The 114,035-nt window shown below is 70.7% G+C and carries 104 protein-coding genes and 1 pseudogene (2 of these 105 cut by a window edge); 49 read left to right on the plus strand and 56 right to left on the minus strand.

Features of this window, described 5'->3' with window-relative positions:
* Positions 1-124 carry the 5' end (the start) of a proline racemase family protein gene (locus OWR29_RS02665; protein WP_267560679.1) on the minus strand. The gene continues 896 nt to the left of window position 1, outside the view, so only the first 124 of its 1,020 coding nucleotides appear in the window; the start codon lies at positions 122-124; the stop codon falls past the left edge of the window.
* Between the two features lie 156 nt (positions 125-280).
* On the opposite strand from OWR29_RS02665, the gene OWR29_RS02670 reads away from it, so the two are divergent.
* The gene (locus OWR29_RS02670; protein ID WP_267560680.1) at positions 281-3,001 is read left to right on the plus strand and encodes a PQQ-dependent sugar dehydrogenase; all 2,721 of its coding nucleotides are present in this window, start codon (positions 281-283) and stop codon (positions 2,999-3,001) included.
* Here OWR29_RS02670 and OWR29_RS02675 read toward each other — a convergent pair.
* The 7 genes from OWR29_RS02675 to OWR29_RS02705 form a co-directional block, all read right to left on the minus strand.
* Positions 2,998-4,200, minus strand: coding sequence for an alpha/beta hydrolase (locus OWR29_RS02675; RefSeq protein WP_267560681.1), 1,203 nt, complete (start codon positions 4,198-4,200; stop codon positions 2,998-3,000). The genes OWR29_RS02670 and OWR29_RS02675 overlap by 4 nt on opposite strands.
* A gap of 93 nt (positions 4,201-4,293) precedes the next feature.
* A complete protein-coding gene (locus tag OWR29_RS02680) occupies positions 4,294-5,166 on the minus strand; it encodes an RpnC/YadD family protein (RefSeq protein ID WP_267560682.1) in 873 nt (290 codons plus the stop codon).
* Positions 5,167-5,381: 215 nt separating this feature from the next.
* Positions 5,382-6,911 carry a M4 family metallopeptidase gene (locus OWR29_RS02685; protein WP_267560683.1) on the minus strand — a complete coding sequence of 510 codons (1,530 nt, stop codon included), beginning with the start codon at positions 6,909-6,911 and terminating at the stop codon, positions 5,382-5,384.
* Positions 6,912-7,045: 134 nt separating this feature from the next.
* Positions 7,046-9,895: a rifamycin-inactivating phosphotransferase gene (gene rph / locus OWR29_RS02690; protein WP_267560684.1), complete on the minus strand. Its 2,850-nt coding sequence runs from the start codon at positions 9,893-9,895 to the stop codon at positions 7,046-7,048.
* Between the two features lie 228 nt (positions 9,896-10,123).
* Positions 10,124-11,458, minus strand: a complete 1,335-nt coding sequence (locus tag OWR29_RS02695) for a cellulase family glycosylhydrolase (RefSeq protein ID WP_267561173.1) — start codon at positions 11,456-11,458, stop codon at positions 10,124-10,126.
* A 131-nt stretch (positions 11,459-11,589) separates the two neighbouring features.
* Positions 11,590-12,255, minus strand: a complete 666-nt coding sequence (locus OWR29_RS02700) for a response regulator transcription factor (RefSeq protein WP_267560685.1) — start codon at positions 12,253-12,255, stop codon at positions 11,590-11,592.
* Complete coding sequence (locus OWR29_RS02705) at positions 12,252-13,343, minus strand: sensor histidine kinase (RefSeq protein WP_267560686.1); 1,092 nt, start codon at positions 13,341-13,343, stop codon at positions 12,252-12,254. Before OWR29_RS02705 ends, OWR29_RS02700 begins: the two co-directional genes overlap by 4 nt.
* Positions 13,344-13,978: 635 nt before the next feature.
* Here OWR29_RS02705 and OWR29_RS02710 point away from each other — a divergent pair.
* The 3 genes from OWR29_RS02710 to OWR29_RS02720 are packed head-to-tail and all read left to right on the plus strand — an operon-like array spanning position 13,979 to position 16,910.
* Positions 13,979-14,695, plus strand: a complete 717-nt coding sequence (locus OWR29_RS02710; protein WP_324291213.1) for an ABC transporter ATP-binding protein — start codon at positions 13,979-13,981, stop codon at positions 14,693-14,695.
* The gene (locus tag OWR29_RS02715; protein WP_267560687.1) at positions 14,692-16,176 is read left to right on the plus strand and encodes a DUF1349 domain-containing protein; all 1,485 of its coding nucleotides are present in this window, start codon (positions 14,692-14,694) and stop codon (positions 16,174-16,176) included. Before OWR29_RS02710 ends, OWR29_RS02715 begins: the two co-directional genes overlap by 4 nt.
* 8 nt (positions 16,177-16,184) lie before the next feature.
* Positions 16,185-16,910 carry an ABC transporter permease subunit gene (locus OWR29_RS02720; RefSeq protein WP_267560688.1) on the plus strand — a complete coding sequence of 242 codons (726 nt, stop codon included), beginning with the start codon at positions 16,185-16,187 and terminating at the stop codon, positions 16,908-16,910.
* On the opposite strand, the gene OWR29_RS02725 is transcribed toward OWR29_RS02720, so the two are convergent.
* On the minus strand, positions 16,907-17,353 hold the full coding sequence (locus OWR29_RS02725; RefSeq protein ID WP_267560689.1) for a MarR family winged helix-turn-helix transcriptional regulator: 447 nt from the start codon (positions 17,351-17,353) through the stop codon (positions 16,907-16,909). The two genes, OWR29_RS02720 and OWR29_RS02725, sit on opposite strands and share 4 nt — an antisense overlap.
* A gap of 132 nt (positions 17,354-17,485) precedes the next feature.
* Here OWR29_RS02725 and OWR29_RS02730 point away from each other — a divergent pair, with 132 nt between their 5' ends.
* The 6 genes from OWR29_RS02730 (at position 17,486) to OWR29_RS02755 (ending at position 22,130) form a co-directional block, all read left to right on the plus strand.
* Positions 17,486-18,376, plus strand: a complete 891-nt coding sequence (locus OWR29_RS02730) for an NADP-dependent oxidoreductase (protein ID WP_267560690.1) — start codon at positions 17,486-17,488, stop codon at positions 18,374-18,376.
* A gap of 72 nt (positions 18,377-18,448) precedes the next feature.
* On the plus strand, positions 18,449-19,114 hold the full coding sequence (locus tag OWR29_RS02735; protein ID WP_267560691.1) for a response regulator transcription factor: 666 nt from the start codon (positions 18,449-18,451) through the stop codon (positions 19,112-19,114).
* Positions 19,107-20,357, plus strand: a complete 1,251-nt coding sequence (locus tag OWR29_RS02740) for a sensor histidine kinase (protein WP_267560692.1) — start codon at positions 19,107-19,109, stop codon at positions 20,355-20,357. The genes OWR29_RS02735 and OWR29_RS02740 overlap by 8 nt, the downstream gene beginning before the upstream one ends.
* A 5-nt stretch (positions 20,358-20,362) precedes the next feature.
* Positions 20,363-20,857 (plus strand): PepSY domain-containing protein, encoded by a 495-nt coding sequence (locus OWR29_RS02745; protein WP_267560693.1) that lies wholly within the window; start codon positions 20,363-20,365, stop codon positions 20,855-20,857.
* Positions 20,858-20,897: 40 nt separating this feature from the next.
* Complete coding sequence (locus OWR29_RS02750; protein ID WP_267560694.1) at positions 20,898-21,689, plus strand: SAM-dependent methyltransferase; 792 nt, start codon at positions 20,898-20,900, stop codon at positions 21,687-21,689.
* A 9-nt stretch (positions 21,690-21,698) separates the two neighbouring features.
* Complete coding sequence (locus OWR29_RS02755) at positions 21,699-22,130, plus strand: MarR family winged helix-turn-helix transcriptional regulator (protein WP_267560695.1); 432 nt, start codon at positions 21,699-21,701, stop codon at positions 22,128-22,130.
* A gap of 42 nt (positions 22,131-22,172) precedes the next feature.
* On the opposite strand, the gene OWR29_RS02760 is transcribed toward OWR29_RS02755, so the two are convergent.
* From OWR29_RS02760 to OWR29_RS02785, 6 genes are all read right to left on the minus strand, one after another.
* Positions 22,173-22,484, minus strand: a complete 312-nt coding sequence (locus OWR29_RS02760) for a DUF4387 domain-containing protein (RefSeq protein ID WP_267560696.1) — start codon at positions 22,482-22,484, stop codon at positions 22,173-22,175.
* Entirely contained in the window at positions 22,477-23,832 is a 1,356-nt protein-coding gene (locus tag OWR29_RS02765; protein WP_267560697.1) for an acyclic terpene utilization AtuA family protein, read from the minus strand. The genes OWR29_RS02760 and OWR29_RS02765 overlap by 8 nt, the downstream gene beginning before the upstream one ends.
* Positions 23,825-24,046, minus strand: coding sequence for a hypothetical protein (locus tag OWR29_RS02770; protein WP_267560698.1), 222 nt, complete (start codon positions 24,044-24,046; stop codon positions 23,825-23,827). The genes OWR29_RS02765 and OWR29_RS02770 overlap by 8 nt, the downstream gene beginning before the upstream one ends.
* A 44-nt stretch (positions 24,047-24,090) precedes the next feature.
* Positions 24,091-25,710 (minus strand): FAD-binding dehydrogenase, encoded by a 1,620-nt coding sequence (locus OWR29_RS02775; RefSeq protein ID WP_267560699.1) that lies wholly within the window; start codon positions 25,708-25,710, stop codon positions 24,091-24,093.
* Positions 25,707-26,630 (minus strand): NAD(P)-dependent oxidoreductase, encoded by a 924-nt coding sequence (locus tag OWR29_RS02780; protein ID WP_267560700.1) that lies wholly within the window; start codon positions 26,628-26,630, stop codon positions 25,707-25,709. The genes OWR29_RS02775 and OWR29_RS02780 overlap by 4 nt, the downstream gene beginning before the upstream one ends.
* Before the next feature lie 94 nt (positions 26,631-26,724).
* Positions 26,725-27,993 carry an MFS transporter gene (locus OWR29_RS02785; protein WP_267560701.1) on the minus strand — a complete coding sequence of 423 codons (1,269 nt, stop codon included), beginning with the start codon at positions 27,991-27,993 and terminating at the stop codon, positions 26,725-26,727.
* A gap of 72 nt (positions 27,994-28,065) precedes the next feature.
* On the opposite strand from OWR29_RS02785, the gene OWR29_RS02790 reads away from it, so the two are divergent.
* A complete protein-coding gene (locus tag OWR29_RS02790) occupies positions 28,066-28,755 on the plus strand; it encodes a GntR family transcriptional regulator (RefSeq protein ID WP_267560702.1) in 690 nt (229 codons plus the stop codon).
* Positions 28,752-29,834, plus strand: a complete 1,083-nt coding sequence (locus OWR29_RS02795; RefSeq protein ID WP_267560703.1) for a tartrate dehydrogenase — start codon at positions 28,752-28,754, stop codon at positions 29,832-29,834. The genes OWR29_RS02790 and OWR29_RS02795 overlap by 4 nt, the downstream gene beginning before the upstream one ends.
* Here OWR29_RS02795 and OWR29_RS02800 read toward each other — a convergent pair.
* Positions 29,821-30,855, minus strand: coding sequence for an alcohol dehydrogenase catalytic domain-containing protein (locus OWR29_RS02800; RefSeq protein ID WP_267560704.1), 1,035 nt, complete (start codon positions 30,853-30,855; stop codon positions 29,821-29,823). The two genes, OWR29_RS02795 and OWR29_RS02800, sit on opposite strands and share 14 nt — an antisense overlap.
* A gap of 10 nt (positions 30,856-30,865) precedes the next feature.
* Entirely contained in the window at positions 30,866-32,104 is a 1,239-nt protein-coding gene (locus OWR29_RS02805; RefSeq protein WP_267560705.1) for an MFS transporter, read from the minus strand.
* Between the two features lie 73 nt (positions 32,105-32,177).
* Between OWR29_RS02805 and OWR29_RS02810 the strand changes: the two genes are divergently transcribed.
* The gene (locus OWR29_RS02810; RefSeq protein WP_267560706.1) at positions 32,178-33,782 is read left to right on the plus strand and encodes an RICIN domain-containing protein; all 1,605 of its coding nucleotides are present in this window, start codon (positions 32,178-32,180) and stop codon (positions 33,780-33,782) included.
* Positions 33,783-33,937: 155 nt separating this feature from the next.
* Here the strand turns inward: OWR29_RS02810 and dhaK are convergent, their stop codons facing one another.
* The 7 genes from dhaK to OWR29_RS02845 all read right to left on the minus strand — a co-directional run bounded on the left by dhaK (position 33,938) and on the right by OWR29_RS02845 (position 41,330).
* Complete coding sequence (dhaK, locus tag OWR29_RS02815; RefSeq protein ID WP_267560707.1) at positions 33,938-34,933, minus strand: dihydroxyacetone kinase subunit DhaK; 996 nt, start codon at positions 34,931-34,933, stop codon at positions 33,938-33,940.
* Positions 34,930-35,547, minus strand: coding sequence for a dihydroxyacetone kinase subunit DhaL (gene dhaL, locus OWR29_RS02820; protein ID WP_267560708.1), 618 nt, complete (start codon positions 35,545-35,547; stop codon positions 34,930-34,932). Before dhaL ends, dhaK begins: the two co-directional genes overlap by 4 nt.
* The gene (locus OWR29_RS02825; protein WP_324291214.1) at positions 35,544-36,404 is read right to left on the minus strand and encodes an HAD-IA family hydrolase; all 861 of its coding nucleotides are present in this window, start codon (positions 36,402-36,404) and stop codon (positions 35,544-35,546) included. The genes dhaL and OWR29_RS02825 overlap by 4 nt, the downstream gene beginning before the upstream one ends.
* Positions 36,305-37,165: a class II fructose-bisphosphate aldolase gene (locus OWR29_RS02830; RefSeq protein WP_267560710.1), complete on the minus strand. Its 861-nt coding sequence runs from the start codon at positions 37,163-37,165 to the stop codon at positions 36,305-36,307. Before OWR29_RS02830 ends, OWR29_RS02825 begins: the two co-directional genes overlap by 100 nt.
* 27 nt (positions 37,166-37,192) lie before the next feature.
* A complete protein-coding gene (locus OWR29_RS02835; protein WP_267560711.1) occupies positions 37,193-38,299 on the minus strand; it encodes a LuxR C-terminal-related transcriptional regulator in 1,107 nt (368 codons plus the stop codon).
* A gap of 254 nt (positions 38,300-38,553) precedes the next feature.
* Entirely contained in the window at positions 38,554-40,011 is a 1,458-nt protein-coding gene (locus tag OWR29_RS02840; RefSeq protein WP_267560712.1) for a glycoside hydrolase, read from the minus strand.
* 287 nt (positions 40,012-40,298) lie between these two features.
* On the minus strand, positions 40,299-41,330 hold the full coding sequence (locus OWR29_RS02845; protein ID WP_267560713.1) for a hypothetical protein: 1,032 nt from the start codon (positions 41,328-41,330) through the stop codon (positions 40,299-40,301).
* A 62-nt stretch (positions 41,331-41,392) separates the two neighbouring features.
* On the opposite strand from OWR29_RS02845, the gene OWR29_RS02850 reads away from it, so the two are divergent.
* Genes OWR29_RS02850 through OWR29_RS02860 form a run of 3 tightly spaced genes read left to right on the plus strand, consistent with a single transcriptional unit; the run spans position 41,393 to position 44,089 of the window.
* The gene (locus OWR29_RS02850) at positions 41,393-43,033 is read left to right on the plus strand and encodes a DEAD/DEAH box helicase (RefSeq protein WP_267560714.1); all 1,641 of its coding nucleotides are present in this window, start codon (positions 41,393-41,395) and stop codon (positions 43,031-43,033) included.
* 19 nt (positions 43,034-43,052) lie between these two features.
* Positions 43,053-43,613 carry an MBL fold metallo-hydrolase gene (locus OWR29_RS02855; protein WP_267560715.1) on the plus strand — a complete coding sequence of 187 codons (561 nt, stop codon included), beginning with the start codon at positions 43,053-43,055 and terminating at the stop codon, positions 43,611-43,613.
* Positions 43,610-44,089, plus strand: a complete 480-nt coding sequence (locus OWR29_RS02860; protein WP_267560716.1) for an MBL fold metallo-hydrolase — start codon at positions 43,610-43,612, stop codon at positions 44,087-44,089. The genes OWR29_RS02855 and OWR29_RS02860 overlap by 4 nt, the downstream gene beginning before the upstream one ends.
* On the opposite strand, the gene OWR29_RS02865 is transcribed toward OWR29_RS02860, so the two are convergent.
* Complete coding sequence (locus OWR29_RS02865) at positions 44,086-45,024, minus strand: AraC family transcriptional regulator (RefSeq protein ID WP_267560717.1); 939 nt, start codon at positions 45,022-45,024, stop codon at positions 44,086-44,088. The genes OWR29_RS02860 and OWR29_RS02865 overlap by 4 nt on opposite strands.
* A gap of 136 nt (positions 45,025-45,160) precedes the next feature.
* Between OWR29_RS02865 and OWR29_RS02870 the strand changes: the two genes are divergently transcribed.
* Positions 45,161-47,458, plus strand: a complete 2,298-nt coding sequence (locus tag OWR29_RS02870; protein ID WP_267560718.1) for a putative bifunctional diguanylate cyclase/phosphodiesterase — start codon at positions 45,161-45,163, stop codon at positions 47,456-47,458.
* Positions 47,459-47,506: 48 nt separating this feature from the next.
* Positions 47,507-48,967, plus strand: a complete 1,461-nt coding sequence (locus OWR29_RS02875; RefSeq protein ID WP_267560719.1) for a GGDEF domain-containing protein — start codon at positions 47,507-47,509, stop codon at positions 48,965-48,967.
* Here the strand turns inward: OWR29_RS02875 and OWR29_RS02880 are convergent.
* The 4 genes from OWR29_RS02880 to OWR29_RS02895 are packed head-to-tail and all read right to left on the minus strand — an operon-like array spanning position 48,964 to position 56,313.
* Positions 48,964-51,657 (minus strand): FtsX-like permease family protein, encoded by a 2,694-nt coding sequence (locus tag OWR29_RS02880; protein ID WP_267560720.1) that lies wholly within the window; start codon positions 51,655-51,657, stop codon positions 48,964-48,966. The two genes, OWR29_RS02875 and OWR29_RS02880, sit on opposite strands and share 4 nt — an antisense overlap.
* A complete protein-coding gene (locus OWR29_RS02885; RefSeq protein ID WP_267560721.1) occupies positions 51,654-54,782 on the minus strand; it encodes an FtsX-like permease family protein in 3,129 nt (1,042 codons plus the stop codon). The genes OWR29_RS02880 and OWR29_RS02885 overlap by 4 nt, the downstream gene beginning before the upstream one ends.
* Complete coding sequence (locus tag OWR29_RS02890; protein WP_267560722.1) at positions 54,779-55,456, minus strand: ABC transporter ATP-binding protein; 678 nt, start codon at positions 55,454-55,456, stop codon at positions 54,779-54,781. The genes OWR29_RS02885 and OWR29_RS02890 overlap by 4 nt, the downstream gene beginning before the upstream one ends.
* On the minus strand, positions 55,453-56,313 hold the full coding sequence (locus OWR29_RS02895) for an ABC transporter ATP-binding protein (RefSeq protein ID WP_267560723.1): 861 nt from the start codon (positions 56,311-56,313) through the stop codon (positions 55,453-55,455). Before OWR29_RS02895 ends, OWR29_RS02890 begins: the two co-directional genes overlap by 4 nt.
* A 132-nt stretch (positions 56,314-56,445) precedes the next feature.
* Here OWR29_RS02895 and OWR29_RS02900 point away from each other — a divergent pair, with 132 nt between their 5' ends.
* Both OWR29_RS02900 and OWR29_RS02905 read left to right on the plus strand, forming a co-directional pair.
* Positions 56,446-58,803: a S8 family serine peptidase gene (locus OWR29_RS02900; RefSeq protein WP_267560724.1), complete on the plus strand. Its 2,358-nt coding sequence runs from the start codon at positions 56,446-56,448 to the stop codon at positions 58,801-58,803.
* Between the two features lie 18 nt (positions 58,804-58,821).
* Entirely contained in the window at positions 58,822-59,454 is a 633-nt protein-coding gene (locus OWR29_RS02905) for a hypothetical protein (RefSeq protein ID WP_267560725.1), read from the plus strand.
* Here the strand turns inward: OWR29_RS02905 and OWR29_RS02910 are convergent.
* Both OWR29_RS02910 and OWR29_RS02915 read right to left on the minus strand, forming a co-directional pair.
* Positions 59,451-59,924, minus strand: a complete 474-nt coding sequence (locus tag OWR29_RS02910) for an SRPBCC domain-containing protein (RefSeq protein ID WP_267560726.1) — start codon at positions 59,922-59,924, stop codon at positions 59,451-59,453. The two genes, OWR29_RS02905 and OWR29_RS02910, sit on opposite strands and share 4 nt — an antisense overlap.
* Positions 59,921-60,256, minus strand: a complete 336-nt coding sequence (locus tag OWR29_RS02915; RefSeq protein ID WP_267560727.1) for an ArsR/SmtB family transcription factor — start codon at positions 60,254-60,256, stop codon at positions 59,921-59,923. The genes OWR29_RS02910 and OWR29_RS02915 overlap by 4 nt, the downstream gene beginning before the upstream one ends.
* Positions 60,257-60,324: 68 nt before the next feature.
* On the opposite strand from OWR29_RS02915, the gene OWR29_RS02920 reads away from it, so the two are divergent.
* Both OWR29_RS02920 and OWR29_RS02925 read left to right on the plus strand, forming a co-directional pair.
* Positions 60,325-61,281 carry a gamma-glutamylcyclotransferase family protein gene (locus tag OWR29_RS02920; protein WP_267560728.1) on the plus strand — a complete coding sequence of 319 codons (957 nt, stop codon included), beginning with the start codon at positions 60,325-60,327 and terminating at the stop codon, positions 61,279-61,281.
* A 96-nt stretch (positions 61,282-61,377) separates the two neighbouring features.
* On the plus strand, positions 61,378-63,912 hold the full coding sequence (locus OWR29_RS02925; protein WP_267560729.1) for a glycoside hydrolase family 3 N-terminal domain-containing protein: 2,535 nt from the start codon (positions 61,378-61,380) through the stop codon (positions 63,910-63,912).
* A gap of 62 nt (positions 63,913-63,974) precedes the next feature.
* On the opposite strand, the gene OWR29_RS02930 is transcribed toward OWR29_RS02925, so the two are convergent.
* Complete coding sequence (locus OWR29_RS02930; protein WP_267560730.1) at positions 63,975-64,586, minus strand: hypothetical protein; 612 nt, start codon at positions 64,584-64,586, stop codon at positions 63,975-63,977.
* 34 nt (positions 64,587-64,620) lie between these two features.
* Positions 64,621-65,031: a hypothetical protein gene (locus OWR29_RS02935; protein ID WP_267560731.1), complete on the minus strand. Its 411-nt coding sequence runs from the start codon at positions 65,029-65,031 to the stop codon at positions 64,621-64,623.
* Positions 65,032-65,093: 62 nt separating this feature from the next.
* On the opposite strand from OWR29_RS02935, the gene OWR29_RS02940 reads away from it, so the two are divergent.
* Entirely contained in the window at positions 65,094-66,200 is a 1,107-nt protein-coding gene (locus OWR29_RS02940) for an RCC1 domain-containing protein (RefSeq protein ID WP_267561175.1), read from the plus strand.
* A gap of 72 nt (positions 66,201-66,272) precedes the next feature.
* The gene (locus tag OWR29_RS02945) at positions 66,273-66,911 is read left to right on the plus strand and encodes a class I SAM-dependent methyltransferase (RefSeq protein WP_267560732.1); all 639 of its coding nucleotides are present in this window, start codon (positions 66,273-66,275) and stop codon (positions 66,909-66,911) included.
* Positions 66,912-67,237: 326 nt separating this feature from the next.
* Here the strand turns inward: OWR29_RS02945 and OWR29_RS02955 are convergent, their stop codons facing one another.
* Both OWR29_RS02955 and OWR29_RS02960 read right to left on the minus strand, forming a co-directional pair.
* Positions 67,238-67,924, minus strand: a complete 687-nt coding sequence (locus tag OWR29_RS02955) for a hypothetical protein (RefSeq protein ID WP_267560733.1) — start codon at positions 67,922-67,924, stop codon at positions 67,238-67,240.
* A gap of 157 nt (positions 67,925-68,081) precedes the next feature.
* A complete protein-coding gene (locus OWR29_RS02960; RefSeq protein WP_267560734.1) occupies positions 68,082-68,531 on the minus strand; it encodes a hypothetical protein in 450 nt (149 codons plus the stop codon).
* Between the two features lie 163 nt (positions 68,532-68,694).
* Between OWR29_RS02960 and OWR29_RS02965 the strand changes: the two genes are divergently transcribed.
* On the plus strand, positions 68,695-69,198 hold the full coding sequence (locus OWR29_RS02965; protein WP_267560735.1) for an SMI1/KNR4 family protein: 504 nt from the start codon (positions 68,695-68,697) through the stop codon (positions 69,196-69,198).
* A gap of 3 nt (positions 69,199-69,201) precedes the next feature.
* Here the strand turns inward: OWR29_RS02965 and OWR29_RS02970 are convergent, their stop codons facing one another.
* The 3 genes from OWR29_RS02970 to OWR29_RS02980 all read right to left on the minus strand — a co-directional run bounded on the left by OWR29_RS02970 (position 69,202) and on the right by OWR29_RS02980 (position 71,751).
* On the minus strand, positions 69,202-70,338 hold the full coding sequence (locus tag OWR29_RS02970) for an SGNH/GDSL hydrolase family protein (protein WP_267560736.1): 1,137 nt from the start codon (positions 70,336-70,338) through the stop codon (positions 69,202-69,204).
* Positions 70,335-70,913 (minus strand): TetR/AcrR family transcriptional regulator, encoded by a 579-nt coding sequence (locus OWR29_RS02975; RefSeq protein ID WP_267560737.1) that lies wholly within the window; start codon positions 70,911-70,913, stop codon positions 70,335-70,337. Before OWR29_RS02975 ends, OWR29_RS02970 begins: the two co-directional genes overlap by 4 nt.
* 256 nt (positions 70,914-71,169) lie before the next feature.
* A complete protein-coding gene (locus OWR29_RS02980) occupies positions 71,170-71,751 on the minus strand; it encodes a TetR/AcrR family transcriptional regulator (protein WP_267560738.1) in 582 nt (193 codons plus the stop codon).
* Positions 71,752-71,842: 91 nt separating this feature from the next.
* Here OWR29_RS02980 and OWR29_RS02985 point away from each other — a divergent pair, with 91 nt between their 5' ends.
* Positions 71,843-72,640: a CE1 family esterase gene (locus OWR29_RS02985; RefSeq protein ID WP_267560739.1), complete on the plus strand. Its 798-nt coding sequence runs from the start codon at positions 71,843-71,845 to the stop codon at positions 72,638-72,640.
* A gap of 12 nt (positions 72,641-72,652) precedes the next feature.
* On the opposite strand, the gene OWR29_RS02990 is transcribed toward OWR29_RS02985, so the two are convergent.
* On the minus strand, positions 72,653-74,128 hold the full coding sequence (locus OWR29_RS02990) for an MFS transporter (protein ID WP_267560740.1): 1,476 nt from the start codon (positions 74,126-74,128) through the stop codon (positions 72,653-72,655).
* A gap of 101 nt (positions 74,129-74,229) precedes the next feature.
* Between OWR29_RS02990 and OWR29_RS02995 the strand changes: the two genes are divergently transcribed.
* Entirely contained in the window at positions 74,230-74,850 is a 621-nt protein-coding gene (locus tag OWR29_RS02995) for a TetR/AcrR family transcriptional regulator (protein ID WP_267560741.1), read from the plus strand.
* A 109-nt stretch (positions 74,851-74,959) separates the two neighbouring features.
* A complete protein-coding gene (locus OWR29_RS03000) occupies positions 74,960-77,734 on the plus strand; it encodes a glycosyl hydrolase (RefSeq protein WP_267560742.1) in 2,775 nt (924 codons plus the stop codon).
* A gap of 101 nt (positions 77,735-77,835) precedes the next feature.
* Here OWR29_RS03000 and OWR29_RS03005 read toward each other — a convergent pair whose 3' ends face one another.
* Positions 77,836-79,317: a non-reducing end alpha-L-arabinofuranosidase family hydrolase gene (locus tag OWR29_RS03005; RefSeq protein WP_267560743.1), complete on the minus strand. Its 1,482-nt coding sequence runs from the start codon at positions 79,315-79,317 to the stop codon at positions 77,836-77,838.
* Between the two features lie 296 nt (positions 79,318-79,613).
* Between OWR29_RS03005 and OWR29_RS03010 the strand changes: the two genes are divergently transcribed.
* The 3 genes from OWR29_RS03010 to OWR29_RS03020 all read left to right on the plus strand — a co-directional run bounded on the left by OWR29_RS03010 (position 79,614) and on the right by OWR29_RS03020 (position 82,517).
* A complete protein-coding gene (locus OWR29_RS03010) occupies positions 79,614-81,182 on the plus strand; it encodes a sigma-70 family RNA polymerase sigma factor (protein WP_267560744.1) in 1,569 nt (522 codons plus the stop codon).
* Positions 81,183-81,279: 97 nt separating this feature from the next.
* Positions 81,280-81,906: a ClpP family protease gene (locus OWR29_RS03015; protein ID WP_267560745.1), complete on the plus strand. Its 627-nt coding sequence runs from the start codon at positions 81,280-81,282 to the stop codon at positions 81,904-81,906.
* Positions 81,903-82,517: an ATP-dependent Clp protease proteolytic subunit gene (locus OWR29_RS03020; RefSeq protein WP_267560746.1), complete on the plus strand. Its 615-nt coding sequence runs from the start codon at positions 81,903-81,905 to the stop codon at positions 82,515-82,517. The genes OWR29_RS03015 and OWR29_RS03020 overlap by 4 nt, the downstream gene beginning before the upstream one ends.
* Before the next feature lie 89 nt (positions 82,518-82,606).
* On the opposite strand, the gene OWR29_RS03025 is transcribed toward OWR29_RS03020, so the two are convergent.
* Both OWR29_RS03025 and OWR29_RS03030 read right to left on the minus strand, forming a co-directional pair.
* Positions 82,607-82,963, minus strand: a complete 357-nt coding sequence (locus tag OWR29_RS03025; RefSeq protein WP_267560747.1) for a helix-turn-helix domain-containing protein — start codon at positions 82,961-82,963, stop codon at positions 82,607-82,609.
* Between the two features lie 78 nt (positions 82,964-83,041).
* A complete protein-coding gene (locus tag OWR29_RS03030; RefSeq protein WP_267560748.1) occupies positions 83,042-83,767 on the minus strand; it encodes an SDR family NAD(P)-dependent oxidoreductase in 726 nt (241 codons plus the stop codon).
* Positions 83,768-83,854: 87 nt separating this feature from the next.
* Between OWR29_RS03030 and OWR29_RS03035 the strand changes: the two genes are divergently transcribed.
* Positions 83,855-84,709, plus strand: a complete 855-nt coding sequence (locus tag OWR29_RS03035) for a helix-turn-helix transcriptional regulator (protein ID WP_267560749.1) — start codon at positions 83,855-83,857, stop codon at positions 84,707-84,709.
* Here OWR29_RS03035 and OWR29_RS03040 read toward each other — a convergent pair.
* Genes OWR29_RS03040 through OWR29_RS03060 form a run of 5 tightly spaced genes read right to left on the minus strand, consistent with a single transcriptional unit; the run spans position 84,694 to position 88,886 of the window.
* Positions 84,694-85,461, minus strand: a complete 768-nt coding sequence (locus OWR29_RS03040) for an SDR family NAD(P)-dependent oxidoreductase (protein WP_267560750.1) — start codon at positions 85,459-85,461, stop codon at positions 84,694-84,696. The genes OWR29_RS03035 and OWR29_RS03040 overlap by 16 nt on opposite strands.
* Positions 85,458-86,099, minus strand: a complete 642-nt coding sequence (locus tag OWR29_RS03045) for a nucleoside/nucleotide kinase family protein (RefSeq protein WP_267560752.1) — start codon at positions 86,097-86,099, stop codon at positions 85,458-85,460. The genes OWR29_RS03040 and OWR29_RS03045 overlap by 4 nt, the downstream gene beginning before the upstream one ends.
* The gene (locus OWR29_RS03050) at positions 86,096-86,866 is read right to left on the minus strand and encodes an ATP-binding cassette domain-containing protein (RefSeq protein WP_267560754.1); all 771 of its coding nucleotides are present in this window, start codon (positions 86,864-86,866) and stop codon (positions 86,096-86,098) included. Before OWR29_RS03050 ends, OWR29_RS03045 begins: the two co-directional genes overlap by 4 nt.
* A complete protein-coding gene (locus OWR29_RS03055) occupies positions 86,863-87,873 on the minus strand; it encodes an ABC transporter permease (RefSeq protein WP_267560755.1) in 1,011 nt (336 codons plus the stop codon). The genes OWR29_RS03050 and OWR29_RS03055 overlap by 4 nt, the downstream gene beginning before the upstream one ends.
* The gene (locus OWR29_RS03060) at positions 87,870-88,886 is read right to left on the minus strand and encodes a substrate-binding domain-containing protein (RefSeq protein WP_267560756.1); all 1,017 of its coding nucleotides are present in this window, start codon (positions 88,884-88,886) and stop codon (positions 87,870-87,872) included. Before OWR29_RS03060 ends, OWR29_RS03055 begins: the two co-directional genes overlap by 4 nt.
* Positions 88,887-89,048: 162 nt before the next feature.
* Here OWR29_RS03060 and OWR29_RS03065 point away from each other — a divergent pair, with 162 nt between their 5' ends.
* Both OWR29_RS03065 and OWR29_RS03070 read left to right on the plus strand, forming a co-directional pair.
* Positions 89,049-90,236 carry an ROK family transcriptional regulator gene (locus OWR29_RS03065; RefSeq protein ID WP_267560757.1) on the plus strand — a complete coding sequence of 396 codons (1,188 nt, stop codon included), beginning with the start codon at positions 89,049-89,051 and terminating at the stop codon, positions 90,234-90,236.
* Positions 90,237-90,380: 144 nt separating this feature from the next.
* Positions 90,381-90,758, plus strand: coding sequence for a GNAT family N-acetyltransferase (locus OWR29_RS03070; protein ID WP_267560758.1), 378 nt, complete (start codon positions 90,381-90,383; stop codon positions 90,756-90,758).
* Here OWR29_RS03070 and OWR29_RS03075 read toward each other — a convergent pair.
* Entirely contained in the window at positions 90,755-91,252 is a 498-nt protein-coding gene (locus OWR29_RS03075; protein ID WP_267560759.1) for an NUDIX domain-containing protein, read from the minus strand. The genes OWR29_RS03070 and OWR29_RS03075 overlap by 4 nt on opposite strands.
* A gap of 141 nt (positions 91,253-91,393) precedes the next feature.
* Between OWR29_RS03075 and OWR29_RS03080 the strand changes: the two genes are divergently transcribed.
* The 5 genes from OWR29_RS03080 to OWR29_RS03100 are packed head-to-tail and all read left to right on the plus strand — an operon-like array spanning position 91,394 to position 96,204.
* Entirely contained in the window at positions 91,394-92,764 is a 1,371-nt protein-coding gene (locus tag OWR29_RS03080; protein WP_267560760.1) for an MFS transporter, read from the plus strand.
* Positions 92,761-94,116: a flavin monoamine oxidase family protein gene (locus OWR29_RS03085; RefSeq protein WP_267560761.1), complete on the plus strand. Its 1,356-nt coding sequence runs from the start codon at positions 92,761-92,763 to the stop codon at positions 94,114-94,116. The genes OWR29_RS03080 and OWR29_RS03085 overlap by 4 nt, the downstream gene beginning before the upstream one ends.
* The gene (locus OWR29_RS03090; RefSeq protein WP_267560762.1) at positions 94,113-94,925 is read left to right on the plus strand and encodes a dihydrodipicolinate synthase family protein; all 813 of its coding nucleotides are present in this window, start codon (positions 94,113-94,115) and stop codon (positions 94,923-94,925) included. The genes OWR29_RS03085 and OWR29_RS03090 overlap by 4 nt, the downstream gene beginning before the upstream one ends.
* Before the next feature lie 2 nt (positions 94,926-94,927).
* Positions 94,928-95,554 carry a trimeric intracellular cation channel family protein gene (locus tag OWR29_RS03095; protein WP_267560763.1) on the plus strand — a complete coding sequence of 209 codons (627 nt, stop codon included), beginning with the start codon at positions 94,928-94,930 and terminating at the stop codon, positions 95,552-95,554.
* A complete protein-coding gene (locus OWR29_RS03100; protein ID WP_267560764.1) occupies positions 95,518-96,204 on the plus strand; it encodes a GntR family transcriptional regulator in 687 nt (228 codons plus the stop codon). Before OWR29_RS03095 ends, OWR29_RS03100 begins: the two co-directional genes overlap by 37 nt.
* Before the next feature lie 19 nt (positions 96,205-96,223).
* Here OWR29_RS03100 and OWR29_RS03105 read toward each other — a convergent pair whose 3' ends face one another.
* A complete protein-coding gene (locus tag OWR29_RS03105) occupies positions 96,224-97,696 on the minus strand; it encodes a hypothetical protein (RefSeq protein WP_267560765.1) in 1,473 nt (490 codons plus the stop codon).
* A gap of 198 nt (positions 97,697-97,894) precedes the next feature.
* On the opposite strand from OWR29_RS03105, the gene OWR29_RS03110 reads away from it, so the two are divergent.
* Both OWR29_RS03110 and OWR29_RS03115 read left to right on the plus strand, forming a co-directional pair.
* Positions 97,895-98,878, plus strand: a complete 984-nt coding sequence (locus tag OWR29_RS03110) for a hypothetical protein (RefSeq protein ID WP_267560766.1) — start codon at positions 97,895-97,897, stop codon at positions 98,876-98,878.
* 396 nt (positions 98,879-99,274) lie between these two features.
* A complete protein-coding gene (locus tag OWR29_RS03115) occupies positions 99,275-100,102 on the plus strand; it encodes a glycoside hydrolase family 16 protein (RefSeq protein WP_267560767.1) in 828 nt (275 codons plus the stop codon).
* Here OWR29_RS03115 and OWR29_RS03120 read toward each other — a convergent pair.
* From OWR29_RS03120 to paaK, 7 genes and pseudogenes are all read right to left on the minus strand, one after another.
* Positions 100,099-101,442 carry a threonine/serine exporter family protein gene (locus OWR29_RS03120; RefSeq protein ID WP_267560768.1) on the minus strand — a complete coding sequence of 448 codons (1,344 nt, stop codon included), beginning with the start codon at positions 101,440-101,442 and terminating at the stop codon, positions 100,099-100,101. The two genes, OWR29_RS03115 and OWR29_RS03120, sit on opposite strands and share 4 nt — an antisense overlap.
* A 21-nt stretch (positions 101,443-101,463) precedes the next feature.
* Positions 101,464-102,198: an amidohydrolase family protein gene (locus tag OWR29_RS03125; protein WP_267560769.1), complete on the minus strand. Its 735-nt coding sequence runs from the start codon at positions 102,196-102,198 to the stop codon at positions 101,464-101,466.
* Positions 102,199-102,585: 387 nt separating this feature from the next.
* Positions 102,586-102,750: pseudogene (locus OWR29_RS48110) on the minus strand (carbohydrate-binding protein); the annotation flags it as partial.
* Positions 102,747-103,379, minus strand: a complete 633-nt coding sequence (locus tag OWR29_RS03130; RefSeq protein WP_267560770.1) for a hypothetical protein — start codon at positions 103,377-103,379, stop codon at positions 102,747-102,749. The gene OWR29_RS03130 and the pseudogene OWR29_RS48110, both read right to left, overlap by 4 nt.
* The gene (locus OWR29_RS03135) at positions 103,376-104,053 is read right to left on the minus strand and encodes a hypothetical protein (RefSeq protein WP_267560772.1); all 678 of its coding nucleotides are present in this window, start codon (positions 104,051-104,053) and stop codon (positions 103,376-103,378) included. The genes OWR29_RS03130 and OWR29_RS03135 overlap by 4 nt, the downstream gene beginning before the upstream one ends.
* Positions 104,050-104,355 carry an antibiotic biosynthesis monooxygenase family protein gene (locus OWR29_RS03140; RefSeq protein WP_267560773.1) on the minus strand — a complete coding sequence of 102 codons (306 nt, stop codon included), beginning with the start codon at positions 104,353-104,355 and terminating at the stop codon, positions 104,050-104,052. The genes OWR29_RS03135 and OWR29_RS03140 overlap by 4 nt, the downstream gene beginning before the upstream one ends.
* A 17-nt stretch (positions 104,356-104,372) precedes the next feature.
* A complete protein-coding gene (paaK, locus tag OWR29_RS03145) occupies positions 104,373-105,623 on the minus strand; it encodes a phenylacetate--CoA ligase PaaK (RefSeq protein ID WP_267560774.1) in 1,251 nt (416 codons plus the stop codon).
* A gap of 161 nt (positions 105,624-105,784) precedes the next feature.
* Here paaK and OWR29_RS03150 point away from each other — a divergent pair, with 161 nt between their 5' ends.
* The 8 genes from OWR29_RS03150 to OWR29_RS03185 form a co-directional block, all read left to right on the plus strand.
* A complete protein-coding gene (locus OWR29_RS03150; RefSeq protein ID WP_267561177.1) occupies positions 105,785-106,909 on the plus strand; it encodes a serine hydrolase domain-containing protein in 1,125 nt (374 codons plus the stop codon).
* Positions 106,906-107,871: a nucleoside hydrolase gene (locus tag OWR29_RS03155; RefSeq protein WP_267560775.1), complete on the plus strand. Its 966-nt coding sequence runs from the start codon at positions 106,906-106,908 to the stop codon at positions 107,869-107,871. Before OWR29_RS03150 ends, OWR29_RS03155 begins: the two co-directional genes overlap by 4 nt.
* A 69-nt stretch (positions 107,872-107,940) precedes the next feature.
* Complete coding sequence (locus OWR29_RS03160) at positions 107,941-108,132, plus strand: hypothetical protein (RefSeq protein ID WP_267560776.1); 192 nt, start codon at positions 107,941-107,943, stop codon at positions 108,130-108,132.
* Positions 108,099-110,846: a helix-turn-helix transcriptional regulator gene (locus OWR29_RS03165; protein WP_267560777.1), complete on the plus strand. Its 2,748-nt coding sequence runs from the start codon at positions 108,099-108,101 to the stop codon at positions 110,844-110,846. Before OWR29_RS03160 ends, OWR29_RS03165 begins: the two co-directional genes overlap by 34 nt.
* An 83-nt stretch (positions 110,847-110,929) precedes the next feature.
* Positions 110,930-111,928 carry a D-2-hydroxyacid dehydrogenase gene (locus OWR29_RS03170; protein ID WP_267560778.1) on the plus strand — a complete coding sequence of 333 codons (999 nt, stop codon included), beginning with the start codon at positions 110,930-110,932 and terminating at the stop codon, positions 111,926-111,928.
* A 13-nt stretch (positions 111,929-111,941) separates the two neighbouring features.
* Complete coding sequence (locus OWR29_RS03175) at positions 111,942-112,847, plus strand: dihydrodipicolinate synthase family protein (RefSeq protein WP_267560779.1); 906 nt, start codon at positions 111,942-111,944, stop codon at positions 112,845-112,847.
* Positions 112,844-113,593 carry an SDR family oxidoreductase gene (locus OWR29_RS03180; RefSeq protein ID WP_267560780.1) on the plus strand — a complete coding sequence of 250 codons (750 nt, stop codon included), beginning with the start codon at positions 112,844-112,846 and terminating at the stop codon, positions 113,591-113,593. Before OWR29_RS03175 ends, OWR29_RS03180 begins: the two co-directional genes overlap by 4 nt.
* On the plus strand, positions 113,590-114,035 hold the start of the coding sequence (locus OWR29_RS03185; protein WP_267560781.1) for a pyridoxal phosphate-dependent aminotransferase. The gene runs 703 nt beyond the window's last position; the window shows 446 of its 1,149 coding nt (coding positions 1-446); the start codon lies at positions 113,590-113,592; the stop codon falls past the right edge of the window. Before OWR29_RS03180 ends, OWR29_RS03185 begins: the two co-directional genes overlap by 4 nt.

Here is a 114,035-nt window from a genome sequence, read left to right on the forward strand (position 1 = left end):
CGACGGCGTACATGCGGCGCTCGGCCACCGTCGCGCCCGGGATCGGCATCGGCGGTTCCGCGACGATCCGGAACGGTTCGCCGCCGGTGTGGTAGTCGACCGTGCGGATGTCGGATTGCGCCATCGGCCCAACCTATCCGGGGCCGGGCGGGATCGGGCGGGCACGGGCGACAATCAAGCTCGTTCCAGCGAAATAGCGGGATGCGGCGGAACTCGCAGCCAGCGGCAGCCGGCGAACGGAATCGGTCGGCCGCGTCATCGATGTGCGACGTTGTCGGCCATGGGCCGTCGTCTCTGGGTTGCCGCTCTGCTCGTCACTGCCGGGATCGTGGCGCCGGCCGCGCCCGCCACCGCCGCCGTCACCCCGGTGGCTAAAGTCAATTTCCAGCCGGCCGCCTCGGCCGTGCCGTCGGGCTATGTCGCCGACACGGGCGCCGCCTTCGACGCCGGGCGCGGGTACGGCTGGGTGCAGCGGGGGACAGCCACGCCGCTCGATCTCACGCGCAACACCCGGGACCGGGCGCGAGCCGGCGTCGACGCCCGCCTCAACACGGTGGTGCATCTGCAGTACGGCGATGTCGGCGGCGCCAACGGCGTGCTCACCGAGGGCGCTTGGGAGTACGTCGTCCCCAACGGCACCTATCAGGTGACCGTGTCGGCCGGCGACCAGCCCGCGTACGACAGCCGCCACACCGTACGGGCCGAGGGCATCGTGGCCATCGACGGCTTCGTCGGCACCGCAGCGGCCGAGTTCCGCGCGGCAACCGTCACCGTGGCTGTCGCCGACGGTCGGCTGACCCTGGACGCCGTGGGCGGCACCAACACCAAGCTCAACTACGTCGAGATCAGCCGTGTCACCGCCGACTTCGTTCCGCTCAAGGTGGACTTCTCCGACGCGGCGACCGCGCCCGCCGCGGGCTACGTGCGCGACTCGGGCGGGGCGTTCACGGCGGCTCGCGGCTACGGCTGGGTCGATCTGGGCGAACGTACGCCGGTCGACCTCACCGGCAACGGCCGCAACCGCAACCCGGCCGCCGGGCAGGCCGACGCACGGCTGGCCACCTTCATGCACGCGCAGCTTCCGGCCGGTTCGGCCGGTGTGACCACCCCGGGCGCGTGGGAGGCGGCCGTCCCCAACGGGCTCTACACGGTGACCGTCGCGGTCGGGGACGCCGGCACCGCGGTCAACAGCACCAACTGGGTGTCCATCGAGGACCAGAACGCCATCGCCGCGTTCATTCCCAACGCCACCACCAAATTCGCCACCGCCACCCGGATCGTACGAGTCACCGACGGGCGGGTCACGCTGAGCCCGGCCGGCGGGGTCAACACCAAGTTCGCGTACGCCGACATCGTGGCCGTGGCGGGCGCCGAGACCACACCGGCCGTGCGCACCAGCACGCCCGCCAACGGCGCGACCGGCGTGCCGCTGACCTCCAGCGTGGTCGAGGATCTCGTGCTGCCCAACGGCGGCGTGCGGGCCGCCTCGCTGACCAGCTCGACGGTCACCCTGACGCGGCTGAGCGACGGCGCGCCGGTCGCGGCGACCACCATCACAAGCGGGGGAGGCGACGTCATCAACCTGTCGCCGACCGCCCCGCTGGCGCCGCTGACCGCGTACCGCTTCACCGTCACCCCGGGCGTCACCGACGTGACCGGCAAGCCCTTCGCGCCGTACTCCATCGTCTTCACGACAGCCAGCGGCAACCCGACCGGCGGCGGCCCGGCCGCGTTCGACAAGACCGTCGGCGTGGCCACCGGAGCGCCGTTCACGAGTGTCCTCAAGGGACCGGACGGGTGGCTCTACGCGGGCACGCTCGACGGGCGGATCTTCCGGTTCCCCATCAACGCGGGCGGAACGCTCGGCACGCCGACGATCATCAATTCGGTCCGTACGAACGCATCCGCGCTGGGTCTGCCGGGCGCACCGGCCCGTACGGTCATCGGCCTGGCCTTCGACCCCGCCTCGACCGCGGCCGCCCCCATCCTGTGGGTCACCGACAACTACGAGTACGTGGGACCGCTCAACGTGCCCGACTGGTCGGGGCGGATCGGGCGGCTCAGCGGCTCCGACCTCGGCACCTACACGCCGGTGGTGGTGAACCTGCCGCGGTCGGTCAAGGATCACGAGACCAACTCGATAGCGTTCGGGCCGGACGGCGCGCTGTACGTGTCGCAGGGCGCCAACAACGCGATGGGCGCGGCCGATGCGACGTGGGGGAACCGGCCGGAGCGGTTGCTGAGCGCGGCTGTTCTGCGGCTGGACGTGGCGCGGTTGCCGGCCACGCTGCCCCTCGATGTGAAGACCGAAGAAGGCGGCACCTATAGCCCGTACGCGGGAACTTCGCCTTTGACGTTGCATGCCACCGGCGTGCGGAACGCTTACGACCTGGTGTGGCACCGCAACGGGCATCTCTACGCGCCGACGAACGGCTCGGCGGCGGGCGGCAACACGCCCGCGACTCCGGCCACGCTGCCGGCCTCGTGCGCCCGCCGCGGCTATACGGGACCGGCCGTGCCCGCGCTGACCAACGTGCCCACGGCCGAGACCGACTACGTTTTCGACGTGCGCGCGGGGCGCTACTACGGTCATCCGAACCCGACACGCTGCGAATGGGTGCTGGCCGGCGGCAATCCGACCGCGGGCGCCGATCCGTTCCAGGTCGGCGCCTACCCGGTCGGCACGGCCCCCGACCCGAATTTCGACCTGGCCGGCACGTACGACGCGGGGCTGCACGCCTCGGCCAACGGCGCGATCGAGTACCGGGGTGGCGCGCTCGACGGCAAGCTGCTGGTGGTGCGCTACTCGTCGGGGCAGGACATCGAGACGTTCGACGTGGCCGCGTCGGGCGGGCTGTCCAACCGGACGACCGGGATCGTGGGCTTCACGGGATTCAGCCAGCCGCTTGACCTGACCCAGGACCAAGCGACTGGCTTCCTCTATGTGACCGAGCTCGGGGCTTCCCGCATCACGCTGCTGAAGCCCCGGCCCCCGGCCTAGCGGCGGGCCTTGAGCCAGCCCTGGATCTCGGTGATGACCTGCTTGTCGGGCTCGCCGAACTCCGGCGTGAACTTCGGGGTGATGTTCATGGTGTGCGCCATGCCCGGGTAGATCACGATCTTGTGGTCCGGGTTGCCGGCCCTGGCCACGGCGGCGTCGGCCACCAGGGCGGCGCGGGCCGGGGTCTGCAGGTCGTTCTCGCCGTTCAGCAGCAACGTCGGGCCGCCGAACTTGGGCAGCGCCTGCGAGACGGTCGGGAAGCGGGCGATGTCGTTGGCGTAGTCGATCGTCGGTTGGTCCAGGTCGGGCAGGTTCGGGTAGTCGTCGATGTGCGTGATCTTCCGCAGCACCGGACCAGCCTCGGCATCGATCGCGATCCGGCCGTCACGGTTGGTGTCGGTGCTCGGCAGCACCTTCCTGCCCTTGAGCAGGATCGAGCGGTACTGGTCGGCGACCTCCTTGGGCTGGCCGACCAGACCGTCGGTGGCCTCGGCCGCGGTCAGCTGGCCGTCGGCGTTCACGTCGAACTCGTCGTGCATCTGCAGCAGCAGCCGGCCGTAGATTTGCAGGGTCAGCAGCTGCTTGATGGGCAGGCCGACCACGCCCATCTCGACCACGCCGGCCGGCTTCGGGATGCCGAACTTGCGCGGTTCGGCGGCCAGGTTCGCGGCCACGTTGGTGCCCTCGCTGTGCCCGAGCAGGAAGATCTTCGACGGGTCCACGCGGTCCGACTTCCCGGCGAAGCGGATCACCGACGCGGCGTCCTTCTGAATCTGCTCGTACGGCTTATCGGGGTTGAGCTGGGCCGGGTCGGTGCTCTCGACGGGCCCGATCCCGGTGACGCCCCGCTTGTTGAAGCGCAGGGTCGCGAAGCCCTCCCGGCTGACGGCCTGAGCCAGCGGCACGAAGGTCGAGCCCTTGCCCTCGGGCAGCGTCTGGTTCATGTCGTTGTGGCCGCTGCCGTGCAGGAAAATCACGAGCGGCAGGCGGCCGGTGCTCGCGGTGGGGTAGGTGAGCTCGGCGTCGGTCACCCAGCCCTTCCCGAAGTCGATTTTCACCGGCTCCCGGGTGACGCCGTCCCAGCTGATCGTCTGCGCGGCTCGTTCGGTGACGCTGTCGGCCCGGGCGACTCCGACGCCCGCGGCGAGGATGGCGGCCGTCGTGAGGCCGATCGTCAGCTTGCGGTAGTTGTTCGTCATGCCCAGAACGCTATTTTCGGCGGCGACGAAGATCGATCCGGCTGACTACCCACTTCCAGGTACAGCCTGCTGTACCCGGGTCACACCGGCGTCTCAGGCGCGCAGCTCGTCCAGGGTGGCGCCGGCGACGATCCGGGCGATGCTCCCGTCGCGATCGCTGGTGGCCAGGTCGTGGGCGAGGTCGTCCAGGTCGTCGAACTCTCCGTAACGCGCCCGCAGGAGCGCCCGCATCCCGTCCACACGTTCCTGCTCCAGGCCCTGCTCCCGGCTTCGGCGCGCGATCTCGCGGCCCAGTTCCGTCTGCGCGAGAACGTTGTCCATGCCCCGCCTCCGCAACGCTTCGACAACCTGCACCGACATTGTCCCTCCGACGAGCATAGCCAGTTCGATCTGCACCGTTTGTTCTTCGAGCGCGCTGGTCGCGGCGATGCGATCGGCGACCCGTTCCTCCAAATCAGGCGGCGGTTTCCGAGCCCACAGAGCCAACGGCGCCAGGGGCCCGGCCAGCAGCGCGCCCGGGTCGAGGTCGTCGGGAATGTTGACCGATCGGTAGTCGAGGCGGGCGTGGTCGCGCTCGAAGCGGCCGGAATACCCTCCGCCCAGTGGCCAGAGCACGATCTGGTGGATGCGGTGCTCCGCTCGACGGTATTTGAGTGCCAGGTCGGCCCAGTAGGCGACCATGCGTTCCTGAAAGTCCACAGTCCGCTTGACCTGAACTTCAACGTGGTAGACGTCGGCGGGGCTCCCGCTGCCGTTTCGGACCACGAACACCTTGTCGCGTTGTCGGCTGCGTTGTCGTGGCTGCTCGGTCGGCCCGTCGACTATGACGGCCTGGCCATCGACACGCGCGCCACACAGCAGATGCAGAGCCTCGCGGGGATGGGCTTGCAGCAGCGCTTTGTAAAGGCCGTCGAAGTCGCGGGCCGCTGCGGAAGATGCAACCTTGGTGGACGCGCTTTCGGTCATCGTTCCTCCTTCGCGCTCACCATCGGCGCGACGCCCAGCATGGTGTTCACATGACTAGCTGTCAAGAGCCTAGTTGACCTCCGGCCAGGGTTGTCGTATATCCACTCCCTGCGGCGCAACCCCAAGGTCGTCGCCGGCTGCCGCGGGCGTCGCCCCGGTGAATGCAGTTCGGCCCGGCGCGTCGGGGGACACGCCGGGCCGGACAATTGATCGGATCAGCAGGTGGGCTCGCCGGACTGGGCCGGCAGGCTGACCGCGTTCCAGGCGGCCTTGACCGCGTTGAACTGGGTGCAGTTGCCCGGGGTGAGGTTCTTGGCGGCCTGCAGCGTCCACACGCGGTACTTCGCGTACGAGGAGCTGGAGGTCTTCAGCAGCATCGCGTTGTACATGATCTTGATGGCGTTCTGGATGCCGACGCCCGCCACCGTGGTGCCGTTGCAGGTCGAGCTGGCCGGCTGGCCGTTGCCGCCGCTGCCCTGGGCCAGCAGGTAGAACCAGTGGTTGCCGGGACCGGCGGCCGAGTGCACCTCGGAACCGGGGGTGCTGCTCGAGTAGCAGTTGGCGTCACCGGCGAGCGACGGGTTGTACATGTACCGGATCGGGCCGCTGCCGACCAGGTTCACTTCCTCGCCGACCTGGTAGTCGAACGGGTCGTTGGCGTTGGCGGCGTACGCCTCGGTGGCCGCGCCGATGGTGTCGGCCACGAACTCCTGGGTGCCGCCCTTCGAGATGCCGCCCGGGGTCTTGTCGTCGATGCCGTGGCCCAGCTCGTGGCCGACCACGTCGAGCGACGAGATCCACCGGCCCGCGGTGTTCTTGCCGATCTGGATCTGGGTGCCGTCGTAGTACGCGTTCTGCTGGTTCAGCCCGACCCGGATCGGCCACGCGCCGCCCGAGCCGTTCTGGCCGTTGCGGCCCAGCCACGCCGAGAGCATCGCCTTCTGCTTCTGCGCCACGTACAGCGCGTCCACGCAGCCCGTTTCTTTGCTGGTGCCGTTGCCGTTGCCCCACACGTTGTCGGGGCCGCTGAACGTCACCCGGGTCGAGGCGTCCTGGCAGCTCAGGTTCGTCGTCGACGGGTCCTTGAGCGAGTACGTCGAGCCCGACTGGGTGGTGCTGAGCGAGACCGTGCCGTTGATCCAGCCGGTGCCCGTGCCGGTGGCCTCGGTGACGTGCTCCTCGGTGCTGAGCACGGCGCCGGTCGCCGCGTCCACGTCGACGGTGAGGCGGCTGATGCCCGCGGCGCTGGTGCCGTTGACCGTGGTCTCGTACGCGAGCTTGGCCGCCTGGCCCTCGGTGGCGACCACGACGAGCCGGGTGCCCTCGACCCCGCTGACGGTCTTGAGCTGCGCCTTCGACGTCGCCACGGCCGCGCTCTGGGCGATGCCGGGCGCGGTCGACAGCTCGCCCAGCGGGCTGCTCTGCGCGACCGAGGTGTAGCGCGTCTGGCCCGCGTCGTCGGTGACCACCACGAAGTCGCCGCCCTTGACCGGGAGGCCCTTGTAGGTGCGGTCGTACGACGCGTACGTCAGCCCGTGCGACTTGTAGACCTGGCGCCGCTGGAACGTGTCGTGCTTGCTCGCCCGCAGGGCGGCGGGGCGGGCGGCCACCACGGCGTCGGCCACCGCGACCGCGTCGGCGGACGGCGTCGGCGGCTTGGCGGCGGCCGGACCGGTCACGGCGACCAGCGCCGACGCCGCGGCGGTGCCCGCCGCCAGCGTGATGACCAGGGGAATTCGAGCCATCTTGCGTACTCCTTCCCCGCCCGCGGGGGTGGCGGGCGGGCTCGGCTCCCGGCCCGGCGGATGGCCGGTCCGGGTGAGACACAAGTGACGCTATATATGGGGGTCTATCTCCGTAATGGGGAAAACCCTCGACCTCAGGCCAGAATCTCGACGTACCCCTCGGTGCCGTGCACCCGCACCCGCTGCCCGTCCTCGATCAGCCGGGTCGCCCGCTCGACGCCCACCACTGCCGGCAGCCCGTACTCGCGGGCGATCACGGCGCCGTGCGTCATCAGCCCGCCCACCTCGGTCACCAGGCCCGCGATGGTGACGAAGGCCGGCGTCCAGCTGGGGTCGGTGTAGGCGGTGACCAGGATGTCGCCCGGCTCGAGCTCGGCGTCGGCCATGTCCCGGACGACGCGCGCCCGCCCCTCCACGGTTCCGGCCGAGACGGGCAGCCCCTCCAGCGCGCCGGGTGGCACCGCTTCCCGCCCGTACGTGCTGGTGATGACCTCGCCGTCCGAGGTGAACACGCGGGGCGGGGTCAGATTCAGGTACGACTCGTACGCCGCCCGGCGCTCAGCGATCAGCGGCCTCCGGCTCCCGGCGTCGGCCAGTTCGTCGTACCGGAGAAAGAAGATGTCCTCGCGGTCGTCGAGCTCGCCTGCCGCGACCAGACGGCCGGCCTCGGCCAGCAGGGCCTGCTTGTAGACGAGATAGCGGCTGATCATGTGGTACTTCGGGTACTCGCGATAGCCGCTGAACATGCGGACGCGGTCGATCATCCGCTTGGTCTCCTCGGCCCGCTTGCCGTCCAGGCGCCCCAGCAGCTCGCGCTCTTTCTCGAGGGCCTGCTGCCGCCCCTGCTCGAAGAGCCGCTGGTGAGCGCCCGCCTCGAAGTTGCGCACATTGCCGAGAATCAGCGGCACGAGGGCGGTCGGCCGCTCGCTCCACCGAGGCCGCGTGATGTCGATCTCGCCGGCGCAGCGCATCCCGTACCTGTCGAGGAAAAGCCGAAAGGCCTCCCGCGGCCCCGCCGGCAGCTGGTCGACGAAGTTCTCGTCCTCAACCGTTTCCAGAAAGGCCACAACTTCCGGGTACGGCCTGATGGCGTCAGCCACGTCCAGCAGCGCGAGGCCCATCTCCGAGGTGATGTTGTGCGGCACGGACTGGGTGAGCGTGTCCGCCGCGTTCTTCTCGCCGAGCCAGTCCAGCATGTGCTCGTTGAGCCACCAGGCCGCATCCATGCCCGCGTTGATGACTTGCAGGCTGTGCGACCGGAACTGCACCGCCTTGAGGTCGAGCAGATCGGCCCGGATGAAGTCGAGCAGAGCCGCCCCCGACAACCCGGCGATGCCCCGTTTAGTGGCGGCCAGCGCCCGCTCGGCTCCCTCGATCAGCTCGGTGACCACGGCCGGATCAGTCTCGATCGGCTCGGCCCCGCCACCCGGCGGCACCCAGGCGGCCCCTTCGTCCGCCCGAACCGGCAGGAACCCGTCCCGCTCGACGACCGCCCGCAGAGCCCCACCGATGAGCGGATCCGACTTCCCGAGGGCGCCGATCAGATTCCCCCGGCTGGACGGCCGAGCCAAAATCTCGGTGACGTCCACAAACAGCCGCCCCCCAGCCTCAGCCATAGGCCGCGGCGTGGTCATCTGCCAGAACGACAGCCCGAGCGGCTTCATGGCGTCGGTCATCATCTGCTGATGCCCGACCGAGACGTACACGTGGTTCTCGCCGTCCCCCGTCTCCGGCACAGGAAAGAGAGTCGTAATCGGCCGGCTCTGCACAATCCACAACCCGCCGTCGCCCCAGCACCATTCAATGTCCTGCGGCCGCCCGAAGTAGGCCTCGATCCGCCGCCCCAGCCGCACAAGCGCCAGAACTTCCTCATCGCTCAGGGCAGCCTGGTCCTGGAGCTCCGGCTCGATCTCTCGTTGCTCAGTTTCGCCTGCGGGGCGCGGAACGATCGCCAGCCGTTTAGTGGCGATTCTCCGTTCGATGATGGCGTCGTCGCGCACTTGGTAGACGTCCGGATCGACCAGTCCTGATACCAGCGCCTCGCCGAGCCCGTAACTGGCGTCGACATTCGCGACCGTCCGGTTCGAAGTGACCGGGTCGGCCGTGAACAGCACACCCGACGCTCGCGGAGTGACCATCCGCTGCACGATGACGGCCATATGCACACGCCGGTGGTCGATGCCGTTGTGCAGCCGGTAGCTGATCGCCCGATCAGTGAACAGCGACGCCCAGCACCGCCGGACGTGCTCGATCACCGATTCCCGGCCCACCACGTTGAGGTACGAGTCGTGCTGCCCAGCGAACGACGCAGTCGGCAGATCCTCAGCGTTCGCACTGGACCGCACAGCCCAAGAAACTTGCTCACCGCGATCACTCAGGACGTGCCCGACCGCAGCATCTCGTTCGCTTCGCTCAACCGCGGCGTCGTTCATTGGCGTTCGTTGCACGTTTTGCTCGCCGGTGGCGTCGTTGGTCGGCGTATGTTGCGCGTTTTGCTCGTCGCTGACGTCGCTGACGTCGCTGACGTCGCTGACGTCGCTGACGTCGCTGGCGTCGCTGGTTGGCCGGTGTTGGGCGCTTCGCTCAACCGTGACGTCGCTGGTTGGCGTTTGTTGCCCGCTTCGCTCAACCGTGACGTCGCTGGTTGGCGTTTGTTGCGCGTTTCGCTCGTTCAGGGCGCTTGTTATGGCTGTGGTCAGATCGTCGGGGACTGGCGCGGTGTTGATCGCATGGCGGATCTCTGCGCCGAGCGTTCGGATTGCTTCGGTGTCGGTTGCTCCGAGTAGGGACAGGCGGTTCAGCAGGGAGGCGATCACCGGCGTGGTTGCGAGGACTCGCTGGAAGGCCTCGGCCGTCACGCAGAAGCCGGGCGGCACCCGGACGCCGTCGATCCTTGTCAGCTCGCCGAGGTTGACGCCTTTGCCGCCGGCGAGGGCGATCTCCGACGGGTCGATCTCGGTCAGGTCCAGGACGTAGCGGGTCACGGTTCTTGATCCTCCTCGGTTCGGCTGGCCGATTGTGCGCCAAACCGGGGGTCTTGCCGCAAGACGGGCACTCCGGTATACGTTGAAGTGGGAGCTGGTGCGGATGTGCACCGAGCTCCCTTTCGCGTTCAGAGAGCCCGTGCGCGGCTGCCGAAGGGGGACCGGCGCAAATGGGAGCGCCGGGCTCCTGTCGAGAGCCCGGCGCACGGTGTGAGGATGTGTCTGGAGTCAGACGGCGGCGCAGGTGACGGCTGGGGCGGTGTTTGTTCCGGCGTACGAGGCGGTGAAGCCCCACGTAGTGGTAGCGCCGGCCGCGAGGCTGCCGTTGTACGACATGTTGCGGGCGGTGACCGCGCTGCCGGAGGTGGTCACCGTGGCGTTCCAGCTGTTCGTGAACTGCTGGCCGCTGGGCCACGTCCAGGTGACGGTCCAGCCTCGGATGGCGGCCGAGCCGGCCTTGACGGTCACCGCGCCCTGGAAGCCGGTGCCCCATGAGCCCGTCACCGCGTACGTCGCAATGCAGGCACCCGATGCGGGAGGCGTGGTCGGCGGTGTCGTGGGAGGCGTGGTCGGAGGAGTCGTCGGTGGCGTGGTCGGCGGGGTTGTGCCGCCGTAGATGGTGGCCTCGCGGGCGGTGGCCTTGATGCCGTTGGCGCCGTTGAAGATGCGGGTGCCCCACGACGTGAGCTGGGCCGGGTTGAAGCCGGTGACCATGTCGAGGTATTCCACGCCGCCGCCGTTGCCGCTCCACGACCAGCCGATGTAGCCGATCCCGCGGGCCTGCGCGGTGGCCAGGATCGTGTCCTCGTCGGGGTTGCCGTCGGAGTGGTTGTGGCCGAACTCGCCGATCACCAGGGGCAGGCCGGCCGTCTGGAACCGTCCGACGTAGTCGGTGATTTCCGCGGCGGTGTCGAATACGCCGTACATGTGAATGCTGAAGATGGTGTTGCGCTGCGGGTCAGCGGCGAACACCGAGGCCGCGTTGTCACGCATGATGAACTGCCAGTCCTGGCCCCAGTTGGGCGCGTCGACCATCAGCGCATGCGCGAAGCCGGCCGCGCGCAGTCGAGTGATGGCGTTTTTGGTGTCGGCGACCCAGCCGCTGGCGTTCGTGTTGCCGTACGGCTCGTTCCCGATGTTCAGGACGACGTAGTTCTCCTGCCCGTCCAGCGCGCTCTTGATCCCGATCCAGTAGTCGACGGCCTTGGCCAGCGTGGTGGCCGCCGCGTCCTCGCCGTACCCGGTCGTGTCATGAGCTTCCAGTACGCAGATCAGGCGCAGCCGCTTGCATTCGGCGATCACGCGGCTGACGTCGGCGGCGTCGTTGCGCGTCCACCGGTCGCCGGTGCTCAGCACGACGCGTACGGTGTTGGCGCCCAGGGCCTTGATGTCGGCCAGCGACGAGAACCGGTCCGCGTACCAGGTGTGCGCATGGTTCACACCCCGCATGACGAACGGATTGCCGTTGCCTTCCAGGATCTGCGTGCCGCTGACCTTGATGCCGGTCGCGGCGGCCGCGGGCTGGGCGGTGGCCGCCAGCCCGAGCCCGGCCGCGACGGCCATGGCGGCCAGGCCGCTCAGCCATCTTCTGCGCTTACTCACGATTCACCTCGTGGTCCAGGGGGATTTTGGGAGCGCTCCCAGACTGCGTGAACCGTGACAGCGTTGTCAACCATTGCGAAACATCGATGTAATCAGGCTGGCCCGGCGATGCGGTAACCGACGCCGGGCAGGGTGACGATGGCCGGCGGCTCGCCGAGCTTGCGGCGCAGGCGTCCGACCGTCACGGTGACGGTATTGGTGAACGGATCGGCGTTCTCGTCCCAGACCTGCTCCAGCAGGGCCTCGCTGCTCAGATAACCGGGCGCAGCCTGCATCAGCGCTTCGAGCAGCGCGAACTCTTTGACCGAGAGGTTCAGCGGCACGCCCCGCCGGGTGACGGTTCGCCGGATCGGGTCGAGCTCGAGGTCGCCCGCGGTGAGCGTGCGCGCCGTTGCGGCAGGCCGGCGCCGGGCCAGCGACCGCACACGCAACACCAGCTCAGGAAAGTGGAACGGCTTGGCCAGATAGTCGTCGGCGCCGAGCGTCAACCCGCGCACCCGATCATCGGCCGACCCCGCGGCGGTCAGCATGAGCACCATCGCCCGCTCGCTCCGCCCGGTGATCATCTCGCACAGCGTGTCCCCGCTCAGACCGGGCAGGTCCCGATCCAAGACAACTACGTCGTACGCGTTGACGTCCACCTTCGCCGCGGCGCTCAGCCCGTCGAGCGCCACGTCAACCGCCATCCCCTGATCCCGCAGCCCTTCCGCGACCACCTCGGCCAGCGCAACGGCGTCCTCCACCACGAGCACCCTCACGACCGTTCCACCTCGGCCTCCACCCCTCGCGGCGACCCGGCCTGCCGGCTCTCTTGCCCCGCTCCAGGGCAGATGGGCAGGCGGATCTCGACTCGGAGGCCGCCGGTAGGTCGGGCCTGCAGGGTGAGCGATCCGCCGTGGGCCGAGGCCACCGCGGAGGCGATCGCCAGGCCCAGGCCGGTGCCCGGGCCCGATCGGGTGCGGGATACGCCGAGCCGGCGGAACGGGCGGCCGAGCGTCGCCACCTCGCCCGGGTCAAGAGCCGGGCCGTCGTTCTCGACCACTACCAGGCCGGGGGAGAGCGTCACCATCATCCAGCCGCCCGGCTCGTTGTGGCGGGTGGCATTGTCGACCACGTTGGAGACCATGCGGGCCAGCAGGACCGGGTTCCCCACGGTGAGGAAGTCATCGCCTGCAAGCGGTGTCCCGGCCGGGATCAGCGATCGGACCGGCAGCGGCGTGCGGCCGTCGAGGGCGCCGTGCTGGGCGCGGGCCAGCACCAGCAGGCCTTCGAGCAGCCGTTCGAGCTGGTCGAGTTCGGCCCGTACCCGGTCACCCAGCCGCACCACCTCGGGCGGCGGCGCCGGTTTGGCCGCGGCCACGTCGACTGCCGCCCGCATCGTCGCCAACGGCGTACGCAGCTCGTGTGAGGCGTCGGCCACGAACCGGCGCTGGGCCGCGAACGACTCCTCGAGCCGGCCGAGCAGGTCGTCGATGGTGTCGGCCAGGTCCTTGACCTCGTCGGCGGGCCCCGCGATGGCCAGCCGCGAGTGCAGGTTGTCGGCGCTGATCCGCCGGGTAGCCGCCGTGATGGTGCGCAACGGTCGCAGCACTCGGCCCGCCACCGCCCGTCCGAGCAGCAACGACATCAGGAACATGAACGCCAGGGCGACCACCACGCCAACCAGGAGCTGCCGGTTGTGGGCCGCGGCCGCCGCGTCGATCTGCTCCATCGCCGCCGGGTCGAGCGGCTCCCCGGCGGGCCGCGACGCCCGTACGCCGAAAGCCGCGACGATCAGCAGAAGCCCAATCCCCGAAACGAGGAACAGCACGCCGTACAGAAGGGTGAAACGCAACCGGACGCCCATCCGCCCAGCATGCCCGCCCACACGTGACAGCGGCGTGACAGCATCCAGCTCTTGCCCGAGCCGAGCCCGCCCGCCCCGACTTTCGTCTGTCGCGGCCGGCTGTCGGCGAAGCAGGATGCGCGCTTGTCCGCGACCGGGCCGTGACAGCGCCCGTCATAGCTGGCGGCGCGCCCCATTCGTGACAGGGCCGAGACAGCGTAGGTCGCGGCGGGCCGTTGGCCGTGCCGGACGTGGCCGCCCGCACGTGACAAGGTCGGGGCAGCGTCCGTCGCGGCCGGCTGTCGGGGGAGTGGAGCATGCCCGCCAGCACCTGACATGGACGTGACTGCTTCCGTCAGGTCCTCTGCCGGTGGACCAGAGCGTGCCCGCCCGCTAGTGACACGAGCGGGACAGCGTCCGTACTGGCCGGCTGTCGGGGAAGCGGAGCATGCCCGCCAGCACATGACATGAACGTGACTGCTTCCGTCGGGTCGGCTGTCGGTGGACCGAAGCGTGCCCGCCCACACGCGATACGGGCGGGACAGCGTCCATCCTGGCCGGCTGTTAGCGGAGACGAGCGTGCCCGCCCACATGTGACAGGGGTGTGACAGCGGTTGTCGCGGCCGGGTTAGGTGCGGCTGCGTAGAACTCGCGGCATGACCACCATCGAAGTGAACGGATTGCGTAAACGGTTCGGGTCGTCGGTTGCCCTGGATGGGATGACCTTTGTCGTACGGCCGGGGCACGTCACCGGGTTCGTCGGTCCTAACGGGGCGGGCAAGTCGACCACGCTGCGCATGATCGTGGGGCTGGACCGGCCGGACGCCGGGACGGCCACGATCGGCGGGCGGCGCTACGCCGACCTGCCGTGCCCGATGCGGCATGCCGGCGCTCTGCTCGACCCGCACGCGCTGCACCCGTCGCGCAGCGGCCGCAACCATCTGCGCTGGCTGGCTCGGTCGCAAGATCTGCCGGACAGTCGGGTCGACGAGGTGCTGACCCTGACCGGTCTGGCCGCGGCCGGTCGGCGCGCGGCCGGTGGCTATTCGCTCGGCATGCGCCAACGACTGGGCGTGGCGGCCGCGCTCCTCGGCGACCCGCCCGTGTTGCTGCTGGACGAACCGTTCAACGGGCTCGACCCGGCGGGCATCGTCTGGATGCGCGACCTGTTGCGCGAGTTGGCCGAAGATGGTCGTTCGGTGCTCGTATCCAGTCACTTGATGAGCGAACTGCAAGATATGGCGGCGCATGTTGTCGTCGTCGCTCATGGTCGCGCAATTGCCGACGCCGGCGTCGACGAACTGATCGGTGAGCACGCCTCGCTGGAAGCGGCCTATCTGCGGCTCACCGACGGCGTCGGGAGCATCCGATGATGCTGCGGGCCGAATGGCTGAAGTTCCGCACCGTACGAGGCTGGATGGCCGGCGCCGCGGCCGCCGCGCTGATCGTGATCGGGCTCGGCGTCCTGGCCGCCACCGGCGTGACGATGTCGTGCATGGACGGCACGCGCGAGGTCGACTGTCCGGCCCCGCCGACCGACACGTCCGGCCGCTCGGTGGCCGACAAGTTCACCTTCGTGCATCGAACGCTCACTGGCGACGGTTCGCTTACCGCCAAGGTCGGCCACCTCGACGGCACGATCACCTACCCGCCGCCGAACCACGACGAGATCGTGCGCGGAGTCGTCCCGTGGGCGAAGGCCGGCCTAATGATCAAGGACGGGACGAGCCCGGGCGCCGACTACGCCGCTGTCATGGTCACGGGCGCTCACGGCGTACGCATGCAATCGGGTTTCACGCACGACAAGGCCTCGTCGCCGGTACGGGAGGCCTGGCTCCGCCTGACCCGGCAGGGCGACAAGATCACCGGATACGTCTCGGCCGACGGCGCGGCCTGGCAGAAGATCGAGACCGTACGCCTGAACGACCTGCCCACCACCGTGCGCATCGGCCTGTTCGTCACCTCGCCCAGCGGGCTCACCGTCGAGGAGAACCCGCAGGGCGGACACGCCGTCGCCGCCCGCTGGACCCAAGCCACAGCGGAGTTCTCCCGGGTCACCCCCGGCGGCGGATGGGACGAGACGCTGGTCGGCTACTCCGACTACCGCACGACTTGGGAAGAAACCCACCCGCCGGGACACACCGAGACCGGCGGCGTTGTCACCGTGGCCGGCGCCGGCGACATCGGTCTCGACACCGAGGGCGGCATGTCCGTCGAGCGGGTGCTGACCGGAGTGTTCGCCGGGCTGCTGCCCCTGATCGTGGTGGCGGCGCTGTGCGGCACGGCCGAGTTCCGGCACGGTCTGATCCGCACGACGCTGGCCGCGATGCCCAAACCGGTGTGGATATCCGTTTCCCAGGCCACCGTGGTCGGGGCCGTCTCGCTGGTTGCAGGCCTGGTCGCGGTCGCTGTGACGCTGCCGATGGCGGTACGCCTGCTGGAGGCGAAAAAAGTGGTGGTGTTATCCGTTTCGGGGCCGACCATGCTGCGCGTGGCCCTCGGCACGGCGCTCCTGCTGTCGCTGGCCGGCGTTCTCGCGTACGGCGTCGGGGCCTTGCTACGTCGCTCGGTGCTCGCGATCGTGGCGGTGACCGCCCTGCTGGTCGCGCCCCCGATCCTGTCCGTGACCTCGGTGCTGCCGACGGAACTGTCCGCCTGGCTGCTGCGCCTGACCCCCGCCGCCGCCTTCGCGATCCAGCAGAGCGTCGCCGCTTATCCACAGATGTCCCGTCCACAAACAGTGGCCGACGGCTACTTCCCACTACCGCCCTGGGCCGGCCTGGCCGTGCTGGCGCTGTGGGCACTAACCGCCGTAGCCGCAGCCGCCTGGCGCCTCAATCGGACCCGGGCATGAAATGCCGCATGGCGAGACCGCAGTGTGGTGCGATAAGACTGCGGGCTGCGTGGCGGGGTGAGTGGGTCAAGCTGCTCACCGGCGGTCCCGGGCCGGCCGTGCCCCTCCTTGCGGGGCTGCTGATCGTTGCCGGAGGGGTTGCCCTCGGGCGGGATGCGGTTGATCCGGCGCAGTTGCGGCTCTTGGGGGTCCGGCTCGGGCAGGCCGCTGTGGCCGCGGCGGGCGTGCAGATTCTGGCGGGGGAGTACGGCAGCGGCCTGATTCGGGCGACTCTGCTTGCGGTTCCGCGTCGCCTCGATGTGCTTGCGGTCAAGGCTGGGCTGCTCACCGCGCTCGTGACTCCGGTTGCTGTGCTGGGGGTCGGCGTTGCGGTGATCGGCCTCAGCCCGGACGCCGGGATGCTGCGGGCCGCCACCACCTCGGTCCTTCACCTGATTCTGGTGGCCTTGCTCGGTTTGGGCGTGGCGGCGGTCGTACGCAGCTCGGCCGCCGCCATCGGCATCGTTCTGTCGCTGCTGTTTCTGATGCCGATGCTGCTGCGCATGCTGCCCGACCCCGACTGGCAGCGCGTGCTTTACCGATTGACTCCGGCCACGGCCGTGCAAGCCATCACCACGACGGTGGACAACTCCGTGCTGCCGCTGAGTCCGTGGGCGGCGCTGGGCGTGGTGGCGGCCTGGTCAGTGGGAGCTCTTGCCTTGGGCGCGCTGCTGCTGCACCGCCGCGACGGCTAGCTTGTGTGCGGGTCGAGCGTACGGGCAATGAGCGCAGTTATGCCGCCGAGCTGCTCAGCCTGCTCGGCGGTGAGCTGGTCGAAGACGTGTTCGCGCAACGCCTTGTTGTACGTGGGGACGGCTTCCGCGTACTTGCGCGCGCCGGCCGGGGTGAGCGACGCGATCGTGCAGCGGGCGTCGGCTGGGTCCGTCGTGCGTACGAGCCAGCCCTGTTTCTCCAGCCGGGCCGCGATGCGCGACAGGTGGGACGGCGTGACCCGGGACCGTTCGGCCAGCGAGCTCATCGTGCGCTCGCGGTGTTCGGCCAGGCACCACAGGATCAGGAACTCGGGGTGGCTCAGGCCGTGCTGCTTGAGCCGCCCCTCCAGCGCCGCCGGCAGCCACAGCAGGACCGGCAGCAGCGACCCCCACGTGTCCGCCTGGGCCGGCGCGAGCTCATCCACACGCGCGACCGTAACACCAAGACGTTTTCCGCGGAAACCAAAGCGGACGTGATCTGACCAACCCTTGCCGCGGGAAGTAATTACACCGTACGTTACTTTCCGACGAAAGCATTCGGTGATCAAGGAGCCATCATGCGCGCTGCCCGCTTCCACGACTACGGCCCGGCCGACGTCCTCGTCATCGAGGACGCGCCGGAGCCGAACGCCGGGCCGGGTGAGATCCGCATCCAGGTCGCGGCGGCCAGCGTGAACCCGGTCGACTGGAAGATCCGCGCCGGAGCGGTCCGCGCCTTCCTGCCGATCGAGTTCCCGGCGATCCCGGGCCGGGACGCCGCCGGCGTGGTCGACCAGGTCGGTGAGGGCGTCACCGGCGTGACCGTGGGTGACCGGGTGTTCGGGCTGGGCGGCCTCGGCGGGGCCTCCGCAGAGTACGCCGTCCTGTCCGCTTGGGCGCCGGTGCCCGAGGCGTGGACCTTGGAGGAGGCGGCCGGGGCAGGCCTGGCCGTCGACACCGCCGGGGCCGGGCTCGACGCGCTGGGCGACCTCGCCGGCCGCACGCTGCTGATCGAGGGAGCGGCGGGCGGCGTGGGCAGCGCCGCCGTCGCCATGGCGGTCGCTCGCGGCGCCACGGTCATCGGCACCTCGAGCGAGGGCAAGCACGGCTATCTGCGCGCGCTGGGCGCGCTTCCCACCACGTACGGCGAAGGTCTGGCCGATCGCATCCGGGAGCTCGCACCGAACGGGGTGGACGCCGTGCTCGACACCGCCGCCTCGGGCTCGCTGCCCGATCTCGTGGCCATCGCCGGCCATGCCGACCGTGTGGTGACAGTGGCCGACGGCCGCGCCGGGGAACTCGGCGTGCGGCACATCTCCGCCGGGAACAACGCCGCCCTGCTCGCCGAAGGAGCTCGCGGCGGCTACACCCCGTACCTGGCCGCGACCTACCCCCTCGACAAGATCGCCGAGGCGCATCGCGAGTCCGAGCGCGGCCACACCCAGGGGAAGATCGTGGTCGTCATCTGACGCGAGTCTTTCAGGGGGCGTTCAGTTCCGGTGCGGGACGATGGTGGATCGGCCGTCTCTGGAGGTGCACCGATGCGCGTACTCGTCGTCGACGACGAGCAACGGCTGGCCCGTACGTTGCGGATCGGGCTCGAGGCGGAGGGGTTCGCCGTCGACGTGGCCCAGAACGGGGTGGACGGGTTGTGGTTCGCGCGCGAGAACACGTACGACGCCATCGTTCTGGACCTGATGCTTCCGGGTCTCAACGGCTATCAGGTGTGCGCGACGCTGCGGGCCGAACGGGACTGGACGCCGATCCTCATGCTGACCGCCAAGGACGGGGAATGGGATCAGGTCGAGGGCCTCGACACCGGAGCCGACGACTATCTGACCAAGCCGTGCTCGTTCCCGGTTCTGGTGGCGCGACTGCGCGCGGTCAGCCGGCGCGGCGCCCGTGAGCGCCCGACCGAACTGGTGGTGGGCGACCTGCGTCTCGACCCGGCCGCGCGGCGGGTCTGGCTCAGCGGGACCGAGGTCGAGCTGACCACGCGCGAGTTCTCGCTGCTCGAGTTCCTGGCCCGGCGACCCGGCGACGTGGTCTCGAAGCGGCAGATCCTGGACGGTGTCTGGGATGCCGACTTCGAGGGCGACCCCAACATCGTCGAGGTCTACATCAGGCGTCTGCGCGCCAAGTTCGGCCGGACGGCCATCGAGACGATGCGCGGCTCCGGTTACCGGCTGGGCGGCGACGGTGGCTGACGTCCGATTGCGTACGACGGCAGCGGCCGTACTGGTCGTGTCGGTCGCCATGCTGGCGGGCGCCCTGGCGCTGGTGTTCCTGGTGCGCGGATCGCTGCGCGACGGTCTGGAAGCGACGGCCGAGCAGCGGGCCGCGGCGATCCTGCAGCAGGGCGGGTCGCCGGCGCCGGACGATGACGACTTCTCGTGGCAGCTGACCGCACCCGACGGCACCGTCACCCGATCGGACGAGCCGCTGCCCGACGGCGACGACCACCTCGTGGTGACCGACAGCGAGGGCGGCTACCGCGTCTCGGTGGCCGCCTCGCTCGAGGAGGTGGAGGAGTCGACCGAAGCCCTGATCACCCCGCTCGCGGTCGGTCTTCCGTTGCTGGTGCTGCTGGTGGGCGGAGTGACCTGGGTGGTGGCATCGCGCGCGCTGGCTCCGGTGGAACGCATCCGGCGCGAGGTGGAGGCCATCACCGGGGACAGGTTGGACCGCCGGGTGCCCGAGCCGGCGTCCCGCGACGAGATCGGCCGGCTGGCCCGCACCATGAACCAGATGCTGGGCCGGCTGCAGGACTCGCGGGACAGGCAACGCGAATTCGTGGCGGACGCCTCGCACGAGCTGCGGTCCCCGGTGGCGAGCATCCGGCAGGTGGCCGAGGTCGCTCAGAGCCATCCGGCCGCCCTGCCCGACGGCGAGCTGGCCCGGACGGTGCTGGAGGAATCGGCTCGCCTGCAACGGCTGGTCGACCAGTTGCTGCTGCTGACCCGGGCCGACGACGGCGGTGCGGGGAGGTCGTGCCACGACGTCGATCTCGACGACCTGGCGCTGGCCGAGGCGAAGCGGGTCAGCCGTACGGGATTGGTTGTCGACACCAGAGGCGTCGGACCGGGCCGTACGCGCGGGGACGCCTCCGCCCTGGCTCAGGTGGTCCGGAATCTGGCCGACAACGCCGCGCGGCACGCCGTCGCCACCATCGCCTTCGGCGTGCGCGAGAGTGGCGGCACGGCCGAGCTCACCGTCGACGACGACGGGCCCGGCATCCCGGAGGACCAGCGCGAACGGGTCTTCGAACGGTTCGTACGGCTCGACGAGGCTCGTGCCCGGGATGCCGGGGGCAGCGGGCTCGGCCTGGCCATCGTCAAGGAAATCGTGGGCGCGCACGGCGGAACCGTGGCGGTCACCCGTTCGGAGGTGGGCGGGGCTCGGTTCACCGTGCGCTTTCAGGCTGGATTCAGCGACGGCCCCGCAGAGTAGGCCGCATGAAAACGAAGCGCGTCATCCTCACCACCGCAGCCGTCGCCGCCCTCGCCGTCGGTGGCGGCGTCTGGGCCACCGCCGCCTACGCCGATCCCGATGTGAGCGGCAGCGACCGCGACCGGGCCGGGAACGCCGCCGTGCAGGCCGTCGGGGGCGGAACGGTGGTCGACGTCGAGGCGAGTGACGATCAGGGCGAGGCGTACGAGGTCGAGGTGCGCAAGCCGGACGGCAGCGAAGTCGACGTGAAGCTCGACAAGGACCTCAAGGTTGTCACGCAGCAGGCCGAGGCGGCCGACCCTGCTTTGACCGGCGCCGACCGGGCCTCGGCCGAGAAGGCGGCCCTGGAAGCGGTGGCCGGCGGCACTGTGCTGGGCGTCGAGGCGGGCGACGACGAAGGCGTCGCCTACGAGGTCGAGGTCCGTTCGGCCGACAACAAGGAATGGGACGTCGAGCTCGATCCGGCGTTCAAGGTGCTGACCAAGAACGCCGACGACTGACGGGTTCCCGGGAATCGGCGCGGGCTGGCACCATGAGCGGGTGACGGACTTCGATGTATCCAATCTGGACACCGGCACGCCGCACTCCGCGCGGCTGTGGAACTACTGGCTCGGCGGCACCGACAACTTCCAGGTCGATCGCGAGGCCGGCGACGTGATCGCCGGGATCCTGCCGTCGATCGTCACCCTCGCCCAGGAGGACCGCAAGTTCCTGCGCCGCTCCGTGCGCCACCTGGTGGCCGAGGCCGGTATCCGGCAGATCCTCGACATCGGGGCCGGCCTGCCCACGGCCGACAACACCCACCAGGTGGCGCAGGCGGCGGCGCCCGAGACCAAGGTCGTGTACGTCGACAACGACCCGCTCGTGCTGGTGCACGCCCGGACGCTGCTGGCCGGCTCGCCCGAGGGGCGCACCGAGTACGTGCAGGCCGACCTGAACGACCCAGCCGAGATCCTGCGCGCCGCCGCCGGGACGCTCGACTTCACCCGGCCGGTCGCGGTCACGCTGCTCGGCATCCTGCACTTCCTGCGCGACGACGACGAAGCCCGGGCTGCCGTCCGTACGTTGGTCGAAGCAGTTCCACCCGGCAGCTACCTGGTGATCGCGCACGGCTGCGACGACATCAACACCGACGAGGCGAACCGGATCGTCGAGTTCTGGAACGAGCGCGGCACTCCGAAGATCAAGTACCGCAGCGCGGCCGAGATCGCCCGCTTCTTCGACGGGCTGCGCCTGATCGAGCCGGGCGTGGTGCCGTGCAACCGCTGGCGCCCCGACGGCGACACCGGCCACGTCGACGTCAACCAGTACTGCGGGGTCGCCGCCGTGTAATTTGTGCTGGTGAGCGGGGAAGCGGAGGACCGGCCCGACCTGGCCGCCATGCTGATGCGGCTGGGCCGGCACATGGTCGCCGTCGAGCAGCCGATCCTGGCCGCCCACGACATCTCGATGTGGGGCTACGCCGTCCTCACCGTGCTGCGCGACGAGCCGATGCGCACCCAGACGGCGCTGGCCCGCTCGATCGGCGCCGACAAGACCCGGCTCATCCCCGTCCTCGACGAACTGCAGAAACGAGGCCTCATCGAGCGCGAGCCCGACCCGGCCGACCGCCGCGTCCGCCTGCTGGGGCTGACCCCGGCCGGGCGCGCGCTGCATCAAGCGGCTCAGACCGAGATTCGCGAGGCCGAGGCGGTGCTGCTCGACCAGTTGCCGGCCGGCGACCGGCGGACCTTTCTGCGGGCGCTCGAGAAGCTGGGGACGGAGTCCGCCTAACTTCGCACCGGCGGCACGGCGCTTCTGCCCGTCACGGCGCTTCTAGTCCGGCACGGGCAGCAAGGCCAGGGGGACGTGGTGCTGGCCGGCGTGGATGTCGCGGTCGCGCAGGCCGCCCTGGGGGACGGGGCGCGGGAACGAGATCTTGACGACGTTGAGGGCCGGCAGGCGGAAGACCTGGACGGCGGCCGGATCGACGCCGTAGAGACGGGCGACGACCGCCGCGTCGAGGAAAGCGACCCGGTCGTACCCCTCGGCGTCGCGCAGGAAAACCTCCATCGTCACCCAGAAGGGGCCGGCGTTCTTCGACCGTACCTCCAGCGCGAGGTCGGCGATCGTGTCGGTGTCAGGCATCGGTCGCCTCCGGCAGGTGAATGCGGAACAGGGCGGTGGGGGAGTCGACGTCGACGGCGTGGTTGAGGACGAACTCGTACGCCGGGCCACGTTCGGTCTCGGCCGGTGAGGTCGCGAATGCGAGGCTGGGCAGATAGTTCATGTCCGGCGTGGGCAGGTGCAGCATCAGCGGGTTGGCCACCTTGGCCACGGCCGTCGCGGTCGGCTGGTCGGCCGCCCGGACGAGCAGCATCGCGCCGACCTCTTTGGGCGGGCGGCGATCGGGCTCGATGCCGTCGAGGACCGCGTCGTAGCCGTACAGGCGCAGGTCGATCTCATAGTCGCCGTCGCCCAGGCCGAGTGTGCGGGCCACCCATTCGCCGATCATCTTGCGCAGCAGCGCCGCCCACGTGTCGATCTGGCCGAGGATGTGCGGGTCGCGGATCGCCGTGAACGACATCGTCTCGTACCCGCTGATCCGGGCGCCCTCGAGCTTGATGGTGTGCTGGGCGGCCGGCTCGAAACGGGAGCCCTCCACGCGTACGCGCCGTTCGTCCAAGGCTTCGTAGGTCGCCTCCGAGACGACGATGGTGCCGGCCGGCTCGCGCATCGAGAACGGGTTGACCGTCTCGTACAACATGTGCGCAGCTACGGACACAGGTGTGCAACTGTTGTCCGGGTCGAGCGGTTCGATGGTGAAGCCGTCGGTGTCGATCGTGGCGAGGACGCCGCCCGCGCGCGGGTTGGTCGTGCACTGGCCGCCGCATTCGACGATCTTCGCGGCGTGCCAGACCGGCCCGGCCGGCAGACGCTTCATCAGCGGGAACGCGGCCGCGACGGCGGTGTCGGTGGCCCGCCCGGCCAGCACCACATCGGCGCCGGCTTCGAGGGCGGCGACGATCGGTTCGTGACCCATCATGCCGACGATGTGCGTGCAGCTGTGCAACGTCGCCGCGTCCAGCTCGCTCGCGGGCGCGAGCGGCTGGATGCGATCGAGCGGAAGGTCGGCTGCCCGTTGTTCGCTGTAGATAGTGGCGACCCGCAGATCCAGCCCTTCTTCGGCGAGGATCCCGCGTACGAGGCCGGCCACCCAGTCGACGCCGGAGTCGGTGCCGCTGGTCCCGCACGAGCCGATGATGAGCGGGATCCCGGCGGTCGCCGCGGCTCGCAGCAACAGGAGCAGATCCTGCGCCACGGCCCCCGCGGCCGTCTTCGCTGTGCCCGAACCGAGGTAGTACGGCCCCGAGTCGGTGGAGCCGCCGTCGACCGCGATGACGTCGGCACCCAGTTCCAGGCCGCGCGTCACCGTCTCGGGCGGGAAGCCGGCCCCGAGCATGCCGGTCGGCGTGAGCACACGCACCTCAGTCATTCGATGCCTCATTCCTGAGCGAACTGCTCATGAGCTGCTCGCTCAATGAGCGGATGTTGTCGTTTGTGAGCGAGTCGCTCATGAACGGACTGTTGGCGAGCGGCTTGCTCAGTGAGCGGGTGTTGTCATTCGTGAGCGAGTCCCGCGTGAGCTGACCGATGGTGAGCGATTCGCTCAGTGAGCGAACGTTGTCGTTTGTGAGCGAGTCGCTCATGAACGGACTGTTGGTGAGCGGTTGTTGTTCGACTGGTGAGCGGGTCATTTCGTCAGTGCGGCCAGGGCGCGGCCGGCTTGGCGGCCGGAGAACAGGCAGCCGCCCAGGAAGGTGCCTTCGAGGGCGCGGTAGCCGTGCATGCCACCACCGCCGAACCCGGCGGCCTCGCCGGCGGCGTACAGGCCGGGAACCGGTTGTCCGTCGGCGTTCAGCACCCGGCCGTCCAGGTCGGTGTGCAGACCACCGAGCGATTTGCGCGTCAGAACGTGCAAACGAACAGCAATGAGCGGTCCGGCGGCACGATCGAGCAGTCGGTGCGGGGCCACTGTGCGCATGAGCCGATCGCCGCGGTAGTTGCGGAAGTTGCGGATCGCCGCCACCTGCAGATCCTTGCCGAAGCCGTTGTCCAGCTCCCGATCGCGGGCCTCGACGGTGCGCCGGATGTCCGCCGGGTCGAGCAGCGGCTCGGGGGTGAGCGCGTTCATGCCCTTCACCAGCTCGTCCAGGTCGTCGGCGACCACGAAATCGGCGCCGTTGCGCTTGAACGCCTCCACCGGGGCGGGTGCGCCGGCACGGATCCGGCCGAGCACCTGGCGCACGCTGCGGCCGGTCAGGTCCGGGTTCTGCTCCGAGCCGGACAGTGCGAACTCCTTCTCGATGATCCGCTGGTCGAGCACGAACCAGCTGTGGTCGTGGCCGGTTGTTCGCAGGTGGGCGAGGGTGCCGAGGGTGTCCAAGCCGGGAAACAGCGGCGCCGGTAGACGATGCCCGCGCGCGTCCAGCCACAGCGACGACGGGCCGGGCAGGATCCGGATGCCGTGGCGTTCCCAGATCGGATCCCAGTTCTGGATGCCCTCGACGTAGTGCCACATCCGATCCGGGTTGATGACCGCTCCACCGGCTTCGGCGGCGATCCCGAGCATGCGCCCGTCGACGTGAGCCGGCACGCCGCTGATCATGTGCTCGGGCGGAGTGCCGAGACGCGAAGGCCAATGACGCCGTACGAGGTCATGGTCGCCCCCGATGCCGCCGGAGGTCACGATGACCGCCTGCGCCGTGAACTCGAAGTCGCCGGCCTCCCGCCGGGAACTGGCCTGGCCGCGCGCCACTTCGCTCGGTTCGAGCACCCGCCCGGCGACGCCGGTCACCACGCCGCCGTCGGTGATGAGCGAGTCGACCCGGTGGCGATGCACGATGCGGACACGATCGCTCATCGAAGCGGCAGCAATGAACGGTTCGAGCACGCCCGGCCCGGTGCCCCAGGTGATGTGGAAGCGGGGCACCGAGTTGTTGGCCCGCTCGGCCCAGCCGACGATCGGGAACAACTTGATGCCCTGAGCGCGCAGCCATGCACGTTTCTCGCCGGCCGCCCACCCGACGTACGCCTCGGCCCACCGCCGCGGCCACTCGTCCTCGGCCCGGTCGAAGCCGGCGTTGCCCAGCCAGTCCTGCCAGGCCAATTCGTACGAGTCCCGGATGCCCATCCGTCGCTGCTCGGGCGAGTCGACCAGGAACAGCCCGCCGAACGACCAGAACGCCTGCCCGCCCAGACTCTGCTCGGGCTCCTGCTCAACCAGCAGAACCGACCGACCGGCCGCAGCAAGCTCTGCCGTGGCAACCAGCCCAGAGAGGCCGGCCCCGACCACGATGACGTCGGCGTTCATGGCTTCCTCCCAGGGCGGGCGCTGCCGGGAACGAGATGGTTGGGGGCTCCGGCCAGGGCGGCCACCAGCTCGTGAGCGCCTTCGATGCCGGCGTTGCGGCGGGCTTCGGCGGTCTGGCCGGCCATGTGCGAATAGACGGTGATGCCGTCGACGTCGCGCAGTTCGCTGTCCATCGGTAGTGGCTCGATGTCCACGACGTCGAGGGCGGCGCCGGCGATCTGTCCGGAGCGGACCGCGGCGGCGAGCGCCGCCGAATCGACGATTGGCCCGCGCGCCGTATTGATCAGGTGCGCGGTCGGCTTCATCTTGGCGAGCGCGGAAGCGTCGATCAGGTGCCGAGTGTGCTCGTTCAGGGCCGTATGGACGGAGACGAAGTCGGATTCGCGCAACAACTTGTCCAGGTCGCCGTCGAGAACGCTCATTCCGAACGCTTCGGCCAACGGACGGACAGTTTGCGCCACCGCGCCGCGGCCGATGATGCCTAGAGTGCGGCCGCGCAGTTCGAAGCCGTCGCGCCGTGGCCATTCGCCGCCGGCGACACCGGCCGCCGTGCTCACGAGGCTGCGCGCTTGAGCGAGCATGAGCGCGATCGTGTACTCGGCCACCGCGTTGGCGTTGATGCCGGGCAGGTTGCTTACGCTGATGCCCAATTCAGCCGCGGCGATCACGTCGACCGAGTCGTAACCCACGCCCGTACGCACGATCGCGCGCAACGAACGCGCCTGGCCCAGCACTTGCGCGGTCATCGGCTCGTTGGCGATCAGCGCGCCCTCCGCGCCGTCGAGCGCGGCGGCCAGGCTCGACTCCGACCGCGTGCCGCGCATCGGATCGTGCCGCGTAGCGAACCCTAGCCCGGTGAGATAGGTGTCCACCTCGTCACTCGGTCTCAGGTAGTCAGTGGTGATCAAAATGGTCGGCATAGCGCCCTTCGCTTGTGAGTCGGCGTGTGAGGTGTGTCGGGCACGAGCGTTTCGCTCAACCCACCGCAGAAACTGCGCAGTTGGCCATGGACGCTCACTTGAGGATGGGAGTCTCGGTGCGGGTCTGGAGGCGGCCCAGGCGGACGACGACGAGGATGGCCAGCGCGGCTAGGACGGCGATGTCGAGCAGCATTCCGTCCCAGCCGGTCAGGTCGACGACGCCGCCGATGAGGGCTGGGCCGGCGAAGCCGCCGAGATACCAGGTGACCGCGTACAACCCGGTGTAGGTGCCGAGCACCCGGCTTGACGGCGCGAGATTCCACAACGCGACCGCCGCATTGATGAGGAAGCCCGCCGCGCCCACCGCGGCCACGCAGAACACGACAACCGTGGCGGTCGCCGTCTGCACGACCGACCCGGCGGCCATCGCGGCGGCGAAGACCGCCATGCCCACGCCCATCGTGCGGAGCCGGCCGAACCGTTCCGCCAGCAGCGCGGCCGGATAGGCGGCCACCACGTAGGCGATGCCACTCGGCAGCGTCAGCCCGCCCGCCTCGCCCCGGGTCAGGCCGAGCGCTTCCATCCCGTACGGCGTGATGAGCGAGCGGGACGCGAACCACGCGCCGCCGAACAGCATGACCGTGAGCAGCAGCAGAAGGCGGCGGCGATCGGAGTCGGTGACGATGCCGGCGATCACCTGGCGGAGCGGCACCCGCACCTCATCGGGGGAGTCTTCGGCCAGCGCCTCCTGGTAACCGGCCGACCGGCTGTCCCGCACCTTCACGACCATGATCACCGTGACCACCAGCAGGATCGCCGACGGGATGGCGAACGCGGCATGCGGATGGTCGTCCACCACGAGCAGGCTGATGAGCGAAGCGACGATAATGGTCAGCGCGGCCGCGATCTTCACAACGGCGTTGGCCCGGCTGCGCCTCTCGGGCGGGATAAAGTCGGGCACCAGCGACTCGGCCAGCGGCCGCATCGTGTTGGCGACCAGCGCGTAGCCGACCATCACCGCGATCAGCATCGCGGCCGAGGTCATCCAGGGCAGGAAGACGAAGAGCACCGCGGCCAGCGGCATGCCCACCGCCAGGTACGGCACGCGCCGGCCCCACCGCGTGCGGGTGTTGTCGGACCGGTTGCCGATCCAAGGCTGCACAAAGATGCCGAGCAGGTTGTCCATGCCCATGAGCGCACCGACCAGCGCCGCGCTCGTCACATGCTCGCGCAACAGCACGGGCACCTGGTTGTCGTAGAAGTTCCAGGTCGACTCCTGCGCGAAGAGCGCCAGAGCGATGAAAAAAGTGATCTTGCGGTAGTTCACCCCAGCCATGTCGCCCTCCCAAGTGTCGGGCGTCACGTTAATTTGCTGTAGCAAAAGCGTCAACAGTTGCAACTGAAGTTAGCCACAGCATGCGTTAGAGTGCCGCTCATGAACGCTGCCGAGACGCTGGCCGACCATGCGTACCGTCAAGTCCGCTCTGCCATCGCCACCGGCGAGCTCCGCCCCGGGCAAAAGGTGACCGAGCGCGGCATGGCCGAGCGGCTAGCGATCAGCCCCACCCCGGTGCGCGAGGCGCTGCGCCGGCTCGAACTCGACGGGCTGATCGAGCGCATCGGCCCCCGAACGGTGCTGGTCGCCGCCATCCACGACGCCGCGATCGACGATCTGGCCGAAGTGGAGGTGGGCCTGCGCGGCCTGGTCGCGCGGTTCGCCGCCCGGCACGCCACCCCCGACCAGCTGGACACACTCGACGTGATCCTCAACCGGGCCGATGACCTGCTCATTCTCGTCAAGGAGCGGCGCCGTCAGGGCCGGTCGACGGACCGCTATCTGACCGATCTGCTCGACACGATGCAGGAGTTCAACGACGCGGTGAGCGCCTGCGCGCACAATCCGGTGCTCGTGCGCATGCTCGAACAGAGCCGCGTGTTCAGCCGCCCCCGCCGCCGCGAGCTCGTGCTGCGCAAGGTGGCCGAGGACGATACGTTCGGGCTGGAGAGGTACACCAGCCACCGCGCCCTGGTCCGCGCCCTGCGGGCCGGTGACTCCGCCGGCGCCGAGCAGATCGCCCTCGCCGACGCCCAGGGCGGTCTCGCTGCACTGAGGGAGGCGCCATGACCACCCACCGCATCGCTGTGATCCCCGGCGACGGCATCGGCCGGGAAGTCGTACCGGCGGGAATGGAAGCCTTGGAAGCCACCGCCGGCCGCTTCGGCATCACGCTCGAGTTCGACACCTTCGACTTCGCCAGCGCCGACTACTGGCAGCGGCACGGCACGATGCTGCCGACCGACTGGGAAGAGACGCTTCGGTCGTACGACGCCATCTTCTTCGGCGCGGTCGGCTGGCCCGAGGTGGTGCCCGACCACGTGTCGCTGTGGGGCAGCCTGCTGCAGTTCCGCCGCACCTTCGACCAGTACGTCAATCTGCGTCCCTGCCGCCTGATGCCGGGCGTCCGCAGCCCGCTGGCCGGTCGCGAGCCGGGCGACATCGACTTCGTGGTCGTCCGCGAGAACACCGAGGGCGAGTACTCGAGCATCGGCGGCCGCATCTTCGAGGGCACCGAGCGCGAGACCGTCCTGCAAGAGACGGTGATGACCCGCGTCGGGGTCGACCGCGTGCTGCGCTTCGCCTTCGAGCAGGCCGCCCGCCGCCCCAAGCAGCACCTGACGTCGGCCACCAAGAGCAACGGCATCTCCATCTCGATGCCGTACTGGGACGAGCGGGTGGCCGAGATGAAAGGCCAGTTCCCGGCCGTACGCGTGGACAAGTTCCACATCGATGCGCTGGCCGCACAGTTCGTGCTGCACCCCGAGTGGTTCGACGTGGTGGTGGCCAGCAACCTGTTCGGCGACATCCTGTCCGACCTGGGCCCCGCCTGCACCGGCACCCTGGGCATCGCTCCCAGCGCGAACATCAACCCCGAGCGCGACCACCCCAGCCTGTTCGAGCCCGTCCACGGCTCCGCCCCCGACATCGCCGGCCGCGGCATTGCCAACCCGGTCGGCCAGATCTGGTGCGGCTCGATGATGCTCGAGCACCTGGGCCACCCCGAGGCGGCGGCACATCTGCTGGCCGCGATCGAGAAGGTCCTGTCGTACGGGCCGGGAGAGGCCCCGCTGACGCCCGACCTGCACGGCAAGGGAACCACCGCCGAGCTCGGCCGGGCGATCGCGGACCAGGTCAGGCAGGCGTGATGACCACCTTGAGGGCCGAGTTGGCCGCGGCGTTGCCGAAGACGTCGTAGGCCTCGTCCATCTGGTCGAAGGTGAACCGGTGGGTGCCCATCTTCTCGGCCGGGATGCGGCCGCCGGCCACCATTTTGAGCAGGGTGGGGATCGAGACGGTGTCGACCAGGCCCATGGTCAGGCGGACGTTCTTGATCCACATGTCCTGCATGGGCAGCTCGACGGGGACGCCGTGGACACCGATGTTGGCGATCGTCCCACCCGGTCGTACGAGGGAAGCGGCAGTCAACAAGGTCTCGGGGTAGCCGACTGCTTCGATCGCCACGTCCACGCCCAGATCGCGCACCTCGTCGGCGGTCGACGGGCCGGCCTCGAAGACGTCGGTCGCGCCGAACTCGAGGGCCTTCTCGAGGCGGAACTTGTTGGAGTCGATCGCGATGACGCGGGAGGCGCCCCACAATCCGGTGGTGAGGATGGCAGCCAGGCCGACCGCGCCCGCGCCCACCACGGCAACGGTGTGGCCGGGACGCACCTCGCCGGCCAGCACGCCCACCTCGTAGCCGGTGGGCAGCGCGTCGGCCAGGAAGATGGCCTGCTCGTCGGTGACGTCCGGCGGCACCGCGTAGAGCGACGTGTCGGCGTACGGCACCCGTACGAACTCGGCCTGGGTGCCGTCGATCAGGTGGCCGAAGATCCAGCCGATCCCGCCGACCGTCTCACAATGGGACGGCAGGCCGCGCTGGCAGTACTCGCACCGCCCGCACTTGGTGATGGCCGGGACGAGCACCCTGTCGCCGACGGCGAACCCCTTGACCGCGTCGCCGACCGCGGTGATGTGGCCGACCGCCTCGTGTCCCAGGATCCGGCCGTCGGTCACGGCGGCCACGTCGCCGTGCAGGATGTGCAGGTCGGTGCCGCAGATCGTGGTGGTGTCGACCCGCACGACCACGTCGGTCGGCTCGACGATGGTCGCGTCGGGAACGTCCTCCCAGGCCTTGGCGCCGGGACCGTGATAGACGAGTGCCTTCATGGGGCCGACGCTAACGGCGGGAAACCGCCCCGGCCGTCTCATCCTGGGACGGCCGGCGCTGCCAGACCAGCACCGGGATCAGCAGCAGCGACAGCAGGCCGCCGCCCAGCGACAGCGCGGCGAAGCTGGTGGCGTCGGTGATGAAGGCCGACGAGGCGCCGGCCCCCGCGCCGGAGAGGGCGATGAGCACGTCGACCGAGCCCTGGGTCTTCGCGCGCGTCTCGGGGGTTGTCGAGTCGACGATGTAGGCGGTGCCGCTGATCAGTCCGAAGTTCCAGCCCAGCCCGAGCAGGACCAGCGCCAGCGTCAGCCCGGTCATCGAGTCGCCGGGCGAGAAAGCTGCCACCACACCGGCCGCGAGCAGCGTGACGGCGGCAGCTACGGCCACTGGGAGGTTGCCGAGGCGGTCGACCAGCCGCCCGGTGAGCAGCGAGGGCAGGAACATGGCGGCGATGTGCAGGCTGATGACGAAGCCGACCTGCCCGAGCCCGTGGTGGTGGTGCCGCATGTGGACGGGCGTCATGGTCATGATGGCGACCATCGCCACCTGGGTCAGCACCATGACGGTGGCGCCGACGACGACTCCGCGCCGCAGACCGGCTGGGGGAGCGCTTTCGGCGGCGGACGTGGTAGCCGAGCGCTGGGCGACCAGGTACGGGTCCGGCCGCAGGAAGACGAACAGGATCAGCCCGGCCAGCCCGAAGGCGACCGCGGCCAGCACGAACGGACCGGTCAGGGCGGGCAGGCCGACCGAGACGGCGAACTCGCCCAGCAGGTCGACCGATAGCGGGCCGCCGACCGCGCCGGCTGTAGTGGACACCAGCGCGACCGAGACCGCGGTGGCCCGCTGCCCGGGTGGGGCCAGATCCGTACCGGCGTATCGGGCCTGCAGGTTGGTGGCCGTGCCGGCGCCGTAGACGAAAAGCGACACGAACAGCAGCCCCGGCCGGTCGGCCACGGCGGCCGTCACGATACCGATCGCGCCCAGCGAGCCCGCGGCGAACCCGGCGGCCAGACCGCCGCGACGCCCGGCGCGCTGGGTGATGCGCCCGATGGTGAAGGCGGTCAGCGCGGATCCCAGGGTGAACAGGGCGGCCGGCAGCCCGGCCAGGTCGTCGCGGCCGAGCATGTCCTGGGCCAGCAGGGCCCCGACGGTGACCCCGGCGGCCAGGCCCGCGCCGCCGAAAACCTGCGAGACGACGACCACGGCCAGCGAGCGCCGATAGAGCGCGTAGGTGTCGGTGGTCATGTGTAAGGTGACCTCGTTCAGATCGACGGACGTGACTTTCCGTCCGTCCGAAACACGGGGGAACTCCATCATCATGTCTGGATTACTGCGCAAAGTCGCGGCGGCCGCCCTGATCGCGGCGTCGGTCGGGCTCGTCGGCCCGTCGCCGGCGGCCGAAGCCGTCCCGGCCTCCGAGGCGTACAAGGTCGTCTCGAAGGTTCAGTTCGGCACACCCGGCCTGGCCGGCAGCACGAGCTGTTCGGCCGTCCTGGTCGCGCCGCGCTGGGTCGTGACGGCCAAGGCCTGCTTCGGCTCGACGGTCGCGGCCGGCGCGCCCGCTCAGAAGACGACGGCCCTGATCGGCTGGTCCAACCTGTCGCAGGTCGGGGGCGGCCAGAACGTGTCAGTCGTCCGCCTCGTGCCGCACCCGAACCGCGACGTCGTGCTGGCCCGCCTGGCGGTCGCCGTCGCCGATGTGGCGCCGGTGGCCCTGGCCACGACGGCGCCGGCCGATGGCGACGTTCTCACGGTCGCGGGCTTCGGTCGTACGGAATCGGCCTGGGTCCCCGACGCGCCGCACCTGAGCACCTTCACCGTGGGCAGCGCTGCTACTTCCACTCCGTCGATCGCCGCCACCGATTCGGCCCAGGTGGGCCCGTGCAAGGGCGACGCCGGCGGTCCCGCCCTGCGCGAGTCCGGCGCCACCGTGCAGCTCGTGGCCATCACCCGGACGGGCGGGCAGGGCGGCTGCCTGAGCGCCGAGCCGACCGACACCCGCGGCGGCACCGTGACGCGGGTCGACGACCTCGGCTCCTGGTTCGGCCAATATCTGCCCGAGAAGCAGGTCAACACGATCCTGAACGACAACAGCGACCTGTGCCTGGCCATCAACGCCGGCTCGACCGAGAACGCGGCCCGCGCCATCCAGTGGAACTGCCAGGGCGGCACCGAGCAGGACTGGCGCCTGGCCCAGCGGCCCAGCGGCGCGTACGAGATCCGCAACGACCACAGTGGGCAGTGCCTGGCCATCGGCAGCGGCTCCACCGAGCAGGGCGCCGAGCTGCTGCAGTGGCCGTGCGGCGGCGACACCCACCTCGAGCAGACGTGGGCGCTGATCCCCGACGGCACCGGCTACAACGCGATCCAGAACGTCAACAGCAAGCAGTGCCTGGCCATGGGCAGCGCCTCCAAGACGGCCGGCCAGATCGTCATCCAGTGGGGCTGCCGCGGCACCGCCAACCGAGAGCAGCAGTGGAAGATCACGCCCCGCACGGTCGGCACCCGCCTGATCAACCAGCACAGCAAGCTTTGCGCCAGCAACAACGGCGACCTCACCAACGGCGCCGGCCTCGTCCAGGCCACCTGCGGCGACGCCAACCACCACGAGTTCCACCTGACCGCCAAGGCCGGCGGCTACGCCCAGATCCGCAACGACCGCAGCAACCTGTGCGCCGCCATCGGCAGCGGTTCCACCACCGAGGGCCAGCGCTCCCTGCAATGGACGTGCGGTGACAACACCCACGGCGAACAACAGTGGACGATCGACACCACACCCACCGGCATCACCGCGCTACGCAACAAGACGACAGGCAAGTGCCTCGACATCGCCGACGGCTCCAAGACCGCCGGCGTCACGCTGACCCAGCAGACCTGCTCGGCCACCGACCTCGGCCAGCAGTGGCAGCTCGCCGACAACTGACCCACTGAACCGAGCGAGGCGCGACGGTCCAGGCCGTCGCGCCTCGCGCTCCTTTTCCCGTACGCCATCCGCCCACCAGGATTCGTCGGGGCGCAAATTCCACCCGCATCCCGGATTCGCCTGACCACCCGCCATCGCGAGCCTGGGCGTGGCGGTCAGAAGATGCGGACGGCGGCTTCGGCCGGTGCGGTCAGCAGGCCCTCGATCTCGTCGTCCAGGCGGACCAGGGTGAGCGACGCCCCGGCCATGTCGAGCGACGTGCAGTACTCGTTCACGTAGCTGCGCCCCACCGTGATGCCGCGGTCGGCCAGGCGCTGGTGGGCCCGGCGGAACAGGATGTAGAGCTCGCTGATCGGGGTGCCGCCCAAGCCGTTGATCATCAGCGCCACCCGGTCGCCCGAGTTGTAGGGGAGGTCGGTGACCACGGCTTCGAGCAGGTCGTCGACGATGGCGTCGGCGTCCTTGAGCTTGCGGCGTTCGCGGCCCGGTTCGCCGTGGATGCCGACGCCGAACTCCATCTCGTCGGCGCCCAGCTCGAACAGCGGTGAGCCCTTGGCCGGCGGCGTGCAGGCCGTGAGCGCGACCCCCATCGTCCGGGTGACGTCGTTGACCTTCTTGCCGATCCGGATGACCTCGTCGAGGTCGGCGCCCTGCTCGGAGGCGGCGCCCACGGCCTTGATGACGAAGAAGTTGCCGGCCACGCCGCGGCGGCCGACCGTGTACGTCGAATCCTGCACGGCGACGTCGTCGTTGATGGTCAGGATCTCGGCCCGTACGCCGTCGGCCTCGGCCATCTCCTTGCCCATGTCGAACGCCATGCGGTCGCCCGTGTAGTTGTTGACCAGCAGCAGCACGCCCTTGGGCGAGTTGAGCAGCTTGGCCGTCTCGTAGACGTAGTCCATCGGCGGGGCGGCGAACACGTCGCCGGGGCAGGCCGCGTCGAGCATGCCCTTGCCGACCGCCATCACGTGGGCCGGCTCGTGCCCGGAGCCGGATCCCTGCACGATGGACACCTTGTTCTCGTTGGGCGCGTCGGCCCGCATGATGAGGTTGTAGGCGGGGACATAGCGCAGGGTGCCGGGGTTGGCCAGCGCGACACCTTCGAGCATCTCGGCCACGTAGTTCTTGGGGTCGTTGACGAACTTCTTCACGATGCCGCTCCTTGCTTCTGCCAGGTCTCGCTGATCCGTTCGGCGATCACCGCCACCGCCATGGCGCCGGCGTCGACCGAGCCGCGACTGCGCTCGCCCGTGTACGCCGCCCGGCCGCGCTTGGCGACCATGGTCACTGTGGCGTCGGCGGCCTCCCGGGCGGCGGTGGCGGCCGCTGCCAGGCCCGCGCCGGACGCCAGCGCGTCGGTGAACGGCACGAGCGCGTCGAGCAGCGTCTTGTCGCCCACGTCGGACTGGCCGCGCGCCTTGATGCCCTCGATGGCCGCCCGCAACATGGCCACCACTTGCTCGCCGTCCAGTTCGGCGGCGTCCCCGGCGGTGGCGCCGGCCCGCAGGAACGCCGTGCCCCAGATCGGCCCGGAGGTGCCCCCGATGCGCGACGTGATGACCAGGCCGCTCTTCTTGAGGAAAGTTCCCGGGTCCGTACGATCGAGGGCGTCCCAGCCTTCGAGCAGTTTCTCGAAGCCGCGGGCCAGCGAGTAGCCGAAGTCGCCGTCGCCGACCACCGCGTCCAGGTCGCCGAAGTACTTCTCGTTCTCGATGGCCGTCTCGGCGATGGTCCGGACCACCAACTCGGTCTGCCGCATGCTCATGCCGGCCCTCCCAGACAGGCGCGCAGGTCGTCCAGGGTCAGGTAGGCCCCGGGCCGGGCGCGGCCGCGGTTGGCCAGCACCTCGATCGGCGGGCGGTCCTCGTCGCCCAGTTCCGAGACGACCAGCACCGCCTCGGTGAAGTCCTCGTCGCGGGTGTAGCCGTTGACCGTGACCAGGCAGTTCAGCCCGGCCCGGGTGGCCGACAGCAGCCCGTTGCGGGAGTCCTCGACGACCAGCGTCTGCGCCGGGTCGAGCGACAGCTGCTCGACGGTCAGCCGGTAGATGGCCGGGTCGGGCTTCTTGGCCGGCACCACGTCGCCGGCGAACACCGGGATCTCGGCCGCCGCCGACCCGACCGCGTTCTCGAGCACCGCCCGCACCGATTCCTCGGCCGACGTCGACGCCACCGCTACCGTCCATCCGGCTTCGATGGCGCTCAGGATGACCCGCTTGATCCCCGGCCGGGGCGGGATCTTGCCTTCGGCGACCAATTGCTTGAAGGCTGCCGTCTTGGCCTTGTGCCAGGTCAAGAGCTTTTCCGTACGGTCCCCGGGCCCGGCCGCGGCCGCGAACCCGGGGTCGTCGAACAGGCTGGCCATGCGTTCCTTGCCGCCGCCGATCTTCAGCTTCCGGCCGTACTCCTCCTCCGTCCACTGAACGGGCAACCCGAACTGAGCGAAGGTGGCGTTGAACGCCGGTAAGTGTCCGTATCGCTCAGTGTCGGCCAGAACTCCGTCACAATCGAAAATGAGCGCGGTCACCAGGCCCGCCCCGATCCGCCGAACAGCCGGATGTGCCGCCGGGCCATCTCGAGCACCGCGGCCCGCTGATGCTTGAACAGCGAGGGCGGATCCCACTTGTCGCGCTCGGCCGTCGTACGCAGGAACTCCAGCCCCGACTTCATGAACGTCTCTTTGAGCGCCGTCGAGATGTTCACCTTCGCGCAGCCGCGCGCGATCAGGTCGGTGAACTGGTCGTCGGACAGTCCGGTGCCGCCGTGCAGCGCCATCGGCTTGCCGGTGGCCGCCACCAGATCGGTTATCCGCTGGGCATCGAGGACTGGCGCTTGCTTGTACTGGCCGTGGGCGTTGCCGATGGCCGGGGCGAAACAGTCCACCCCGGTCCGCTCGATGAAGTCGACGGCAACCTCGAGGCTCTGCACCCGGGGCGCGTCGTCCGAGCCGACGTCGTCCTCGACGCCCTGGATGCCCTCGATCTCACCCTCGACGTGCGCTCCCGTCTTGCGCGCCTCGGCCACCACCTCGGTGGTCTGGCGCAAGTTGTCGGCAACGTCAAGTTCGTGCGCGTCGAACAGCACGGAGTTCCAGCCGCCGTCGAGGCAGTCCGAGATCACCGCACGGTCGGGGCAGTGGTCGAGGTGCAGGGTGACCGGCACGTCGGCCTCCCGCACCAGCGTCTCGACGATGTCGTGCAGCTGCCGCCGGCCGTACTGCTTGACGGTCTTGACCGACGTCTGCAGGATCACCGGCGCCCGTTCCTCGGCGGCGGCCGCGACGACGGCCTCGATGGTGAGGTCGTTGATGATGTTGATGGCGGCCACCCCGTACCGCTCGGCGAGCGCACGGTCGAGGATGTCCTTCAGGGCGACGATGGGCACGAGCCCCAGTCAAGCCGGTGCCGCCGATCACCGATATGGGGGAATCCACCCGTTGTCCAGCGCCGTCACCACGGCCGCCGTCCGCCGCGTGGTGCCCGTCTTGCGCAGCACGGCCGCCACGTGCTTCTCCACCGTCTTGGGCGAGACAACCAGCCGCGCCGCGATCTCCCGGTCGGTCAGCCCCTCGCGCAGCAGCCCCAGCACCTCGGCCTCGCGCGGCGAGAAGGGCGGAGCTTCCCGCGCGTACGGAAATTCGGCGCGCACCAGAACGCCCCACCCCGGCACCTCCTCCACCGTCACCCCGTCCCGCCGCAACACCTCGTCACCCCGCAGCCCGCCGTCCCCTTCCACCGCGCCGCCGTCCCGCCTCCGCCCGCTGGCTCGTTCCGCCGTGATGCTGTCGCGGCTTCGCCCGTCTTGTTCTGTCGTGCTGTCGCCCCGCAGCCCGCCGTCTTGCTGCACCAGCAGCCGCAGGCCGTCCTGGCCGTAGACCAGCGCCACCCGCTGATGCGACCCTTCGCCCGCCGCGCGGGCCGCCGCCGCGACGAGATCGGTGGCGATCCGGGCGACAGCGGGGGTGACCGGCCGGACCACGCCCGCCTCGGTCACTGTGGCCGGAACCCGGCGCGCGATCAGCGCCGCCAGCGACGGATCGTGCCGCCCTGACATGACAATCGCGGCCGCCGCCGTCTGGGCCAGCGCCTCCAGATCGTCCACCGCGCCCCCGCTGAAGTCGCTGGCGGCCGGCGCGAACACGACATCCACCGCGATCACGTCGCCCCGCCACCAGATCGGGACGGCCAGCGCCGCACCCCGGCTGGCCGGGTCGGTGCCGGCCAGATGCCCCGCCCGCAGCCGCCCGTAGTCCGGAATGACCACCGGCCGCCGCCGCCCGAACGCCGCCCCTGTGGCCCCCTCGTCGAGCGGGAACCGCTGCCCGAGGCGGCACTTGGCCCCGACCTCGGCCGCCTTCACATACTGCCCGCGAGCCGCGTCCACCAGCGAGATGCTGCCCGCAGCCGAGCCGGTCAGCCGCCCACTGTGCCGTAACAACCGCCGCAACACAGGCGCCAGCCGCAGCTCGCCGTACACATCGGCGACCGCCGCATCCAGCCGGAACCCCTCCCCGGGCATACCTCGGAATCTAGGTTCGCCCTCGGCCCGAATCAACAGGTGTGAGGTGCAGCGCTCGGAGCAGATGCCGTAACGATCGCCGAGCGTTCTCGCCAACCTCGTCGGGCTTCCACATCGGTGAGAAGAAGGTCGCCAGCCCGCTCGGCAACGCGGAAAGGCCGGTCACCGGGCCTCTTTCGCCGACGGTCAGACGCGGCCCGATCGTGCCTGTCCGGCCCGGAGCTACGGATCCAGGCGGTCGACGCGTGACGACTTCATGCGCTCACTCCGGAGATCTCGACGGTCTGCACCGAGGCGGCCGGGAAGGGCACGCTGAGCGACTTGCCGGTGAGGGCGAGGTCGGTACGCCGGGCGTAGCGGTCGCTGCCGCCGGGGACGGTCGTCCAGCGGGTCACGCCGCCGGTGACTGTGCTGAATGCAGACAAGTCGAAAGTCAGCGTCTGCGCGGCGCCGGGATTGACGGCCACGATGACCAATCGCCGGCCGTTCGCGTCGTACGCGGCGGCTGCGCTGTTGTTGCCGGTGTTGAGGATCCGCATGCCCGGGCGGATGTGCCGGGTGAACTGGGCCAGCACCCAGTACTTGGGCTCGACGGCGCCGGGTGTGCGTGAGTTGGGGTCGTACCGGATGACACCCCATCCCGCGGTCGGGTCCATGACCTGCCAGTAGACCCAGGCGGTGGGGTGCAGCCAGGTCCAGTCGAGGCACAGGTTCTGCGCCAGCGTGAGGCCGGTGCCGTCCCCGTCCCCGGTCTCCGAGTTCCACAAGACCTTTCCCGCGGCGCGTACGTCGTTGTGGAGCAGGTCGCGCCGGCCTCCGCCGCCCTGGTAGCCGTGCACGTTGACCTGCCGCACGAGGGCCTTCGTGCCCGCGTCGAAGCTGTTCCAGGTCGTGCGGGCCAGGTCGTAGCTGGTTTCGTCGGAAGCGGATATCCACACCGTTTGCAGCCCCTGCTCGTCGAGCGCCGTCCGCAGGTTGGCCAGCACCGTGCGCTGGATGCTCGCGTCGATGTGGCACCCCTCCTGCGTGCCGGTCGCCGTCCACCAGGCCGAGGACGGCTCGTTGAACGGGTCGACGGTCCGGAAGCGCACACCCCAGGTGTCCCGGGCCCGCCGGGCCACCACGGCCAGGTGCCGGGCGTGCTGCGCGTAGTTCCAGGACTGGAGGTTGTTGCCGCCACCGGAGGCGCCGGACGGGTTGTGGTTGAGGCACATCCACCACATCGGCGAGTTGACGAACAGCTCACTGATCGCGCCGCGCTGGGTGGCCTTGGTCAACGCGGCCCGCTGGGTGGCGTCGGCGTTCCAGTTCCAGGCCGACGAGGCCGGGTCGGGGTTGCGCCAGTCCTGCCAGAAGCCCTCGATCTGCTTGAACGCCGGGATATTAGGGGAGGCCGCCATGGCGCTGCCCTCGACCGTGTTCCGGCTGCAAGCGCCCACGTTGTACCGCGCGATGTTCAGATCGAGCCCCGGCAGGGCGACGCCGTTGTAAGTGACCGACCGGTCGGTGAAGAACATGTCGGCGAAGTCGTCGCGGGCGCCGAACACATTGGCCCACCACGCCAGCGACGTGCCCCAGCCTTCCCAGGCCCCGAAGTCGGCGCTCGGCCGGACCGCGATCGTGGCGTCCGCCCGCGCCGCCCCCGCCCACCCCGATCCGGCCGCGGTAGCGCCGGCGGCAGCCCCGCCGAGAAGAACTCTTCTGGTGACCATCGGGGGCCTCCCGGGCAGTGAACGTTAACAACGGTTGCCTGTGAATGGAAACATCGGCATACATCTATGTCAACGGCATCGGTCGAGGAGCGACCGAACCGGGGGCGGCGCGAGGTGGCGCGTCGCGAGGTGGCGCGGCGCGAGGTGGCGCGGCGCGAGGTGGCGCGGCGCGAGGTGGCTCAGGTCCCCGCGGTGCGTGGCGCCAACCAAAGCGGAGCGCGCGAACGGGCCTCAGGTCCCCGCGACGCGCGGTGCCGACCGAAGCGAAGCGCGGCAACGGCCCTGAGTCACCGCGTCGTGCGGCGGCGGCCGAGGCGAAGCGTGGCGACGCCGGCCAGCAGCAGCCCTGCCCCGATGAGCGCCAACGGCCCCGGCCCGGGCCCGGTGATCGGGAGACCGCCGCCGGGTGCGGGGGTCGCGGTGCCCGAGGTCGGTGCGGGCGTGGAAGTCGGCGAGGCGGTCGGCGACGGTGAGGAGCTCGGCGTGGGCGACGAAGTCGGCGGCGCGGCGCCGAACCGGACCGGGAAGCTGACCTCGTTGTTGGCCGCATCGATGGTCGCCGGCTGATCGTCCACCTCGAGGCTCACGATCCCGCGTCGCCCGATCGTCGCGGCGTTGGCCGTCGTCGGCAGGACGTGCTCGAGCCGGATCTCCCCGCCCGCCGGCAGTCCACCCTCGACCTCGCAGGCCAGCTCGCCCGGGTCCGAGTAGCACTGCACGCCCTCGTGCTCGGCCGTGCCGCCCCGGTACCAGCCACCGTCGAACCACTCGTGCAGCGTGAACCCGGTGGCCGGGTCCGGCCCGAGGTTGCGGACGACCGCCGTGTAGGTCAGCGGCCGGCCCGGGATCACGAGGGCCGGCACGTCCTCCACGGTGACGGCGAGGTCGGCGCCGCGGACCGGGACGACGGTCAGGGTCCGGGTCAGCTCGCCCGTGGCCGCGCTCAGCGTGAGCGGGCTCCCGGCCACCACGTCGTCCCCGATCAGCACCGTCGCGGTCCAGCTGGGCAGCTCGTCCTCGGGGTGGTCGACGCCGCACGTCACCACCTGGCCGTCGGCGGTGCACGGTCCCGAGTTGCGGCCGCCGTCGACGGTGTTCACCGCGCCCGGCTCCGCCGACACGTACGTCATGCCGGTGGGCAGCGTCAGTGTGACCGGCTCCGAGGTGACGCCCTCGGCCTGCATCGTGAAGACCGCGGTGCGCCCGATCGCCACCTGGTCCGGCCCGCTCAACTGAAGCTCCGGCGCGGCCGCCGCACCCAGGCCGGCCCCGCCGCCGAGCAGCAGGGCAGTCACGACAACAAATCGACGTACGTCCATGGCGGCGCAGTATGGCACGGGGCCCGCATTCCCGGAAGATCCCGGCTCGTATCCTTGTCGTCATGGACGAAGACCTGGTCGAGTCCGAGGCGGGCTTCGCGGGATTGGGGCTTCGACCGGAGCTTCTGCGCGCTCTCGTCAGCCTCGGCTACGAGGAACCCACCCCCATCCAGCGCGAATCGATCCCTCCGCTGCTGTCCGGGCACGACCTGGTCGGCCAGGCCGCCACCGGCACCGGCAAGACGGCCGCCTTCGCGCTGCCCATCCTGCAGTCGCTGACCGGCGGGAGCGGCAACGACCCGCAGGCGCTGGCCCTGGTGCCGACCCGTGAGCTGGCCGAGCAGGTCTCGCAGGCCGTGCACCGCTACGGCCGCGACCTCAACGTCCGGGTGCTGCCCGTCTACGGTGGGCAGCCCATCGGCCGTCAGCTGCAGGCCCTGTCGCGCGGCGTGCAGGTCGTCGTGGGCACCCCGGGCCGCGTGCTCGACCACATCAACCGCGGCACGCTGCACCTCGGCGACGTGCGCACCGTCGTGCTCGACGAGGCCGACGAGATGCTGGACATGGGCTTCGCCGAGGACATCGAGGCGATCCTGGCCGAGACGCCGGCCGAGCGGCAGACCGTGCTCTTCTCGGCCACCATGCCGCCCCGGATCGACGCCATCGCCCGCCGGCACCTGCGCGAGCCGGTGCGCATCCGGATGGCTCGCGAGGACGTGGCCCCGGGCGAGATGCCGCTGGTGCGCCAGAGCGCGTACATCGTGGGCCGCCCGTACAAGGCGGCGGCGCTCGGCCGCATCCTGGATGTCGAGGCCCCGACCGCGGCTATCGTCTTCTGCCGTACGCGGGAAGAAGTCGACTCGGTCACCGAGGCGCTCAACGGCCGTGGCTACCGGGCCGAGGCGTTGCACGGCGGCATGAGCCAGGACCAGCGCGACCGCGTGATGGGCCGGCTGCGCGGCGGCAGCACCGAACTGCTGGTGGCCACCGACGTCGCCGCCCGCGGCCTGGACGTCGAGCAGCTTACCCACGTCATCAACTTCAACGTGCCGTCCGCTCCCGAGGCCTACGTGCACCGCATCGGCCGGGTCGGCCGGGCCGGCCGCGAGGGCGTCGCGATCACCCTGGCCGAGCCGCGCGAGCAGCGCATGCTCAAGGCCATCGAGCGCCTGACCGGCCGCCGCATCCCGGTCGAGCGGCTGCCCACGGTGACCGACCTGCGCGCCCGCCGCCTCGAACTGACCCGTTCGACGCTGCAGGGCGCGCTCGAGGACGACGACCTGGACCGCTTCCGCGTGGTCATCGACTCGCTCACCGACGACGCCGACATCGAGACGGTCGCCCTGGCCGCCGTGAAGCTGCTGCACGAGGCGGCCGGCGGCGACGTGGACGAGCAAGAGATTCCGACGCCCGCCCCGCAGCGCCGCGACAAAGAGACTCGCCAGCGCCCCACCGACTCCGGCGTAACCCGCCTGTTCGTCGGCCTCGGCCGCCGCGCCGGCCTGCGTCCGCAAGACCTGGTGGGCGCCATCGCCGGCGAGTCCGGCCTGCCCGCCCGCGACGTCGGCGCCATCCAGATCACCGACCGTTTCTCGCTGGTCGAGGTGCCCGACTCGGCCGCCGACCGGGTCATCAAGGCCCTCTCCCGGGCCACCATCCGCGGCCGCCGCCCCACCGTCCGCCGGGAGCGCCACGGCCGCTGAACAGTGGCACCATCGGGGTATGTGTGACACCAGCGGCGGCCACGGACCGGTCTCGGCCGCGATGCCCAGGGCGGCCGAGGGCCCGGCGGCCGACCCGATCACCCTGCCCCCGGTCGACGAGGTCACCATCACCACGCTGGTCGACAACGTCTTCGACGCGCTGCTCGGGAGCGACGACCGGGTCACCCGGGCTCCGTTCGGGGCCGGCACGGCGACCGCGCCGCAGTTCGAGGACGGCCTGACGACCGTCGGGTTGCGGGCCGAGCACGGCTTCTCGGCGCTCGTCACGGTGCGGCGCGGGGATGACACGACGACCCTGCTGTTCGACACGGGACTGTCGCCGGACGCGATGGTCGTGAACGCCGACCGGCTCGGCCTCGACGTCGGCGGCCTGCAGGCGGTCGTCCTCAGCCACGGGCACTTCGACCACGCGGGCGGGCTCATCGGGCTGTCCCGCCAGCGCGGTGCGCGGGGGCTTCCCATGGTCATCCATCCGGGAAGCTGGGCTCGCCGCAAGCTGGCCACGCAAGAGTTGCCGACGTTGACAAGCGGGCCCTCGAGGGCGAGGGCTTCGAGGTGATCGAGCGGCGGCAGCCGTCGCTGCTCGCCAACGGCAGCGTACTCATCACGGGCGAGGTCGACCGTACGACCGAGTTCGAGCACGGCATGCCGCCGGCCCACCAGGCCTGGAACGGCACGACGTGGGAGCCCGATCCGCTCGTCGTCGACGATCAGGCGCTGGTGGTGAACCTGCGCGGCCGGGGCCTGGTCGTGCTCACCGGATGCGGCCACGCCGGGGCGATCAACATCGTCCGGCACGCGCAACGGCTCACCGGCATTCCGCAGCTGCACGCGCTGCTCGGCGGCCTGCACCTCAGCGGCCCGTACTTCAACCCGGTCATCGGCCCCACCGTCGAGGCGTTGCGGGCGGCCGGCCCCAGCCTGCTCGTTCCCGGTCACTGCACGGGCTGGCGAGCCCAGCACGCCTTCGCCGCGGCGCTGCCCGACGCCTGGGTTCCCAACGGCAGCGGCACGAAGTACACCTTGGCCGCCTAGGTCTGCAGCGTCTGGCTGGGTCGGCGGCCGAACGCGGCCCGGTAGTAGCCGGCGAACCGCCCCAGATTCGGGAAACCCCAGCGGTACGCGATGTCGGCCACCGTGTCGCCGCCGGCCGCGTCGGCGGCCTGCAGGTCGCGGTGGGCGCCGTCGAGGCGTACGCGGCGCAGGTAGGCCACCGGCGTGATGTCCAGATGCCGGCGGAACCCGGCCTGCAGGGCCCGCACCCCTATCCCCGAGGCGGCCGCGATCTGTTCCAGGGTGATCGGCTCGGTGGCGTTCGCCTCCATGTAGGCCACCGCCCGCCGGACCGCGGCCGGCGCCACCTGCCCGGCCCCGGGCGTGTAGCCCACGGTCATGGTGGTGTTCGGGAACACCGTGACAGCCGCCGTCGCCGCGGCCTCCACCGCGGCGGACAGCATGATCGGCTGGACGACCGGCCCGGCCAGCACGTCGGCCAGATAGGTCACGGTGGACGCCCACAGCCGGTTCGCGGCCGCCGAGACCGGGATCATCGCGTCGAACCGGAAGTCGGCCGGGTCGACGCCGAGCCGGCCGGCCACGCGGGCGACCGCCTCGACCGGGAACTGAGCCACGCGCAGGGCGGTGCGGTCCATGATGACGCCGAGTTCGAGGCCGGGTGGGAAGAGCAACGACTCGCCCCCGCCGGCCCGCGACCGCTGCCGGCCGGCCGTGACGTCGAGCCGGCCCTCCAGCACCGTGGCGGCCAGGACCGACTCGAAGGGCTCGGTCGTGATGGCGAGGCCGGTCCGGTATCGGGCCTGTTCGACGGTCAGCGCGCTCGTCCAGGCCGACCGCGACCGGAACAGGAAGTCGCGCGGGTTCCCGATCAGTCGCGGGCGGTGGTCGACGTAGCGCCGGGTCATGAGTTCCTGGAACTCGCCGAGGTCCCGGGACTCCACGGCGGCGCGCACAACCGGAAGCTCAAACGGTTCAGCACACATCGGGTCCTCCCTGGCGCAGGGTACGACCTGAGCGGCGCTCAGCGAAGTGCGGTCAGCCGCAGGGATGAAGCCCGTTCGGAGACATCGAGAAGATCATCATGCGATTGTGAGGACTGTGGGTGTCGTGTGGGCCGGCGGTGTCTGTTCCGCGCTGCTCGTCGTCGTGGCGTTCCAGGTCTCGACGCTCAACGGGCTGGCGGTCCTCATGCTGGCCAGCGCCGCCCTGGTCATGGCGGCGATCGCCGGCGGGGTGCGGCGGCACCGGCCGGCGTTCGCGCGGGCCTGGTGGCTGATCTTCACGTCGGTCGGGCTGGCGCTGGCCGGCAACGTCATCTTCGCCACGCTGCTGCCGACGTCGATCTCGACCAACGGCGCCGCCATCAACATCATCTACGGCATCACGTACCCGATCCTGTGCGCCGGCGTGGCCCTGCTGCCCAATCACGGGCGGCGCGGCGCGGCGGTGATCGGCCTGACCGAGAGCGCGATCATCGCGTGCGGGGCGGCGGTGATCTGGTGGATGGTGTTCGTCGATCCCACGCTCATCGACACCGGCGCCATCGACCAGCACGCGTACCTGCTGGTCGAACCGTTCCTCGACCTTGTCCTGCTGGGTTTCGGCGTACGCCTTCTGCTGCTCAGCGATTCCCGGTCGGTCTCGTACTGGCTGGTCGCCGCCTCCTGCGTGGTCCGGTTGACGGCCGACACCGCCTATCTGACCGTCGGCAGCAGCGCCGGCTTCCCGACCCCGGTCAGCATCGTGGGCTGGGTCGTCGGCAACGGCCTGCTGACCGTGGCCGCCCTGCACCCGTCCATGAAGCGGACCGTCGCCCTGCCGGACGGCCAGGCCTCCCTGGGCGGGCACGGCGGAACCCGCATCTACGTCGGCACGGTCGTCGCCGTTCCGATCCTCACCGGTCTGTTCCTGCTGCGCGAGGGCCTGAACGACACCCTGGGCAGCCTCGACGTGGTCGTCCCGATGATCGCCACCGCCATCACCTCGGCGCTGGTCGTGCAGCGGATGCGCCAGCTCAACCGGGTTGCCGCCGAGCGGGCGGCCGACCTCGAGACGGCCCTGTGCAACGAGGCCGAGCTGCAGCGGGAGCTGCGGTTCCGCTCCGAGCACGACGTGCTGACCAGCCTGCCCATGCGCTCGGTGCTGCACGACCGGCTCGCCGCCGCCCTGGACAGCGGACGGCCGGGCGCGTTGCTGCTGCTCGACCTGGACGGGTTCAAGGACGTCAACGACCGCTTCGGGCACGCTGTGGGCGACGAGCTGCTGGTGGCGGTGTCGGCCCGGCTGCGGGAGCTGTTCGACGGCGCGCTGGTGGCCCGCCTGCACAGCGACGAGTTCGCGGCGCTGCTCGAGGACGCGCCCCTGACCGACGCCTGGGCCACCACCGAGCGGGTGCTGACCGCCATGCGGCGCCCGCTGCCGGTGCAGGGTCACGAGCTGTTCGCCACGGTCAGCATGGGTCTGCGCGAGCTCGAGCCGGGTCTGCCGGCGGCGGATGTCTCCCGCGACGCCTATCTGGCCCTGCACGCGGCCAAGGAGGCCGGGAGGAACCAATTCGTTCTGTACGACGATCAGCTGCGCGAGAAGCGGCTGGCGACCGCCCGGACGGTGGAGCGGCTGCGCGAGGCCCTGACCCGCGACGAGTTCCTGGTCCACTACCAGCCGCTGATCCGCCTGGCCGACGAGCACATCGCCGGCGTCGAGGCGCTGATCCGGTGGCAGCCGGCGGGCGAGAAGATGGTGCCGCCGGACCGCTTCATCGGCGTCTCGGAGGACAGCGGCCTGATCGTGCCCATCGGGGCCTGGGTGCTGCGGGAGGCGTGCCGGGTGGTGGCCGGCTGGCACCACCGGCACGGCACGGTGATCTCGGTCAACGTGTCGCCCCGGCAGCTGCGCGAGCCCGGCTTCGGCCTGATGGTGCTGGACGCCCTGCAGACCTCGGGGCTGCCGCCGCAGGCCCTCATCCTGGAGATCACCGAGGGTGTGCTGGTCGACTCGGGCCTGGTCACCGAGCAGGCGATCAGCCACCTTTCCATGCTGCGCTCGCACGGCGTACGGGTCGCGGTCGACGACTTCGGCACCGGGTACTCGTCGCTGGCGTATCTGCGGGACCTGCCGATCGACCACGTCAAGATCGACCGCTCCTTCATGCCCGCTCCCGGCCAGCCCGATCCGGCCGCCCGCACGTTGGTCAAGGCGATCATCGACCTCGCCTCGGGCCTGCGCCTGGGCACGATCGCCGAGGGCGTCGAGACCGCCGAGCAGGTGCAACTGCTGCGCGAGCTGGGGTGCGAGCGGGCGCAGGGGTTCTATTTCTCCCGCCCGGTGCCGGAGGCCGACGCGGCCCGCCTGATCGGCGAATCCCGCGACCGCCTCACGAGCGGGTGAGCCCTGCCGATCAGAAGGGCACCGACGAAGATCAGGAGGGCCCGCACGGTGACGCACTCCGTCCTCGACCGCGCGGCCATCCGTGCCTCGGCCCCGGCGGGCGGCGGGAGCGAGCCCGGCACCCGGCTCTGGAAGGCCTGGCTGGCCGGCGCCGTCGCCTTCTGTGTCGGGCAATCGTTCCTCGACCCCACCGGCCCCGTCGGCGGCTCGATGGCGTTCGCCATGCCGGTGCTCTTCAGCGCCGGGATCGTCGCCGGTGTGGTGCGCAACCGGCCCCGGCCGCGCTGGCCCTGGCTCCTGCTGGCGTCGGCCGGCCTGGTCATGGTGGCCGGCTTCGTCATCTGGGTCTCGGGCGCCGGCACGGCCGCCTTCGCGATCTTCATGGCCGTGTACCCGCTGGAGGCGGTGGCCCTGCTGCTGATCATGCGGGGCACCTCGTTCCGGCAGGACCGGGCGGGACTGCTGGACACCGCGATGATCAGCGTGCTGCTGGCGCTGGCCTGCTGGCTGCTGGTCATCACCCCGCTGCTGCGGCTCAACGATTCGCTGCCCGGTGACGCGCTGTCGGCGCTGTTCCCCTTCGGCGACGTGCTGCTGCTCGGCGTGCTGATCCGCTTCTTCACCTCCAAGGGCCTGCGTAACGCCTCCTTCTGGCAGATCAGCGCCTCACTGCTGCTGCAGACCGTCTCGCACCTGTCCACGCTGCTGCCGTTCATCTCGTCGCTCAAGGCGGCCGACCTGCAGCCGCTCACCTCGTTGTCGGCCTTCCTGATGGCCGGCGCGGCCCTGCACCCGTCGATGCGCATGCTGACCGGGCAGCCGCTGCGCCCGGTGGCCGAGACCTCGCCGGCCCGCGTGCTGCTGGTCAACGTGGCCTGCATGGCCGCCCCGGCGCTGCTCATCGCCCAGGGCGTGCTGCAGGACGGCCAGGTCGACTGGCTCGCCGCCGGGGTCGGCTGCATCATCCTGTTCGCGCTGCTGGCGTTGCGCATGGTCGACCTGGTCGGCCAGGTGCAGGACAAGGCCCGTCAGCTCGACGCGGTGGCCCACATCGACGCGCTCACCACGCTGCCCAACCGCCGGGCCTGGGATCTCGAGCTGTCCCGCCGGATAGCCGGCGCCCGCCGCCACGGCACGCCCGTGGTGGTCGCCATCATCGACCTCGACCGCTTCAAGCTGTACAACGACGAGCACGGCCACCAGGGCGGCGACGAGCTGCTGAGCCTGGCCGCGCACGCCTGGCGGGCCGAGCTGCGCCCGGAGGACCTGCTGGCCCGTTACGGCGGCGAGGAGTTCGGCGCGATCTTCGACCACTCCAAGCTGGCCGACGCCGACATCATCATCGAGCGGCTGCAGGCGGTGACCCCGCACGGCCAGACGTTCTCGGCCGGGGCCGCCCAATGGGACGGCGTCGAATCGGCCGCCGACCTGCTGGCCCGGGCCGACGCCGCCCTCTACGCGGCCAAGCGGGCCGGGCGGAATCGCCTCTACGTCTCGAGCAACCGCTAGGAAGACACGCGCAACACGTCGCCGAGCCTTCGTTTCCTTCGTACGACCGACTCCCCGCCGACCACAGCCAGGAGCACAGCCGCCAACGCCCCTACGGTCACCAGCTCGACGGTCCACCACGGCACCACCGTCACCGGAACCGCCACCTGCCCGGTCAGCACGTTCAGGGCCAGCGGTCCGAGCGTGAGCCAGGCCAGCAGCGCCCCCAGCAGCGGCCCGGACACCGCCGCCACCACCGCCACCGGCAACAGCTCACCGGCCGCGACCCGATGCGTGTCCCGCGGCCGCAGCCCCAGCGTCCGCAGGCGGGCCAGCGTCTCCCACCGCTCCGGCGCGCCCGCCGCGGCGGCCAGCGCGAAGCCGAGCAGGCCCAGTGCGAGCAGCGTCACCGCGGCGATCACGTAGAGCCGGACCAGACCCTCGGTCAACGGCGCCGTACGGCGGTCCTCGGCCACCTCGGCCCGGGTGACCAGCCGTCCGTCGGCGCCGGTGGCCCGGATCGCCGCGGCCGCGCCGGATCCGGTCGCCCACACCGTGTCGGGCTCCCAGTCGAGCCCGGCCGCCTTGGCCGCCGCCACGTCGACCACGATCACGTCTTCTCCGGTGCCGATGGCCGGCGCGACCCCGATCGCAGCCATCTGGATCGCGCTGTTCGTCTGCAGCGGCAGCCGGAAGTCGAGGCCGGGCCGCAGGCTGCCGTCGCCGGTGCGGACCAGCGCCGGAACAGTGTCGCCGTCGGCCGCGGTGAGCCCGGCCGGAGCGGGCAGGCCGGGCAGGGGAGTGCCGGCCAGCAGCCGCCGGAAGGCCGCGGTGTCCACCACGATCAGTCGGGCCACGATCGAGGTGGAGTCGGCGATGAAGCGCTCGCTCTCGACCACCCGGGCCGGGACGGCCGCCTCGACCCCGGGCGCGGCGGCGACCCGGGTGGCGATGTCGGCGGTGGAACCGGACGCCTCCAGGCCCACGGTGAGCCTCGCGTCGGCCCCGACGGCCTGCCACGCGCCGTCGGACAACCCACGGTCGGTGGTGGCCTGCAGCGTGACCGCGAACGAGGCCAGCGCGATCGCGGTCGTGACGGCCAGGGCGGGCAGCATCCGCGACGACGTGGCGGCGGCCCGGGCCGCCGCGAACAGCCCCAGCGACCGCCGCGAGCGCAGCGACAGCCGCAGCACCGCCCCGGTGGCGGGCGGCAACAACCGTACGAGAAGCAAGGAAACCGCCAGCGCCCCGAGCGCGGGCGCGGCGGAGGCCAGCCCCGTCTCGATGCCCCGCTGGCGCAGGGCGACCAGGGCCCCCACCGCGAGCAGGACCACGGCCGCGTCGATGGCGGCTCGGCGCAGCCGGACGGTGCGCCTGGCCCACCGGCGGGCGCTGCGGTTGGCCGGGGCGCGCTTGTCCCGGGTGGCCCGGGCCGCCGCGAGCGTCCCGAAGGCCGGCCCGGCGGCGATGGCCAGCACCACGAACGGCAGCACCCAGATCAGGGAGGCGCTGCCGGTGAGGACGGCGGCCAGCGCGAGCCCGATTGCGGCCGCGGGCACGGTCACCGCCACCGATTCGACGGCCAGTTCGGCGGCCAGCGCGGGCAGGGCGGCGCCCCGCTGCCGGGCGGTGGCCAACGCCGTCGTACGCCGCCGGGTCAGCAGATCCGCGGCCAGGCTCACCACCAGCAGGGCACCGGCCAGCAGGGCCAGCAGCAGCACGGAGGCCTGAGGCGTGGCGGTGGCGATCTGGTTCCGCAGGTCGCGCAGCACGCTGTCGAGCTGGGTGGCCCACTTGAGCGACGTGTCACGCTCGGCCGAGACCGCCGACAACCCCTTGAGCGTGGCCACCGAGTCGGCCAGGTTCTGAGCCGAGGCCCAGGTCAGCTTGTCCGGGTCGGCGTCGAAGCGCACGCCGCGGCGCAGCTGGTCGGAGCGGAAGGCCAGCCGGGCGTCGGGCAGCGACTCGTCGGAGAGCAGGCCGCCGAACCGGGTGCTGCCCAGGCCGTCGCGGTTGGCGGCCGGCTGCAGCAGCCACGGCACGAGTCGCCAGGCCGGATCGCCCGGGTCGACGGGCCGGAAGATGCCGCTGACGCGGACGTCGTACGGGGTCCGGCGATCGTCCTGGACGGGGATCCGGTCGCCCGGGCGCACGCCCAGCGCGGCCGCCTCCGCCTCGGACACGCCGACGTGGATCGGCCACGGGGCGCCGTTGAGCGGGATCTCGATGCTGTCGTCGCTGGTCGAGGGGCCCGGCGCCTTGCCCGCGACCCAGGTGACCCGCGGGTCGCCTCCGTCGCCGCGGCGCAGGTACTCCAACTGCAGGCGGCGCTGCACGCTGCCGTCGGTGACCGCCATCGAGATGCTGGAGACCGTCGTGACCGGCGTCTGCAGCGCGGCCTGCAGCTCGGGGCTGAGGTCGTCCTGGGCCAGATGCCCGAGCGAGGCCACGTCCTGGGCGAGCAGCGGGGCGCGCTGACGGCCGCCGGTCGGCCCGTAGTCGTCCGGCCAGTCCGCTTCCACCCGCACCGCGGCGTCGTCGGCGGCCCGCCGCACGGCGTCCCGGGTGGCCTCGTCCGACGTCGCCCGCAGCACCGGCGGCGTCGCCCCGGCCAGCAGGGCCACGACGGCGACCACCACGGCCACCAGCAGCAGGGGACCGGCGTCGGCCCGGGCCCGCCCGCGCACGCTGGGCCAGTGCAGCGCGATCACGACGCCACCCGCAGATGCGCCGCGTCGGCCCGGCTCACCTGGATCAGCACCGCGGCCCCGGCGGCCAGCGCGCAGCCCCCGGCCAGCACGGCCAGCAGCGCGATCTCGCCCGCCCAGGGCCAGTGCGCCACCGCCGCCGGCACGGCCGCCGCCCCGGTGTCCGAGCGGATCAGCAACGGCGCCACCAGCCACGTGGTGAGCGCCCCAACGCCGGCCCCGGCCACCAGCAGCGGCAGCACCACGGCGGCCTGCTCGCCCAGCAGCGCGGTCCGGATGCCCCGCCGCGAGACGCCCAGGCCGCGCAGCCGGGCCACCTCGACCGCCCGCAGCTGCATGTCGCAGGTGACCTGCAGCAGCACGCCACCGAGCAGAAGCACGACGGCCGCCGCCACGAGAACCCGCAGCACGGCCGGGAACGAGGCGCGCAGCGGGCTGCCGGTCAGCCGCTCGGCCTCGGCGGCCCGGGTGGTGACCGGGCCCAGGCTCAGCTCGCCGGCGTCGGCGTGGGCCGGGTCGCCGATCCACCAGGCGGTCACCGGCGAGTTCACGTTGCCGTGCACGGCCAGGGCACGGGTCAGCCAGTCGATGTCGGTCAGCAACGCGGCGCCTCCGGGCGCCGACGGCACCTCGTCCACGATCTCGGCGATGGTCGCGTCCACCGGCGTCTGGTCGACGGCGAAGGTGATGTCGGCGCCGCGCCGGGCGCCGACCTCGGCCGCGAACCGTTTCGAGACGACCACCGGCACCGGGCCGGGGTCGGCGAAGGCGGTGGCAACCAGGACGCGGCTCGACGGCGTGGTGTCGGCGAAGCTGACCGCGCTGCTCAGCCGCAGCCGGGCGCCGTCGGCCGCGACCTTCGGGTCGAGCAGCTGCCGGGCGTCGGGTTCGGCCGCCCGGACCGTCCAGGCCGAGGCGGGCGGCTCGGGCAGCGTCACGGTGGCGTCGATCGCGGTCACGTACTGGATGCCGGACTCGCCGAGCACCGACAGCGTTACGCCGACCAGCCGCAGCCCGGGCACCTTGACGCAGTCCGCCACGGCGTGACGGCGGCCGTCGAGCGGCACCGGGTCGCCGTCGCAGTTCGTCCGCAGCCCGGTCTCGTCCTGCAGCATCAGGTGCGGGGTGACGGCGATGGGCCGGGCGCCGGTGGCGGTGCCGGTGACGGCGAGGCTGCTGTTCACGGGCAGCGCCACTCCGGTCACGGCGGCCGGCGGGACCAGCGTACGAGTGACCCCGGCCCAGCCGCCGTCGTGCTCGACCCGTCCCCGCAGCAACGACCCGGCCTCCCGGGTGTCGACGGCGACCAGCTGCGGCGCCGATTCCGGACCGCCGAGCCACTGCCCGACCACGATGTTCTGCTTGGCCACCGGGCTGATCACCCCGCCGGTGGCCGCCCGGACCTCAGCGCTCTGGCCGGTGACCGGCGCGGCGGCGAGCGAGACGGCGAGGTCGGTGCCCACCGAGAGGTCGGCCTGCTCGCGCTGCGAGGTGTGCCAGGTCGAGCCGAACGCCGTCCCGAATGTCGCGGCCGCGCAGCCCAGGCAGATCAGCAGCCCGGCGGCCAGCGCCTGCGGGCGACGGGCGGCCCCGGAGGTGGCCAGCGAGAGCGTGAAGCCGCGGGCCCGGCCGGCCAGCCGCTCGGCGCCGCGCAGCAGGGGCGGCAGGGCCCGCAGCAGCAAGGCCGACCCGGCCACCAGGATCAGGGCGGGCGCGAGGATGCGTACGGCATCGGCCCGCGAGCCCGCCGCGGCCGGTTGCGACCGCAGCTGCCACCAGCCGACCGCGGCCAGCGCCACCAGCAGCAGGTCGAGCCCCGACCGGGCCAGCAGCTCACGGTGGCGTCGGCGGTCGCCCGGGTCGACGGCGGGCCGGGACGACAACACGACGTGGAGGGCGGCCAGCGCGAGCGCCCCGCACACCACGACCAGCACCTGAGTCCACCTGACGGTGACCGGAGAGGTGAGTCCCGCGCCGGACAACGGCGGAAGGTGGCTCAGCCCGGCGTACAGCAGCGACGAGAGGGGCACCGACAGCAGGACGGCGATCGCCGCGATCGCGCCGGCCTCCGTCGCGGCCACGGCGGTGAACTGCCCCCGGCTCGTTCCCAGCGCCGCCAGCAGGTCGAACTCGGTGGTCCGGACGCCGGTGGTGAGCCGCCCGGCCAGGGCCAGCGCGATGGCCGTCAGCACCAGGCCGATCACGGCCAGCGCCAGCACCGACCCCGAGGTGAGCTGCTGCTGATCGCGGGCGGCCAGCAGCAGCTGGGGGAGAGGCGACGAGACGCGCTGGATCTCGACCCGCTCGCCGAGCGTGCCCTCCAGCTTGCGGTTGGCTCCGAGCAGCGAGGCGGTGAGCCGGTTCAGGCCCTGCTCGGTGGGCGCGGACAGGTCGGGGCGGGCGGTGACCTCGAGCCGGCTGAGCGCGTTGCGGCCGGAGAGCAGCACGTCCAGGTCGACCAGGAACGGCCCGTACGCACGGATCTGCCGGGCCGAGGTGCTTTCCGGCGGGTCGGGGTCGAACCCGGTGCCGCCGAGGGGATCGCGGTCCCAGCCGGCGTCCTGCAGCGGCCGGACGACGGCGACCACCTTCACGGCGACCGGCCCGTTCGGCGTACGACCCAATTCCGGCCCGAACGCCACGCGATCACCCACCTTGAGCCCCAGCAGCCGCGCGGTGCTCTGCAGAACCGCGGCCTCGTTCGTCGCCGGGCGCGGCCACCGCCCCGAGACCAGCGCGGCCCGGTCCGGCAGGTCCTGGATGGAGGCCAGATAACCGCCGCCCTGCACCCCGTCCGACTCCCCGCCGGCCAGGGGCAGCGTCCGCAGGGCGCCCGAGGCGCGGGTCATTGTGGTCGCCGTGAACGGCGCGACCGCCGTGGTCAGCACCTGCCGCGAGTCCGCCGCGACCGAGCGCGCGTCCTTGGCGGCCACGGCGCCGACGTACGCGGTGACCGTGACGTCGTCCGGGTCGGCCCGGGCCGCCGAGACCTCCACCGCGCGCTCCGACGTCCGGGTGACCAGCAGCGCGCTCGTGCCCAGCAGGGTGGTGCCGACGACCAGGATGGTGAGCAGCGAGGCCAGCAGCGGCCAGTGCGCGCGGGCTCGCCGGAGGACGAGCTCGATCACGTGAGCACTCGGCCGTCGCTGATCCGGATGACCCGGTCGGCCAGCGCCATCATGACCGGGTCGTGGGTGGCCACGACGGCCGTCACGCCCTCGGACTCGACCACCCCCCGCAGCAGGCCCATCACGGCCAGGCCGGTCTCGGCGTCGAGCTGGCCGGTCGGCTCGTCGGCCACCAGCAGGCGCGGGCTGGCGGCCAGGGCGCGGGCGATCGCCACCCGCTGCTGCTGGCCGCCGGAGAGCTCGCCCGGTCGCTGCTGGGCGTGGTCGGCCAGCCCGACCAGGTCGAGCAGCAGGCCGACGCGGCGCTCGCGCTCGGCCGGCTCGGCGCGGGCCAGCCGCAGCGGGACGCCCACGTTCTCGGCCGCGGAGAGCACCGGGATCAGGCCGAACGTCTGGAACACGTACGACACCTTGTCCCGCCGCAGCTGGGACAGCCCGTCCTCGTCGAGTCCGGTGACCTCGAGCCCGTCCACCGTCACCGTGCCCGAGTCGGGGCGGTCGAGCCCGCCGATCACGTTGAGCAGGGTGGTCTTGCCCGAGCCGGAACGGCCGACCAGGGCCACCATCGTGCCCGGCTCGACCTCGAACGAGACGTCGCTCAGGGCGTGGACGGCGGCCGGGCCCGAACCGAAGGTGCGGCTGACCCCGCGTACGGTCAATAACGCGCTGGTCATGCGTCGGGCCGGATCGTGATGTGATCGGGTTCCAGCGCCAGGCGCACCCGCCGGGTCAGGGCCAGCGCCTCCCGGTAGTCGCGCGGCACCTGGATGCGCCCGGCCCGGTCCATCACGGCGTACTCCTCGGCTATGACATGCGTGCCGCCGTCGTCGGCCGTGGCCGTGCGGCGCAGCACCTCGCTGCTGGTGCGGCCGTCGCGGATGGCGACCGTCCGCTCGACCTGGCCGCTGACCGCGGGATCGTGGGTGACCACGACGACGGTGACGCCGAGGTCGCGGTTGACGTCTCGCAGCGCGCCGAACACCTCGGCCGAGGTGGCCGTGTCGAGCTCGCCGGTGGGCTCGTCGGCCAGCAGCACGTGCGGCTGGTTGGCCAGGGCGACCGCGATGGCCACGCGCATCTGCTGGCCGCCGGAGAGCTGACCGGGCTTGCGGTCGGCGTACGCGCTGACACCCAGCGCCTCCAGCAGCTCGGCCGACCGCTTGCGGCGTTCGCCGGCCGAGGTGCGGGCGGCGGTCATCGGCAGGTCGACCATCTGCCGCGCGGTCAGGTACGGGATGAGGTTGCTCGCCGTCTGCTGCCGGACGAACCCGACCGTGTGCCGCCGGTAACGCACGCGGTCGGCCCGGGACATGGCCAGCAGGTCCCACTGTTCGACGTGGGCCCGTCCCGCCGTCGGCGCGTCCACCCCGGCCAGGATCGACAGCAGCGTCGACTTGCCGGAACCCGAGGCGCCCACGACGGCGATCATCTCGCCCTTCTCGACCACCAGGTCGAGCCCCTGCAACGCCTGGACCTCGACCGGGCCGGTCTGATAGATGCGCACCAGGCTCTCGCACACGATGAGCGTCATCCCCACCACCCCCGATTCGGTGATCACTGTTATATCCGATCAGGTGGTAACCGTGTCGGCCTGCCGACTTCCCGATAACCAGGCCCGGGGCGAGCGGTGCACTGGCAGTTATTCAACCGGGGAGGGACTGCCATGGCTGCCAAGATGCTCGTCACCCTGCTGGAGCCGCGGGACGCGGCGACCGTCCGCGAGACCGGGGTGGAGGTGCTGGCCGAATATCCCGATTCCCTGCTCGTACGCGGTTCGGACGCCCAGCTGGCCGAGCTGACCGGTCGCGGCGTCGAGGCGACCGCCCTGCCCGAGCAAGCCACGCAGGTCGCCGGGTCGAGGTTCGCCTTCGCCGACGCGGTCCGCGCCCAGGACGAGGTGCCGATCGAGCAGAATTCCGGCCGTACGGCGTACTACCTGGTCAAATTGGCCGGACCGGCCGCCCCCGAATGGCTCGGCGCGGTGCGCTCGCTCGGCGGCACGGTGCTCGACACCGTCCCCGGCTTCACGCTGCTGATCGGGCTGCTGCCCGAGCGGGTGGCCGCGCTGTCGGCCGAGCCCTGGGTCGAGGACGTCACCCCGTACCGCCCGGCCATGAAGGTCTCGTCCAAGCTGCGCCGCGACCTGCGGACCGAGCTGGGCGCCTCGCTGCTGACCGCGGTCGCCGCCGAGGATCTGACCGGGGCCGACTCGCAGCGGGTGGAGGTCACCGTCTTCCCCGGCGAGAGCACGGCCGAGGTGTCGGCCCGCATCCGCACGGCCGGCGGGGTCGTGATTTCCACTTCCGGGCGTACGGTCGTGGCCGAGGCGGGTCCGTCGGTGATCGCCGACGTCGCCGCCACCCAGGGCGTGCAGGCCGTCCTGCCGTTCGCCTTCGCCGAGCTGCACAACGACCGCGCGCTCACCGTGATGGGCGTGCCCACCGGCCACACCTTCGCCGGCCGTACGGTGACCGGGCGCGGCCAGCTCGTCGGGATCGCCGACTCCGGGCTCGACAGCGGCGACCCGCAGCACATCCACCCCGACCTGCAGGGCCGCGTCCGCCACCTGACCAGCCTGCCGGCCAAGCCCGCCCTGGCCCCGTTCCTGACGGACCCGCCGATGAGCGACGACGGCCCGGCCGACGAGGAGTCCGGCCACGGCACCCACGTCGCCGGCTCGGTGCTCGGCGACGGGTCCGCGGCCAAGGCCATCGGCTCGGCGTTCGTGCCGGCCGGGGCGGCTCCCGAGGCTGAGGTCTTCTTCCAGGCCATCGGCCAGCACGTGAACTGGAAGACCGCGGCCCAGCTGATCGCCGAGGGCGTCGACGTCGACCCGGCCGACTGGCCGCCGCCGGCCGACGGCCTGTACGGGCTGCCGGACGACCTCGCCGAGCTGTTCACCCCGGCCCACGCGGCCGGCGTCCGCATCCACACCAACTCGTGGGGCGCCGCCAACTCGGGGATCTACAACGCCTCATCGCGGGCCGTCGACAAGTTCGTCTGGAACAACCCGGACATGCTGATCCTGTTCTCGGCCGGCAACGACGGCAAGGACGTCAACGGCAACGGCGTGGTCGACCCCGACTCGATCGGGACGCCCGCGACCGCCAAGAACTGCCTGACCGTGGGGGCCAGCGAGAACGACCGCCCACGGGGCTCGGTCCCGCCGCCCGGCCGCGACCTCAACTGGAGCCAGACGGTCAAGTTCCCGCGGCTCACGGCGGCCGGGCACGTGTCGGACGACGTGAACGGGATGGCCTGCTTCTCGTCGCGTGGGCCGACCGACGACGGGCGGATCAAGCCGGACGTGGTCGCGCCGGGCACCAACGTGCTGTCGCTGCGCTCGTCGGCGCTGCCGCCGGGCGACGAGCCGTTGTGGGGCAGCCTGCCGGCCGGTCACGAGCTGCGGGAGCTGTACTGCTGGAGCGGTGGGACCAGCATGTCGACGCCGCTCGTGGCCGGGGCAGCCGCCCTCGTACGCGAACGCCTGACCGCCGACGGCGGCGCGCCCTCGGCCGCTCTGCTCAAGGCCGTGCTCATCAACGGCGCGGCCACGATGAGCGGCCAGTTCGCCGGCGAGATCAGCGCCGGGCCCAACAACGTGTGCGGGTTCGGCCGGGTCGACGTCACTGCCGCCCTGGCCCCCGCGCCCGACGAGCAACTGCGCTACGACGACTCGTCCGACGGCGTGGCCACGGGCCAGATGCGGCGCTACACCGTGCCCGCGTCCGAGGCCGAGACGCCGCTCAAGGTCACGCTGGTCTGGACCGACCCGCCGTCGCTGGAGGGCATCGGCTCGCTCGTCAACCAGCTCTACCTGCAGGTGCAGGCCCCGGACGGCACGGTCCTGGACGGCGACACCACGCCGTTCCCGACCGCCACCAACAACGTCCAGCAGGTCACGGTGCCCGCCCCGGCCCCCGGCACCTACACCGTGCGCGTGCGCGGCGTGTCGGTCCCCGGCAGCCCGTCGCAGCCCTACGCCGTGGTCGTCTCGGGCGGCACCGACCTCGTGCGCTGAATATCTACACTGCTCGACATGCGAGCACTGTGGACGGCGGCCGGTGCCCTAGTGGTGGCGCTGGCCGCCGGGTGCGGTCAGGGCGTGGGCGAGATCGACCGCAGCGAGCTCTCCCACGACATACCGCAGATCAGGTCGCTCCGCCTGATCGACGCCCTGCCCGAGCCGGCCGACCTCGGGCCGGGGTGGACGCTCGACACCACGTCCGTCGACGACGAGGACTACTACAACGAGTACGCGATCTCCGAGGTCGCCCGGAACTGCGAGGGCGCGTCGCCCACAGCGGCCGAGCTGACCGAGCCGAACGAGTACACCGCGTCCGTCTCGATGGAGCCGGAGGAGGGGCCGGGCCATCTGTGGGTCCGGATCGCGGTGGACAGCCCGGCCGGCTCGGCCGACCGGCTGGCCCTGATCCGCGCGGCCTACGAGAGCTGCGAGGTCGAGGGTCAGTCGTACCAGATGCTGAAGCCGGCCGGTGTCGACGCCGACGAGTCCTTCGGCGTGCGGATCACCGAGGGCTCGCAGGTCTTCACCTGGGTCTACGCGCGGCACGGCGGCCTGGTGGTGGCGCTCTCCGGGCGCGAGGGCGTGGACGCCGAGCCGCTGCTGCCGAAGGCGATGGCCGAGGCGCGGGCCGCGGTCGAGCGCTAGGCCCGGCTCTCGGCCAGAGTGGCCAGCTGACCGGTGACGGCGCCCCAGCCCTCGAAGAAGCCCAGCTTCTCGTGGTGCTCGCGGGCCGACGGGTCGCCGTGGCGGACGAGGACGCGGTAGTCGGTGCCGTCCGGGTGGTCGGCGAAGGTGATCTCGGCGGTCAGCGCGACCGGCTGGGGACTGGTGGGCCGCCACGAGCTGTCGACCGCGTTGGTGAAGACGAGGCGTTGCTCGTCCTCGACGAGGAGGAACAGCGCGTCCATGTGCGGGGCGAAGGTGACGCCGTCGTCGTCGCTCATCCGGGTCACGAGGCCGCCGCCGGGGCGGGCCTCCAACTGGTCGACGCGGCACACGGTGGGGGCCGGGATCCACCACTGCGCGAAGCGGTCCGGGTCGGTCCAGGCCCGCCACACGGTTGCCCGCGGGGCCCGGATGACACGCTGCAGGGTCAGGTCGAGGTCGGGGTTCACGGCGAGTTCTCCTCTTCGGTGACGAATTGCTCGAGGCGGTCGGTGCGCTGCTGCCAGATGTCGCGCTGCTCGGCCAGCCAGTCCTCGACGACGGCCAGACGCTGACGGTTGAGGACGCAGGTGCGTACGCGCCCGGCCTTCGTCGTGCGGATGAGGCCGGCCGACTCGAGCGTGCGCACGTGCTTCATGAAGGACGGCAGGGTCATCGGGAAGGCGCCGGCCAGCTCACCCACGCTCGCCGGCCCCGACCCGAGCCGCCGGACGACACCGCGCCGGGTCGGGTCGGCCAGAGCCACGAAGACGTCGTCGAGCTGCGCCGAATACTGTGCCACGCGGCTAAGTATTGCCCGCCCGGATAGTTAGCGCAAGGGCTAACTATCGGCAAGCGGATACTGGTCGGGTGACGGGGAAGCGGATGCCGGCCATTTTCGGGTACGGGTCACTGGTCGCGCCGGAGACGATCGACGGGCTCGGCGGGCGCCACCCGCGCCGGGCCCGCCTCCGTGGATGGACCCGCACCTGGAACGTCTGCACCGACAACACGGCGAACGGCCCCGTCGTCTATCAAGACGTAGCCGATGGCACTCGCCCGCCCATCCAGGTCCTTTTCCTGACCATCGAGCGAGCCGCCGCCGGTGGTTTCCGTGGGGCTGCTTCGGGCACGGCCGCCGCTGGTGGTTCTCGTGGGGCCGCTTCGGGCGTCGCCGCGGCCGGCAGTTCTCTTGCGGCCGCATCGGGCGTCGCCGCCGCTGGCAGTTCTCGTGGGCCCGCACCGGGCATCGGCGCCGCTGGCAGTTCTCATGGGGGCGCATCGGGCGTCGCCGCTGCCGGCGGTTCTGGTGGGGCCGCTTCGGGCGTCGCCGCTGCTGGCGGTTCTGGTGGGAGCGCTTCAGGCGTCGCCGCGGCCGGCGGTTCTGGTGGGGGCGCTTCGGGCGTCGCCGTCACCGGTCAGGGTGAGCCCACGTTCGGCGCCATTCGCGCCGCGGCACCGATCGGGTCGGCCGGCGCCGGTGCGGAACCAGCCGCCCGGTCCGCGTCCGACGCGGCCAGGGCCGAGCAGGCTGCGGTCGAGGGCGTGCTTTTCGAGCTGCCCGAGGAGAAGTTGCCGGCATTGGACGCGCGCGAGGGCAACTACACGCGGGTCGCGGTTGACGTTGAAGGGTTCGGGACGGCGTGGACGTATGTCGCCCGGCCCGAGAGCGCCGAGCGGGCCCGGCGGGGCATCGCGGCCGGGACGGCCCGCATCCGCCAGGACTACCTGGCCACGGTGGTCGCGGCGTTCGGAGCCTACGGGGACATGCCACCGCCGTATCCGCTGCCGGCGCCCGTGGTTCCGCTCCTCCGCATCCGCCGCTGACGACGCAGCATGTTCACACCTTGGACGCAACGTTGTAATGGGAGCGCTCCCATGTAAACATGACGGTCAATGTCTGACCGGTCGTGAGGACACACCATGCGCTCACTCGGATCGGCCGCGCTTGTCGGAGCGCTCGGCCTTTCTGTCATTGCTGTGCCCGCCCTGTTCATCCCCGCGCAGGCCACCGCCGCCCTGCCCAACACCGCCGCGCCTGCTCGGGCCGCCGCCCTGCCCACCGCTGGCAGTGTGGCCCTTGCCCAAGCCGACGCTGCGGCGTCTGTTCGGGCCGCTGCTGTCCTGCCCTACCTGGACCCGTCGCTGCCGGTGGCCGACCGCGTCGCCGACCTGCTCGGGCGGATGACGCTCGACGACAAGGTCGGGCAGATGACGCAGTCGGAGCGGGGGACGACCACGGCGGCCGACGTCACCTCGTACCGGGTGGGGTCGGTGCTCTCGGGTGGCGGGTCGGCGCCCTCGCCGAACACGCCGGCCGGCTGGGCCGACATGTATGACAGCTATCAGCGCGGCGCCCTGGCCACCCCGCTGCAAATCCCGATCATCTACGGCATCGACGCCGTGCACGGCAACAACAATGTGCCGGGGTCGACCATCTTTCCGCACAACATCGGACTGGGTGCGACACGCGATCCGGCGCTTGTTGAGCGAATTGGTCGCGCGACCGCCGAGGAAGTGAGCGGAGCCGGCCAGGATTGGACGTTTGCGCCGTGCCTGTGCGTTGCGCGCAACGACCGATGGGGGCGCACCTACGAGTCGTACGGGGAAAAGCCGGAGCTGGCGACGGCCATGACCACCATCGTGGACGGCCTGCAGGACAACGGCGTGCTCGCCACGGCCAAGCACTACATCGGGGACGGCGGCACGACCGGCGGCGTCGACCAGGGCAACACCGAGATCAGCGAGGCCGAGCTGCGAAACGTGCATCTTCCGCCATTCAAAGCAGCCATCGAGCGTGGCGTCGGGTCGGTGATGCTGTCGTTCAGCAGCTTCAACGGCACGAAGCTGCACAGTCACAAGTATCTGGTCACCGACCTGCTCAAGGGCGAACTCGGCTTCACCGGTTTCGTCGTCTCGGACTGGGCGGCCATCGACCAGCTCGACGGCCAGCGCGGCTTCACCCAGGCCGAGGTGGTCATCGCGTTCAATGCCGGCCTCGACATGGCGATGGTGCCGACCGACTGGAAAGTGTTCGTCGGCTACCTGAAGGCGGCCGTGCAGGCGGGGCAGATCCCGATGGCGCGAGTCGACGACGCCAACCGGCGCATCCTCACCAAGAAGTTCGAGCTCGGCTTGTTCGAGAAACCGTACGCGGACCGCAGTTTCGCTTCGACGATCGGGAGCGCCGAGCACCGTGCGCTGGCCCGGCAGGCCGTGCGGCAGTCGCAGGTGCTGCTGAAGAAGGGGATCCTGCCGCTGGCCAAGACCGGCGGCAAGATCTTCGTGGCCGGCAAGAGCGCCGACGACCTGGGCAACCAGAGCGGTGGCTGGACGCTGAGCTGGCAGGGTGCGAGCGGTAACACGGTCCCTGGAACGTCGATCCTGTCCGGCATCCGGACTGCGGTCGGCAGCGGCGCCACGGTGACTTACAACCGCGACGGTACGGGCATCGACAGCTCGTATCGCGCGGCGATCGCAGTGGTGGGCGAAACCCCGTACGCGGAAGGAGAGGGAGATCGCCCCGGCGCGATGACCCTGGACGCGACCGACCTGGCCACGCTGTCCCGCCTGCGGGCGTCGGGTGTGCCGGTGATCGTGGTGCTGGTCTCCGGCCGCCCGCTGGACATCGCAGCCGAGCTGAGCAGCTGGAACGCGCTGATCGCGGCCTGGCTGCCCGGCACCGAGGGCGCAGGCGTGGCCGACGTCCTCTTCGGCGACTACGCCCCGACCGGCAAGCTGCCCGTGACGTGGATGCAGTCCGCCGCCCAGCAACCCATCAACGACGGCGACGGCAAGACACCGCTTTTCCCGTACGGCTATGGCCTGACCTATGCAGACACGTCGCCCGACACAACCGCACCGACCGTTCCCGGCGTGCCCGTGGCCGCTTCAGTGACCAGCAGTGGGCTGACGCTCTCGTGGACGCCATCAGCCGACACCGGCGGCAGCGGCCTGGCCGGCTACGACGTCTACCGGGACGGTGTCCTGATCGGCTCGCCCACCACAGCCACCCACACGGTGACGGGCTTGACCCCAGCCACCCGCTACGAGTTCACCGTGGCCGCGCGGGACACAGCCGGAAACCGTTCCACCCGCTCAGCGGCACTAGCAGTGACAACAGCCGCCGGCACCCCGTCCGGTTCGTGCCGGGTCCGCTACACCACCAACGATTGGAGCACCGGCTTCACCGGCACGGTAGCCCTGACCAACACCGGCACCACGCCGATCAACCCGTGGACGCTCAGCTGGACTTTCGGCGCCGGCCAAACCGTGACGCAGGCGTGGTCGGCAAGAGTCACCCAGTCCGGCTCCACGGTGACCGCCACCGGCGAGTCCTGGAGCGCCGCGCTCGCCCCCGGAGCAACCGTCAGCTTCGGCTTCAACGGCGCCCACTCCGGCGCCAACCCCCGCCCCACCGTGTTCACCCTGAACGGCACAACGTGCACTACCGACTGAGCGTTTATGTCCGCGCCGCTCAACCCAGCCGGCAAACCGCGCAATCCAGCCGACGAGATGCGTCATGCTCGCGCAGTTTGCGCCGGCAAGTGCGTGTTTATGTCCGCGGCGCTCAACTCCAGCCACAAAGCGCTCAGTTCGACCGGCGGGGTGCGCACTCGTCGCTCAACTTCTGTCAGCGGATGAGCGTTCCTGTCCGCGGCGCTCAATACGAGCGGCGAAGCGCTCAATTTGGTCGGCGCGATGGACAGCGCTCGTGCAGCTTGCGTCGGCGAGTGAGCGTTGTTGTTCGCGGCGCTCAGGTCGGACGACAGAGCGCTCAGGTTGGCCGCCGCGGTGGGCGGTTCTCGTGCAACTGGCGTCGGCGAGTGAGCGTTGTTGTCCGCGGCGCTCAGGTTGGACGGCACAGCACTAAAGTTGGCCGCCGCAGTGGGCGGTTCTCGTGCCGCTGGCGTCGGCGAGTGAGCGTTAATGTCCGCGGAATTCGAGTCGGGCGGAAGAACGCTCAGTTCGGCAAACGAAGCGCGCACTCGTCGTGCGGCTTGCGTCAGCGGATGAGCGTTCGCTTCCGCCGCGACCACTTCGCGCGGCGAAGCGCTCAGTCCGGCCGGCGCGGTTCGCAGTTCTCGCGCAGCGTCCGTCGGCGAGTGCTCGTTTATGTCCGCGGCGCTCAATGTGCGGAGAGGTTGCGCGCTTCGGTCGTCTTGGTCAGTGGGCGGCGGCGAGGGCGGCGATCAGGGCGATGGCCGCGGCCAGGGTGCGTAGGCGGTCGGCTCGTAGCAGGAAGCGGATGTGCCGCGGGTCGTGGCCGGCGCCGAGGCGGCCGTGTGCAGGAGCGGCAGCGACGGCCGTGACCAGCATCGCGGCGGCGGTGGCGGCCAGGGTCAGCCACGTCCACGGGGACGGGCCGGACCAGAGCGCCCATCCGCCGGCCAGCAGCAGGGATCCGTAGACGGCGACGACCACGGGCGTGATCGCGCGGGAGTGGGCGCGGTGGGCGTCCATCCATTGCGCGGCGGGGACGCGGGCCAGCGCCGGATAGACGACCGCGGTCACGGTGGCCTGGAAGCCGAGGTGGGCCGCGGCCGTGGCGAGCAGGGCGGATGTGTTGTCAGGCAAGAGATTGTCCTAGGAGGAGTCGGCACGTGAAGCAGATCCGAGCTTTAGTGACGTTGATCGGCATGGTGATCGCCGCGGTTGCGGCTCTGGCCGGTCCGGCCTCGGCGGCCGCTCCGGCGCCGTCCGCCGTGGCCACCGGGTACGGACACACCTGTGTCATCCGTACCGACGGAAGTTTGTGGTGTTGGGGCGGCAACTACAGCGGCCAGGTGGGCGACGGCACGATCGTCAGCAAGACCACGCCCGTACGGGTGGGAAGCGCCTCCTCCTGGGCCGGGATCGACGGCGGCACCAGCTACAACTGTGCCGTCAGGACCGAGGGAACGCTCTGGTGCTGGGGCAGCAACACCCGCGGCCAGCTCGGCGACGGCACCACCTCCCGGCGCACCGCCCCGGTCCAGGTGGGCACCGCCACCACCTGGGCGAGTGTGAGCGCCGGCGACAGCCACACATGTGCCGTGCGTACGGACGGAACTTTGTGGTGCTGGGGTTTCAACCGTTTCGGCCAGCTGGGTGACGGCGCGGCCGTCTACACCGCGACCAGCCCGCTGCAGGTCGGCACCGCGACGAACTGGGCGAGCGTAACGGCCGGCTTCGCTCACACTTGCGCAACTCGCACGGACGGCACCCTGTGGTGCTGGGGCGACAGCTCGACCGGCCAGCTGGGCACCGGCGCGCTCGGCTACAAGACGACCCCGACCCAGGTCGGCACCGCGACGACATGGTCCGACGTCACCGCCGGCTACCTGTTCACCTGCGCCACCCGCACCGACGGCACGCTGTGGTGCTGGGGCGAGAACGGCTACGGCCAGCTCGGCGTCACCGGCACCTACCAGGCCGCCCCGATCCAGGTCGGCACGGTCAACACGTGGACGGCGGTCAACGCCGGCTTCGACACCGCGTGCGCCACCCGCACCGACGGCAGCCTGTGGTGCTGGGGCAACAACGCCTACGGCCAGCTGGCCGACGGCACGACAACCCACCGCTACGCCCCCACCCGGATCGGCACCGCCACCACCTGGACCGCGGATGCCGCCGCCGGCTATCACAACTGCGCCTTCCGGACGGGCGCCGCCCTGTGGTGCTGGGGCAACAACGACAACGCCCAGCTGGGCGACGGCACCACCACCCAGCGCTCGGCTCCCCAGCAGGTGGTCCTGCCGGGCTGACCTGGACCGGCATGCACGCGCCTCTTTCCCGGGGAGGCGCGTGCATGTCTCAGGTCGCTAAAGTGAGCGAGCATGCACGAAGCTGCGCGCTATTGGCAGACCGCGGGCGCGGTCAAGACCTTCACGCACCCCTTGGACTCCACGTGGCTGACGACGATCAGCCGCACCGCACGCATCCTCGACTACGGCTGCGGCTATGGCCGGACTGTGGCCGAGCTCAGCGACCTCGGCTTCGCCTCCGTCCGCGGCATCGACATCTCGCCGGCTCTGATCGATCGTGGCCGTCGTGCCCGCCCGGATCTGAACCTGGCAGTCATCGATTCGCCGCCCACTTGGGCTGGGCCGGCGGCCGCCTTCGACGTCGTCATCCTGCTGGCCGTTCTTACGTGCATCCCGGACGACAACGCACAGCAAACGCTCATTACCGAACTGAGCAGCCTCCTGGCGCCGGGCGGTCTCATCTATGTCAGCGATCTGCTGTTGCAGCCGGATGATCGGAATGTCCGGCGCTACACCGCTCACGCCAGAGCACATGGCGGCCCGTACGGAGTGTTCGCGACCGACGACGGCGCAATCTGCCGTCACCACACCGCCGACCACTTGCGCCGCCTGTTCGCCGGTTTCAATGTGCTCAACGAGCGGCGTGTCGACGTGGCGACCATGAACGGACAACCAGCTTCGGCCCTGCAGTTGTTCGTCCAGAAGGCGTAGGTGGTCTGGCCGCCGTGAGCGGCCGCTCGATGTCGGGTGCGGCTGGAACAGCCTGGCCCTTCACGCCGCTCGCGAGTACGGCGTACACGTTGTCGGCACTGCCGGCGCCGCGATGCCTTGCCTTCCGGCCATCCGCATGGCGCCGCCTGCCTCGAAGCATGGACGCTCACACTCTCGCCGGCAATTCCTGACAGGCGTTTCGCCACCTCGACCACGCCGTTTCCGTTCCGCCCCGCACGGCGGCCTGATCGAGGCGGTCGCGGTGGGCGGTCACGGCCGGCTGCGCCTGGCCACCTTCAGTCAGCTGTACGGCCGATCGGGGCGCCTCAGGCCGCACGTGGCGGAAGAGGGTTGAGGGTGTCGCTGGCGCCGTCGATGCGGTCGTTGGGGCTTGCCCGCCATGTCTCCAGCGAGCCCTCGCCGAGGACGGCCTCGACGCAGGCGTCGCTCCCGCCGATGTACGTGCTGTTGAGGTCGATGTCGGTGGCGACGCACCATGCCCGGTCCTTCGGCCACCACAAATTGGCGCTCTGGTCGAAAATGAGCGAGGCGTCGGCCAAGCGACCGCTCAACAGCAGCATCCGGCGGTCGCCCGGCATCGTGAGGGTGGCGGTGCCTTCCGTAGGCAGGTCCAGATCCGTGAAGCCGTCCCACACGCCGTAGAAGCAGGCGTCGGCGGTCGTGGTGAACCGCTCGAGCACCTTCACCAGATGCCGCGCTTGAATGCGGGGGAGTGATCCCACCACGGGCGGCTCGTTCCGCAACCCTGGTTGTGCAACGTTGTTGTACAACTCCCACGATCCAGTGAGCGCTACCCATTGCATGCCCGCGTGAGCACGACGGCCGTTCGCCGCCGCGACTTCCGCCCATCTCACCTCGCCGCCGTCGAGATGGGCGGGGTGAAAAACGCGCGCATAGGAGGGGAAGGCGTCCGGCAACAAGCCGCCGACGGTCAGGAACTCACGCGCGCCCACGGCCACCCATTCGACCTCATCGGTCGCGCTTTTCAGCACTGGTCGCAGACCGCCTGGACCCCCGTACGCCATGGCATTCACTGTGCCCGACGGACGAGGCGCCGGACGGCTGGACCGCCCTCTGAGCCGCCAATCAACGGCGTGATCGTCGATGTGGATGCACTATCCGGTTGTCTCCACAACGTCTCCGGGATGATCAGTCTTCGCGGGCGGAGTGCAATATCGGGTCTATCGCCGTCAGCATGTCGCGCAGAACAGTGAGTCCGTTGCGGGACGAGGGATCGGCGTTGTCGATCAGTGCGTCACACGTCCGTACGGCAGCGTCTCGATGGCTCTCGTAGACCGAGAACTCGTTCTGCACAGCGGTGTACAGCCAGTCGGCATGGTTGTCGTCCGCGCCGGCCAGGGCATGTGCCACCGCGGCCAAGCCGATCTCATCCGCTCGTCTCAACAAGGCGGCTGCGGTCGCCGCGGTAACGAAGGTGTCGTCCGGATCGAGCAGCAGGCGTAGCAGCGGCTGGGTCGTTTCGGGCCTCTCGGCCAGAACCGCCAACGCCTGACCGGCGTCCGCGCGATCCCGATAGTCCGAGCTTCCGGCCAGTCCGAGCAGGGCTGCGACCACGGCGCTCCGAGCATCGTTGTCCACAGCAACCATCATCGGTGCTCCCGCCAGTCCATGACGCAGCGGTACGGCGTACCCGATCGGGAAAAGAAAGCCGCTCAGGCCCCGACGACCCCAAAAACAGCGTGACTGCCATGTCGTGCCGGCGGGGTCGCGGGGTGCTGTGCCTGTCCTCTATTTTCTGCGGGTGACTGAGGACGAGGTCTTCGACGCCGTCATGGTCCGGGTGGCGATGGGCCGGATGACAGATTCGCCGGAGAGCAGGGTGCAGGCGCCCGCCTCGGCCGAGGCGCTGGACGAGGCCGAAAGGGTCATCGGTTATCCGTTTCCGCCGCTGATCCGGCGGCTGTACGGCGAGGTCGCGAACGGCGGCTTCGGGCCTTTCGGTGGTGTCGAAGGCGTTGGCGGCGGCCACGAGAGTGCGGGCGGGGCCGGCATGCTTGCGGAGTACGTGGAATGGCGGGACACCGAGATCCCGGACGACAGCGACTTCCCGGCCTGGATGCCCGGCGTCGTGTTCTTCTGCGACTTCGGGTGCGCGATGTGGGCGTTGCTCGACTGCCGCGTTCCCGGCGGGCGCATCATGTTCCTCGACCAGGGCGAGCTCCACGAACTCGACGTGACGCCCGCCCAGTGGTTCGAATTGTGGCTGGACGGCGAGCTCGACATGCACAAGCTCGCCGCCGCCTGAGCCTCAGCGGAAGACGCGATCCGCGAACCGCTCGCCCATCGAGAGGTGGCTGGCCGCGTCCGGATGAAGTTGGTCGGGCAGCGGGCGCACGGCGAAGTCGGCTTCCCCGTACAGCTCACGCCCGTCCAGATAGGACAATTGAGGGTCGGACTTGGCGCGCTCGGCCACGATCCGGGCCAGCTCGTCGCGGATGACGTTCAGTGTCAGCTTGCCCGCGGCCCGTTCCGCCGGGTCGCCCGTGGCGATGAAGCTGAGCCTGCCCTCGGCCAGCGCGGCCATGTCGAAGGCGCCGGGGCCGGGCGTGTCCTCGTGGATCGGGCAGTAGATCGGCGACACGACCACCAGCGGGGTGCTGGGGTGGCCCTCGCGCAACGTGTCCAGGAAGCCGTGCACGGCCGGACCGAACGCCCGTACGCGCATCAGGTCGGCGTTGACGACGTTGATGCCCATCTTGAAGCTGATCAGATCGGCCGGCAGGTCGCGCATCGTGCGGGCGGTGAACGGGTCGAGCAGGGCGCTGCCACCGAACCCGAGGTTGGTCAGCTCGTAACCGCCGCGCGCGGCCGCGACGGCCGGCCATGTCGTGCTGGGGCTCGCCGCGTTGGAGCCGTGGCTGATCGAGCTGCCGTGATGAAGCCAGCGCGGGCGGCCGGAGGCGGGCGCGGGCTCGACCGGCTCGTCAGTGCGCAGCTCGACCAGTTCGGTCTTTTCCCGGTGGGGCAACCAGATCTCGACGGTTTTCAGCGTGGGGGACAGGCCGCTGAAGTGTGCCAAGCCGGGCTCGCCGGGGGCGGCTTCGACCGCTCCGGTGGCCAGGTCGATGGTGACGGTGGTGCCGCCGGTGACGCTCTGCTGACCGGCCAGAACCCCGTCGGCGTACAGGTCGTAGACGCCTTCGGGCTGGGGCGGGGCGCCCAGCTGTACGAGTTTGGTCGGCGCCGTGACGAGGTCGATGACCGTGGACTTCGTGCGGAAGACAACCCGTACGCCGGAAGGTTGTGCCTCGACCGTCGTCAGCTGCGGATCGTTGCCCTGGGCGCGGGCCCACGCGGGAAGCCGGTGCGGCAGCAGGCCTTGGGCGGTCTGTTCGAGCTCGACGGCGCCGCGGATCAGGTCGACGGTGACGGGCGTGGTGATCATGGTTGTCCTTCGTGGGGCCAGTGGCGGAGCAGGGCGTCGAGCGCGTCGAGGATGCGCCCCCACGACTTCTCCGGCCCGGGTTCGCTGTGGTCGAAGCTGCCGCCGAGCTCCTGGGTGATGTAGCCGTGGAAGGCGCCGCCGAGGAGCCGGATCGCGTGCGTCTGGTCGGGCTCGGTGAGGTCGTAGCCGCGCAGGATCGCCCGGATCATGGCCGAGTGCCGCGGTCCGGCACTGGCCAGGGCGGTTTCGTGGTCGAGGCGCATCTGCGCGGCGGCGTACCGGCCGGGATGCTCGCGGGCATAGTCGCGGTACGTGTCGCCGAGCGCTATCAGGGCGTCTTTGCCGGCCCGTCCGGCCAGCGCGGCGGCGCCCCGGTCGGCCATCTCCTCAAGCGCCAGCAGGGCGATCCGGACGCGCAGATCCTCGGCGTTGCGGACGTGTGAATAGAGGCTTGCCACCTGTACGCCGAAGTGCCGCGCCACGACAGACGGTGTCACCTGGTCGAACCCCAGCTCGTCAGCCAGCTCTGCGCCCGCCCGAGTCACCCGGTCCGCCGTCAATCCAGCTCTTGGCATGTGCGCTCCTTCCTAACACCATTATGCAAACACCTAATAGCATTAGGCAACTGCTCGGCTGTTGCACCCGCTCACCCGCCGTCTGCTCATCTCGGCGTGCTGGTGCTGTTTGGCGCCATCGCTCGGCGGCAGCGCGACGAGGCCTGCACGGCCACCGGTCAGAGTCATCGGTGACGGGTCAGAGGCCGCCCGACGGACCACAGGCGGAGTCGGCCGAGGCGTACCGCGATGTCGAGGGGCCCCTTCGGGTTGCGGCTCAGTTTTGGTCGCGTCTGCGGCTCGCGTCGTGAGAAGCAAGACCTTCGAGTACGACGTCAAGGTAGCGCCGGGTCAAGGTCGGGCGCTCAGTCGGCCGGGCGTGCACGGTAGCCGCGAACACCACGCCGCACATCAGGCGGATCACGTCGACGTGTTCGACGCCGGGACGGATCCGGCCGGCCGCGCGAACCCAGGCGAGCAGTTCGGCGGTCAGCGCGTTCAGCCGGTCGACGAGTTCCGTGGTCTCAGGCAGTTCGTGCGTGGCGGCGGCGTATACGGGCTGGATGGCCGGGTCGGCCAGTTGCGCGTCGATGCCGGCGGCCAGGAAGCCGGCGAAGGCGGCCCACTCGTCTTCCTCTCGCAGAGCTGTTTCAGCCTTGGCCACAAGCTTTTCCAAGCCTGGCCGGGCAAGCACCTCGAGCAGCGTCTCGGGGGTGGGGAAGTGGCGGTAGACGGTGGCCACGCCGATCGACGCCTCACGGGCGACCTCGTTGAGCCGGAGCGGACGGTCCTCGTCGAGAAACGCGCGGCCGGTGTCGACGATGTGCTGCCAATTGCGGGCAGCGTCTCTGCGAGTCACGGTGACCAGGATAACCGGATAACCCATCCGGATGCTGCTACGGTGAGTGAAACGGATAAGTCATCCGCTTGGCGCGCTGGGGAGAAGTGACGTGGAGATCGACGCAGCGGGCCGGACCCGCACCTACACCTTGATCGAGCCGAGCGGCGGCCACGATCGCCTGTTGCTGGTCTTTCACGGCTCGACGCAGAACGCGGCCAAGTTCCGCGCCTTCACCGGCGGGGCGTTCGACGCGATCCCGGGGACTGCGGTGGCCTACCTCGACGGCTACCGCGGCAATTGGAATGACGCGCGCATCGGCAGCCGCTTCCCGGCCCGGCTGGCCGGCGTCGACGACGTGGCGTTCGCCGAGGCGGTGGTCAAGAAGCACGCGGACGGCCGTGACGTCTATGCGGCCGGCTACTCCAACGGCGGCGGGATGGTTGTCCGCCTGCTGCACGAGCGCCCCGACCTGATGGCCGGCGCCACGGTCATCGCGGCTCAGCAGCCCGCGCCCTCGAACTTCCTGGTGCCGGGCCTACCCGTCGTGCCCAAACCGGTGTTGATCGTCCACGGCACGAAGGACCGGATCGTCCCGTACGCCGGCGGCGAGATGGCGCCCTGGGCCCGCTTCGCCTTCAAGGTCGGCGGCGAGATGCTTTCCGCCCCCGAAACCGCCGCCTTCTTCGCAGCTCGCAACGGCATCACCACGCCACCGACAACCACCGACGTCTCCGCCGAGATCACCCGAACCGACCACCACCAGCACGGCCACGCCCCCGTCCGCCTCTTCACCGTCCACGGCGGCGGCCACACGGTCCCCGGCCCTCACCCGGCACCCCGGCTGGTCGGCCACACCAGCCAAGAACTACACACCACCACAGCAATGGCCGACTTCCTCTGGCCGTAATCAGAGGGCCCGTCAGGGGCGGGGCGTGGCCAGGCCGGCCGGGATGTCGGCGCCGGCGGCGCCCAGGACGGCTTCCTCCTCGGCCTCCAGCGTGGAGATGCGAGCGGGGCGCCGGCGGGGCAGAGCCAGGCCCACCAGCAGGGCCGCGGCGGCGGCCAGGACGGTCCCAGTGACGAAGATGGCGACGATCTGGCCCTCGTGGGGCAGCGGCGTGCCGGGCACCAGGTTGCGCGTGATCATGGTGACCACGAAGGCCGTGCCCAGGGACATGCCGACCGAGCGGGCGATCGAGTTGACGCTGTTGGCGATCCCGGTCTCGGCCGGCGGCACGTTTTCGATGAGCAGGGCCGGCAGAGCCGCGTACCCGAAGGTCACACCCGTATTGACCAGCAGCGCGCCGACGATGACTTCCCACGTGGCGCTGTGCAGCGCCGCCAGCATCGCGAAGCCCAGGCCGGACACCACGGCGGCGGTGACCAGCGTGGCCTTGGCGCCGAAGCGGGAGACCAGGCGGCCGCCCAGCGGGGCGGTGACGATGCCGCTCGCGTTACCCGGCAGCAGATAGACCAGGCTCGCCGCCAGCACCGTCGAGCCGAAGCCGTAGCCGGCCACCGACGGCGGCGTCTGCACCAGGCTCGACACCGCCAGGAAGACCGCGAACATCGAGAACCCCAGGAACAGCCCGGCCAGGTTGGCCACCACGATCGGGCGGTGGGTCAACATCCGGGTGCTGACCAGGGGCTGGCTGATCCGCCGTTCGACCAGCACGAATACCGTCAGCACGAGCACCGCCGCCACCAGCAGGCCGATCACCCGAGGCGAGCCCCAGCCCCAGCCGTTGCCCTCCTCGAGCGGCAGCAGAAGCAGCACCAGGCCGAGCCCGAGCAGGCCGGCGCCGATCAGGTCGAGTCGCCCGGTGGCCGCGGCGGCCCGGCGGGGAAGCGCCGCCACTCCGGCCAGCCCGACCGCGCTCAGTGCGCTGGCCAGCCAGAACAGCTGGTGGTAGTCGCCGCCGTCCTGCATCAGCAGGCCGGTGACGGTCAGCCCGGCGCCCGCGCCGACCGCGAGCATGCCACTGACCAGGGCCATCGCGCCGGTCAGGCGGGCCGGCGGCAGTTCCTCGCGCAGCACGCCGATGGCCAGCGGGAACAGGCCGAAGCTGGCCGCTTGGGCCACCCGGCCCACCAGCAGCAGCGACAGGTCGGTGGTGGTGGCCGCCAGCACCGAGCCGGCCAGCACCACGACCATGATGCCGATCATGACGGGGCGCCGGCCGTGCAGGTCGCCGAGCCGGCCCAGCACGGGGGTGAGCACGGCGGCGGCGAGCAGGTTGGCGGTGACGACCCAGCTGGCCGACGTGGCCGAGACGCCCAGGTCGGCGCGGATGTTCGCGATGACCGGCACGACCAGGGTCTGCAGGGCGGAGACCAGGAGGACGACGTAGCACGCGACCGGCAGCACGAGCCGGGACGGTGAGTTGGACGGCATGAGCCGAACGCTAGACGCGCAGCCGACGATTCTCAACACCGTGTCGAAAAAGCGAGATGTGATGTCGATTTCACTCGACGGCGGGGTTGTACGATCGGCGTGTGCCTGCCATCAAGAGCCGCCGCGGACCGACCAAGGGTGATCAGCGTGAACGCGCGCTGCTCGACGCCGCCCGCGCGGTCTTCCGGGATAAGCCGATCAACCAGGTGACCATCGACGAGTTGGCCACCGCGGCCGGCATCGCGCGCTCGGGCTTCTACTTCTACTTCGAGTCGAAGCAGGCCCTGCTGGCTGCCCTGGTCGACCTGGTGATCGGCGAGAACGACCTCGAGATGGCGGAGTGGCTGGCCTCCGACGGTCTCGACCGGGCCGCCCTGCGGCTGGGTCTGAGCCGGGCGCTGGCCCGCTGGAAGGTCGACGGCCGCTGGCTGCGCGAGGCGTTCATCAACCCCGACCCGGGCCCCGACGTGCAGCAGATCCGCGACCGCCTCGTCGCCGAGGGCTGTTCGGCGTTCAGCCGGCGCATCGAGCGCGACGCCCGGGCCGGGCTAACCGTCATGGGCCGGCCTCCGTTGCTGGCCGCGATGGCGGTCAACCTGCGCAGCGTGACGTTCGCCGACGCGTACGCCGATCCGGGCGCCTATCCGGATGATGAACTTCTCGACACCTTGACCGACGCTATCCTGCGCCTGGTCTACGGCGTGACGCCCGACCGTTCGTAACATTGACGAAACTCTCTGCAGTGGATAGCGTTCTGAAACCCTGAGAGCGCTCTCTTCCCCGTTTAGCGCCCTCCGGGATCCCCTCATCCCCCTCGGAGGCCTATCCCTCATGAAGTCCAGACGCCTCGCCAGTTTGATCACGTTGGCCCTGACCGCGGGCAGCCTGGCTGTCATAGCGAACGTCAGCAGCGCACAAGCCGCGCCCGTCGGCGCCGGCAGCTACGCCGAAACCCTTCCCGCCGGTCGCAGCCTTCCCACCGGTTGCGGCAACATCTCGACCAATCCCCGCCAGTACGTCACCAGCAACGCACCTGGCGGCGCGGTGCCCAACAACGACTGGTGGTCGTCGCTGCTCTACAAACGAGTCGACTGTCAGTTCTCGATGCCGCTGTTCGCGGGCCCGGCCGCCTACAAGCCCGGCGCTGCGGGCATGGGCCTGTCGTACCAGACCGACGCGGCGATCAGCGGCTCGGCCACCGGCACGGGCGAATACCATTTCCCGTACGCCGAACATGTGCGCGTCGGTGTCGACGGTCTCAACGCCACGCAGGCGCTCGTCGACGGCTGGAGCGACTGGACGGTGAGCACGAGCCTCAGCGGGGCCGGGCGCACCCTGCGGGCCACCATCGGCCGCGGCCTTCCGCTCTCGTACTACGAGGTCACCGGCGGCGACGCCCTGATCACTACGACCGGCCCGGCCACCGCCTGGTCGAACAGCGGCAACCGGATCGGCTTCTCGATCGGCGGCCACGACTACGTCGCGTGGGCTCCGAGCGGGGCCAACTGGGCGTTCAACAGCACCACGATCCGGTCCAACCTGGCCGGTCGCGGCTACCTCTCGGTGGCGGTGCTGCCGACCACGTCTTCCACCAGCACGGCCGACAAAATTGCGCTGGCCGACCGGTTCACGCCGTTCGCGCACAATCACGTCACCGGCAGCCGCCTTTCTTACAGCTACAATCAGGCGGCCGGAACGGTCACTACGACGTACGCGTTGACGACCACAGCCCGCGAAGGCACCGGCACGGGAACGGTCATCGCGCTCTACCCGCACCAGTGGCGTTATCTGACCGGATCGACGCCGCTCGCGCAGAGCTACATCTCGCCCCGCGGCGCCATGCGCATCGTCACCGGCACGCAATTCAGCACCTCGATGAAGTACACGGGAGTGTTGCCCGAGATCCCCGCCGTGGGTGATTCGTCGGGCGCCGACCTCACGACGATCACCAACTATCTGAACGCCGAGCTCAACAATCCGGCCGACTTCCGGGGCGACGACACCTATTGGACGGGCAAAGGACTGGGCCGGGCGGCCCGGATCGCGGAGATCGCCGATCAACTGAACCTCACCGCCGTACGCGATAACGCCCTCAACGTCATTCGGACGCGCCTGACCGACTGGTTCACCGCCTCGGCCGGCAAGACCTCACGCGTGTTCTACTACGACCGCAACTGGGGCACGCTGATCGGCTACCCGGCGTCGTACGGCTCCGATCAGGAATTGAACGACCACCATTTCCACTACGGCTACTTCATCGCGGCCGCGGCTACATTGGCCAAGTTCGACCCCACGTGGGCCTCGAACGGGCGCTACGGCGGCATGGTCGACCTGCTCATCCGCGACGCCAACAATTACGACCGTAACGACACGCGTTTCCCGTACCTGCGGGACTTCGACATCTACGAGGGGCACGACTGGGCGTCCGGGCACGGCTCGTTCGGCGCCGGCAACAACCAGGAGTCGTCGTCGGAAGGGCAGAACTTCGCCAACGCGCTGATCCAATGGGGTCAGGCCACCGGCAACACGGCGGTGCGCGATGCCGGCATCTGGATCTACACGACGCAGGCCGCCGCCATCAACGAGTACTGGTTCGACGTACGCAATGAGAATTTCCCGGCCAGCTGGGGGCACAATTACTCGGCGATCGTCTGGGGTTCCGGCGGCGCCTATGCGACCTGGTTCTCGGGCGAGCACGAAATGATCGTCGGCATCAACATGCTGCCGATCACCGGCGGCCAGTTCTATCTGGGCGATTATCCGGCGTCGGTCCGCAGCACGTACGCGGAAATGGTGCGCAACAAGGGCGGCGAACCGACGCTCTGGCGCGACATGCTGTGGCAATACCTGGCATTGGGCGACCCCGATTCGGCCATGTCCAAGCTGCGAGCGGCCGGCAACTACACGCCGGAAGAGGGCGAAAGCCGCGCCCACACGTTCCACTGGATCCGCAATTTGCAGGCGCTCGGCCAGGTCGACACCACCGTGACGGCGAATCACCCGCTGGCCAAAGTGTTCAGCAAGAACGGAGCCAAGACGTACGTGGCCTCGAACATCACCAACACCGCGCAAACGGTGACGTTCTCCGACGGCCGCACCCTGTCGCTTCCGGCCGGCAAAACGGTGGCCAGCGGCGCAACGAATTGGACGGGCGGAAACGCCACCGGTGGCGGCACCACGCCGACCGACCCGCCGCCCACCGGCTGCGGCTCGGGCACCCTGGCCTCGCAGGGACGCCCGGTCACCGTGTCGTCGACCGAGGCGGCCGGCTTCGAGGGCGGCAAGGCGGTCGACGGCGACGCCGGCACCCGGTGGTCGTCCGCGTTTGCCGACCCGCAGTGGATCCAGGTCGACCTGGGCTCGTCGCGCACCCTGACCCGGGCCGAGCTCAGCTGGGAGGCGGCGTTCGGCCGGTCGTACCGGATCGAGACGTCGGCCAACGGCACCACCTGGACACCGGCCGCCACGGTCACCGGCACCGGAGCCGGCGGCCAAATTGCACATTCGCTCACCGGGACCGCTCGTTACGTGCGCATGTACGGAACTGAACGTGCAACTCCGTACGGCTATTCGCTCTGGGAGTTCAAGGTCTACGCCTGCGCGTGAGCCGACGACGGCGGGCCCGGTGTCGTACCGGGCCCGCCATTCGCTCAGCGCCGCAAGTCAGCACGCAGCGGGCCCGGCTCCGCGCCGGGCCCGCCGTTCGCTCAGCGCTGCCGGGTCAGCAGGCCCGGCCGGTAGGGGAGCAGGCCGTAGTCGCCGCCGGAGCTGGGGGAGCGGCCCTGGTAGAGCAGTTGCAGGTTGCAGGGGTCGATGGTCATGGTCTGGTCGGCGCTGGTGCGCAGAAGCTCACCGTGGCTGATGTCGTTGGTCCAGGTGGCGCCGCTGTTGGCCTTGCCCGCGAAGGGGTTGCTCTCGGTGGCGGCGTTCGGTGTCCACGAACCGCTCAAGCTGTTCGCCGTGAACGACCGGAAGTAGCGCCCGTTGGCGCCGATCGCCTCGACGATCATCAGGTACTGGTTCTGACCCTGCACCTTGTACACCTGGACAGCTTCGAACAAGTTGTTGGTCGAATCGCTCATTACTGTCGTGTACGACGAGCCGAAGCTGCCCGGGAAGTTCCCGATCGGCATGCTCGCGCGGTAGATCTTCCCGTTGTCGCCGGCGAAGAACAGGTACATGTTCGTGCCGTCACCGATGACCGCCTGGTCGATCGGTCCCGTCCCCGAGCCGCTGATGCTCCCGGTGAACAAGGTCTGCGCGGCCGACCAGCCGTTGGCGTTCGTCGGGTCGTTCGAGGTGCGGTACGAGAACGCGGTCGGCCCCCACTGGTAGGTCAGAACCCAGATGTTCTTCGGGGCGAAGTAGAACAGCGACGGGGCCACGGTGGCCGAGTTCATCGCGTTCTGGCTGGCCGAGCCCATCTGGGAGTAGTTGCTGAACAGGCCGAAGTTCATCGAGCCCCAGCGGGTGCCGGTGTCGTGCGTGGTCGCGTAGACCAGTTGCTGCCCGTTGTAGGGGGCGACGGTGAAGTCCTTGAGCGACACCCACCCGGACCGCGGGTTGGCCAGCGAGCCGGTCGACGACCAGCGGTACGACGAGGGCAGGGAGCAGGATCCGCTCGGCGGCGTCGTCGGCGGGGTGGTCGGGGTGCTGCCGACCCGAGCCAGCTGCCACTGCTGGTTGGCGCCGCCCCAGTCGTCGTACTGCACGACGTTGGCGCCGTCGGTGGTGGCGGCGCCCTGAACCTCGACCGCCTTGTTGCTGTGCCGCGCGATCAGCCGGACGTAGCCGCCGTCCGAGTCGGCCAGGCGGAACTGCTGGTTGGTGCCGTTGGCGTCGCTCCACTGGTTGACCGCGGCGCCGTTGGCGGTCGAGGCGCCGGCGATGTCGAGGACCTTGCCGGAGAGTCGTGACTTGAGGCGGTAGTAGCCGCCACCGGAGTCGACGAACTGCCATTGCTGCTGGTTGCCGTCGTTGCGGGTCCACTGCGTGATCCGGGCGCCGTCGGTGGTGGCCAGGTTGTAGACGTCGAGGGCCTTGCCGCTGTTGCGGTTGACCAGCACGTACGAGGCCGTGGTGTCCACGGTGGCGGCCGAGGCGGCCGGGGCGGTGACGACGGCTATGACACCGCCGGCGGTCGCGGTGGCCGTGACGACCAGCGCCGAGAGCAATCGGCGTCGGGGCATGGCGTGCTCCTTCTGCGAGAGGGCCGCGGCCGCCGAAGTGAGCGTTAACAACCGGAACTACGGCAGGTGGGGAGGCCGCGGAGGGGATGCCGCGAATGTTGCCAGAGCGTTTCCGCCGGCTCAACGGCCGGGAGCGCCGACCATTTGAACTGCCTCCGCATAACACTCAGAAAGAATTTCATTGATTTCTGTTACGCCGGACCGGTTCATAAAGTCGGCCTGGCCCCGCTTGAATGCGCGCAGGTGTGCTCCTAGCATCCGATCGCAGGGCGTGAGCGTTCACCGAGAGGAAGCCGATGCGTGACGAAGCGGTGGTCCGCGCGGCTCAGCACGGTGATCGTGCCGCGCTGGACGACTTGTCCCGCCGCCACCTGCCCGTGGTCTACAACCTCGTCCGGGCCGCGCTGCCCGGCGACGCCGAGGTCGACGACGTGGTGCAGGACGTCATGGTGCGCGCGCTGAGGCAGCTCGGCGACTTGCGGTCGCCGGCGAGCTTCCGGTCGTGGCTGACCACCATTGCCGTACGCCAAATAGGAACGCACCTGGCTCGGGAGAGCACGCGGACCGCGCGCACGGCCCCGCTCGAGGACGCGGCCGGGTACGCGGACGATGCTGCCGACGTGGAAGGCCCCGCCGTGCTGCGCGCGGATCTGGCCGGCCAGCGCCGCCAGGTGCGGCAGGCAGCGTCCTGGCTGGCCGGCGACGAGCGCACTCTCTATTCGCTGTGGTGGCTGGAGCTGATCGGCGAACTGACCCGATCCGACGTAGCGGCCGCGCTGGGCGTCGAGATCTCGCACGCGGGCGTACGAGTACAACGCATGCGCGAACAACTGGACTTGAGCCGAACCATCGTCGCGGCGCTGGAGGCCGTCCCCGGCTGCGACAAACTGAGCGAAGCCGTCGCCGACTGGGACGGCGCCCCGAGTCCGTACTGGCGCAAGCGGATCGGCCGCCACGTGCGGTCGTGCCCGATCTGCGCTTCCGCAGCAACCGACCTCCTGCCCACCGACCGACTGCTGGCCGGCCTGGCGCTGCTGCCGGTGCCGATCGCACTGGTCAAGGTCGCCCTCGGCGGCCCTTCCGCCACCCCGACGCCGGCCACCGAAGCAGAGCCCGCGGCCGCGGAGCCCAGTGCCGCCCAGCCTGCGGCCGCCCAGCCTGCGGCGGTCCAGCCCACGACCGCGCCGGCCATGGTCCCGTGGGCGGGTCAGGCGAGCCATGCAGCCGCGCAGCCCACGGCCACGCCGAGCGTTGCTTCGTGGCTGGGGCAGGCGTTGCACGCGGCGGCCGCCCACCCACTGGCCGCCGCCATCGGCGCGGGCGTCCTGGCCGTGGGCGTCACGGTGCCCGCAACCGGATGGGCGACGGCGCCGCAGCCCGCGCCGGCGGTGGCCGTGGTGCCGCGCCCCGGCCCGGGGATTCCTCAGCCGGGCACCTCGGCCCGGCCCCTCGCGCTCGGCCCGGTGTCGCTGGAGTCGGCCGCGAGCCCGGGGCGGTACGTCACGATCTCGGGCGACCTGGGCGTCCTGGCGGCGGTGGGGCCGGCGAGCCCGCTCGCCGACCGGCAGTGGGCCACCCTGACCGTCGTCGCGGGCCTGGCCGACCCGGCGTGCTTCTCGCTGCGCGCGTTCGACGGGCCCTACCTGCGCCACCAGGACTTCCGGCTGCGTCTGAGCGCGGATGAGGGCACCGTGCTGTTCCGGCAGGACGCGACCTTCTGCGCCGGCTCCGTCGCCGGCGGCATCACCCTCGAGTCGTACAACTATCGCAGTTTCTTCCTGCGCCGCGTGGGCGACGAGCTCTGGATCGACAAAGCGGACGGAAGCCCCGACAGCACCTTCCTCGCCCGGCCCGCGCTCGCTTAGAGCGAAGCCCATCTGCTGACAGCAGATCGGCTTGGTGTGGCGCGATCGGCCGCTCGATGGTGGAGCCAGCACACCGGCCGAGCCGAGGGAGAAGGCCATGCAACTCAACACAGCGACAGCCCCGTGGAGCGCGGGGTCGATCGACGACCAGGTGGCCGCGCGGCTGCTGCACCAGCGGATCATCGTGCTGGGGGCCGAGGTCGACGACCAGATCGCCAACCGGCTCTGCGGGCAGCTGCTGTTGCTGTCGGCGGAGGATCCGCGCGGCGTCATCAGCCTCTACATCAACTCGCCGGGCGGGTCGGTCACGGCGGGGCTGGCCATCTTCGACACCATGCGGCTGATCCCCAACGACGTCAGCACGCTCGCCCTGGGGCTGGCCGGCAGCATGGGGCAGTTCCTGCTCACCGCGGGCACGCCGGGCAAGCGGTTCGCCCTGCCGCACGCGCAAGTCTTGATGCATCAGGGCTCGGCCGGGTTCGGGGGCACCGCGGCCGACGTCGAGATCTACGCCAACCAGCTGGAGCGGCTGGGGCAGACGTTGCTGCGGCTGACCTCCGAGCACACCGGGCAGCCGCTCGAGACGGTCGAGCTCGACAGCCGGCGTGATCGCTGGTTCACCGCCGAGGAAGCTCTCGCGTACGGGCTCATCGACCACATCCTCGACAGTGTCGACGACGTCCGCCCGGCCATGACCCGGCAGCCGATGGGACTGAGCGCATGAGCCAGTACACGATCCCGACCGTGGTCGAGAAGACGCCGAACGGCGAGCGGGCCTTCGACATCTACTCGCGCCTGCTGTCCGACCGCATCATCTTCCTCGGCACCGAGATCGACGACGGTGTCGCCAACGTGGTGATCGCCCAGCTGATCCACCTGGAATCGGCCGGGGAGCAAGAGATCGGGCTCTACATCAACTCACCCGGTGGCTCGTTCAGCGCGCTGACCGCCATCTACGACACCATGCATTTCGTACGGTGTGACATCGCGACCATCTGCGTCGGTCAGGCCGCCTCGGCCGCGGCCGCCCTGCTCGCGGCGGGCACACCGGGCAAACGCTCCGTGCTGCCGCACGCCAAGGTCACGTTGCACCAGCCGTCCAGCCAGGCCCGCGGCACCCTGCCCGACTTGGCCGTGGAGGCCAAAGAGGTGGCCAAGGTGCGAGCCGAGATGGACCAGATCCTGGCCGAGCACACCGGCCACTCGGTCGCCAAGATCAGGGCCGACACCGACCGCAGCATGGCCCTGCGCGCCCCCGAGGCCGTCGCCTACGGCCTGGCCGACCGCGTCATCACCCGCCGCGAGGCCCGAGCCTTCCGCCTCGACGCCGCGTAGCCGGCCGGCATCGGAGACGCGGCCGGCATCGGAAACGCCGCCGGTAACGGGGACGCCGGCGGCGCCGGAGACGCGGCCAGCCGCGCCGGCTAGGCGGCCAGCAGGAACACGCCGCCGGAGCGCTGCGGGGATTGCGCGCGCTCGAGGCGGGCCTGGTCGAGCCGCAACACCGGAGCCGGGGCGCGATCGATCATCAGGTCGCGCCCCACATCGGCCACCAGGTCGGCCAGCTCGATCCCCAGCGAGTCGCACACCGCGGCCAGGATCTCCGAGCTCGGCTCTTTCCGGCCGCGCTCGACCTCCGACAGGTACTGCACCGAGACGTTGGCCTCGCTCGCGACCTCGGCCAGCGTCCGGCCCTGTTCCTGCCGACGGCGGCGCAGCACGTCACCGACCAGCGTGCGCAGCAGGGGCCGGGGCTTGGGTCGCCGCGAGATGTCCGCCATGAGCTGACCGTAATCAAGCTCCCGGTCTCGCGGTACCCGCCCGGCCCCGGTTCCGCCAGCAGCGTAGAAGAGGCCGGCTCACCCCAGCCGGGTCGCCACAATCCCTCCATCGATGTCGAGGGTGGTGCCGTGGATCATGGCGGCGGCGTCCGAAGCCAGAAACACCACCCCGTCCGCGATGTGCTGCGGGCGTACCACCACCCCGGCCGGCGTCCCCGCGGTCTGCTGGTCGAGCACCTCCCGGAACGCCTCGTTGCCCGGTGTCAGAGTGACGCCGGGGGCCACGGTATTGACCCGCACACCCCGGGGCCCGAACTCGGCCGCCCACGTGCGGGTCATCTGCTCCAGCGCGGCCTTCGTGGCCGTGTACATAGCGGCGAACGGCACACCCACCCGGGACATCCACGAGCCCACGTTGACGATCACCCCGAACCCTCGCGCAGCCATGGCGGGCGCGAGCGCTCCGACCAGCACGTGCGGCGCCCGCACGTTGACCGCCAGCATGGCGTCCAGGTCGTCGTCGGCCAGGGCGGCGGTCGCCGTGGCCGGGTAGATGCCGGCGTTGTTGACCAGGATGTCGACCCGGCCGCCGAGCCGGTCGGTCGCCTCGGCCGTGAAGTCGCGGATCTGCTGGTAGGTGCCGGCCAAGTCCACCGGCACGAAGTTGGCCGCCCCGGCGCGGTTGCCGCGGCCGCTGACGACGACCTGGGCGCCGGCTTTGGTGAGGGCGGCGGCGATCGCGGCGCCGATGCCGCTGGTGGATCCGGTGACGACGGCCGTGCGGCCGGCGAGGTTGTTGGTCATGCGTCCCAGTTCAGGGCCTCGGCGCCGGTGGTGCCAGGGCATGACATGACTACCCGGGCGGCGCCGCCACGACCGTACGGTGAAACCATGCCGCAAGATCGGGCCGCCCTGGCCGCCTTTCTGCGCTCGCGCCGCGACCGCCTCACCCCGGCCCAGGCCGGCCTCGAGCCGTTCCCGGGCCCTCGTCGCGTGCCGGGCCTACGCCGCGAGGAGCTGGCCGTGCTGGCCGGTCTGAGCCCGGACTACTACAGCCGGGTCGAGCAGGGGCGGCAGGCCAACGTGTCGGCCGAAGTGCTCGACGCGCTGGCCCGGGCGCTGCGCCTGGACGAGACCGAACGCGCCCACCTGCACGACCTGGCCGCACCCGCGCGGGCCCGCAAGGCCGGTGTGGCCGAGGCCCCGCAGCGCCCGGATCCGGGGCTGCTGCGGGTGATGACCATGCTCGACCATGTGCCGGTGCTGTTGCTCGGAGTGCGGTCCGAGGTGCTGGCCCGCAACGCCCTGCTGCCGGCCGTGCTCGGCCACCCGATGCCACGGGGTTTTGCCTTCGCCCGGTGGCTGCTGCTCGACCCGGCCGCCCGCGAGCGGATCGTCAACTGGGAGGTCTTCGCGCGCAACACGGTGGCCGGCATGCGGCGGGAGGCGGGCCGCCGGCCGCACGACCGCCGGCTACGGACCGCGGTCGACGAGATCCTGCGGGCCGACGCCGAGATCGCGCGCTGGTGGGAGGATCAGCTCGTCCGCGACCATGCCTCGGTCACCAAGCTGATCCGTCACCCGGTGGCCGGCGACCTGACCTTCGGCATCGAGGCGGTCACCGCGCCCTACGAGCCGGATCAGGTGCTGGTCGTCTACACGGTCGAACCCGGCTCCGAGACGGCCCGCCTGCTTCCGCTCCTGGCCTCATGGCACCGACAAGAGGACGGCTACCAGAGGGTGTAGCCGCCGTCGATGACCAGGATCTCGCCCGTGACGAACGTCGACGCGGCGCTGGCCAGGTACAGGGCCGACGGCGCGATCTCGGCCGACTGCGCGTACCGCTGCATCGGCACCTCGTCGATCCAGTAGTGCTTCCACCTGGGGTCGTCGATGTCCGAGATCTCGGTCTTGGTGTAGCCGGGCGCGATCGCATTGACGCGTACGCCGTGCGGCGCCCACTCCGCCGCCAGTGACCGGGTCAGGTGGTGCACGCCGGCCTTCGACACCGCGTACGGGGCGTGCCACTGCGGCCGGTTGATGATCATGCCGGACATCGAGCCCACGTTGACGATCGCCCCCGAGCGGCGGCCCACCATCTGCTCGCCGATCACCTGGCTGGCCTTCCACACCGCGTCCAGGTTGGTGGCCATCACCCGGTCCCAGCCCTCGTCGTCGATGGTCAGCGACTCGCCGTGGATGCCGACGCCGGCGTTGTTGATCAGCACGTCGATCGGGCCCAGCCGCTCGGTCACCGTGTCGCGCAGGTTCACCAGGTCGCTGCGGCTGGTCACGTCGGTGGTGACGGCGTGCGCGGCCGGCCCCGCCTTCGAGATCTCGGCGACGGCCTGCTCGTTGCGTTCGGCGTCGCGTGCCGCCACCACCACGGTCGCGCCCGCCTCGGCCAGCGCGGTGGCGATGGCCTTGCCGATGCCGCGGTTGCCGCCGGTGACGACGGCGACCTTGCCGTCGAGGCGAAACAGATCGAGCACGCTCATGCCGGTTCCCTTTCACTGATGATCTGCACGACGCGGTCGGCCAGCGGCCGGGTCGAGGCGATCAGTTCCGCGTTGCGCTGGTCGGAGCCGTGCGAGCGGGCGTACGCCTCGTCCTTGCTGCGCCCGAAGCGCATGTGCCGGGCGATCAGCCGCTCCATCCGGGTCTCCTCGCCCGGGTCGACGTACCAGACCTCGTCGATCAGGTCGGCCGTGGCCCGCCACCGGTCGTCGTCGACCAGCAGGTAGTTGCCCTCGGTGACGATCAGCGGCGTCTCCCGGCGCACCGGCACCGTGCAGGCGATCGACTCCTCGAGGCTACGGTCGAACTCGGCCGCGTACACGATTTCGTCGGTCTGCGGGCGCAGCCGGCGCAGCAGATTCTGATAGCCGGCCGCATCGAACGTGTCGGCCGCCCCCTTGCGGGCGTGCCGGCCCAGGCGGTGCAGTTCGGCGTTGGAGAGATGGAAGCTGTCCAGCCCGACCAGCACGGCCCGGTCGCCCAGGGCCTCGGTGATCTGCTGGGCGAGGGTCGACTTGCCGGCCCCGGGCGCCCCGGTGATGCCGAGGATGCGGCGCTGACCATCGGCGGCCAGCCGCTCGGCCGCCTCGATCAGTTCCGCCAGTCGGTAGCCGGTCACGCGAGGGCCTCCGGTTGCTTGGCTCCGGTCATCACGGCGACCGCCTCCTCCATGGTTGTGCTTCCCGGCTCGACCAGCGCGATGCGCCGCCCCAGCCGGTGGATGTGGATCCGGTCGGCGACCTCCCACACGTTGGGCATGTTGTGGCTGATCAGCACCACCGGCAGCCCGTTCTCGCGGACGCGTTCGATCAGCCGGAGGACCTGATTGGTTTCCCGTACGCCGAGAGCGGCGGTCGGCTCGTCCATGATCACGACGCTCGTGGCCCAGGCCGCCACGCGAGCCACCGCCACCGCCTGCCGCTGCCCGCCGGAGAGGGTGTCGACCTTCTGCCGGATCGACTGCACGCGGATGCCCAGATCGGCCATCTGCCGCGCCGAACCCTGGCGCATCGCCGCCTTGTCGAGCTTGCGGAACACCGTACCGAGAAGGCCTTTTCGACGTTGTTCGCGGCCGAGGTACAGGTTCTGGGTGATGTCGAGAGCGGGCGCCACGCCGAGTTCCTGATAGACGGTCTCGATGCCGGCCCGCCGCGCGTCCAGCGCACTGCGGAAGTGCACCGGCTCGCCCTTGAGCGTGATCTCGCCCGAGTCCGGGATGACGGCGCCGGTCAGCGCCTTGATCAGCGTCGACTTGCCGGCGCCGTTGTCCCCGATCACGGCCAGGATCTCGCCCGCCCGCAGGTCGAAGTCGCAGTTGTCGAGGGCCACGACGTGCCCGTAGTGCTTGGTCAGCCCTCGGGCCTGAAGTACGACGTCAGTGCTCATCGCGTCTGCCTCGTCCGCACGAAGTGGTCGACGGCGACGGCGATCACGACCAGGATGCCCGTCGCCACCTGCTGGTAGAGCGAGTCGATGCCGGCCTGGGTGAGCCCGTTGGCCAGCACGGTCACGATCAGCGCGCCGATCAGCGTGCCGACCACGCCGCCCCGGCCGCCGAACAGGCTGGTCCCGCCGATCACGACGGCGGTGATGCTGTCGAGGTTGGCCGTCGAGTAGCCGCTCGGATCGGCCGTCGGGGTGCGGCCGAGTGCCTGCCAGGCGGCGAACGCGTACACGACCGCGGCCGTCAGGTAGACGCTGAGCAGCACCCGCTTGACCTTGATGCCGGTCAGGGCGGCGGCGCGCGGGTTGTCGCCGACCGCGTAGACGCGCACACCCCAGGCGGTCTGCGTGAGCGCATAGCCGAGGATCGCCGTCAATCCGATCCACAGCATTACGCCGTACGTGATAGTGACCCCGCCGAATGTCGGACCCCCGTTCAATGCGGTGAGGAATTCCGAATTGATGGGGTACGACTGCGAATCGGTGTACAGCCGGGCCGCCGCGGTCAGCACCGAAAGCACGCCGAGCGTCACGATGAACGGCGGCAGAGAGAACTGCGACACGAGTACGCCGTTCAGCAGCCCGAGAACGAGGCAGACCGCCAGACCGGCCAGCAGGGCGCCGAACACGTTGCCGTCGGTGGCCAGGTTCCCGATCACCACCGAGGCCAGCACCATGATGGCGCCGTTCGACAGGTCGATGCCCGCGGTCAGGATGACCAGCGTCTGACCCAGCGCCAGCGTGCCGACCACCACCGACTGCTGGGCGATCAGCGACAGGTTGCCCGGGTTGAGGAACGAGTCGGTCGTCGCCGAGAAGATGACGACCGCCAGCACCAGCGCGGCCAGCGGGCCGGCGGTCTGGCTGGAGAGGGCCGTTCGCCAGGGACCGGCGCGGTCCTCCTTCTGCAGGAGGACCGCCTCGGTTTCGCGCGGGGGAGCGCTGGTCACTTCTCGCCCCAGCAGTTCTGCAGACCCCATTCCGACGTCTGCGACTCGAGGCCGTCGACCGGCTTGTCGGTGATCAGCGTCGTGCCCGAGTCGTTGAGCCCGGCCGTGGGCTTGGTGCCGTCGGCCAGGTACTTGTCGATGGCCTCGACCGCGAGCTGGCCCATCTTGCTCGGGAACTGCATCGCGGTGGCGCCGATGATGCCGTCCTTGACGTCCTGCACGCCGCTGCAGGCGCCGTCGACCGAGACCACGGTGGCCTTGTCGGCCAGGCCCTTGTTCTTGAGCGCGGTGTTGGCGCCGCGCGCCACCGGCTCGTTGATCGTGTAGACGACGTTGATGTCGGGGTGGGCCGAGAGGAGGTTTTCCATCGCGGACTGTCCCGTCTCGATGGTGCCCTTGGTGAGGGCCGTGCCGGCGATGCTCGGGTCGCCGTCCTTGATGCCGTAGCCCTCGAGGAAGCCGTTGTGGCGGCCGCCGGCCGGGCCGTCCGAGAGGTCGAAGTCGAGCATCGCGATGCGCGGGTTGGCCGGGGCCGAGGCCTTGGCCCACTGGCCGATCAGCTTGCCGGCCTCGGTGTTGTCGGTGGCGAAGGTGGCGTCGGCGCCCTCGATCGGGGTCAGCGTGGCGTTCACCGTGATCACCAGGATGCCTTGGTCGCGGGCCTTCTTGACCACGGGGTTGAGCGCGGTCGGGTTGGCCGGGTCGAGCACGATGGCCTTCACCTTGTTGGCGATCATGTTCTCGATCGCGGTCACCTGGGTGGCCGAGTCGCCGGGCACCTTGGCCTCGGCCTTCATCGTCTTCCAGCCCTTGGCCGTGGCGGCCGCCTCGGTCGCCTTCTGCAGCGTGCCGAAGAACGGGTTGGACAGGTTCAGCTCGACGATGCCGATGGTGACGTCGCTGTTGCCGCTGCCACCGCCGCTGCTGCTGTCGCTGTCGTCGGATCCGCAGGCGGTGGCGGTCAGAAATATGCCGGCCGCCAACCCGGCGGCGGCGACTCGGTTGATCCTCATGGGGCCCTCCTCTATGTGACCTGCAGCCGAAATAAGTCGGCGGTGTTACGGCTCATCGTGTTGGTGGTTACGTCGGCTGTCAACCATCAAAGTCGAAGTTATGTATTGTGGCCGACAAAAGTCGTGTGGTTGACTGTGGCCCATCACGCCACGGGGAGATTCATGAGCACCGTTCTCACGGCCGATGACGGACCAGGCTGGATCCTCGGCCTGATCACCGCCGGCACGGCCCGCACCCGCACCGCGATCGCCCAGGTCACCGGCCTGGCCCGATCCACCGTGGGCCAGCGGCTGGACACGCTGTTCGACGCCCAGCTCATCCGCGAGAGCACCGAGAGTCTGCCCTCACGCGGCCGCCCGTCCCGGGTGCTCGAGCTCAACCCCCGGGCCGGCGTGATCATCTCGGTCGACGTGGGGGAGGACCGCACCCGCATGGCGATCCTCGACCTGAACATGGCGATCATCGGCGACCGGGTCGAACGGCTGACCCTCGGCGACGGTCCCGAGGTGCTGCTCGACCGGATCACCGCGCTGGTCCGCGAGCTCATCGTGCAGCAGGGCCTGGAGCAGACGGCGGTGGCCGGCTTCGGGCTGGGTCTGCCGGCGCCGGTCGACTACGAGGCCGGACGGGTCATGGGCTGGTCGGTGATGTCGGGCTGGGAGGGCTACGACATCCGGCGCCACCTGCGGCGCAGCTGGCCGGTGCCGGTGCTCATCGACAACGACGTGAACCTGCTGACGCTGGCCGAGCACCGCCGGTTCTGGCCCACGGCCCGCCACCTGTTCTTCGTCAAGGCGGGCACCGGCGTGGGCAGCGGCATGGTGATCGACGGCGCGGTCAACCGGGGCGCCCAAGGCGCGGCGGGCGACATCGGGCACGCCCACGTGGCCGGCTTCGGCGACCCGCAGTGCCGGTGCGGCAACGTCGGCTGCCTGGAGTCGCTGGTCGGCGGCTGGGCGCTGGCCCGCGACCTGGGCGAGGGCCACGACGCCCGCGACATCGCCGAACGCCTGCGCCGAGGCGACTCGGCCGCGGTGGCCGCGCTGCGCAACGCCGGCCGCATCATGGGCGAGTCCGTCGCGTACGCGACAAGCCTGCTAAACCCCGACGTGATCGTCCTCGGCGGCCTGCTCGGCAGCACCGGCGACGACCTGATGGCCGGCGTCCGCCAGGTCGTCTACCAACGCTCGCTGCCGCTGGCCACCCGCCGCCTGCAAATAGTCCCGACCCGCTTCAAGTCCCGAGCCGGCATAGCCGGCGCCGGCCACCTGGTCCGCGACCACGTCCTGGCGCCGTCCACCCTGGACGCCCGCCTGACAGTAGGCAAGACACCCTTCGGAGATCAGTAGCGGTCAGGTGGGAAGACGTCGCCTCACCCGAGGCCGAACGTCGCTTCCTGCGCTACTACTGGGCCGCGTTCGCCGACTGGCGACCCGAGAAGTGGAACTTGATGCTCGCTGCCCGCATCGACGGCGTCATCGTCGGTGTGCAAGATGGGAGCGCAGCACTTCGCCGTGACCAGGACCGTCTCCACCGGTTCGTGGGTGGGCCGCCAGTTCCAGGGGGCCGGCTATGGCAAGGCTCTGTGTGAGGCGGTCCTGCACCTGGCCTTCGACGGGCTGCGCGCCGAGCGGGCCGACACCGCGGCCTGGATCACCAACCACGCCTCGCTGGGCGTCTCGCGGGCAATGGGCTATCAGGACAACGGCACCACGACCAGAGCCGCGGACGGAAAGCGCGTGGAACAGGTCAACCCGACGCTCCGGCGTTCCGACTGGCGCCGGTCGCCGGAGGATTGCACCATCGTGGGTCTCTCCTCCGGCGCATCGGAGATGCTGGGCCTGCCGTGGACGCCCGGTGTCGACCGTTAAGGGCTGACTCCCGGCACCTGGCGGCCGTCCTCCAGATAGCGCACCCGCTTGGTCTTCCAGCCGGCGCGTACCCGACGTCGGACGGGTCCGCTGAGCAGAGGCAGCGCCTCGTCGATCGGGAGGATCCGGCTTTCGGCGATCTCGAGCGGCTGGATGACCACGGTGGCCAGGACGTCGTCGTCGAAGACGCCGCAGTCGAAAAGGAAACGCATACCACCCGGACGACCAGGCTTGGGCCGGCGGAAGTCAACGCATATGAGCCGGCCCGTATTGACGTCGAGGCCGCACTCCTCTCGGGTTTCGCGTCGACATGCATCCCAGGGTGATTCGCCGACCTCGACAACACCGCCCGGGATCGTCCAGCCGCTCTTGTACGTCGGCTTCAGGATCAGTAAACGCCCCTTGCGGCCACGTACCAGCGCGCCGGCCGAGGCCGGGATGGTCGGGAGTGCGAACGTCATCTCGGGCAGCTCACCGGCGTTGACGTCGCTCATGGAAACCATGCTAGATCCGGCTGGTCGACGGTAAAGCCGCCACTCTCCGTCACATCGAAGAATCATGGTGTAGGCCCTTGTGTGATCTGTGATCACATCTTAACGTGAGTGAAACCTCTTCCTCCTCGGACGGACACGCTCATGTCTCAGACGCTCGACGACGCAGCACTGTCCCCGTTCCACAAACGCCTGGCGATCCTCTCCTCCGGGGGACCGTTCCTCGACGGCTACATCCTCAGCATCATCGGCGTCGCCATGATCCAGCTGACTCCCGAGCTCGGCCTCTCGGCTAACGAGCAGGGCCTGGTCAGCGCGGTGGCCCTGATCGGCATCTTCTTCGGCGCCTTCCTCGGTGGCTGGCTGACCGACAAGTTCGGCCGGCACCTGCTCTTCACCATCGATCTGGTCGCGCTGGTCGCGTGCTCGGTCGCGCAGGCCTTCGTCCACGACGTCTGGTGGCTCATCGGGTTGCGCCTGCTCATCGGCGTCGCGGTCGGGGCCGACTATCCGATCGCGACCTCGCTGCTGGCCGAGTTCACGCCGCGCCGCTGGCGGGGCAAGCTGCTGGGCGCGTACGTGTGCATGTGGTTCGTCGGCGCGGCGGCGGCCTACGTCGTGGGGCAGTTCCTGCTCACGTTCGACGGCGGCTGGCGCTGGATGCTGGCCAGCGCGGCCCTGCCCGGCCTGATCATCATCCTGCTCCGCCTGGGCACCCCCGAGTCGCCGCGCTGGCTGGCCAAGATGGGCCGCACCGACGAGGCCAACGAGGTGCTGGCCCAGGTCTACGGGCCCGGTGTCACGGTGGCCGACCTCGGCGAGGAACAGACTCAGAACGTCGGCGTGGCCGCGATGCTGCGCTCCGGCTACGGCAAGCGGATGGCCTTCATAACCCTGTTCTGGACGTTCTCGATCATCCCGCTGTTCGCCGTGTACGCGTTCGGCCCGGCCATCCTCGAGGCGCTCAACCTGGGCGGGGACCTGGCCCACATCGGGTCGGCCGTCATCACGATCCTGTTCCTGGTCGGCTGTGTCGTGGCCGTGTTCCTGGTCGACCGGATCGGCCGCCGCAAGCTGATCCTGCACAGCTTCGGCTGGAGCGCCGTGGCGCTGATCGGCCTCGGCCTGGCCACCGGCGCGAGCCCCTGGCTGATCATGGCGCTGTTCGCGGCGTACGCGGTCCTCATCGGAGGCACCCAGATCATGCAGTGGGTCTATCCGAACGAGCTGTTCCCGACCGAGATCCGCGGCTCGGCCGTCGGGTTGGCGTCCTCGCTGAGCCGGATCGGCGCGGCGGTCGGCACGTACCTGGTTCCGCTGGCCCTGACCGGCCTCGGCATCGGCACCACGATGCTGATCGGCGGCGCCGTCACCCTGGCCGGGCTGCTCGTCTCGCTGGCCTGGGCGCCCGAGACGCGCGGCCTCACGCTCGCCGAGAGCGCCGCCCTGCCTGCGCGCGCGACCGCCGTACGGAAAAGCCCGCAATTGTCGATGGTGAAGGGAAAGCACTCATGAAGGACGTCATCGTCGTCGGCGGTGGACTGGCCGGGCTGGCGGCCGGCTGGCGGCTGCGGCATCAGGACCTCGTACTGCTGGAATCGAGTCATCGGATCGGCGGGCGCATCCGGTCCGAGCGACGCGGGAAGTACTGGCTGAACTGGGGCGGGCACGTCTTCGCCGGGCCCGGTTCGTCGACCGACGCGCTGCTCACCGAGTCGGGCACGGCCGCCGTGCCGGTGCCGGGCTTCCTGGCCGGGCTGTCGATGAACGGCAAGCTGCTGCTCAACGGCCGCATCGAGAGCTACCCGTTCCGCGTGCCGATGTCCCTGTCGTCGCGGGTGGCCCTGGTCAAGACCGGGCTCAAGGTGGGGCGGCAGGTTCTGCGGTACGCGAACATCGTGCGCCAGCGGCCCGGCGAGCACCCCGACGCCCGGCAGCAGCGGATCTACGACTTCGAGAACGAGCGCAGCTTCCGCGACTTCGTGGGCGACCTGCCCGAGGACGCCGAGGCGCTGTTCCGCCCGACCGTCACCCGCTCGGCGGCCGACCCGCACGAGCTCTCGGCCGGGGCCGGCATCGGCTACTTCAGCCTGGTCTGGAACATCGGCCAGGGGCTGAGCCGGGGCATCGTCGGTGGCCCGTCCACGCTGACGGAAGGCATCGCCGCCGCGCTGGGCGACCGCGTGCAGCTGGGCGCCGAGGTGGCCGAGATCGTCCACAAGCGGGACTCGGTCGTCGTCCGCTACCGCCGGGACGGCGTGGACCACGAGGTCGAGGGGCGGTACGTGGTGCTGGCCACGCCGGCCACGGTCGCGCACCGGGTCGCCGTCGACCTGCCGGCCGACATCCGCGAGGCGCTAGGCAAGATCGTGTACGGCCCGTACGTCAGCGCGGCCTTCCTGACCGACGAGAACTCGGCCCGGCCGTGGGACAAGGCGTACGCGATCGCCACGCCGAAGCGGTCGTTCAACGTCGTGCTGAACCAGGCCAGCCTCGTACGCGGAAGTGAGAGCACGCGGCAGCCGGGCGGCAGCATCATGACGTTCTCGCCGGCCAGCCTGGCCCGCACGCTGCTGGCCAAGTCCGACAAGGAAATCCTCGACATCTACACCCGCGACCTCGACCAGGTGCTCGGCCGCGGCTTCTCCGTGGCCGAGGCGCACGTCCAGCGCTGGGAAACCGGCGCCCCCTACTGCTTCCCCGGGCGCGGCGCGCTGCAGCCGGCCCTGAGGCGCCGCGGCAGCCGTGTGCTGCTGGCCGGCGACTACCTCGGAACCCTCTACACCGAAACCGCCATCCACACCGGGTTCTCCGCCGCCGACGAGGTCGCGAGCCACCTGGCCACCGCCAAGGAGACAGCACGATGACCCTGCACGGAATCCTGACCGCGCTCGCCACGCCCTTCGCGGCGGACGGCGGCATCGACGAGGCCCGGCTGCGGGCCCTGGTCGACCGCTCGGTCGACGGCGGAGTGCACGGCGTCGTGGTGTGCGGCTCGACCGGCGAGTTCAGCGCGCTGAGCGGCGACGAGCGTCGCTTCGCGGTCGAGGTCGTGGTCGATCAGGCGGCGGGCCGGGTGCCGGTGGTCGCGCAGACCGGCGCCACGAGTACGGCCGAGGCCATCCGCCTGTCGCGGCACGCCCAGTCGGCCGGCGCCGACGTGGTGATGGTGGTGGCGCCGTACTACGAGCCGCTGTCGGTGGACGGGACGCTGACCTACCTGCGGGCGGTCGCCGGCTCGGTCGATCTGCCGGTGATGCTCTACAACCTGCCGGTGGCCACCGGCGTCGACCTCGACCCCGACGTGGTGGGCGCGCTGGCCCGCGAGGTCGAGAACATCCGCTACATCAAGAACACGACGGTCGACATGGCTCAGTCGGCGCGGCTCATCCACAACCACGGCGATGTGATCTCCACGTTCGTCGGGTGGGACAGCCTGCTCTTGGCGGCCCTCGTCGAAGGTGCGGCCGGGGTCATGGCGGGCACGGCCAACGTCGTACCGGCGCAATTGGTTGCCGTTCATGACGCCGTCGCCTCGGGCGACCTCGGCCTGGCCCGGAAGTTGTGGTCCGAGATCTACCCGCTCATCGACCGGATCATGGCCCAGCCGTTCGTACCCGCGGTGAAGGCGGAACTGGCGGCCGTGGGCTTCCCCGTCGGCATACCCCGCCCGTAGCCATGCTGCTGGCTCTGGAACTCGTCGGCCTCTTCGCCTTCTCGGTGTCCGGGGCGCTGATGGCGATCCGCAAGGGCTTCGACGTGATCGGGATCGTGCTGCTGGCCGGCATCACCGCGCTCGGCGGGGGAGTGGCCCGGGACGTGATCATCGGGGCCACCCCGCCGGTCGCGTTCACCGATCTCGGCTACTTCCTGATGCCGGTCGCGGCGGCGGTCGTCACGTTCTTCGCGCATCCGGCGCTGGAACGGCTGACGACCGCCGTCCTGGTCTTCGACGCGGCCGGCCTCGGTGTCTTCTGCGTGACCGGAACCCTCAAATCATTGGCGTACGGGTTGAGCCCCCTGCCGGCAGCGGTGCTCGGCGTCGTCACCGGCGTCGGCGGTGGCGTGCTGCGCGACATGATCGCCCGCGAGACCCCGGCCCTGGTGCGCCCGGACGCCGAGCTGTACGCGGTGCCCGCCATAGCCGGCACGATCGCGGTCGCCTGCCAGCCCCGCCTGGCCGTGCCGGCCGCCGTCGTCATCGTCGCGTTCCGCCTGGTCGCGCTGGCCCGCCGCTGGCACGCCCCCACCGCTTTTATACTCGCCAAGTGCCCATCTCGAAGCGCGCCGAACCCGCCCTGCTGACCGACCAGGTCTACAGCGCGCTCCACGAGGCCATCATGAACGGCGACCTGCCGGCCGGCACCCGGCTGCGCATCCGCGACCTGGCCGCCCAGGTGGGAACGAGCGTGATGCCCGTACGCGAAGCCATCCGCCGCCTGGAGGAGGCCGGGCTGGCCGAGAGCGTCCCCCACAAGGGCGCGGTGGTCAAAGGCCTGACCCTGGCCGAACTGGTCCACGTGTACGACGTACGGCGCCTGCTGGAAGTCGAAGCCGCCCGCCTGGGCAGCCAGCACATCACCGCGGCGGACGTGGCCGCCATGCAGACCGAACTCGAGCTGATGCGCACCGCCATCACCGAGCATCGAGTGGTCGCCTACCTCGACCACGACGAGGCCCTGCTGACCATCCTGTACCGAGCCGCCGGCAACCCGGTGCTGGTCGAAACCATCCAGACCCTCTGGTCGCATTGCCGGGCCTACAAAATAGTCGGAGCCCAAGCCGCCCTGGACGGCCCCGCCGACGATTCTTTGTGGCGCTACCAGCACCAACTGGTCGAAGCAGCCCGAGCCCACGACGGCGACACCGCAGCCGCCGTCAACACCGACAGCCTGAACGATGCCACCGCCCGCATAAAGGCGCAGCTGGCCGCCCAGGACTCGAGCGCCGCCTGACCGCCTGGGACGTTGTGGGTCAGCCGCACAGCACGCCGGTTTCCTTCTCGTATTGCTCGAGCGCGGCGAAGGCGGGTAGCAGCGCGGGCATCATCGCCGTGAACAGGTTGGCCGTCACGTTGCCGGAGTCGTCCAGAACAGGCGCGACGGCCGGCGTCCAGTCCGCATCGAAATAGATGACGCCCTGGATCACGGTTCGATATCCGGCGTCCAGCCACTCCGGGCACTCCGGCAGACGCGGCGCGGCGGCCCGGATGCGCTCGTAGTCCGTCCTGGTCAGCGCCGGGATGAACAGCACCAGCCGGTGCGGGGGTAGTAGCCGGAACGACTCGGCCAGCTCCCACATCGTTCCCGCACTGGTGCCCAGGGTCAACACGGTCAGCCGGGACTTCCGGATCAACTCGCTTACCGGCCCCTGCCAGCCCGCGAGCGGCAGATACATGCGTGCCGCGCCGACATAGGGCAGCCGCTCACCCGGTGCGCCGACCGCCACCAACGGCCCGACCGGCCGCAGGATCTCGGCCACGTGCTCCTCCGCCGAGCGTCCGGACACCAGGAAACCGACCGCTGCACCACCCGACAGGCCGGGTAGCGGAACCTCATGCAGGGCCGTCTGCCGCTCGTCCTCCTCGAAGGAGCGCAGGTACAGCACATAGGAACCGGCCTCGAGCTGCCGATGGTCGGGAACGAGGCGGGACCGGTGCCGCCTTGCCCGCAGAAACACCCGGCGGCCGCGCGTGAACACGGCACCGCCGGCGACGATCGTGCACAGCGTGAGGAACGTCTGCCACCACGCGAGGTCGCCCGGTCTCATCATCAGGACCAGTCCGCCGATCGTCAGGGTCAGCCCGGCCAGGCAACACAACCAGGCCGCGATCCACAGCAGCGATCCCCGCCAGACGTCGCCGCGGATCGGCCGCGACAAGAGCTCCCGCGCTTGCCGGTTGCGGGCGAGCTTCAACGTCTTGCCGCCGTACAAGATGCCGAAGAACCCGGTGACACCGATGAGAAAGCCGTTCGGCTCCACCCAGTCCGGGGTGATGTCCGGCCGCTGCAACACCAACGTGGGAACGGCCGTGAGGCCCAGCCCGATCAATATGATCAGGTAGCCGAGCAGCCGCAGCCCCGTCTGCGGCGGCCGGGTCAGGCCTCCGGCGCCGGTCGCGGGTCCCTGGGCCGGATCACGGAACTCCCAGTGGCCGCTCCAGCTCAGCCGTTGGCCCCGCTGCGGCAGCCACAGCGCCACCCCGAAGATCAGCGTGGACAGCGGAACCACGTACCGCCACCACCTGTCCCACCACTGCGGGTAGCGGTTGGCCGTCAGCACCACCATGGCCGTGACGACCCCGGCCAGCAGCAACGGGAACACGGTGCGGAACAGCATCCCCACGATCTGCTGGCGCATTCGCCGTTCGCTCAGCCCGGACAACGCGAGCATCGCCACCGCCGAGACAAGCACGAACCGTAGTACCGATTCGGGCGAGAGATCCATGCCCATCATTGTGCTGGATCCGCGGCGGACCGGAGTCGTACCGGCGCCCCGCGACGTGGCGGACCCGTCCAGGGTCCACCGATCGGCTATCGGGCGACGGCCTGTTCCTCGCTGGAAGGTGGCCGTCAGCTCGACATCCGATATCGGGTAAATCCGGTTTGTCTTCCTGTACGGCGCCATGAAGCAGCGAGAGGAAACATGATGAACAAGCTCACCCACGCCCTTACCCTGGGCGGGTTCGGCGTTCTCACCGCGTTGACCGTCGGCATGGGTCCGGCTCAGGCCGCCCCGGCCGGGCCGGTCGGGCCGGCGACTCCGGACAGGAAGATCGCGGCCAGCCACAACATGTGGCGGGGCGAAAGCCAGATCGTCGGCTTCTACCGCTCGCTGCGGGCCTGCCAGCTGGCCGGCATGTACGGCGAGCGGAGCGGCGCCTGGGACGACTACGACTGCACCGTCGTTCGCGTCGGCCCGCGGCGGGGCGCCTGGGCCCTCGAGGTCGTCGACTACGACAACTGGGGCTCGTTCGGGTTCGGCCGGCCGTTCCAGGTCGTCCGCGGCTTCCCGGCTCAGTTCCGTCCGGTCTGGGCGGGTCAGCTCCGGCCGGTTCGTCCGGGACAGTTCCGGCACTTCCGTCCGGGCTCGCACCGGAACGATTGGATGCGGGACCGGGACCGTCGCCACGGTGGCTTCGACCGCAACGACGGTCGCGGTGGCCGGGACAACGACGGCCGCAACAATCAGGGCCACAACCCCCGCAACAATCAGGGCGGCAGCACGCGAGGCGACCAGAACGGCAGCACGCGCGGTGACCAGAACGGCAGCACCCGCGGTGACCGGGGTGGCAGCACCCGTGGGGATCAGGGCGGCAGCACGCGCGGTGACCAGGGCGGCAGCACCCGTGGGGACCAGGGCGGCAGCACGCGCGGTGACCAGGGCGGCAGCACCCGCGGTGACCAGGGCGGCAGCACCCGTGGGGACCAGGGCGGCAGCACGCGAGGTGACCAGGGGAGTGGCACTCGCGGTGACCAGGGCGGCAGCACGCGAGGTGACCAGGGGAGTGGCACCCGTGGGGACCAGGGCGGCAGCACGCGGGGTGACCAGGGCGGCAGCACGCGGGGTGACCAGGGCGGCAGCACCCGTGGCGACCAGGGTGGCAGCACGCGCGGCGACCGGCGCTGACTCCGCGAGCACGACATCGGGCGCGCCGGCACCTGAGTCGTTCGGGGCACGATCAGACGCCTCTGAGCAACACGAAGAGGATCCATTTATCGCGCTAGCACATCCGCGGCCGTCAGGCGATCATCTCGCCTGGTGGCCGCGGCTTTCTACCCGTGCCGGGATGCGGTACTTGCGGGATTGATCGAGCCGAGGTTACCGCGCGGCAGAACGCGCGGCCATCCGCTGGTCCACCGGGCCACCGCGCCGATGTAAGCGAGGGCAGAACGCGCCCGCCGAGTTGCGGCTCGGTCGGCGGTCACGCACCGTGAAGATCATGGTTGGACTTGCGCCTACTGAATGAGGGGGGTCTATGTTGGGGATTGATTGGTTTTGTCCCTCTCCCCGGAGGATTTCCCCATGCGTAAGTCAAGGCTTCTCATCGCGGCGACCGCCCTCACGGTCAGCCTGAGCGCCGGCCTCGCGATCGGCTCCCGCAGCGACACTGCCGAGGCCGCGGTGGTCTGGAACGAGGACTTCAACGGTCCGGCCGGCAGCGGCGTCGACACGTCGAAGTGGAACTTCGACGTCGGCGGCAGCGGCTGGGGCAACCAGGAGCTGCAGTACTACACCGAAGGCACGAGCAACGTCGCCATGGACGGCGAGGGGCACCTCGTCATCACTGCCCGTAAGGGCAGCGGCGGGCACAACGACTGCTGGAACGGTGCCTGTCAGTTCACGTCGGGGCGCATTCAGACGTCGGGCAAGTTCACCCAGCAGTACGGGCGGGTCGAGGCGCGCATCAAGGTGCCGGACGGGTCCGGTCTGTGGCCCGCGTTCTGGATGCTGGGCGGCAGCAACTGGCCGACCGACGGCGAGATCGACATCATGGAGGTCGTCGGCCGCGAGCCCAACCAGCTGTTCGGCACGCTGCACGGCCCCGGCTACTCGGGCGGCGAGTCGTACGGCAACCAGATCGTCTCCGGCACCCCGTGGCACCAGGACTTCCACACGTACGCCGTGGACTGGTCACCCAATCTGATCGTCTGGACCGTGGACGGCAACGAGTTCTTCCGCGCCACCCCGGACTCGCTACGTGCCGCCAAGGGCAACGTCCACTGGGTGTTCGAGCACTCTTTCTTCATCATTCTCAACCTGGCCGTGGGCGGGAACTTCGGCCAGGGCAACCCGGCCGGCCTGCCCGACGAAAGCAAGATGGTCGTCGACTACGTCCACGTCAGCGCCTAGTCGCGGCGGCGGGGCCGTGGGCGGGTCATGAAGTCGCCCAGGGCCACGCCGGCGGCCAGGGCCAGGCCGATGGCCAGGGCCAGCGTGATGGTGACCAGGCCGCTCGTCGCCTGCTGGGTGGCCAGTTGGTAGAAGCCGCGGTACGCGGTCAAGCCGGGCAGCAGCGGAATGATGCCGGCCAGGATGATCACCTGAGCGTGCACCCGGCCGCGGCGGCGGGAGAGGCCGGTGGCCAGGCCTACCACGGCGGCGGCGACGCCGGTGGCCGTGGCCGGGCCGAAGTGGGCATAGATCGTCAGTGCTCCGAAGACGGCCCAGCCCGCGGCGCCGGTCAGGGCGGCCGCGGCCAGCGAGCGCAGTGGCGCGTACGAGGCCAGGGCGAACATGCCGGCCGCGGTGGCCGCAGCAAACGTGGACAGGCCGAACTGGGCCACGTCGGCGCTGACCGGCTGGGCCGGGTCGAGGCTGACGCCGAACTCGAGGCCCAGCTTCAGGCCGAGGATGACGCCCGAGAGCAGCCCGGCCGACAGCAACGCCACCTCGGCCGCGCGGCCGGCCGCCGTGACGTAGTAGCCCGAGATGGCGTCGCGGACCGCGCTCATCACCGACAGGCCGGACAGCAACGCTGTGATGCCGGCCGCGATGACCAGCGACGGCTGCGTTCCCGGCGGCAGGATGCCGGTCGCGAACACGCCCACCGTGGCCAGGGTGGCCACCAGGCCGCCAGTGAGCTGCAGGAAGAACGGCGCCACGCCCCACCGGGTGAGGACGCGGCCCAGGCGGTCGATGAGTGCGGTCACCACGAAGGCGGTCAGCGCGATCAGCACCGTGCCGCCGAGCAGCACCGCGACCGCCGCCGCCAAACCGCCCCAACCGGTGGTGGCCACCCAGCGCGGGTACGGGTGACGGGCGGCCGTGGCCCGGGTCAGCGCGGATGTGGCCGTTTCCGTCGTCATCAGGCCACGGGTCACCTCGTCGACGATCGCGGTCACCGCGGCCAGGCGGGTGAGGTCGGTCGTCCGGTAGTGCACGATCCGCATCGAGTTGACCGGCGCCGCCACCTGGCCGCGGTGGACGCACATGGCGATCGAGTTGAACGTGATGTCGACGTCCACCGTGGGCAGCCCGCACGCCGCGGCCAGCCGGGTCATCGTCTCCGCGGTCTCGCCGGCCGGTTCCCCGCTCGACAGCAGCACCTCGCCGACGCCCATGCACAGGTCGACGACCCGCACCACCTCGGCGTCCGACGGCACCTCGGGACCCACCGGGCGCAGGAACGAGGCGGTCGGCGGTCCGCCGCGCATCAGGTCGCGGCGCAGCCGGCCCAGGATGGGAAGCATGGGAACTACTATCGGGGCTGGTCAGGCCTTCAGGCGGAACAACGCGCGGGCGTTGGTCTCGGCAAACTGGCGGAACACCGCCGGCTTGAGGCGCTTCGCGAGTTTGAGCAGGCTTGCGTTGTACGTCTCACCCGCCTCGAGGTTGGGCGGCTGACGCACGAAATGCTGCGGGCCGTCGGTCGCCGCGTCGGAGCCGAACAGCACCCGCCCCGGGCCGACGTCGTCGATCAGGCGCTCGACCGTCGCCGAGTCGCACCACGACGTCTCCAGGTGCAGATTGGGCAGCCGTTGGGCGTGGCGGGCGGCGCGCCGGCGACCTTCGGGCGGGCCGAGATAGGTGTGGTACAGCACGATCGGCACGGTGGGAAAACGCTCGGCCAGCCTGGCGATCAGGTCCGGGTCGGCCGGGCCGGGGGCGCTGTGCACAGTGACCGGCACCCCCGCCTCTTCGGCCACCTTCAGATAGGGATCGAGACCCGCGGTGTCGGCCGGAAAATTGTCGTACGCCGGATGTAGCTTCAGTCCCGCAGCGCCATCAGAAATTCTTTGCCGTACGTCGTCCGGGTCGGGCCCGCCCGGCCGCACCCACACCAGGGGGGTCAGCCATGGCACCGCCTCGGCCGCGATCTCGACGAAGTCGTTGTCCTGCCACGAGACCACCGCCTGCGTCATGCCCCCGCAGAACTCGGCGGCGAGCAGGCTGCCGAAGCCCAGTTGATCACGCCCCGGCGACCGGGCGTGCACGTGCGCGTCCACCGGGTCCAGCCCGATCCACAACCGATAGTCGGCGCCCTCGTTGTTGTCGCACGCGGAAGGGCCGCGAGCGCCGGGAGAGCTCGGGGCGCCCGGAGCCCTGGGAGAGCTCGGGGCGCCCGGAGCCCTGGGAGAGCTCGCAGCGCCCGGAGCGCCGGAAGAGCTCGCAGCGCCCGGAGCGCCGGAAGAGCTCGCAGCGCCCGGAGCGCCGGGAGAGCTCGCAGCGCCCGGAGAGCTTGAAGCGCCGGAGGCACCGCGAGCACGGAAAGCACCGAGGACACGAGAAGCGCTGAGGGCTGTCGAGGCGGGAGGAGGGGGAGGAGCGGCAGCAGCGGGCAATGAGCGGACGACGCAGTCGAGCACCAGCCGGCCGCGCGTCGAGACGTCGGCCTCCCAGGCTTGCTCGCCGACCCGGGTCATCGGCACGTCCGTCGGCGACTGCCAGCCGTCGAAACCCGCGTGCAGCACCAGATCGCGCGCGTCCCGGGCCAGCCGGCCCGTGTATCGGACGCGACCCGGCGCCGCCCACCGCAGGGGTTGCTCGTAACGCCTCACAATTCGATGATCCAGCCTGCTCCGTCGTTGTCGTCCCAGCTCTCGCTGTTGTCAGCCGGATCGGGCCGCCCCGAGCGCACGAGGTGGAACGCGTACCGAATGCGTGATCCCCGCACACCCCACACCCGCCCCCGGAAGACGTGCGGCAACGGCTGCGCCCGCACGAACTCGTAGAGGCTGCCCTCGCCCGGCGTGTCTCCCATAGTCTCGAACGGCAGCCCGTCCATCGTCGTGCTCGTGTAGTTGGGCACTGACGGCTCGACCTCGCTCCACACCAGCCCGACCGACGTCAGCAGGCCCGGCGAGCCCGAGTCCGGGGAATCCGCGCCCGCATGATCGGTGTAGGTCACCTCGGCCGACACGATGTCCTCGGTGAACACCGGCGAGGCGGCCCGGTCGTCCGCGCCGACCACGAAGAAGAAGTGGTGCAGCGCGAACCCCGGATCCAGCCGCGGCACCTCGAGCACGGCCGTGCGCAGCGGCCCGCCCTGCGGCGCGAGCACGACCTGTTCGGCGTCGGCCCAGTCCGGCGTGACGTCCCGGGGCGACCAGGTGTAGTGCGCCTGCACCATGGCGATGCCCGGCCCGGGGTCGAGCCAGACCTTGCGCAGCCCGAAGAATGTGGTCACAGATGGTGCACCCAACAGTTGTCACCTCCCGGCGCCGACGAGCCGTACGGCCCGATCCAGGTCTCGCTTTTCTCCTCGGGCGGATACATGCGCCCGATGTGGTACTGCTGCACCAGCGTCGTGCCGCGCGGCCCCCACATGCGGGAGTAGAAGCGGTGCGGCAGGTCCAGCTCGTACAGCATCTGGTACTTCGAGTGGTGGAAGCGCTCCTTGTCGTCGTACGTGTAATAGTTCTTGGCCACGAATTCGGAGTCGCCCGGTATGCGCGGGTCTTCCATCGGGCTGTAGACGGGCGCGCCCCAGTCGCCGACCGACCAGTAGATGCAGATGTTGGTGATCCACCCGTTGTCGTCGGTGTACTCGAGGTCGCGGTAGACGATGTCCTCCGAGAACAGGTCGGTCGTCCAGCGGTGCCCGTTCTGGTGCACCTCGAAGTAGTAGTGGAACCGGTATTCCGGCGTCGACCAGCCGTGCTGCATGTCCCACACTTCGCGCGGCATTCGCAGCACCTTGAGCCGTTGCCGCGGGTAGCCGCCGAAGTCCTGCAGCACGCGCGCGTCGTGGCTCCAGCTCCAGTCCGGCCACTGCCCGGGCGGCGTGCAGCTGTAGTGGATCAGCACCTGGTCGATGCCGTCGTCCTGATCGGTCCACCCCTTGGGGTAGTACCAGCTCACGACGGCACCCAGCCGTTCGACCCGATGACTTCGAAGGTTCGTACGCTCGGCATCCCCATCAGCAGTTCGGGCAGCGCCTGATAGAACGCGCTGGTCGCCGGCTGGTCGAGATAGCGCTGCATGTCCTCCACGCTGCGCCAGCTGGAAACGGCCAGCACGCTGTCCCCGCTGCGCAGGGACTGGGCGAAGACGATGCCGGGCGCGTCGGCCACGACCGACTGTTCCTGCTGGACGAGCAGCTCGGACAGCCGGCCGATCGAGCCGGGCCGGGCGGTGGCTTCCATGATCCGGAAGACGGCCATGTCCCTCCCCTAGAAACTCAGGTGCGGTTATCGATCACGCGCTGGATCTTCCCGGCCGAGCGGGCCAGGGTTTCGGGCTCGACGCACACCACCTCGACGCTGGTGCCGACGGTGTCCTTGACCGCCTTGACCACCTCGACGGCGGCCCGGTCGCGGCGGTCGGCCGGGGTGTCGGGGCGCGCCTCGACCTGGACGGTGAGGTGGTCCATCCGCCCGCGGGTCGAGAGCACCAGCTGGAAGTGCGGGGCCAGTCCCGGCGTACGCAGGATTATTTCTTCGATCTGGGTCGGGAACAGGTTGACCCCGCGCAGGATGATCATGTCGTCGCTGCGGCCGGTCACCTTCTCCATGCGGCGCATGCCGGGCCGCGCCGTTCCGGGCAGCAGCCGGGTGAGGTCGCGCGTGCGGTAGCGGATGACCGGCATCGCCTCTTTGGTCAGCGAGGTGAAGACCAGTTCGCCCAGCTCACCCTCGGGCAGCACCTCGCCCGTCTCGGGGTCGAGCACTTCGGGGTAGAAGTGGTCCTCCCAGATGTGCAGGCCGTCCTTGGTCTCGACCGCCTCCTGGGCCACGCCGGGGCCGATGACCTCGGACAGGCCGTAGATGTCGACGGCGTGGATGCCGGCCCTTTCCTCCATCTCGAGGCGCATCTGCTCGGTCCACGGCTCGGCCCCGAAGATGCCGATCTCGAGGCTCGACTTGCGCGGGTCGATGCCCTGCTTCTCGAACTCGTCGATGACCGTGAGCATGTACGACGGCGTCACCATGATGATGCGGGGCTTGAAGTCGGTGATCAGTTGCACCTGCCGCGGCGTCATGCCGCCCGAGACCGGGATGACGGTGCAGCCGAGCCGTTCGGCGCCGTAGTGGGCGCCGAGCCCGCCGGTGAACAGCCCATATCCGTACGCGTTGTGAAGCCGGTCGCCGGGCCGGCCGCCCGCGGCTCGGATCGACCGGGCCACCACGGTGGCCCACATGTCCAGATCGTTCTGGGTGTAGCCGACCACGGTCGGTTTGCCCGTCGTGCCGGAGGAAGCGTGAACCCGGCGGACGTCGGCTTCGGGCACGGCGAACATCCCGAAGGGGTAGTTCTCGCGCAGGTCGGCCTTGCTGGTGGTGGGGAACCGGGCCAGGTCGGCCAGGTCGCGGCAGTCATCGGGGTGCACCCCGGCCTCGTCGAACGCGCGCCGGTAGTGCGGGACATTCTCGTACGCGTGCCGCAATGTCCACTGCAGCCGCTGGAGCTGCAGTTCCCGCAGCTCATCCACGCTCAGTCGTTCGGCTTCGTCAAGCTGATCGGTGGGCGGCGCCTCGCCCCTTGCAGCAGTCATGGCACAGCCTCCAACGTCCATCGACGTTTCCCATACCCAACGCCGGGCCGGACATGCTGTCAAGAAAAGGCGTAGCGTGCCGCTAGGAGGGCGGAGTGATGAGAGTGCGAGGGCTCGTCGCGGCGGCACTGATCTGCGCGTTGACCGCCTGCTCGGACTCCCCGCCCGCTCCCGACCCGACCGCCCCGACGGCGCCGCGGGCCGCCTGGCCGACCACCGGCTGGCCCACCGCGGCGCCGCGGACCCAGGGCGTCGACCCGGCCGCGCTGGCCCGGTTCGACCAGCAGGTCGGCGACGTCTTCACCGAGGTGCGCAGCGTCCTGGTCGTCCGGCACGGCTACGTCGTCCACGAGCGCTACTGGCACGGCCTGACCGCGGCCTCCGGGCACGACGTCCGGTCGGTGACCAAGAGTTTCGTCGCCACCCTGGTCGGCATCGCCCTGGGCGAGGGAAAGATCAAGAGCCTCGACCAGACCGTGGGCGAGCTGCTGGCCGCCCCGCGGTCGGCCCTGGCCGGGGTGACCGTCCGGCACCTGCTGACCATGACCGCCGGGCTGGCCGGCGACCCGGCCGGGGAGGACGATCTGTGGGCGAGCCCGGACTGGGTGCGCCAGATCCTGGGCCGCCGCCTCATCGCCGAGCCGGGCGTCCGGTTCCAGTACAGCAGCGCCAGCTCGCACCTGCTGGCGGCCATCGTGGCCCGGGCCACCGGCCGGACGGTGCTGGACTACGCCCGCGAGAAACTGTTCACACCGCTGGGCATCGACACCACGACGATGTACGAGCCGAGGATGGGTGGCGCCTTCGACCCCGACGTCGATCCGGCTTACACCAAGGCCTCGGTGGCCTGGCCGGTCGACCCGCAGGGCATTCACTGCGGCGGCGGATTCCTGCGGCTGCCCACACGGGAACTGGCCAAGCTCGGCTATCTCTATCTCAACGGCGGCCGCTGGGAGGGCCGCCAGGTGGTGCCGGCCGCCTTCGTGGACGCGGCCACCCGGCCGACCGGCCTGCCGCCCGACGTGCTGACCGGCTACGGCCTGCACTGGTGGATCGACGACGACGGCGCCGGTCAGCGGTCGTTCACGGCGGTCGGTTACGGAGGCCAGTACATCGCCGTGGTGCCCGAGCGCGACCTGGTCGTGGTCGTCACCAACAATCCCGAGGGCCCGCCCGACCCGGGCAGCCTGCTCAGCGGCACGATTCTTCCGGGAGTGACGTGACCAGACCCGTCATCATCGACTGCGACCCCGGCCACGACGACGCCATGGCGCTGCTGCTGGCGCTGGGCGACCCGCGGCTCGACCTGCTCGGCGTCACCACGGTCGCCGGGAATCAGACGCTCGAGAAGACGACCCGGAACGCACAGAAGATCCTCGCGCTGGCCGGGGCGTCGGACGTACCGCTGGCCGCCGGGTGCGAGCGGCCGCTGGTCGGCGAGCTGACCGTGGCCGGCGACATCCACGGCGAGTCGGGGCTGGACGGGCCCGACCTCGACGTCCCGGTGGCCGGTACGGCCGGGGTGCACGCGGTCGAGCTGATGCGGCGGCTGATCGAGGGCTCGCCCGAGCCGGTCACGCTGATCGCGCTCGGGCCGCTGACCAACGTCGCGCTGCTGCTGCGCCTGCATCCCGAGGCGGCGGCCCGGGTGCGCCGGATCGTCTTCATGGGTGGATCGACCGATCGCGGCAACACCACGCCGTACGGGGAATTCAATATCGTCACCGACCCGGAGGCGGCCGACATCGTGCTGCGGTCGGGCCTGCCGATCACCATGGTCGGGCTCAACGTCACGCACCGGGCGCTGGCCACCACGCAGATCATCGAGGAGTTCCGCGCGCTGGGCACCCGGCTCGGCACCACCTGCGCCGAGCTGATGACGTTCTTCGCGGACGCCTACCGGCGCAACTTCGGCTTCGAGCACCCGCCCGTGCACGATCCGGTCGCGGTGGCTTACGTGCTCGACCCTTCCGTCGTACGCACGGTGGCCGCCCCGGTCGTGGTCGAGCTCGGGGGCACGTACACCCGCGGCGCGACCGTCGCCGACCTGCATCATCGCAGCGCACGGCCGGACAACGCGGACGTCGCGGTGGGGCTGGACGTCGATGCCTTCTGGCCCATGCTTATCGGCGCGGTGCGTGCTCTAGGCATACCTAGGACGCTCGTGACCAGCGAAGATAGGTAAACGCTCCCGATGTGACGGGGCCTCTGCTTGCCGAGGATTGAGTCATCACCCGGCAACAAGGAGGCAGTCATGCTGGTCCACCCCGAACTCATGCTGACCATGGTCAACGACCGTCACCGCGAGATGATCGCCGAGTCCGAGAAGGCGCAGATCCTCAAGCGCGCCCGCGAGGCCCTGCGCGCTCGTCGCCCCCGCACCGCGCGGCCGCCCACCGGTAGGGTTGCCCCGTGCGAACCCTCCGCGGCGGTGCCAGCCCGGTGATGATCGGTCGTGAGGGCGAGCTGCGCCGGTTGGCGCGGCTCGCCTCGTCCGGTGAGCCGGCCGTCGCGGTCATCGCCGGCGAACCGGGCATCGGCAAGACCCGGCTGGTGCACGAGCTGCTGGCCACCCTGCCCGCCTCGACAGTCGTTCTGGTCGGGCAGGCCGAGCCGGGATCGCTTTCCCGGCCGTACGAAGTGCTGCTCGACGCCATCGACGGCCGGCCCGAGGTCGACGAGCAGCAGCTGGCCGCCCTGGCCGACGCCCGGCGCAGCCCGGTCGAGCGCCTGCACACCGGCGTGGCCATCCTGGCCGACCTGATCGCCGACCGGCCCGCCGTCGTCGTCTTCGAAGACCTGCACTGGGCCGACTCCGAGAGCGCGGCCCTGTTCGAGCGGATAGCCGATCAGCGCGGGCCGCGCCTGCTCATCGGCACCTACCGGCCCGACGACGTGACCCGCCGGCAGCCGGTGGCCGGGTTGCTGGCCCGCCTGGAACGGCGGCACGCCGTCACCCACGTACGGCTCGATCGCCTCACCCCGGCCCAGACCGCAGCCCTGCTGGCCGCCGCCACCGGTGCGCCGGCCCCGATGCGGGCCGCGACCGCCCTGCACCACCGCACCGGCGGCAACCCGTTCTTCCTGGAAGAGCTGCTGCGCGCGCTGCCCAGCACGGACGTCGAGACGCTGGTCGAGCAGCCGCTGCCGTGGAGCCTGGCCGACGTGCTGCGCCGCCAGGTCGACGACCTTGATCCGGCCAGTGTGCGCATCGTCGAGGCGGCCGCCGTGCTCGGCCAGCGCATACCGTTCGACCTGCTCGCCGGCGTCTCCCGCACAGGCGAGGACGAGCTGATCGCCGTCCTGCGCGAGCTCGTGACCCGCGGGGTGCTGGTCGAGGCGGGCGAGGACGAGTTCGCGTTCCGGCACGCCCTGGTGCGCGAGGCGATCGCCGACCAGCTGCTCGGCCGCCAGCGCCGGCGGTTGCACGAGGCCGCCCTCGAGGTGTTGTTGCAGGGCGGCTCGTCCGACCCGGCCATGGTGGCTCACCACGCCCGCGGCGCCGGCCGGTACGACGATCTGGTCGCGGCCGCCCGCAGCGGCGCCGCCCTCTACCTGTCGATCGGCTCCGCCTATCAGGCGTTGCAGCTGGCCGAGATGGGCCTCGACGAGCTGCCCGACGACACCGAACTGCTCGGCGCCGCGGCCCGGGCGGCCTGGCTGGCCGGCCTGCTCGACGACGCCCTGCGTTACGGCCGCCGCTGGCGTGACCTGGCCGGCGCCGCCGCCGACCGGGCCGAGGCGCTGTACCTGCTCGTCCGCCTGGCGTGGGAGTCCCGCGAGTTCGACGAGATGGGCGCCCTGACGCACGACATCGAGACCCTGATCGCGCAGCTCCCGCCGGGGGCCGGACAGGCCCGCGCGATGACCGCGATCGCCCAGTCGGCCTACCTGCGCGACGACCTCGAGGCCGCGCTGCTGTGGAGCGACCGCGCGCTGGCCCTGGCCGACGAGTTCGACCTGCCGGTGATCCGGCTGACCGCGCTGCTCGAGAAGGGATCCTCGCTCAGCGAACGCCCGCAGTCCGCCGCCGAGGGCCGCGAGATTTTGTCCGCCCTGGTCGACGAGGCCGAGAAGGCGGGGGAGTGGGTGCTGGCCGCCCGCGCCTTGAACACGCTGGTGCAAGAGGTGCCACCGGCCTCGCCCGACGAGCACGCCGAGGCCCTGGAACGCATGCGGGTCGACGCCGAGCGCGCCGGCTTCGAGTCGCTGGCCGTGGCCACGTACTTCCAGGGCCGGGCCCGGCTCGCCCAGCGCACCGGCGACCTGCGGGCCGGCATCGCCGCGCTCGAGGAGGGCCGCGAGAACGACAGCGGCTACCGGCGCCGGGGCCGCTGGGCCGACTATCACGGCGTCTTCCTGGCCGGGCTGCTGCTCGAGGCGGGCGAGTACGACCGGGTCGAGCAGATCGTGGCCGACCTCGCCGAGCTGGCCGACAACCTGCCCGCCACGGTTCCCGGCCTCACGTTCCACCTGGCCTGCCGCCGCGGCGACCTGCCGCGCGCCGAGGCCGCCATGGACGAGCTGCTGGCCGGCCTGACCCACCAGGAGTGGCGCAGCGGCGAGCAGGCCCACGACCTGATCTCGGCCGCGCTGGACCTCGGCCTGCCCGCGCCCCGGCTCGACCGCCTGGTCGCCGATCTGGTGCGCCCCGAGGTCTCGCAGGCCTATCAGACGCTGGTCGGCGCCCAGCTCGCCGAGGCCCGCGGCAAGCACGCCGAGGCGCTGCCCGCCTATCTCGCGGTGACCGATGTGGAGTCCTTTCAACCTTCGGTCCGAGGCACCGTACGGGTCGGGGCCACACGCTGCCTGCTGGCCGCCGACCGCCGGGCCGAGGCCGCCGAACAGGCCGACGCCGCCACGCCCCTGCTGGCCCGCTGGGCGGGGTGGCGGGTGGCTCAGCTCGACCAGGTCCGGGCTCAGCTGGGCCTGGCTCCGGCCGGTGCACCCCCGGCGGTGACCGGCCCGGCCGCCCTCACGCCGCGCGAACGCGAGGTGGCCGTGCTGATCAGCGAGGGCCTGACCAACACCGAGCTGGCCCGGCGGCTCTACATCTCACCCAAAACCGCGGCCGTTCACGTCTCCAACATCCTGCGCAAGCTCGGTGTCAGCTCCCGCACCGAAGTGGGACCGCTGGTCATTCGCGACGTAACCGCCTGATTCCGGACTGCTTTCGGTAAAGGAATGGTAACGACGAGCGGTCGACGGTCGACAATCAGCGGTCGACCGCTAAAGATCCGTTCATGCCTTCGACACCGTTGACGGTCGTCATCGCGAGCTACCTCGAACCGGAGCTTGTGGACCGCATCGCCGCGGCCGACCCCGGTCTGACCGTGCTCTACCAGCCCGAGCTGGTGCCGGTGCCGCAGTACCGCTGCGACCACGGCGGCAAGCGCCCCGAGCTGACCGCCGAGCAGGCCGGGCGGTGGGCCGACATGCTTTCCCGGGCCGACATCGCCTTCGACTTCGACTGGGAGCGGCCGGCCGAGCTGGCCGAGCGGGCGCCCAGGCTGCGCTGGGTGCAGGCGACCAGCGCCGGCATCGGCGGCTTCGTGCAGCGCACCGGGCTCGACCGCACCGGCATCGAGTTCACCACCGCGGGCGGCATCCACGCCGTGCCGCTGGCCGAGTTCGCCGTCACCGGCGCGCTGCACTTCATCAAGGGCGTGCCCGAGCTGCGCCGGCGGCAGCGGGCGCACATCTTCGAGCGCTACACCACCGCCCAGCTGGCCGGTCGCACGGTCACGGTGGTCGGGCTGGGCGGGATGGGGCGGCAGGTCGTCCGCACCTTCGAGGCGCTCGGCACGGAGGTGATCGGCATCGGTCGTACGGGAAACGCCGTTGACCTCGACGACGTGCTGCCCCGCACCGACGTGCTCGTGCTCTGCTGCCCGCTCACGCCCGAGACCGAGGGGCTGATCGGCGCCAAGCAGCTGGCCCGGCTGCCGCGCGGCGCCGTCCTGGTGAACATCGCCCGAGGACCCGTCGTCGACGAGCCGGCCTTGATCGAATCGCTCGGTGAGGGGCATCTCGGCGGCGCGGCGCTCGACGTCTTCGCGACCGAGCCGCTGCCGGACTCGTCGCCGCTCTGGGACCTGGACAACGTGCTGGTCTCGCCGCACTCGGCGTCGACCGTGGCCGGCGAGAACGCCGCCCTGGTGGATCTCTTCCTCGACAACCTGCGCCGCTACCGAGCCGGCGAGCCGATGCGCAACCGCTACCACCGCGACCGCGGCTACTGACCGGAGGAATCAGATGAGCAGCCTGCGTGGCACCTGGTACATCAGCCCGACGCCGTTCACCGGGGACGGCGCCGTGGATGCCGAGAGCCTGACCCGGCTCGTCGCGGCGGCCGCCCGGTGGGGCGCCGACGGCATCACCATCCTCGGCGTGATGGGCGAGGCGGCCGACCTGACCGCCGCCGAGCGCGACCTCGTGCTGAACACGGTGGCCGGAGCGGCCCGCGACGTCATCCCGTTCGCCGTCGGATGCTCGGCGCCGTCGGCGGCCGTGGTGAAGGAGAACGCACGCCGGGCGGTCGAGGCCGGAGCGGCCGCGGTCATGGTGTCCGCGCCTCCGCTGCTCAAGGACACGGACACGATCGGCGCCTTCTACAAGGCGGCCGCGTCCGGGCTCGACGTCCCGGTGATCGTGCAGGACGAGCCGGCCGCGACCGGTGTCACGATGCCGGTTTCGGGGCTGCTGGCCGCGCTCGACGCGTGCGGCGCCGAGACGGTGAAGCTGGAGGACCCGCCGACGCCGCCGAAGATCTCCAAGCTGCTGGACCAGCGGCCCGGCCTGACCGTCTTCGGCGGGCTGGGCGGGGTCAGCGCCTACAACGAGCTGCGGCGCGGGGGAGCGGGCACGATGACCGGCTTCGCCTTCCCCGAGATCCTGCGGGCGATCCGGCTCGCGGCCGAAGCCGGGGACTGGGCCGAGGCCGCCCGCCTCAACGACAAATACCTGCCGTACATCGCCTTCGAGGGCCAGCCCAAGGCCGGGCTCGGCATCCGCAAGGAGGTGCTGCGCCGGCGCGGGGTGCTGTCCACTGCTCGTACCCGGGCGCTCAGCCCCCTGCCCGACCAGCGCACGCTCGACGACCTGGACGATGTGCTGGCCCGCGTCGGCCTGGTGCCCGCGCCGGAAGCGCTGGCCCTGTGAAGGCCGTCGTCGGCGGGGCCAGCTCGGGCCTGGGCGCCGCCATCGCCCGCAACCTGGCCGCTCAGGGTTATGACCTGTTGCTGTGGGCCCGCAACCAGGAACGCCTTTCCTCTGTGGCGCAATCTTTGACCGGCGTGAAGATCGAGACCGTCGCTGCTGACGCTTCCGACCCCGGGGCTGCCGAGAAGGTCGCGGACGCGGCCGGTGAAGCCGACATTCTCGTGCTCAACGCGGGCGGCCCGCCGCCGGCCCCGGCCGACAAGACTGACGCCGACGAGTGGCGCCGGGCCCTGCAGTTGCTCACGGTGACCCCGATCGACCTGGCCACCCGGCTCCTGCCGGGGATGCGGGAACGCGGCTTCGGCCGGATCATCGCGGTGCTGTCGTCCGGGGTGCGCGAGCCGCTGCCCGAGCTGTCCTACTCGAACTCGGGCCGCGCGGCCCTGGCGGCCTGGCTCAAGACGGTCGGCCGGACGGTGGCGGCCGACGGCGTGACGGTCAACGGCGTGGTGCCGGGGCGGATCGACACCGAGCGGGTGGCCGCCCTCGACCGGGCCGCCGCCACGCGTACGGGAAAGGACGAGGCCGACGTACGGGCCGCGTCCATCGCCACCATTCCGGCCGGCCGCTACGGCCAGCCCGAGGAATTCGCCAGCGTCGTCGGATTCCTCGCCTCTCCGGCCTCGTCGTACGTGACCGCGAGCCTGCTGTCGTGCGACGGCGGCATGATGCGGAGCCTGACGTGATCGCCCCCGAGGTCGCGAACACCGCCGCCTCCGGCATCCGCGCGGTGGCCAACGCCGCCTGGGCCCGCCCCGACGCCAACCACCTCGAGTTCGGCGAGCCCGACTTCGACACCCCGGCCCACATCGTCGAGGCCGCCGACCGGGCCGCACGCGACGGCCACACCCGCTACGGCCCCAGCGTCGGCCTGCCCGCCCTGCGCGACGCCGTAACCGTCAAGCTGGCCCGCGACAATGCCCTTAACAGCGGCCAGGTTGTCGTCACCGCGGGCGGAGTGGGCGCGCTGTTCGCCACCTACCGCACTCTGCTCTCACCGGGCGACGAAATCCTGGTCCCCGATCCCGGCTGGCCCAACTTCGGCACGATCGCCACCCTGCTCGGAGCGGTGCCACGCGGCTACCGGCTCGTCGAAAAAGACAACCACACCCCGGACTACGACCATCT

The sequence above is a fragment of the Paractinoplanes pyxinae genome, from assembly GCF_026626335.1.
Lineage (GTDB): Bacteria > Actinomycetota > Actinomycetes > Mycobacteriales > Micromonosporaceae > Actinoplanes > Actinoplanes pyxinae.

Bases quoted from the DNA above. Each gene is read 5' to 3' on its own strand.
- OWR29_RS03035 (WP_267560749.1), top strand. From the start codon at position 83,855: ATGCCGCAAGATCGGGCCGCCCTGGCCGCCTTTCTGCGCTCGCGCCGC.
- OWR29_RS02715 (WP_267560687.1), top strand. From the start codon at position 14,692: ATGATGCTGCGGGCCGAATGGCTGAAGTTCCGCACCGTACGAGGCTGG.
- OWR29_RS03050 (WP_267560754.1), bottom strand. From the start codon at position 86,866: ATGAGCACTGACGTCGTACTTCAGGCCCGAGGGCTGACCAAGCACTAC.
- OWR29_RS02810 (WP_267560706.1), top strand. From the start codon at position 32,178: ATGTCTGGATTACTGCGCAAAGTCGCGGCGGCCGCCCTGATCGCGGCG.
- OWR29_RS02720 (WP_267560688.1), top strand. From the start codon at position 16,185: ATGGCGAGACCGCAGTGTGGTGCGATAAGACTGCGGGCTGCGTGGCGG.
- OWR29_RS03065 (WP_267560757.1), top strand. From the start codon at position 89,049: ATGAGCACCGTTCTCACGGCCGATGACGGACCAGGCTGGATCCTCGGC.
- OWR29_RS02775 (WP_267560699.1), bottom strand. From the start codon at position 25,710: ATGAACGCCGACGTCATCGTGGTCGGGGCCGGCCTCTCTGGGCTGGTT.
- OWR29_RS03170 (WP_267560778.1), top strand. From the start codon at position 110,930: ATGCCTTCGACACCGTTGACGGTCGTCATCGCGAGCTACCTCGAACCG.
- OWR29_RS03160 (WP_267560776.1), top strand. From the start codon at position 107,941: ATGCTGGTCCACCCCGAACTCATGCTGACCATGGTCAACGACCGTCAC.
- OWR29_RS02795 (WP_267560703.1), top strand. From the start codon at position 28,752: ATGACCACCCACCGCATCGCTGTGATCCCCGGCGACGGCATCGGCCGG.
- OWR29_RS03090 (WP_267560762.1), top strand. From the start codon at position 94,113: ATGACCCTGCACGGAATCCTGACCGCGCTCGCCACGCCCTTCGCGGCG.
- OWR29_RS02765 (WP_267560697.1), bottom strand. From the start codon at position 23,832: ATGACTGAGGTGCGTGTGCTCACGCCGACCGGCATGCTCGGGGCCGGC.
- OWR29_RS02900 (WP_267560724.1), top strand. From the start codon at position 56,446: ATGGCTGCCAAGATGCTCGTCACCCTGCTGGAGCCGCGGGACGCGGCG.
- OWR29_RS02705 (WP_267560686.1), bottom strand. From the start codon at position 13,343: ATGGGCGTCCGGTTGCGTTTCACCCTTCTGTACGGCGTGCTGTTCCTC.
- OWR29_RS02770 (WP_267560698.1), bottom strand. From the start codon at position 24,046: ATGAGCGACTCGCTCACAAACGACAACGTTCGCTCACTGAGCGAATCG.
- OWR29_RS02845 (WP_267560713.1), bottom strand. From the start codon at position 41,330: ATGGACGTACGTCGATTTGTTGTCGTGACTGCCCTGCTGCTCGGCGGC.
- OWR29_RS02940 (WP_267561175.1), top strand. From the start codon at position 65,094: ATGGTGATCGCCGCGGTTGCGGCTCTGGCCGGTCCGGCCTCGGCGGCC.
- OWR29_RS03075 (WP_267560759.1), bottom strand. From the start codon at position 91,252: ATGAGCGACGTCAACGCCGGTGAGCTGCCCGAGATGACGTTCGCACTC.
- OWR29_RS02805 (WP_267560705.1), bottom strand. From the start codon at position 32,104: ATGACCACCGACACCTACGCGCTCTATCGGCGCTCGCTGGCCGTGGTC.
- OWR29_RS02735 (WP_267560691.1), top strand. From the start codon at position 18,449: ATGCGCGTACTCGTCGTCGACGACGAGCAACGGCTGGCCCGTACGTTG.
- OWR29_RS02890 (WP_267560722.1), bottom strand. From the start codon at position 55,456: ATGACCAGCGCGTTATTGACCGTACGCGGGGTCAGCCGCACCTTCGGT.
- OWR29_RS03005 (WP_267560743.1), bottom strand. From the start codon at position 79,317: ATGCCCCGACGCCGATTGCTCTCGGCGCTGGTCGTCACGGCCACCGCG.
- OWR29_RS03030 (WP_267560748.1), bottom strand. From the start codon at position 83,767: ATGACCAACAACCTCGCCGGCCGCACGGCCGTCGTCACCGGATCCACC.
- OWR29_RS02780 (WP_267560700.1), bottom strand. From the start codon at position 26,630: ATGCCGACCATTTTGATCACCACTGACTACCTGAGACCGAGTGACGAG.
- OWR29_RS02975 (WP_267560737.1), bottom strand. From the start codon at position 70,913: ATGCCAAGAGCTGGATTGACGGCGGACCGGGTGACTCGGGCGGGCGCA.
- OWR29_RS03060 (WP_267560756.1), bottom strand. From the start codon at position 88,886: ATGAGGATCAACCGAGTCGCCGCCGCCGGGTTGGCGGCCGGCATATTT.
- OWR29_RS02905 (WP_267560725.1), top strand. From the start codon at position 58,822: ATGCGAGCACTGTGGACGGCGGCCGGTGCCCTAGTGGTGGCGCTGGCC.
- OWR29_RS02680 (WP_267560682.1), bottom strand. From the start codon at position 5,166: ATGACCGAAAGCGCGTCCACCAAGGTTGCATCTTCCGCAGCGGCCCGC.
- OWR29_RS02855 (WP_267560715.1), top strand. From the start codon at position 43,053: ATGTGTGACACCAGCGGCGGCCACGGACCGGTCTCGGCCGCGATGCCC.
- OWR29_RS02670 (WP_267560680.1), top strand. From the start codon at position 281: ATGGGCCGTCGTCTCTGGGTTGCCGCTCTGCTCGTCACTGCCGGGATC.
- OWR29_RS03010 (WP_267560744.1), top strand. From the start codon at position 79,614: ATGCGTGACGAAGCGGTGGTCCGCGCGGCTCAGCACGGTGATCGTGCC.
- OWR29_RS03150 (WP_267561177.1), top strand. From the start codon at position 105,785: ATGAGAGTGCGAGGGCTCGTCGCGGCGGCACTGATCTGCGCGTTGACC.
- OWR29_RS02790 (WP_267560702.1), top strand. From the start codon at position 28,066: ATGAACGCTGCCGAGACGCTGGCCGACCATGCGTACCGTCAAGTCCGC.
- OWR29_RS02835 (WP_267560711.1), bottom strand. From the start codon at position 38,299: ATGCCCGGGGAGGGGTTCCGGCTGGATGCGGCGGTCGCCGATGTGTAC.
- OWR29_RS03175 (WP_267560779.1), top strand. From the start codon at position 111,942: ATGAGCAGCCTGCGTGGCACCTGGTACATCAGCCCGACGCCGTTCACC.
- OWR29_RS02695 (WP_267561173.1), bottom strand. From the start codon at position 11,458: ATGGCCGTCGCGGCCGGGCTCGGGCTGGCGGCCACCGCCCAGCCCGCG.
- OWR29_RS02710 (WP_324291213.1), top strand. From the start codon at position 13,979: ATGACCACCATCGAAGTGAACGGATTGCGTAAACGGTTCGGGTCGTCG.
- OWR29_RS03000 (WP_267560742.1), top strand. From the start codon at position 74,960: ATGAAGTCCAGACGCCTCGCCAGTTTGATCACGTTGGCCCTGACCGCG.
- OWR29_RS02850 (WP_267560714.1), top strand. From the start codon at position 41,393: ATGGACGAAGACCTGGTCGAGTCCGAGGCGGGCTTCGCGGGATTGGGG.
- OWR29_RS03085 (WP_267560761.1), top strand. From the start codon at position 92,761: ATGAAGGACGTCATCGTCGTCGGCGGTGGACTGGCCGGGCTGGCGGCC.
- OWR29_RS03070 (WP_267560758.1), top strand. From the start codon at position 90,381: ATGGGAGCGCAGCACTTCGCCGTGACCAGGACCGTCTCCACCGGTTCG.
- OWR29_RS03015 (WP_267560745.1), top strand. From the start codon at position 81,280: ATGCAACTCAACACAGCGACAGCCCCGTGGAGCGCGGGGTCGATCGAC.
- OWR29_RS02840 (WP_267560712.1), bottom strand. From the start codon at position 40,011: ATGGTCACCAGAAGAGTTCTTCTCGGCGGGGCTGCCGCCGGCGCTACC.
- OWR29_RS03140 (WP_267560773.1), bottom strand. From the start codon at position 104,355: ATGGCCGTCTTCCGGATCATGGAAGCCACCGCCCGGCCCGGCTCGATC.
- OWR29_RS02945 (WP_267560732.1), top strand. From the start codon at position 66,273: ATGCACGAAGCTGCGCGCTATTGGCAGACCGCGGGCGCGGTCAAGACC.
- OWR29_RS03120 (WP_267560768.1), bottom strand. From the start codon at position 101,442: ATGCTTCCCATCCTGGGCCGGCTGCGCCGCGACCTGATGCGCGGCGGA.
- OWR29_RS03020 (WP_267560746.1), top strand. From the start codon at position 81,903: ATGAGCCAGTACACGATCCCGACCGTGGTCGAGAAGACGCCGAACGGC.
- OWR29_RS02800 (WP_267560704.1), bottom strand. From the start codon at position 30,855: ATGAAGGCACTCGTCTATCACGGTCCCGGCGCCAAGGCCTGGGAGGAC.
- OWR29_RS02990 (WP_267560740.1), bottom strand. From the start codon at position 74,128: ATGCCGTCCAACTCACCGTCCCGGCTCGTGCTGCCGGTCGCGTGCTAC.
- dhaL (WP_267560708.1), bottom strand. From the start codon at position 35,547: ATGAGCATGCGGCAGACCGAGTTGGTGGTCCGGACCATCGCCGAGACG.
- OWR29_RS03110 (WP_267560766.1), top strand. From the start codon at position 97,895: ATGATGAACAAGCTCACCCACGCCCTTACCCTGGGCGGGTTCGGCGTT.
- OWR29_RS03025 (WP_267560747.1), bottom strand. From the start codon at position 82,963: ATGGCGGACATCTCGCGGCGACCCAAGCCCCGGCCCCTGCTGCGCACG.
- OWR29_RS03080 (WP_267560760.1), top strand. From the start codon at position 91,394: ATGTCTCAGACGCTCGACGACGCAGCACTGTCCCCGTTCCACAAACGC.
- OWR29_RS02685 (WP_267560683.1), bottom strand. From the start codon at position 6,911: ATGGCTCGAATTCCCCTGGTCATCACGCTGGCGGCGGGCACCGCCGCG.
- OWR29_RS02970 (WP_267560736.1), bottom strand. From the start codon at position 70,338: ATGATCACCACGCCCGTCACCGTCGACCTGATCCGCGGCGCCGTCGAG.
- OWR29_RS03095 (WP_267560763.1), top strand. From the start codon at position 94,928: ATGCTGCTGGCTCTGGAACTCGTCGGCCTCTTCGCCTTCTCGGTGTCC.
- OWR29_RS02760 (WP_267560696.1), bottom strand. From the start codon at position 22,484: ATGCCTGACACCGACACGATCGCCGACCTCGCGCTGGAGGTACGGTCG.
- OWR29_RS02745 (WP_267560693.1), top strand. From the start codon at position 20,363: ATGAAAACGAAGCGCGTCATCCTCACCACCGCAGCCGTCGCCGCCCTC.
- OWR29_RS03115 (WP_267560767.1), top strand. From the start codon at position 99,275: ATGCGTAAGTCAAGGCTTCTCATCGCGGCGACCGCCCTCACGGTCAGC.
- OWR29_RS03040 (WP_267560750.1), bottom strand. From the start codon at position 85,461: ATGAGCGTGCTCGATCTGTTTCGCCTCGACGGCAAGGTCGCCGTCGTC.
- OWR29_RS02925 (WP_267560729.1), top strand. From the start codon at position 61,378: ATGCGCTCACTCGGATCGGCCGCGCTTGTCGGAGCGCTCGGCCTTTCT.
- OWR29_RS02730 (WP_267560690.1), top strand. From the start codon at position 17,486: ATGCGCGCTGCCCGCTTCCACGACTACGGCCCGGCCGACGTCCTCGTC.
- OWR29_RS02675 (WP_267560681.1), bottom strand. From the start codon at position 4,200: ATGACGAACAACTACCGCAAGCTGACGATCGGCCTCACGACGGCCGCC.
- OWR29_RS03105 (WP_267560765.1), bottom strand. From the start codon at position 97,696: ATGGATCTCTCGCCCGAATCGGTACTACGGTTCGTGCTTGTCTCGGCG.
- OWR29_RS02895 (WP_267560723.1), bottom strand. From the start codon at position 56,313: ATGACGCTCATCGTGTGCGAGAGCCTGGTGCGCATCTATCAGACCGGC.